Below are 115343 nucleotides of genomic sequence, written 5' to 3'. Positions count from 1 at the left end.
ACGTGATCATGCGTTGGAATCGTTCAGAATTTTATGCCATTGCAGTAGGGCATTTAGCCGACCGAATCAACGGTGGTGCAGCACTCACTCGTGCGGTACCTAAACAACCAAGATTAAGCCGGGAAATAGTAACGCAATTACAACAAAAGCTAAATAATGCAGGATTTGATGTCGGTAAGCCTGATGGTATTTTGGGCCGTAATTCAGTGTTAGGTTTACAAGCCTTTCAAAAGCAAAATGGGCTTATTGCAGACGGTTTCCCCGATCAACAAACATTTACTGCGTTAGGTATCAAACTATGATGCTCTCTAGTTAATGGGTACTTTTTTGTGGATGCATAAGCAGGCTTTTGTTAAGCTTCGGCAAATTTTTGAGTTAAGGAACAATAATGAGCATTAAAGACGATATGATAGTGCAGTTTAATTACACGCTACGTGATGAAAAAGGCGATGTGATTGAATCAAATGAAGGTCGTGAGCCGATTGCATATTTGCATGGTCATGACAACATGATGCCTGGTATCGAAGCTGCTATTAATGGTAAAGAAATCGGCGACAAGTTTACCATTACTCCTCCAGCAGCCGACACCTATGGTGAACGTCAAGCTGACGCTGAACAACGCGTATCAGTGAAACATCTTGTGGGCGCAAAGGTATGGAAACCTGGCATGGCAGCCGTTGTGAATACTGAGGAAGGCCAACGTCAAGTCACCATCATCAAAGTGGGTAAATTTATGGCAACGGTAGATGTTAATCATCCTCTATCGGGTCGTGAGTTAACATTCGATATTGAAGTTGTCGGTGCGCGTGATGCCTCTGATGAAGAAATTGCCCATGGTCATGCCCATGGTGCAGGCGGTCATCACCACTAATCTGTTTGATTGAACGACGGTTAATATTAATTAGAGCCGTAGTTTAGTTGATGTGTAAATCCCAAGTTTATACTTGGGATTTTTTGTTTCTATAGTGAGTTATTATGGTTATCGATTTTTCATTGGGTAAAATTATTGTCACTGTTCATGAGATTCAGTGCCGATTTCATGATAGTCAATTGGTGCTTGCTGCATCAGTCGATGATATTAGCTGTTTTCATCAAGGTTTAGTGGTTGTTGCAGATGCTGGCACAGTAAGGTGGAGCCTCAAGCTTGATAATCCGGTGCAATTAGAAGCGTTACTTGATCTCACAGGGATACATGCACAATAACTGTTTGTATTAATTTTATATGAACCAACCAACCTAACAAAGTATATTTAGGCTATAACCGTGCTAATCAAATAAAAGGCCATTAAATTAGGTTTTTTGTTTGGTTAAAATGCGTGAATAGTTCGATGTTAAAAATCAATTAACGTAAGATAACCAATAATATTGTTACTGTATTGATAGGATTGATGAATATGTCTACTCCGTTAGAAAAAATAGTGGTTGAACCACAATTTGCTGCTACTTCTTGTGTGATTTGGTTACATGGCTTAGGTGATTCTGGCGCGGGTTTTGCCCCTGTGGTGCCAGCATTAGGCCTCAATAGCCAGCATAGTATTCGCTTTATATTTCCCCACGCACCAGAACAAGCGGTGACAATAAATGGCGGTTTTGTGATGCGGTCATGGTATGACATTAAAAGCATGGATTTGCATGACCGTGCAGATCTACAAGGTGTTATGGCCTCAGAAAAAGCAATCCAGCAGTTAATTCTTGAACAAATAAACAGTGGTATCCCTGCAAATAAAATTATTTTGGCTGGGTTTAGCCAAGGTGGAGTCATGAGTTTGGTCACTGGATTGCGTTTTGATCAACAGCTTGCAGGCATCATGGCGCTTTCTTGTTATTTACCCGGTGGTGACAAATTACCTGAGCATCTTGCAGAGGCCAATCGTACGACGCCAATATTACAACATCACGGTGAGCAAGATGATGTTGTGCCGTTATATGCAGGCAAAATGGCAAATGATGCCCTCAATGCAGCGGGTTACAGTACCATTTGGAAAACCTTTCCGATGGCGCACAGTGTTTTACCTAATCAATTGACCGAAATAGGTCAATGGTTACAGCAAGTATTACGTTGATGTTAATTTAATGGCTGTTGGTAAAGCTTTTGTTGTTTTACTTAGAAAACAATCAGCCTTTTGGGTGCTTTAAGTAAATATCTATATAAATTTAATGGTTTAGTTGTTTAAATTCCGCTAAACCATTTTTTTAGTAGTTTAAACCTCACCCTGAACGTGTCACTGTTTTTAAATAAAGATAATACGTGTTGTAACTGCTTGTTAGTATTAAATTAAATGTCACATTTTGTTATAAATTCGTCACATATCCCCGCTATATTTTGCTATTATCTAGCCGGTAAAAATGAGAGTCTCTAATTTTCGGGATAATGTTTGCAGTTGCTTATGGTTAATTTAGATCATGGTTTTGTTGATACAGTGTCTTTGTTTTTTGTATTAAACCTCCTTCTTTAACCAAAAACTATTTTATCTCAAACAAATAATTAAACTCGAAAGTAAAGCTGATTCATATCAAGCAAAAATAATAAATTATCTAAATAATGGGGTCTTACATGAACAAAACGATGTATAAAGGTTTACTGGCAACGGCTATTATTGTTGCATTAACAGGCTGCAACAGTAGTGATGATGATGCTACCGTTAACATTGACACGTTTAACTTACGCATTGCACATATCAACGATACTCATTCGAGTTTTGATCCAACATCATTAGATTTTACCGCCCAAGTTAATTCTGAAGATATGAGTATTAACACTGATGTTGGTGGTTATCCACGTGTTGCTACAGCATTAAACAATGCTAGAACGATGGCTGCTGATGAAAATAAGCCTTTCCTCGCTTTACACGGTGGTGACGCTTTCCAGGGTTCACTTTATTTTAACGTCTTAAAAGGTGCTGGAAATGCAACTTTATTGCGTGAAATGAACCTTGATGCAATGACGATTGGTAACCACGAGTTTGACCTTGGTGATGGTCCGTTGATTGAATTTGTTAATAAGGTTAACTTTCCTCTTCTCGCTGCTAACTTAGATACTAGTGCAGACTCTCAAATGTCTGGTGTGACTAATATTAAGCCTTACATTATTAAAGAATACGGTGACGTTAAAGTTGGTATTTTCGGTTTAGTATTAGAAGACATGAAGTCGATTTCTTCTCCAGGTGAAGATTTAGTTTTCAATGGTGAAGTGGTAACTGCTCAAGCCACAGTTGATGCGCTAAATGAGATGGGCGTGGATAAAGTTGTGATGGTAAGTCACATCGGCTTAGATAGAGATATCCGCATTGCTGAAAGTGTTAACGGTGTAGACGTCATTGTTGGTGGTCACTCTCATACGTTATTAGGTGACTTCACTAATATTGGTAGAGGCATGGGTTCAAGCATTGCAAGTTATGCAGAGATGATTACTAATCCTAACGGCACTTCTAAAACATGTATCGTACAAGCTGGCGAGGTTGCTCAAGCTGTTGGCCAAGCAGATATTACTTTTGAAGATGGTGATGTGACAGTTTGTCAAGGTAATAACACCCTGTTAATTGGCGATAACTTTACGCACGAATATGTCGAGGATACAAGTGAGTCATTGACTGAAGCTGATCAAAGTGCTGTAGAAGCCTTTGTTGCTGAGCAAGATAATATTGCCATTACTGAAGAAGATGCTTTACTGCGCAGTATTATCGATATCGACTACAAGCCGCTCATTGAAGAGTTTGAAGGTAAAGTGATCGGTCAAGTATTTGATGCCAACGATCCAGTTGATACAGGTATGTTAGACCATGTTCGTCAACCTGGTGTTAAACGTAACGGCGCTTCATTACCAGTTACGGGATCAGAAGCAGGTGCCCATGTTGCAGCATCTATGGTTTGGAAGTTAAATCAACATGGTTATGATGTTGATATGGCTATTACAAACACTGGTGGTGTGCGTAATGATATTAAAAATGATGAAAATGGTGATTTAACTGCAGGTTATATTATCGGTTCACTTTTATATTTCAGTAATGAGTTAGCTATTGTTGAGTTGAAAGGTAGCGATGTGACTCAACTGCTAGAAGATACCATTAATTACTCATTGACTACGTCTTCAGGTTCATTCCCAACATTTGCTAATGTGGAATTTACTTTCAATGGTAAAGCCGTTGCTGGTGAACAAATTGAAGACTTACATATATGCCCTAACGGTGTAGCTGCTGGTAGTTGTACCGATATTGATCCTGATATGACTTACAAGATTTCTACCAATGCTTATATTGCTGGTGGTAAAGATGGTTATGATATTTTTGACACTAAGAAGCTTTCTCCTGTTATTAAGTCTGGCTTTATTGATAACGAATCTATGATTGAATATGTAGAAGCGTTAACTCTGGCTGGACAGAAATTAGAAGAAATCCCAACAGGTTTAACTTTCATTGCACCAACTAGCTTTGAAGCTAATCTTGATAATCCAGTGTTTAAACCAGAAGATAATCAATAATATAAAATCATGTAAAACTTGAAATGGATTAATTAAAAATTAATCTTAGAAAGTGACAAAGGCAGCCTAGGCTGCCTTTTCTATGGTTGTGTTTTATCGTTATGACTGCGTATATCACTCGATTAAGTGTTTTTATTTCCAGCCAATATGAGTTGTTAATGTATGGCTTTGCCCTGGAGCCATTACCACACAGTCTTCCCGCACATTAGCTGCTTCTAAGCACACCATGGTTAAGTAATCTTCAGCGTTAAACCGAGATAAACGCGTTGATTTTTCAATCCAAGGATTCCATAACACCGAAGATTGGCTGTTTTCACGGCTAACCACAATAGTGCCATTGGGTGTATGTAACTCCTGAGTATGACCTAATTGGGTATACACTCTATCAGTCTCTTGCTTAAAAGTGATTACATCATCATGTTGTTTGAAAGGGCCTTCACCAAATTCAATGTATGCAGAGTCACTAAAACCACTGACGTTAAGTTGGTGAATATCTTCGATGGGGAAGTAGCTGTGTAATGCTTGGGTAAGCTTTATGTCATAATCTGCGTTGTTAGTATTCACTATGCTTACCGATAAGCTTTCGCCTAAGGTAAATAACACTTTTATTTGGCTATCGTGAGGCCAATAATTCTTATCGATTTCACTGGCAGGTAGAGTGAAAATTAAATTAACGAGTTCATTACGCATATTAACGGATTCAAGCACCCAAATTTTATTGCGGGCAAAACCATGTTGTGGAAATCCTTTGGTATCACTCATGCCAAACCAAGGCCAGCAGATGGGTATTCCACCTCTAATGCCATTACCCGGTTGGTAATCATCGGCACTTGACACCCATAACAGCGGTGCTTTACCTACAGGAGTAAATTGATCTATTTGAGCCCCCTGCATAAAAATTCTAGCTTGGCAGAGTGCTGTATCTATATCGACATAATCAAGACCATTGGGATGTCTTTTAGTGGTAACCGAACCCATAATGTGTGTCCTTGTGTATTTTAATTCCAGTCATTAGCTTATAAATTTTGGATCGAGTCTGTCACTCATCAAATGGATACTGTTCGATGGGTTGACCCAAGCTTTGGTAATAAAATTATTGTTAAATGGTTTGAGTGAGGCCGAACTAGCCGTACTAACTGTATTGCATCACTGGTAATCAATAAACTGTTAGTGTGACATTATCTTGTTAGCAATATAAATTGCAGTTTGAACAATATTTAGATTTGAGATCACTTAATAAAATGCAACATACGATTATTGGCGGGCATAGCAATATCTTCTTGGAGTGTTAATCCTTGCTGCTGTGCTAAGTGACAAATCCATTCAATATCACGGATGCTACTTTGTGGATTATTTTGTTGCAGCCATAAATTGAATTGTCGATTGCTGTCACTGGTAAATTGACCTTGGTAATTAAATGGGCCATAAATCACTAACGAGCCTGAATTAACCAACACACTCCCGACACCAGTAAAAAAGGCTTCCACCATTGATTGACTCATAATATGCAGAGTATTAGCACTGAATATAGCATCAACGTTCGATGTTAGTAGTGGCCACTGCTGGGTCACATCAAGAGAGATTGCTTGTTGTAGATTGGGTGAGGCTTGCAAATTGAGCCGAGTTTGCAATGTATCTAAATAATGTAGTTGATCGCTTGGTTGCCAACGCACATGAGGAAGGTTTTTTGCGAAATAGACACTGTGCTGCCCTGTGCCACTGCCTATTTCAAGAATATGTTGCCTATTGTTCAGCCACTGTGTCAACAGGGTTAAAATAGGCTGTTTATTATTTTCACATGCTTGTGAAAAAGGCAGTTGTTCTAGTGTTTGAGGCATTAAGATATATCGATTCTATCCATTTCGAGTTGTTGTAATGCTATCACCGCTTGAGTACGATTGCGAACACCAAGCTTACGAAATATTGCAGTTGCATGCGCTTTGATGGTGGCTTCAGAAACACCAAAGTCATACGCAATTTGCTTGTTGAGTAACCCTTCTGCGAACATTTGTAATACTCGATATTGTTGCGGCGTTAAATCGGTCAGTCGACTGGCCATTTGGTCCGATGGATCATCTGGGATAGGAACGACTTGAGTCCCTTTTGGTAACCAAATATCACCATATAACACGGCATTTAATGCTTCTCCCAATACTTCCATGGAGGCAGATTTAGGAATAAATCCACTGCTACCGTAATGTACCGCACGGCTTATTGTATTAATGTCCTCATGGGCTGAGATCACCACTACTGGGATGTCAGGGTAATGTGTACGAAGGTGGATAAGGGTAGAGTAACCGTGAGACCCCGGCATTTGTAGATCAAGCAGAATTAAATCAAAAACTATCTCTTTTTGATCAATAACACGTTGCAGCGCTTCTGCACTATCAGCCTCAAACCATTGAGTTTTTTCAAAGGTATTACTCAATGCCAATCTTAAAGCATTACGGAATAATGGGTGATCGTCGGCAATGATGATATTTAAATTTTCAAGCTTCATGGCATTTTTTATTCTATGTTGCACGCGAAGATAAATTTAATGTAACAGAAAAGTAATCGAGTGTTCTATGGCTTTATGTCATATTATTAATGATATTGAACAAAAACAGCAAAACTATAGACTTTAGTCGAATAAATAACAAAACAATGCAGCCTAATGACTGCATTTATATGGGATTAGTTCTAGCCGTGTGGCCATACCTGAACGGGATTTCTCTCTTCGTCTACAGCAACAAAAGTAAATACCCCACGAATTGCATGTTCGCGATGATCTTTATACATGTCTTCGACATATATATTAACTTCAACTTTTAATGAGGTATTTCCCACATGGATAACATTAGCGATAAGCTCTGCTAAGCTGCCAGCGGGTATCGCTTTTTTAAAATCAATGCGATCAGAACTGACCGTGACTAAGGCCTTACGACAAAAACGAGTGGCGGCGATAAAAGCGGTTTCGTCCATCCACGCTAACGCATCACCACCAAACAAGGTGTTATGGTGATTAGTGTTAGAGGGGAAAATAGCTTTGATAACTCGCGCTTCTGATTGAGCAATGCGTGCTGCTATATCATCAGGGAAATCAGTTTGGGTTTGTGCTGGATTTAGAGCAAGGGACATACAACTACCTAGTGTTATGCAAATTAACAAGGAATAAAGCGAAAAATGCTGCGCATTGTAATGTATTGGACTAAGGGGTGTCGAATATTAGTGCGCCAAAGTGGATATTTTTATTTTGTTTGATCCAATAAGGACTAAGTGAGTATTAAATGGTCAAATTTGGCATTGTCACTCAGTACATCTATGCGGGTTATGTCAGATAGAATAACAATGAGTGGTTGTTGGGTGTCACTTACTCCAACGATGGCTTCGTATCTTTGATTGTTGTTATTCACTAAGGTTGTAGCACTAAATTTGCCAATAAATACATCACCAGAGTGTAATGTCAGTTTTACCCGATATTGATACAGGCACAGTAATTCAATGTAGTCATAGTGCGTGCATTTTATCGGGTTCATCAGTTTGCCTCGGTATCATTAATAACGCAGTAATACTGTTGATACCATACGGTTATTACCATCAACCGTGACAATATAGAGACGATCGAATTCGTTGTTATCATCAATCGGAGGTTGTTTATCTCCACCAAGCATTTCAACCAATTCGGTGGTGGTATTACTATGGCCGACGACTAAAATGTGTCCTTGTTCGTTAAGTAATGTCGTTGCTACCGCTTTTAAATCTCGTGGGTCATATATGTTTGGTTCTGCATGTTGAGCTTGAGCAACCGCAAGTGCAGTTTCGCGTGTGCGTTTATAATCGGTGGTATAAACCTTGGATAAAAGTGTGCTTGATAATACTTTTGCTAATCTAACGGCTCTAAGTTGACCTTGAGCGGTTAAACCTGGGTTGTCACCCTCAAGTTTTTCAGTGTGTCGAACTAGATAAAACACTTTGTCAGCACCTACTTTCTTAATAGATTCAGGGCTGATGTCATTCGGTTGTGCCATCAGCATAGCGCTGAATAGTGCCAATATGGGTAACAAGACTTTGGTTATGGTTTTCATTAATGTTAATCCGCTAAATAATATTCAATGGTAGATACGACACGTACACGCTTAATATAAGGTGTATTTTTATCACGATTATTAATACTAAATTGGCCTTGAGTGGCTTTCTTTATTTTACCCAGTCGACTTTGTGAATCCTTGGCAAATTTGTTTGCGACAAGGCGTGCATTAGTGGTGGATTCTTCAATCATGTCAGGTTTAACATCATTTAATCGACTGAAAATATACTCAACTTGAGTATCATAGTTATTTTGAGTGAAGACAATCCCCATTTTACCGAGTTCAGTTAACAGGGGCATCGCATTGCGTACCTTGTCAATGTCATTAGAATACACTGTGATGGTTTGTGATCCTGTGTAGCGTAATGTGACCGGTTGGTTGCCACCATATTGTTGGGCCAATTTATCTGTAATTGTTGGTGCGGTAAGAGTGATTTCTTTTGGGTTGATATGCTGTTTGGTTAAAAAATTCACTACTTGGGTGTTTTGTGCATCCAGCTGTTTATAGAGTTCATCAAGATTATTATTCGCCGCAGTAAATTGAATCGGCCAGATAACAACATCGGCAGGATATTCGTTTTCTGCTAAACCTTTTACCGTGACACTACGGTCGAGTAATTTGTATTCAATGATGGCTTGTTTCAGCAATAAGCCTAATGCACCTAACCCTATCGCTAACAGTAAACCTGCGATGATCGTGCTTTTATTTAAACCAGATGAGGCAGGGGGTAAAGACGCTTGCATTTAATATCCTTATTTTAATAAGTCATTGATTAAATTAAAACAAGATTAAACCTATTTTGATACTGTGACAGTATTAATTTTATATAATACTAATCTCTGATAATCATACTCAATCACTCCATATATATTAAGTGACTATCATAATTTAACAATGGGCCTATGTTGAATTTATGGATTATTTTTAATTCTTATTTTGCTAGTTCACCGTTATACAACAATACTTAACATACGCTTATTATTTTACTGCTCTATATACCAATATTACAATTAAGGATGATTAACTAAGGAAAGGTTATGTCAGCTTCGTTAGCGGCTCAAATTATTCAACACGATCTAGATGATAGCTTACCTTTGTGGCGAAAAGTCATCTTTCAACGCTTGTTTGGTGTATTAGCGCTGTTATGCATACCTGTTTATATCACCAGTGTGTATCTGTGCATTACAGAAGGTATTTGGTATATGGCAGTGTTTGACACTGCCGCATACGGTGTCTTGCTGATTATTTTGTTGTTCCCCAAAATGACAGATAAAAGCCGGTATGTCATTGGTTGTTACTTAACTTTTTTTATTGGCGCCGCATTCTTAGTGGCTATTGGCCCGTCTGGAGCTGGTTTTTTTTGGTTGTTTGTTTTTCCTCCATTAGCCAGTATTTTACTCGGAGAAAGGTGGGCTTTGTTTGCACAGTTTGTTAATGCATTATTGCTTATAGGTATGGGGATAGCGTTCCACTTTAGGTTGCTTAATTGGCCTGAAATTCATAGTTTTTCGACATTAATTTGGTATGTGGTGGTGATTAACTTTGTGGTGACTAATGCCATCGTCACTCAATCGACTTCGTATTTACTCGGTAAGTTAAGTCATTCGTTGCAGTCGACATTAGCGTCTAGGCAGGCGACAGTGATTGGCTTAGCAAAGCTGGCAGAGTATCGAGATAACGATACTGGGGCTCATCTAATTAGAATGCAACAATATGCCAATATGCTAGCAAGGCAAAGATTAGATGAACAACAAGTGCCAAGTGAATTAACTGAAGCTTTTATTCATGAAATTAGTCTGTCATCTATTTTGCATGATATTGGTAAAGTGGGGATCGCGGATCATATTTTATTAAAACCTGGTCGATTAACCCCTGAAGAGTTTGATCAAATAAAAGCACATCCGGTAATTGGTGCAAAAGTGATAGACAGTTTGCTGGCCTTTGCACCGCAATGCGAATTTTTGTTGATGGGACGAGATATTGCTGGAGGTCATCATGAAAAATGGGATGGCAGTGGCTACCCGAAAGGGTTGAAAGGCGAGTCTATCCCTTTGTCTGCCAGAATTGTGGCACTGGTGGATGTATACGATGCGCTAACATCACCACGTTGTTACAAAAGACCCTTTTCCCATGACGAAGCCATCAAGATTATTATTGATGGACGGGGCTGTCATTTTGATCCGGCTTTAGTCGACAGCTTTATGGTAATTGAGCAACAATTTGCAGAACTGGCACAATTATCACTTTTAGCCCATGAGCAAAAGTAGCATGTTAAATGAGTGAATGTGTCAGAATGAGGTGATGCGAGTATGTAACAAGTATTATCTTGATATACACAATAATGCCAGCCTATTTTTAGGCTGGCATTATTGTGTAACCGTTTTATATATTAATTACGATTTAGCAAGCAATGTTTGGCGTTCTTTAGATGCTTGAGCCAAATCACGTAGCAGTTTTTCTGAGTCAGCCCAATGTAAACACGCATCAGTAATGCTTTGGCCATAAATTAATGGTTCGTCTTTAATTACTTTTTGATTGCCTTCAATCATAAAGCTTTCGGCCATAATACCTGCTATTGCAGTACTACCATTACGAAGTTGTGCCATGATGCTGTCGGCAACATTCAATTGGTTTTTATGTTTTTTCTGGCTATTACCATGGCTAAAATCAACGACCATACGTTGAGTTACACCCACATCTTCAAGTTGGGCTCGAGCCACTTCAATATCTTCGGCTGAGTAATTAGGGGTTTTACCACCACGTAAAATGATATGCCCATATGGGTTACCGTGAGTGCGGTAAACAGCCATCGCACCATCTTTATCCGGAGAATAAAAAATATGAGAAGCTTGAGCCGCTCGTACCGCATCAACTGCAATATTGATATTACCGTCAGTACCATTTTTAAACCCAACAGGGCAAGATAGAGCGGAAGCCATTTCGCGATGAATTTGGCTTTCAGTGGTTCGCGCGCCAATAGCGCCCCAAGTAATTAAATCGGCAATGTATTGACCGTTAACCATATCTAAAAATTCAGTCGCGATAGGTAACTTAAGCTCAGTGATTTGTTGTAATAATTGACGCGCCATGCGTAAGCCTTTGTTAGGGCTAAAGCTGCCATCTAAATCAGGATCTGAAATTAAGCCTTTCCAACCGACAATGGTACGCGGCTTTTCAAAATACACCCGCATCAAAATACATAAGTCATCTTTTAACTCATGGTGCAAAGCAGATAAACGCTCTGCGTATTCTAATGCTGCTGTAGTGTCATGAATCGAGCAAGGGCCGACAATAACTAATAAGCGTTGGTCTTCACCGGCAATAATAGCTTCAACTTCATGACGTTGAGCGACAAGGTAATCGGCGGCATCTTGGGTTAAAGGAAATTCTGAAGCCAACTGAGCAGGAGAAATAACTTTGCTTAATAAGGTTGTTCTGAGTTCATCTGTTTTAATTGTCATGCATATTACCGAAAAATCGTGAGATGCATTTGCATCATATTGCTCGGGATTATATACCCAAAGAAGTTCAAGATGCGAGGCTTAGCCACGTAAACTGGCTGCAAAAAACAGATTGCTGTAAAAGACTGGGCCGAATTAAATGAATAAAAACGACTTTTATAGCCTTTATACAGCGCTTTTTGATTGTTTATTAATTAGAACATATGGCGTTTTAAACCGGTGATATGGAGAATTTTTGTAGCAATTTCTTCAACCGAAAGATTGGTTGTATTAACGAATGGAATGCGCTCTTTTTTATACATCATCTCGACTTCTTTTACTTCGAGGCGACATTGTCTTAATGAGGAGTACCGGCTGTTTTCCATACGGCTTTGGCGAATTTCGTGTAAACGATTAGGGTCAATGGTCAAGCCAAATAATTTGGGTTTATTGCGCTTTAACGCCTCAGGCAACTTAAGATTATCCATGTCATCTTCAGTAAAAGGGTAGTTTGCAGCTCTAATAGCAAATTGCATTGACAGATATAAGCTTGACGGCGTTTTACCACAACGAGAGACACCTAATAAAATAATATCGGCTTCATCCATGTGTTTCATGGTTTGGCCGTCATCATTATCCATAGTGAAGTTAATCGCATCAATGCGGGTTTCGTAACCTTGGTTACTTTTACCATGTGTTCGGTGTAATAAAGGTTTCGCTTTCACACCTAAGTGTTGTTCGAGTGGCGCAACAAAGGTGTTCAAGAAATCGTAATCGACACATTCACTCGAAAAAATCACATTACGAATTTCAGGATTAATGATTGAGTGGAACACTAGTGGTCTTACACCTGTTGTAATAAAACAATCATTTATTTTTTGCTTAACTTTCTCTGCTAGAGGGATCGTTTCGACAAATGGAATTGTAAGTGATTCAAATTCTATAGGAAATTGTGAAAGTACCGCATGACCAAAAACCTCTGCCGTGATCGCGGTTCCATCTGAAATGTAGAATACTTTTGGTGTCATTATGACCTCTTGTAGTAATAAAATTACAAATAAAATTATAGATTTACGCGTCTTGTATGGGAGTGTAAGATGCTATTGCCCTTATGTGAAGTGGCCATTGAAATAAAAACTTGCGGAGATAAAACTGTGCAGCAATACGTACTCTGGTATCAAGATTTAGGCATGGGTGATGTAAACAAGGTCGGCGGAAAAAATGCATCCCTTGGTGAAATGATCAGCAATTTGGCTAATGCTGGGGTTCAAGTTCCTGGCGGTTTTGCGACGACGTCTCATGCGTTCAATGAGTTCCTTGAACAAAGCGGAGTTAACCAGAAAATTAATGATATTCTGGATACATTGGATGTTGATGATGTTAATGAACTGGCCAAAGTAGGTGCACAGATCAGACAATGGGTTATCGATACCCCATTTCAGCCTGCATTAGAAGTCGCCATTCGTGAAGCATATGAAAAATTGTCGAGCGAAACTAAAGACGCATCATTTGCAGTGCGTTCATCAGCGACCGCTGAAGATATGCCTGACGCATCTTTTGCCGGCCAACAAGAAACATTCTTAAACGTTAAAGGCTATGACGCCGTCATGTTAGCGATTAAGCATGTTTACGCATCATTATTTAATGATCGTGCAATTTCTTATCGTGTCCATCAAGGTTACGAACATCAAGGTGTTGCTTTATCTGCTGGCATACAACGTATGGTACGTTCAGACAAAGCGGCTTCTGGTGTTATGTTCACCATGGACACAGAATCCGGTAACAACGACGTTGTCTTTATCACTTCATCTTTTGGTTTAGGTGAAATGGTTGTACAAGGTGCGGTTAACCCTGATGAATTCTATGTCCACAAACCGATTTTAGCGCAAGGCCATCAAGCTGTTGTGCGTCGTAATATTGGCAGTAAGTTGATTCAAATGGTTTACTCTGATGATAAGGCTCATGGTAAACAAGTTAAAATCGAAGACGTTTCTGCAGAACAACGTCGTATATTCTCTCTTAATGATGCAGAAGTCATGGAACTTGCTAAGCAAGCTGTGATTATTGAAAAGCATTATGGCCGTGCGATGGATATCGAATGGGCTAAAGATGGAAACGATGGCAAACTTTATATTGTTCAAGCTCGTCCTGAAACCGTTCGCAGTCGTGAAGATGTGCAGTTAATTGAACGTTACCATTTAAAAACTAAAGGTGACGTTGTCTGTGAAGGCCGCGCTATTGGTCATAAGATTGGTGCTGGTGTTGCGAAGGTATTAACCTCGATTGACCAGATGGATCAAATTGAGCCAGGTGACGTGTTAGTTACCGACATGACAGACCCAGATTGGGAACCTATCATGAAACGCGCGAGTGCGATTGTGACTAACCGTGGCGGACGTACTTGTCATGCAGCGATTATTGCACGTGAATTAGGCGTACCTGCAGTTGTAGGTTGTGGTGATGTTACTGACCGTATTAAAACGGGCGATATTGTCACAGTATCTTGTGCTGAAGGTGATACTGGTTTGATTTATGCGGGTAAACAAGAGTTCGACGTTGTCACAAACCGCGTAGATACATTACCTCCTTTGCCAATGAAGATTATGATGAACGTCGGTAACCCTGACCGAGCATTCGACTTTGCCCGTTTACCTAACGAAGGTGTCGGTTTAGCGCGTTTAGAGTTCATCATTAACCGTATGATTGGTATTCACCCTAAAGCCTTGCTTGATTTCGACGGTCAAACTGCCGAGTTACAAGCTGAAATCAACGAAATGATATCTGGTTATGATTCTCCTGTTGAGTTTTATATAGCACGTCTAGTTGAAGGTATTGCGACTATTGCTTCAGCGTTTTATCCGAAAAAAGTTATCGTACGTATGTCTGACTTTAAGTCTAACGAATACGCAAACTTAGTCGGTGGTGATCGTTACGAGCCAGATGAAGAAAACCCAATGTTGGGCTTCCGTGGTGCCAGCCGTTATATTTCTGAATCATTCCGCGATTGTTTCGCGCTTGAATGTGAAGCGATTAAACGTGTTCGTACTCAAATGGGCTTAACCAACGTTGAAGTGATGATCCCATTCGTACGTACTGTAAGCGAAGCTGCTCAAGTTATCGAATTACTGAAAGAACAAGGCTTAGAGCGCGGTAAAGATGGTTTGCGTGTCATTATGATGTGCGAAGTTCCTTCAAATGCCTTGCTAGCAGATCAGTTCCTTGAACACTTTGATGGTTTCTCTATCGGCTCAAATGACTTAACTCAGTTAACATTAGGGCTTGATCGTGACTCTGGTATTATCAGCCATTTATTTGATGAGCGTGATGATGCGGTTAAAATATTATTAGCTATGGCGATTAAAGCTGCTAAAGCCAAAGGTGCCTACGTAGGTATTTGTGGTCAAGGCCCATCAGACCATTCCGATTTTGCTGCTTGGTTAGTTGAACAAGGTATTGATTCTGTATCACTTAATCCTGATACCGTTATTGACACTTGGTTATACCTAGCAGAGCAGAATGCATAAACAAGCATAATAATTGCAATTTAATGTAACTTTTAAATTGAAATTTTATTAAATTGTTAGAAAAGCCGCTTTTTAGCGGCTTTTTTTTGTTTATAATGATTTTACTACCAATAATTAATAAGTCCTCTATGTTACCTTTGCTATCACATAAACAAACATTAGAACCTATCTATCTAGAGTATCTTGACGCGCTAGAACAAAGCGAATTTGAAGGTGAAATAGACAAGCGTTACAGTGCGCGACTTATTCAGGCAACCGATAATTCGGTATATCAATTCCTACCGCAAGCGGTTATTTATCCACGACATCAACAAGATGTTGAGTTGGTGTTATCGCTAGCGGCGCAGCCAAAATACAAACAAGTTACCTTTAGTGCGCGCGGCGGCGGAACCGGCACTAATGGCCAGTCATTAACTCATGGACTGATCCTCGATGTGTCGCGGCACATGAACCAAGTACTTGAGATCAACACCAAAGAAGGTTGGGCGAGGGTACAAGCTGGAGTGATTAAAGATGCATTAAATGATGCATTGCGTCCCCACGGTTTCTTTTTTAGTCCCGATTTATCAACATCAAACCGCGCGACTATTGGCGGCATGGTCAATACCGATGCCTCTGGCGCTGGTTCATTAGTTTACGGCAAAACGTCTGATCACGTGTTAGGGATCACCAGTGTACTCATTGACGGTAGTGTACTGACCACAACACCAATAGCTCATGACAACGTTGACCAACAACCTTTCGGTGATAATCAGCTTGGTAATACCATTGCTAGCAAGGTGGCAGCAGTATGTTTGCAAAAACGCGACACTATTATTGAGCGTTTTCCAAAATTGAACCGTTTTTTAACCGGTTATGATTTAAAGCATGTGTGGAATGATGACCTTAGTCAGTTTGATTTGTCACGTATCTTAGCTGGCTCAGAAGGTACGCTTGCGGTCATTACCGAAACCAAGCTAAACCTTACTTCATTACCAAAAACTCGGATGATGGTAAACATTAAGTATGACTCGTTTGAATCAGCATTACGTCATGCACCATCACTAGTACAGGCCAATGCCACAGTAGTTGAAACCGTTGACTCTAAAGTACTCAACCTTGCCCGCGAAGACATTATTTGGCACTCAGTTGCTGATCAAATTAAAGCTGTGCCTAATAAGATCATTGAAGGTCTTAATATGGTGGAGTTTGCCGGTGAAGATGATGACGTTAAACAAAAAATCTCATTATTAGAAGAAATGCTCACAGGACAACTTAATCAACAGCAGTTCGGTTTAGTGGGTTTTCAAATCATTACCGACAGAAGTGATATCAATAGTATTTATGCAATGCGTAAAAAAGCGGTTGGCTTATTAGGCGCCACCAAAGGCACTCGTAAACCATTAGCATTTGCTGAAGATACCGCAGTGCCTCCAGAGAACTTAGCCGACTATATTATGGAGTTTCGAGCGCTACTCGATAGCCATAATTTACAATACGGTATGTTTGGTCATGTTGATGCTGGTGTATTACATGTTCGCCCAGCATTAGATATGTGTGATGTCGCCGATGAGCAATTACTTAAAGTGATATCAGATCAAGTGGCGGCATTAACGCTTAAATATGGCGGCTTAATGTGGGGCGAGCACGGTAAAGGTGTACGTGGTGAGTACGGCCCAGCGGTATTTGGCGACGAACTCTATGGGGTGCTCGAGCAGATTAAAGGTTGGTTTGATCCAGACAATCGCTTAAATCCAGGTAAATTAGTGGCTCCGCCAGAATCAGGCCCGTTGATGTTTAATGTTGATAGCGCTAAGCGTGGCAGTTTTGACCGACAAATTCCTGTGCAAACCCGCGAGGCTTTTCCTGATGTGATGAACTGTAACGGCAATGGCCTGTGTTTTAACTACAGTAGTTATTCACCTATGTGCCCGTCGTTTAAAGTCACAGGAGATAGAGTTCAGTCACCCAAAGGCCGAGCGGGACTCATGCGCGAATGGTTGCGTTTGCTTGAAGCTGAAGGTGTTGATGTCGACGCGTTAGCTAAGTCTAAATCATTGGGGTGGATGCAACGGATTCAAAATACCATTAACAACCAACGTGATTATGATTACTCCCACGAAGTCATGGAATCACTTAAAGGCTGTTTGGCCTGTAAGGCTTGTTCAGGACAATGTCCGGTTAAAGTTGATGTGCCAAAATTTAGAGCGCAATTTTTCAATATTTACTACAAACGTTATTTACGTCCAGCTAAAGATTATTTAGTGGCCGGTATCGAAGATTCATTACCACTGATGGCCGCAATGCCAAAGCTCACTAACTTGGCCTCGCAAAATCCCCTCAGCAAATGGGTGATTAAAAAAACCATTGGATATGTCGATGCCCCTCAATTATCCGTTCCGACCCTAAAACAGCGTCTAGATGGTCATTCAAGTCGAGGTTATGATTTGGAGTGTTTGTCTGCTATCCCAGTAGCGCAGCGTAATGAGTATGTGTTGGTAGTACAAGATCCATTTAATACTTTTTATGATGCAGGCTTGGTTTATCGTTTTATTCAATTAATCGAAAAGCTTGGCTTTAAACCAGTACTATTGCCGTTTAAACCCAATGGTAAGCCAACGCATATTAAAGGTTTTTTAGATAAATTTGCTAAAACAGCCCAAAACAGCGCCGACTTTTTAAATCGTATACATGCGCTTGGTATGCCAATGGTGGGAATCGATCCTGCTTTAGTATTATGTTATCGCGACGAGTATAAAGAAGCGCTAGGTCAGCGTCGTGGTCCATTTGAAGTCTTGTTAGCCAATGAATGGTTAGCAGATGTAGTTGCTAATCGTCAGGATGTGCCTGCATTAACTGAAGAGGCACCGCAATACACTTGGTTTAGTCACTGTACCGAATCAACCGCAAAACCCAATACCGCCAATGAGTGGAAAGCAATATTCAGTCACTTTGGTGCTAAATTGAATAGCCTTAATTTGGGCTGTTGCGGTATGGCCGGAACCTATGGACATGAGCTTGAAAACCTTGAACGTTCAAAACAATTATTTGAGATGTCTTGGCAATCAAGTATTGAAAAAATGACTGAAAAGAGTCAAATATTGGTTTCGGGCTATTCTTGTCGTAGCCAAGTTAAACGTTTTGCAGGCTTTAAACCCCAGCATCCGATAGAAGCCTTGCTTAAGTTGCTGGCATAAGGATAAGTATAATGACAGATGGAACAGCAGCATTAAGTTCATTTACTCAGCCCGATGGTGCGCCATTGTGCAGTGATGATGCGCTGTTTCATATAAAAGCCAATGGCGATTGGTTGTATTTAGACAGTCCGTTGCCTGCAAAGTTTGCGGCTTTATTCAGTAGTATTTTGCATTGTATTGATGCCGAGTATTTTTTGATAACACCAGTCGAAAAAGTAAAAGTCACTGTTGAGGCATATCCATTATTGTTAGTGGATTATCAAGCTTCACCTTCGGATACTCATTCAAATGATGAGCTGATATTTACCAGCAGTATAGGCACTCAACTTTCTGCTATTAATGTCGCAGATATTATCGTTACAGACAATGGTATATACGCACCTTTAGTGCGGGGCTTGGTGGGACAATTAAATCGAGCCTGTTATTACCGCTACATAAACGAGTATGTATCTTTGGACTCTTAAAATAGCTTTTATTAACCTATACAGATGGTAATCTAATCCGTGTTCAGGTGTGTTTTACCTAAGTATGGATATTGTGGCTTATTTAAAAGCTGGTAAGGTCTGTACATTGAGAGATAATGACACGGATGACGATGCAGGAGATATCATTTGCAACGCTTTGAAAGTTTAAGTTATTTGATTTCCCATTTAAATATTGCCTTGCAGCAAGAACTCGATACTCGTTTAAAGCGCTATGAGTTAGACAGTAAAATTTGGCCTGTGCTATTTACGTTATGGCAAGAAGAGGGCATTAGTCAAACTGAGTTATCTAAACGTTGTGATATAGCCAACTACACCATGACGCGCCTTTTGGACAATCTACAAGTTCAAGGGTTTATTACCCGCCATCAAGAAGCCGACAATCGTCGTGCTTTTCAAATCTTTTTAACCGACAACGGTAAAGCACTAGAGAAAGATTTAGTGCACGAAGCCGAGTGGGTAAATGAACGCTTTTTAACGGCATTAACCGACAGTGAACAAGTTGAATTTATGCGTTTGCTGAATAAAGTGAATCAGTTTAGTCAATAAAGGTTTAAGTGCAGCGGCTATCAAGAGAGTTTTGGAGATGGTTTGCTCTGTATATCCTGCTTCCGCCATAACTTCCCCCCCTTTATGTTACCTGTACTGTGCATCCATACAGTTATAATGGGTTTTGAATGAATTACAATAGAATGTGTAAAAAAAGCCATCTAAAGTGCTAGATATGAATCAATAGATAAAACCTAATCTATTGATATTAAGTGATTAATTTTTTAGCATTTAATTTCGACACTTTTAACGCACAATCGAAGTTTTATCTCAGAGGTTAAGAGTCATTAAATGGCTTTACATCAATGAGATAGAAAGTGTAGGATGATATAAATCAATAACTTAAACGGTCGGCTTTATTGGGCGAGCCGTTCAATAAGCTGTTGAACTAAGCCGCTGCGCGGAGCCCAAAAGCCCGTCATTTGCACCACACTTACCTCAGTGGATTTTCCCACTATCAAGGAGGTAAGTCATGTTAGTACAAACTCAATTATTCCATGATGAAATTACGCTTAGACGCTACTCTGAGCGAACCCGTAAAGCTTATCTGTATGCCATTACTAAACTGGCAGAGCACTATAACCAATCGGTTGATACCATTACTGATACACAGTTAAGTGATTATTTCCGCTATTTAAACCTTGATAGACAACTATCAAGAGCGTCCATTCAGCTTCAACTGAACGGTATTCACTTTTACTTTGAACACATTTTAAAGCGTCAATTTAGGATTGATGTGTGCTTGCCTCGTCCTAGCCAAAAACTACCACAAATGCTCAGTAAGCAAGATATTGGTCAGTTGTTGCAGCACTGCCCTAATCAGAAATATCACGCCATGATAGCGCTGTGCTATGGCTGTGGATTACGGGTGAGTGAGCTGGTCAATATTAAAGTCAGTGATATTGATGGTCAGCGGCAGTTACTCAAAGTGTGTCAGGGCAAAGGTGCTAAAGACCGTTTAGTTATCATCTCTCCCTCACTGCTTAATTTATTGCGCCATTACTGGCTTAAGTATCATCCGCAAACGTGGCTGTTTGGTGTGCATTCCCATGGCAACACCTACCCGTTAGATGTATCAAGCGTGCGTAAAACCCTCAAGAAAGCGGCGTTAGCTGCAGGGATCACCAAACCTTGCAGCCCGCACAGCTTGCGCCATGCCTATGCGACACATCAATTGGCCGCTGGCATGTTACTGAATCAACTCCAACATCAACTGGGTCACAAAAGCATTAAAACCACAGAGCGATATCTGCACTGGTCGCCAGAGCTTGGGCATAAAGGGGGCGATTTACTCGCTGACTTGGGGTGATGAGATGGCGCATTATCACTTGAGTGACATATTGCAAACCCACTATGGTCACTACCAGCAACATCATCGACTGAGTCAGCAACAGCGTTTGGTGTGTCAGCGTATTTTGGCTTGCCGCACAGCCGCACTTGGTCAACAGCAGTGGCAATGTAATCAATGTCACTATCAGCAAAGCGTGTTCTGCTCATGCCGAGATAGACATTGTCCACGCTGCCAAGGTAAACAAACCCAAGCATGGATAGAGAAGCAGCAGCAACAAGTACTGCATTGTCGCTATTTTCATTTGGTGTTTACCTTGCCCCATGAGCTCAACGCGCTTACCCAAACCGATGAGCAAGCTAAGCTTGTGTATAGCGCGTTATTTGAAGCTGTTTGGCAAACCTTAAGCCAATTTGGTATGACCCGTAAGCATTTACAAGGTCAGCTGGGGTGCACTGCCGTACTGCATACATGGGGGCAAACCTTAACCCCGCATATCCACTTACACTGTTTAATCCCAGGCGGAGTGGTCACTGAGCAAGGTCAGTGGCGCGGCGTTAAATCAGACTATTTATTTCCTGTTAAGGCGGTCTCAACCGTGTTCAAAGCTAAGATGTTGGCTGCTCTGCGCCAGCGTGAACTGACCATTCCCGAGGCCAATAACCTCATCAATAAGGCGTGGTGCGTATACAGTAAAGCGTGTCTTTATAAAGCTGAAACCGTAGTGGCTTATCTCGGGCGTTACACCCGAAAAGGCATGCTACATGAATCACGGCTTAAGGCGGTCACCAAAGATCGTGTTGATATCAGCTACACCGACTATGTCGATAACCAACGTAAAATCATGCAACTGACTCCAGAAGAACTCATTAGGCGTTACTTATTACATGTACTGCCTAAAGGGGTGATGCGGATAAGGCATTTTGGTTTTTTAGCCAACAGCTGTCGGCGTAAAAGGCTCGCCAAAATTAGAGAGCAACTGGGGAGTAAAGCGAAAGACATCCCATCAGCAATCACTGACACATTAGGCCACTGGTGTTGTCCACAGTGCGCCAATGGACGGCTAATGTTTATGGGACTGGTGCCACTGCTAACGATGTTAGCGCGTGAAGCAAAGTTGAAGCTGTCAGGTTAGTCAGATTAAGTGGGGGGATGTCAGCAAATAAAGCAGGCTCAGCTAATCTTAGATTAGGTGGGACGATGGCACACTATTTGGTATCGAGAAATCAGTAAATAAGGCAATAATCGAGCAATGGAAAAAGATGAAAGCCAACAAAATCCACCCTAAAAGGTGTAATCAGAACAGACGATTAGCCGAAAGGTTGTACAAAATACCACTACCGTTAAAAAGCAAATTCCTATAGCATAAAACATACCGATTAATTTGGATGTGGCATCGGCCAAGTCCAACAAGCGATTTATGCTTTGCAAACAACGCAACGCATAAATACTAAAACGTTATGCATGCGAGTAGATCCATGAAGAATATAGATAAGTTCAATGAAATTACTGCGCAAATGTTTAGTGCTCTATATGAAAAATTTCCAGAAAAAGTAAAATTCGATTCCCGAGAAATATTAAACTTTCAAGGAGAATTCGGGGAATACGTTGATGGGATATGGAATGAAAATCCAGAATTACCTTCTGAGGAAGTAGAGTTTGTTCAAGCAGTAGCGGATTGGCTAATGGATGAAGGTTATATAAAGGGTGTATTTCAGTCGTATTCGCCCACTGGCACGTCCGTAACCCTAACGAGTAAAGGTCTTGCAGTAATGAACTCGGTCCCAGATAGCATCAGTGAATCAAGTACTTTGGGCCAAGAGCTGTCGAGCCTAGTAAAAGAAAAAAGCAAAGAAGAGGCTGGAAAACTTATCGGGCATACTATTAGTGGTATGTGGAGCATGGTATTAAATTCACTAAATTAAAATGCATAACAAGGCTATCAAAAATCGTTCCGGCCAAAAAACGGCCTCCACTGGACGCGCTAACGCGCGCCTTTTATAGCGGCGTTAGTGCGTCAAGCGAAGCTTGATGCATCTTGCAGGGTGTAAGTCCCTGTCAGGTAAGGTTTAACCAACCACCTGTATCGAGTGTTGCACCTTTGGCGGAGTGTGAGATTAGCAGATGCTTTTCAGCAGTGAGGACTGCATCACGCGAACAATATTGGTGAAGCGTACACAGAGAATTATGTAGGCCATAGGGGCTGTCGTGGCCCTGAAGAGCTGGTATCGCTCCGATAAATACTAGAACTGACTGACGAGGTTTGTAACGCCATCGAAGTCCATGCAAAGCAGCCGTTATTCATGTAAATGAAGGGTGAGGTTGTGGCGAGTCAGCGGAGTTATCAAGCCGTGGCATGCATAAAGAGATGCTTCAGGAACTTGAGAGATCCAAAGGCGTTCCATATGGATAGTGGTAGAGAAGCTTAACGAAAAGCAAAGCCAACGATGACCCTTTGGAAGTCAGATCAGCCCATAGTAGTCTGAGCAAGGGAAAGCCTTGTACATGGCAAAGGAGCTGACAGTTATATTCGGTATTAAGCAGAGACATAGTCCGGACAAAGTAGGGCTGGGGACACTATGATAACCACACTTAATGCCATCGCATTTAAAGCACAAACCCACCCCAAGCACAGGTTTCAGAATTTATACGGACTGCTAAATACTGACAGCCTGTATCAAAGCTGGGGGCAACTCAATAAGCAAGCGAAGCCTGGTATCGATGGCATTACCATGCCTAAGTACCGAGATAAGCTGATAGAAAATATCGACCGTTTAGGTCAGCAACTCAAACAGAAATGTTATCGAGTTAATGACATCAAACGGATCTTCATTCCTAAATCGAACGGTAAATTACGCCCTTTAGGCCTACCAACAGTAGATGACAAGCTAGTGCAACAAAGTGTCAGTCAGATCCTGCAAAGTATCTGGGAACAAGACTTTTTGCGTAATAGCTATGGTTATCGACCGAATAAAAGTGCGCATCAAGCGGTGCATAGTTTAACGCTCAATCTGCAATTTAAAGGTTATGGTTATATTGTTGAGGCTGATATTAAAGGCTTCTTTGACAACCTTGATCACGAATGGCTGATGGCTATGCTCGAGCAACGAATTGATGACAAGGCGATACTTAATTTAATAAACCAATGGTTAAAAGCACGGATAAAATCCCCTGATGGTGAATTTACTAAGCCATTAAGCGGTAGCCCACAAGGTGGCATTATCAGCCCTGTGTTAGCTAATATTTATTTGCATTATGCGCTAGACCTTTGGTTTGAAAAGAAAGTGAAGCCAAGGATGAAAGGCCGAGCAATGATGATCCGTTATGCGGATGATTTTGTTTGTGCGTTTCAGTTTGCACATGATGCTGAACGCTTTTATAAGGTTTTGCCGAAACGATTAAAGAAATTCAACCTAGACGTCGCAGAAGATAAAACATCATTGATGCGATTTAGCCGTTTTCATATTGGGCGAAAACGTCATTTTGTATTTCTTGGATTTGAGTTTTACTGGGGCAGAGATTCGAAAGGTAAAGCAAGACTCAGACGACGAACCGCTGTGAAGAAGCAGAAGGCGACGTTGAGCGAGTATTATCAATGGATTAAAGCCAAGCGCTCATTAAAACTGAGTATTTGGCTTCCGCAGTTAAAACGTAAATTAACAGGGTTTAGAAACTATTTGGGTCTTCCCGACAACAGCCGAAGCCTGAGCTAAGTATACGATTATGTTCTGCATAACTTGTACAAATGGTTGAACAGACGCAGTGGTCGACGAAGTTACAACTGGAGTAATTTCAAGAAGATGTTAGAGTATTTTAGAATTGAGAGTCCAAAAGTCAGTAAGCGTCTAGTGCTGGTTGATTGGTACTAGGGTCGTGTTTTACACGAGTGAATATATAACTGAAGAGCCGGATGCGGTAGTTCCGCACGTCCGGATCTGTGTGGGGTCGGGTCAGTAATTGCCCGCTCTACCACGATAACTAAGCCGGTGCGCGGAGCCAAATGAGGCTTCAATTGAGTACATAATCCTCATTGAAACCGTTAGGCTTAAAGATGTAAGATAGAAAAATATGATGAAAAGGAATTTCAATGAAAAACTTACCTGCTACTCAATATCAACAGACTAAAACTGCTCTGTATCCCATAGCCAGCATCAAAAAAAGCAAATTCCTATAGCATGAAGCATGCCAATTAATATGGACTAGGCATCGGCTAAGTCCAACAAGCGATTTATGCCTTGCAAACAGCGCAACGCATAAATACTAAAACGTTATACAACTATAGGAAGTAGTAAAAAATGGAAGTAGTAGCTAAGAAAATATCAAAAAAATCACTCTTTAAACTTTTAACTATAGGTTTCACATTTGGTATAAGTGTATTCGCCATACTTTGTGGTATAGCTGCTTTTTTTGGGTCTGAAACCGTTGAATGGAACGGAGTGTACAAAACGGGGATTGAAGGCTTCGTTTACAGTTTATTAATCGGGCCGGTACTTGGCTTTTTGTCAGCCTGTTTCATTTGGCTATTTACTGTATTCGGGCTTTGGATTTATTCCTTTTTTCGCCCAATCAAAGTTACTTTCAAACATCCAATTGGTGAGTGAAACAACGTTGTATAACAAACCAAGTCAGCGGGAATTTTACTCGCTGAAAAACACTCATAAAATCCCCTGCTTGGGGCGTTACACATAGAAAATTTAACCTAAAACTCACGAATTAGAATTAATGTTCTAACTCGGAAATGTCCAAAAACGAGTTGGTCTTAGCTTTAAAATGACTAAATTCAACTCTGAACTTGAGGCTGTTGAAGACCATAGTGTGAGCCTGACAGGACGTCAGGCTAGCTTTCGCGTTACAGGATGTACCATCGAAAGCGATAGCATTTTCGAATAAGGCCGAAGCAGTCTGCAAATGTAGGTCAAAGTTAAATCTGACCCCATGGCGACTTTTCGCTGCTCTTATTTTGTAAATAGCGAAAATGTTGCGGGGCGGCTGGGAGTTCCAAGAGGGAACAGCCGTTGGTTTCCTCTTGGTCTGGTGTGGGCGAAGCGCCACGACGTTAGTGGCCGCAGGCCATATCTTATTTAAACCACTTTTGTCCAGAAACGAGCAAGTCGTGAACAGTAAACATGCTTTTATTAATGCGTTTGTCGTTCTGATTAACTTGTATTTTATGACTCAATTCGACAGCGTGTATTATTAAAAATACGTTCGGATCTCCAAGAACAACTTAATATGTAATGGAAAACCATCATGGCTTTTAATGATTTATTTAGACTCAGTTCTCATGCGGTAATTACTAATGACGATGGGAAAGTGCTGTTGTTAAAAGCCACTTATGGTGACAAACATTGGGGTTTACCGGGTGGTGGACTTGACCCGAATGAAACGATTCATCAGGCATTACAACGTGAATGTTTTGAAGAGTTGGGCTGTGAGGTTGACGTGCAATATCTGTCTGGGGTGTATTTTCACCGTGCGTATCAATCGCAAGCTTTTATCTTTCGCTGTGCGTTACCCCAAGGAGCGACAATACGTTTAAGCGATGAACACAGCGAGTACGCTTACGTTGCTGTTACTGAATTACCTAACATTCAGCAACAGCGAGTAAACGAATGTTTAGCGTTCAGTGGTGTGGTTCGCAGCGCAGCTTTCTAATGCGGCTTTATGCCATGTGGTTAACATTTGCATAATATCAACAGAGTCACTGAGCTGTACCAAAGGTCTAGGTACTGTGTATTGCTTGGTTTCTAATGCGTTAAGCACAGCTTCTACTTGATAGTAAAACCCATTGCCTTTAGCTTCAACATCTACAACTTCAGCTTGTTGTTCATATAATCTCACCGTAAATTGATTACCCTGAGATTCTGGTAACCAAGGATTTGAGGTGAATTCAATACTTCCTAAACTACCTAAAATAGTAAAGCCTGCATGCAGACCATAGTCTTCAGCGGTATGCAGATGACATTGCACGCCATTGCTGTAACTGACAATGGCGGTTGATTCGCAAATATTACCGTCTTGGCCGCGTCTACCGGTCGCTTCAATTTGGTATTGTTGGCTTTGCTCGGTACCAAATTGCTGTTGCATGACTAACTGCATTAATGATGCAGGGTAGCAACCTAAGTTAAATAACGCCCCAAGGCTGGCAGGATTAACAAACTGGCTTATGGCTGCGCAATATTGGCCGCGGATACTTTTTACTTCACCTATCACACCAGTGGCTAATGTTTTGCTTAGTTGTTGCATCAATGGGTGAGCTAAATACATTAAGCCTTCAAGGAAAAACACCTTATTTTGCTTTACTGCAGCAAGACTTTCGATGGTTTTTGGCATATCTACAGACAATGATTTTTCACATAAAATTGCTTTACCAGCATTAGCCGCTTTGATTATGTATTCATGATGTAAATGATTTGGCAGAGCAATGTAGATAACATCGACTTCAGGACTGTTGATTAACGTATCAAAATCCGTAAATTGATGTGGAATTTGATACTCAGTGGCAAACTCTGCCAATGTTGTGGTGTTGCGTCCGGCAACACCATAAATTGTACTTTGACCTTGTGCTTTAATCGCATCAGCCATTACCCCAGAGATAAAACTGGTGCCTAGTATTGCCCATTTAATCGATCCAGACATTGATTATCCCTCAGTCGTTAATCGTTGATAGTCAAACGCTTGCTTTAGATCGGTTAACGCCGATTTGATAAATGCTTGAGTATGATCCGCTGCAAAGTGTGCATCAAATGCAGCTTGGTCGTTATAACGCTCCCAAAACACAAATTGCTTAGGATTGGTTTTATTTTGCAGAGCCATTGCAAGTGAACAACCTGGTTCGCTATTCATATCCACACAGAATTGACGGATAGCTGCGATGCCTTGTGCCAATTGCACTTCATCTTTAATGTGAATTTCGGCAGTAATAAACACGCCTTGTTGATCCAGTTTGTTGGTCATGACGACTCCTAATAAATATGATGCCATCGTAAACCACTTAAGCGTCTGCTTAAATGACTTCATGGTGTTTACAGAAAACACCATAGGTTTACAATTAACACTGAATTGATAATGCATTAAGGACGTTTGGTGGATAAATTAACAGCGATTCAAGTGTTTAGTCATGTGGCCGAGCAGGGCAACTATGTCGCAGCAGCTCATCGGTTTAACATCAGCCGAACTATGGTGAGTAAGCACATTAATCAGTTAGAAGCCTACCTCGGGGTAAAGCTGATTAACCGTAATACTCGTCAACAAGAATTAACAGAATCGGGCCAAGTTTATTACCACGAATGTCAGACGATTTTGATGGCCATTGAGCAAGCTGAAAATACGCTGCAGTCGATGAGTTCGACGCCAAAAGGCACCATTAGAATTAATGCGCCAGTGAGTTTTGGCAATATTGTGCTGGCACCGATAGTGAATCAATTTTTACTGCAGTATCCGCAAATTGATGTGGAATTACGACTCGATAATAATCTCATCGATCCCATGGTGGATCATGTTGATGTAGTGGTAAGGATTGGCACTCTTAATGACTCTGCGCTAATTGGCAGGCATATTATGAATTACGAAATGGTATTTTGTGCTTCGCCTCACTATTTAGCTCAACACCCGCCAATAGCGTCAATTGACGATTTATCTCATCATGATTGTTTAGGCTTTAGCTATTCAAAAAGTGCGTCATTATCGGTTGCTCACAGCCAGTTGTTTGGTAAACGCAGCTTTAGATTGTTGTCCAATAGTGGCTTGGTATTAACCCAAGCAGCGATTGATGGATTGGGTATTATTTTACAGCCACAGATTGTGGTGAATGAGGCCATTAAAGCAGGATTATTAACAAATCTCAGTGTATTAACACCTCCAGAAGTAATGCCAATACACTTATTGTATAAAGACAAAAACCTGCCGTTAAAAACACGAACCTTGATTGACTTTATTATTCGCCAGCTCGAATAACGACAGGTGTATATCATGGTAAATGCATATTATGACTTGGCTATCATGCCTTTAAGCACAATATTGTCATAAGTGACAAACCCTAAAATCTCACCCGCTTCAATCACTGGCGCCTTATTAATATTAAAGCGTTCAAAAAGCCGTGCAGTGTAGCGTACGTCCATATCTATAGGCACTGAAAGCACTGGCTTAATCATGATTTCGTAAATATTGGTACGTTCAGGTGATTTATTTTTGGCTAGCACTTTGCGGGCGATATCGCTCATGAGTACCATGCCGTATTCATCATTCTCATTGCGTTTATTCACTACTAATATATTCACATTATGACTAATGGCTTCCTGGATCGCTTCAGCCACAGTACGCATGCCGTCAACCATGACGAAATGGTTATTCATAACGTCACGATTACGAATAGGGGTTTTGCTATTCATATTTGATCCTCAATGTCTTTACTCAATTTTTGAACTTGATGGGCCACACCAACAGCATCTTCAACATCAATTTGAATTGCAATACCTTTGCCTGAGTTAGTGTCAAATTCGCCCACGTGTGAAATGGTTTCTAAAATGTGACGGCTCATGTGCTCTTCTACTAACCATAAAATAACATCACGTTGCACCTCTAAGGTTAATCCCATAAAGGTGGTCTTTTTTTCTAATCCTTCACCGCGAGCATGGTTTATGACTGTCGCGCCTGTTGCGCCTGCAATACGCGCTGCATCGAGTACCTTGTCAGTACAGTCATCATCGACAAAGGCGACAATTAGTTTAAAGCGCATAGGTTACTCCTTAATGGTTTTTCGTTTGGATAAATAGTCAACTATTTGGGCATAACCCATAACAGTGATCATTGGAAATAAACTGGCAAAGGCAATTAGCCCAAAGCCATCAATTAACGGATTACGGCCTTCAACATTGGTGGCGAGTCCAAGTCCTAATGCCGCAACTAATGGCACGGTTACCGTTGATGTGGTTACCCCACCAGAGTCATATGCTAAAGGGACAATTATTTTTGGGGCGTAAAAGGTTTGAATAACCACCACCACATAGCCCGCCATAATGTAATAGTGAATGGGATCGCCAACCACAATACGAAAACAGCCTAAAGTAATACCAATCGCTACGCCAAACGCCACTGACATTCGTAAGCCTTGGATACCAATAGTGCCACCCGATACTTGGTTGGCTTTGATTGCTACTGCAATTAATGACGGTTCTGCAATGGTGGTACTAAAACCGATAGCGGCGGCAAACACATAAACCCAGAAATAGTCTTGCCAAATATACGGCTCATTGCCGCCATCAGGATGTAAAAACTCGCTGGTGGTCAGTTGATTGGCCATGCTCTCACCGATAGGGAATAGCGCCATTTGTAAACCCACGAGAAAAAAGGTGAGGCCGATAATCACATAAATAAATCCGAGTAATACTTTACGCCACTGGTTAATAGGGCGTTTAAGTACGCCTAGCTGAAAGCCAAACAGAATTATAGCGATAGGAATGACATCTCGAGCGGTCAGTAATAGGGTGCTCATCAGTTCATTAAGCAAACGTATTCCTCGTTTTGTTGGTTATCTCAATCATTTAAGAAACACCATGCCGTACAGTAATACAAAAATCATTGGGCTAAGACTTGCGAATGCTATCAAGCCAAAGCCATCAACCATGGGATTACGGCCTTTAATGACACTTGCTAAACCAACGCCTAGTGCGGTGACTAATGGTACCGTAATGGTCGATGTGGTGACGCCGCCAGAATCATAAGCAATACCTATAATGTTGGCCGGAGCAAAGCTGGTGAGGATCATCACCAACACGTAACCACCAATAATGAGGTAGTGGATTGGCCATCCCTTAAGAATACGGATCACTCCGAGTAAAATGGCCAGACCAACCGAAATGGCAACGGTTAATCGTAAGCCCATAGCATAGGAGCTCATGGCTTGTTTATTTGACTCTATCGCACCTGCATTAGCGGCAACTTGTGCCGCTTCATTTGCCACGGCAGTGAGGGCTGGTTCTGCTAATGTGGTGCCAAAACCTAAGGAAAAAGAGAAAATAACTAACCAAAACACACTGCCTTTTCGTGCTAATGCTTCTGCAAGTGATCCACCAATAGGAAATAAACCCATTTCCAAACCGAATACAAAAAAAGTTAGCCCAAATACAATAAAGACTACACCTACCAGAATTGAGCCAAGTTCGGCTGGCGCTTGATGTAATACAAAAATCTCAAAAAAACTGACAACTAAAATAATGGGAATAAGGTCTTTGAAACTGCTCAGCATGGCCTGGAGCAATTTTACGATGGCTGACATCTTGGCTCCTGTAATTTGTGGTAATAATTGTTATTGTTGTATCGCCAGTTAGCAATATCACAAGCTGTATATCCAGTTTGGGCTTTGATGATTATTACGCAACATATTATTTACAATAAAAATCATTAAGTTGATGTCGATCATAGAAATGATTTAAACTGCGACTCACATTGTTCAACTTATATTCGATCAGTATTCTATATAGCCTGAGAAGGGGCAAGGATAAAATAAAAAGGACTTTAATTGTATGAAAACACTTTTACGCCTATCAATAGCCGCAGCGTTTGTGAGTCAATTTGTTTATGCTGAACCCAGCGATATAGATGGTTTTGCTCATGCTTACGAACAGTACAATATCGCGGTTAACAGTAATAATAACCAAGATATTATTAACTATGCGCAGCAATCGTATGAGTTAGGTCAAATTAAATTTGGCAAGGACAGTCTTGATAGCGCCAAGCTAGCGATGAATTGGGCGAATGTGTTAATTGATGAATCAAAAAGAAATAACAATGGCCGAATTATTAAAGATGCCGCAACAATGCAGGCACTTTCATTATTTGATTCAGCGTTGAGTGTATATCGCAATAATGTTGCTGAAAATGATATTACTTTGATTGATCCATTATTAGGGTTAGCTCAAACCACTACCGATGATAAATTTGCAAAAAAGCTTTTGTTTGAAGCTATCGACATTGCTGAGAAAGCCGATAATGCATTAACGGTGGCCGAAGTTAAGCTCGTCGCCTTTCATCGTTTGTCGGGCACTGAATTTTATACGCGTAAAGTGAGAGATTTCCTGATTGATGCCAACGATATCTATGTTGCAAAACTACCGGAAAATTCAATTGAAAGGGTTAATTCAACCTATCTTGTAGGCGCGCTCTATTCGGCTATGAATAAGCCTGATGCTGCTCCTTTATTACTTGAAGTTATTAAACAATATCAAGCATTACCTTATAGCCACCCATATGAGTTACGTGCACATGCGTTATTAGTCAACATTTATGCACAACAAGACCAAGCAGATAAAGCCACAGAACATTGTGTAGCAATAGGCAAAATGACGCCATGGGATGATCAGCAAGAACAAACCCCGTTATATAGAAAAGCACCTGATTATCCAATGTCATATGCAAAACATCGCAAAAATGGTTGGGTGCAAATTGAATTCACAGTTGATGAGAATGGATTTGTTAAATCGCCTGAAATAATCGATTCACAAGGTGGTCGCAAATTTGAAAAAGAATCGATAGAAGCGCTTAGCCAATGGCGTTATGCACCCAAATTTGTTGATGGTAAGCCAACAGAAGCAAAGTCTACCGTTCAGCTTGATTTCACTATAGGTTAATACCTTATAGGCTTGTATTATATCAATCTCATTGGTTATAAGTTAGTTAACTTAGCCAATACAAGCTCAACATGGCTACACACATGACGACGAAGCTAGTTTCGATAAGGAACTGGCTTTTTTGTAGCTGTTTTTTACCTTGTTTTAAAATAGTCACCAATTGATTTTGTTTGTAGACCCTGCAAGAAACTAATTCAGTTTGTGGATCGACAACTAATTGGAAGCGGCATTTTTTACCATTATTAAGCAAAACGTCATGCATGCTTTGTAAGCCAAAATTAAATTTGCGCGACACGACTTTGCCATTAATAAAGACTCGTTCTAGCCCGCACCAATTACTCGCTTGTAACTCAATATTGTCTTGATTGAGGTGGTATGTAAACTTAATCATAATGCTGTCCTTATCACATGATAGCTGCGAGCCTTACCTATAATAAAAGCAGAGTTATGTGACATTTTCCAGCATAGAAATATGAACAATTTACTAAATCAAGCTATCTAATTGGCATGCTTAGCAATATTTATTTTTTTATATGCTATTGCTAAATGGGCTTTTATCGACACTTCAAAACAGGCATTAGGTTATTGGTGTTATTCTATGAAAGGTCTATTTTTATTGATGTTTTTATCTCTATAACAGAATGAATGATGAGTTAAGCATTAGTGTTCGAATAGGCAAGTAATTGGCTTTAATAAACATTTTAAATAGAGAATAAGTAAACGAGAAAGTTTTTTTGTGGGAGTAAAATACTTATATTAAGGGCAATGATTACCAATAGGGTATGCGATTAGCTGTTCTTTGTACCTCTTAGTCGCTTTTAATCAAGAACAGGGTCAAGTTTATTGCTTGACCCTAATATTGTTATGCTGTTTCGGTAGTCTGAGCATGCTGTACTGGATCCAGACTTGCGGCATAGATAGTTCGTAATGAGGTTATAATATCCATCCTTGATACGACACCGACTAAATGACCCTCTTTTAAAACCGGTAGATGTTGCGGTTTGTTGTTTGTACTTTGACCTCTTTGCTCTACTGAATTCGAAGCCTGTTGTGATGCAATATCGTTTTCTGTATTAGGATACAGGTGATCTTTATCAATACATAAAAACTCGAGTAAATTAACCAAAGACTCGGTGTGGTTTACAGCAATAACGTCACGTGACATTAAGTCCATCACTTTTTGACCTTGAGGTGGAATATAATCTTGGCGCCATAAATCGACCATGGTGTCATGTATGGAGAAAAATCCCACGAGTTTACCTTGGGCATCAACGACTGGAGCACCATGAATTTTTCTGTCGTTAAATGCATCAATAGCGAGCTCGATTAACATTTCAGCTGTTAGCGTATAATAATCAGCATTCATAATATCTACCGCGGTAAGGTTGGTTTTCATCACAACCTCTTTTAATGATGCAGGTAGTTGTGTTGATTTAATTAACTGTGATTGATCTGATGTTAACACTGGACGCACATAGATTGACCAGTTAGCTAGGCCTACTAGAACAGAGCCTCCAACGATGTTGCCAAGTGTTACCGGGATTAAATTAGCGGTAATGAAATGGGATAAAGTTAAGTCTGAAAATTGACCTGACGTTGCTCCGACTTGTAACCAAAACGATTCTGGCGCAGTTGATTGGATTAAAATGCCAAGCGGTACCATAAACATGTTTGCTACGCAGTGTTCAAAACCACTACTTACAAACATTGCCACAGGCAGCATGACCATAAACGCTTTACCAACGGCATTTTGGGTGCTGAATGTTAACCAAACCGCTAAACAGACTAATAAATTACACAGAATACCTAGAGCAAAGGCTTCTACGAAGGTGTGGTGCAGTTTATGTTGGGCAATATTGAGTGCATTTAACCCCCATTGGCCGCCATCTAATTTATAAAGGCCTGCTGCGGCAACCAAAATAACCAACAAAATGGCACCAATAAAGTTGCCAACATACACTTTGCCCCATATGACCACCATTCCCTTGAAGCTAATTTGTCGATTAGCCCAGGCAATACTTGATAACACCGAACTGGTAAATAATTCGCCGCCCATCAATACAATAAGAATCAGTCCCATACTGAAAGCGATACCACCAGCAAATCGGGTGATTCCCCAACTGGTTGATGTACTTCCTGTCGTAACCGTAATATAAAATAAAAATGCTAAGCCAATAAATACACCTGCCATTATTGCTAGGCTGATTGTCATGTTGGTGGTTTTCATAATTTTGCTTGTTGCAAACTGTTCCGCTTGGCTCATCATTTCCTTAGGAGACAGTAGCGGTTTCAATTCCGGAGATTGATTTGAAGAGCTCATATCGTGCTCCTAGTTTGTAATCGCATATTTTGGTTCTCTTTAAGCAAATAGAAAATCTACATTTTTTTATGATAATTTATCTACACGTTAGGCCTATATTTGACCTCAAGTGCAATTGGTGAATTTTTATAAAACAATCAAAAAGAGAAGAATAATAACATATAATTTACATGGCAATAGATGGGTAAACTGAAGATGTTGATGTTATGTAATTATAATTGACACAGATCACTTATTTGTATTTAGCCTATTAAGTAGGCTGTTTTAGTCAAAAAAATAGGTATATTTCTGATATATCCAGTTGGTTGTTAGCAAGTTTTTTACTTAGTTAAAAAAGATAATTTAAAATACAAACAATGGCAGTAACACTTATAATTGAATTCGAGAATATTGGTATGACTATGATTAATAACGTTTTAGTTTGTTGGAGGAAATGACAGACTTTAATTGACTCGTGCTAAGCAAAGTCGAGGTTCGAATAGATAGAATGTTGATAATTTATCTAATACAGTAGGCGTTTAATAAATCTTTCCAAGTAATAATACCGACAATGGTGTTGTTATCTAGAACGGGTAAACAACCAATATTATGATCTAAAATCAGTTTACAGGCTTCATTGATGTCGCAATGAGGGGCTATGGTGAATGGGTTTTTAGTCATGACTTGATGAACCCTTTTTTGCAGGGTTTCGGTGTCTCTTATTAATTCAGCAGCGGTGCCAATGTTAGGACTGAGAGCGCGTAAAAAATCCCGATGAGACAATATCCCTTTTAGATGGTCTTCAGTATTGACGACTAATAAGTGATGGAAACTGACATTATCAAAAATTTCTTTGGCAAGTGTCAGCCTGTCATCCATGTCAATGGTAACGACTCGGGTTGTCATGATGTCAGCGACGCACATATGTTTAGTCGCGTTATTCGCTAACGTTTCAGTTGATACATCGGTAGACGTTGTCATAAATGATTCTCCACGTATTTATTCATTTATATCAGATAAATATCAGTGTAACAATCATTTAACGTCTAATGACAATTGCTTTTGCAGGTTAAATTGATTCATCTGGTTAGGATGCAATTTTGTTTTCGGGTAAATGCCCTGCCAAATACTTTTGATATTTGATTGGCTTTAATTGGTGAATGTCGACTAACACTAAACCATCGATACAGTCACCAAACTCTGGATCAATGCCGAAGTCGAGAAACTGTACGCCATTGTTGTCACACAATTCACCATATTGCTTAAATAACGTAGGTACTGATACACCCATATTCGCTAGCGTCCGTTTGAGTATTTTAAAATTCTCAGCATAGGCATCGCCATTGAATAACTGGTGCAATTGATGCTGACGTTCGTCGGTGAATTGATATGAATTAAATGAAGTTGCTAAAACATGTTTTGTGGCGAAGTGGTGTTGGTAAAAAAACACCAGCATTTCTTTGGCGGGGATCGGTAGACTATCGCTTAGTGAAACAGGCCCAAAGAGGTAACGATACTGCGGGTTTTTAATTAAAAACGCACCAATACCTTGCCACAAATATTCTAAACTGCGGCGGCCCCAATATTTAGGTTGTACAAAGCTACGGCCAAGTTCGAGTCCTTGGTCAAAATAGGGGGCAAACGCATCGTGGTATTCAAATAATGATTGGCTATACAGAGCATTTTCACCAATGGTGTCGTGAAGCATTTTGGCACTGGCAAAACGATAGGCACCAACAATCTCTAATTCGTCTTTATCCCATAACACTAAATGAAAATAGTGATTATCATATTTGTCGGTATCACGACGTTTACCGGTACCTTCACCCACGGCTCTGAAGGCGATTTCACGAAGCCGGCCAATCTCACGCATAATTGCACTGCTGTGAGTATGCTTATATAAATAGATTTGTTTATTATCTTGGGTTTTACCTAACAATTCGCATTGTTGTAACGCTTGTTGTAGCTCACTGCGTTTTTCAGGATGAGCAATGGCATTTTGAGTGATAAATAACGGACTGCGATTTTTACCAATGCGGTATAAATGATTTTTAAGCAATTTTACTTTGGTTTTAAGCGGAAAATCTTGAGTGCAGACAACTTCTTTGGCGATCAGTTGGCCAATCCGCACTGGCATCACATGATCCATTTGTTTGAACATTTCCTTTACCAGTAATAGCGTTGCCAATGGTTTGTAAATCATTGATGCACCATAAAAGGTGGCAGAGTTTTTCGCGTCAACGAACATAGGCAAAAGGGGAGCATTGCAGGCGCGAGCCATTTTTAAAAAGCCGCTGTGCCAATGTAAGTCTGTGACGCCAGTTGGACGTAACCGTGACACTTCACCCGAGGGGAAAATCAGTACCGCGCCTTCGTTTTTAAGGTGGTGATGGATTTCATTTAAATGTTGCTTAGGTGTGCCGCCAGTCATATTGCGCACGGGTAATAAAATAGAGTGAAGCGGTTTAATGGCCATTAGTAATTCATTGGCAACTACTTTTATGTCTGGTCTCACTTGGCTAATCAGTTTGATTAATGCCAGCGCATCAAGTGAACCAATAGGGTGATTTGCGTAGATCACCACTCTGCCTTCAATGGGAATATTTTCAATTTCGTTATTGGGGACGCTGTAACTGAAATTTAAACAAGCAAGAATTTGTTCAACAAAATCGACACCGGATAAATGCGCGTGTTCGTTAGCAATATCATTACATTGCTTTTCATGAAGTAAGTAGCGCAACATAACTTTCGTCGGCACGGCTAACCAAGGTTTGTTATGCACATTAGGCAGGTTTTTTTCTACCACATTATCGACAGTAAATATCATATTTTAGCCTTATTTATGCAACATGCTGTTTTTGGGGCGTGATGATTGATTTAGCCACTGAATGACTGAAATCAATTGTGTTTACTGCGGTAGCTTGTAACGTTTGTTCATCCCACTTGAGCAACTGAACATCTCCAGATTTTGTTTCTGCAATGAGAGTACAATTTTCAACCCAATCGCCGTCATTGGCATAAGTAATGGTGTGATTGTTAATTGTGTGCTGGGATAATTCAGGCTGGTGGATATGACCGCAGATGACCATATCCACCTGTTGTTTTATCGAATATCGTAATACAGCATCACGATATTGATTAATGGCTTGTTGGGCTTTATTGACCCTTAACTTGATGTAACTGGCTAGTGACCAATATGGATATCCTAGGCGGCTTCTTACTCTATGTAATTGACGATTTAGCCACAACAACACATCATATAAATGGTCACCTAATTTTGCGTAGGTACGACTAACACAAACTTGTGAGTCAAATTGATCGCCATGAAGCATTAAAAAACGTTTGCCACTCAGAGACTGATGAATATGCTGTTTAACGAGGGTCATACCTCTGAAATGACTGTCGGCATAATCTTTGAAAGCTTCATCATGATTACCTGGTATGTAAATAACTTGGGTGCCACTACTGGCTAGTTCGAGGATTTTCTGTATTACTTTATTGTGGCTATCAGGCCAATAAATACGTTTTTTTAACGCCCAAATATCGACAATATCGCCAACCAGATACAAATATTGGCATTGACTATGATTAAGGAAATGTAATAAGAATTCGGCCTTACAATCAATGCTGCCTAGATGAACATCAGAAATCCACAGTGCATGAAAGTGCTGAACTTTGTCACTATGAGTTAAGTGAGATAAAGGTTGCCGTTGTTGATTACTTTTTTTGCTGTGTGAGATCATCAGTCATTCACCCTAATACACAGATAACGTCAGTGTTGATATAGAGTAGGGCTGTTATTTGACACTAAGGTGAACGATTTATTGCAACTTGATTAAAGTTGTTGGTTTTTGGAGGGGCATAAAAAAGGGAAATGCGTTAGCATCTCCCTTGAATGTTAAGGCATTAAATAGCCCTAATATAAAACTGATTAACTATCTCGCAGCATCAATAATAGCTTTAGCCATTTCATCGGCTACAGAGCCTGTGGTACGGTCTTCTGCATCTGCACGCTCGAAGATTGTGAGTAGGGTGTTGTAAATCTGCTCAACCTTGGCTGTTGAAGCCGCTGCGTCATAGTTTTTCTCAAATGACACGTTGATAATGCCACCAGCATTAATAACGTAATCTGGCGCATACAGAATACCCATTTGCTTGAGTTTTTCGCCGTGGCGAGTTTCAGCTAACTGGTTATTGGCGCAACCTGCAATGATGTTAGCTTTTAATAATGGTAATGTCGTGTCGTTAAGTGTTGCGCCTAATGCGCACGGTGCATATACATCAACATCCTGGGTGTAGATATCTTGCGGAGCAACGACAGTTGCTCCAAATTCATTGGCAACGCGATCTAGTGAGGCTTGATGAATATCGGTAACGATCAGTTCGGCACCTTCATCGTGCAAATGCTTACACAAGTAATAACCAACATGCCCTACGCCTTGTACAGATACTTTAATGCCTTTAAGGCTATCGATGCCACGTTGATGTTTTACCGCGGCTTTAATGCCTAAATAAGTGCCTAATGCGGTAAGTGGCGAAGGATCACCAGACTTGCCTTCAAGACCTGCTACAAATTCAGTTTCACGGTTGGCAATCATCATATCAGATGTTGAAACACCGACATCTTCGGCTGAATAATATTTACCGCCTAAGCCGTTTACAAAGCGTCCGAATGCAAGAAACAACGCTTCGCGATCGGTGGTTTTAGGATCAGCAATAATCACAGCTTTACCGCCACCCATAGTAAGACCGGCTAATGCATTTTTATAAGTCATTCCACGAGAGAGGCGTAATACGTCTGTTAAGGCTTCATCGTCCGATTGATAATTCCACATACGGCAACCGCCTACGGCTGGGCCGAGGTTAGTGTTATGCACGGCAATAATGGCTTTTAAACCAGTTTGCTTGTCATTACAAAAGACCACTTGTTCGTGTTCATCGAACGAAACATGATTAAAAACTGCCACGAGACATCTCCGCTTGCTAGCTAGTTAAAATGAAGTTATTACACCTTGCTAAATTTGATTACATTAAGGTGTAAACGACTGCTTGTTATATTTATTGCAGCACGATAGCATTTAGAGATACTCTCAACAAAGCATGATTTAGTTATTTTTGTGATTAGTGTGGAAATTTAGCTTGCCACTTACGTAAACGTAAAGAAATTTGGCTTAATGTAATTGTTTTTGATTAAAATAGCAGATATTTATTATTCTAATCTGCATTATAACAATAAGATAGGAAGTATTATGACTGAAGAAGTTGCAGAACAGGTTGCACCGCCAACACCAGAACAAGAAGCCCAAAGACAAGAATGGGTACGTACTCAGTTTCAAAAAGCGAACCGCTTTTTAGCTGAGAAAGGGGTGATCCCAAGTAAAGTACTTGCTGACGAAAGCCGTTATCTTGCGCCTTATTTAGCCATTTGGAAGATGGAAACAAAGCAACCTAAAAAACAAACTTTTTGGGTGATGTCAGGTGATTTACCATCAGATTATGTCGATGTTAAAGTGGCAGCAACGGCTCGTGATGCAATTAGGCACTTTTCGATGATGTGGCAACTTAAAGCTGAAAACTTGCACAAGTCGGGTGTTACAAAAGATCCAACTCAACAGAAGTTTGCACAACTGTTAGTGTCTCGAGCTGAAAGTTTATATAAAATGCATCAAGATGAGAAACTGTGGGCTTAACAACCTCTTAAGCTACTGACATTAAAAAAGGCACATTAAGTGCCTTTTTTAGTGTCAGTAGCTTGATGGACCATGTTGATGAGCTATGTTGATTGCCACCATCAAACTTAGTTATTTATAGTTCACGATTATTCGCTATCGTCTTCGGCTAAGTAGAATAATCCCTGATTGAGTAATTCAGTCAGAACATCCATAACTGCTGCGTTGGCCGTAAATAAACAGGCTTCTTCAGGTGTGATCCTTGCCTTGTTAGCTAATAGTTGTAACATTTCAGAGGTGGCATTAGTAAAGGTGTGCACTTCACCATTGATAAACAAACGTTGCTCACTATCATTTTCTAACTGTAATACTTTCAACCCACCAATACGTTGAATAATCGCGCCTTGTTCAATGGCTTCCAATAACTCATCAGTCGTTAATGGCTCTTCATCTTCACAGATATCAAGCTCAAATCGATTTTGGCTCAGTAGCTTACCTAACATGGTTTGATAGCTGGCCGGATCTTGTGCCAATTGGGTCAATAAATCCATTATCCCTTGTTGATGTGATTGACTAACCATACCCGGTGTAGCTGGCTCATCCACAGAATTAAAACGTTTGTGGCCTTGGTTGCTGTCGATTAAATTATCTGCGAGCTCAGTTAATAACTCTTGCTGGCTAGGCGCTCTAAAACCAATTGAATACGATAAGGCTAGCGATATTGTTTCGCCGCAATGTGGGTATCCTGGTGGAATGTAGAGTACGTCGCCTTTTTGTAATACCACATCGATAATCGGTTCAAAGTCGTCAACCAATGGTGAGTTCGGGTTATCACCGCGACGTTTATGTTGACCTTTGTCGCCCACTTTCCAACGGCGTTCGCCATCACCTTGAATGATAAACACATCGTAGTTATCGATATGCGGTCCAACACCACCACCAGGGGTGGCAAATGATGCCATTAAGTCGTCAAAGCGCCAGTCTGGTAAGAATCGAAACGCTTCGACTAAAGCCTGTGAGTCAGGGTACCAATGGTTCACGGCTTGAACTAATAACTGCCAGTTGTCTTCACCAAATTGGTCGTAGTCTTCAAATGGACCTTGGACTACGTCCCAGTCATCACCTTTTGTAACCACGACGCGTGATGATATTTCTTCTTCACATGCTAGGCCGGCAAGTTCATCTGCGGCGATAGGATCTTCAAAGTCGACAAAAGCCTGTTTGATCACAAGCGGTTTTTGTTGCCAATGCTGTTTAATAAAGGCTTGGGTATCAATATTTAATGTGTACATCATTGACCTCAGGTCGAGATAATTAACGAATGGTAATACAATAAAAAAGCGGTCACATATGCGACCGCTAATGTTATATATAGGCTTATAGGACTATTTTAGCTCATCAACAAAGGCTTCTGCACGGCCAATGTAGTTTGCTGGAGTCATTTTTTTCAATTCAACTTTTACGTGATCAGGTAATTCAAGACCATCAATGAATACTGCAAGTTGTGCGGCATCAATACGTTTACCACGAGTCAGTTCTTTTAACTTCTCATACGGCTTTTCAATTCCGTAACGACGCATTACTGTTTGTACTGGCTCGGCCAATACTTCCCAGTTTTTGTCTAATTCAGCTAAAAGTTGTGCTTCATTCACTTCTAACTTGCTAATGCCTTTCAAGGTCGCTTGATAAGCAATTAACGAGTGAGCCATACCAACACCTAAGTTACGCAATACGGTTGAGTCAGTTAGGTCACGCTGCCATCTTGATACCGGTAATTTAGCGGCTAAATGCTGCATTAGCGCGTTAGCAATACCTAGGTTACCTTCAGAGTTTTCAAAATCAATTGGATTGACTTTGTGTGGCATAGTTGATGAACCAATTTCGCCAGCGATAGTGCGCTGCTTAAAGTGACCTAGTGCAACATAGCCCCAAATATCACGATCAAAATCGATTAGGATGGTGTTGAAACGGGCAATGGCGTCGAATAATTCTGCAATGTAATCATGCGGCTCAATTTGAGTGGTATATGCGTTCCAATTAATGCCAAGACTGGTGACAAAACGTTGTGACAACTCATGCCAGTTCACTTCTGGATAGGCAGAGATGTGAGCATTATAGTTGCCCACAGCACCGTTAATTTTACCCATAATCTCAACAGCGTTGATTTGGTTTAATTGACGTTCTAAACGTACCGCAACGTTAGCCATCTCTTTACCAAGAGTAGATGGCGATGCTGGCTGGCCGTGGGTGCGTGACATTAACGGCACACTTTTATTGTCGTGAGCTAGTTTTTTGATCGCATCAATGATTTGCTGACAATGCGGCACCAATACTTGTTCGCGTGCTTCAGTTAACATTAAACCATGAGATAAGTTGTTGATGTCTTCTGAGGTACAGGCAAAATGCACAAATTCATCGATGGCAACTAACTCTGCATTATCGGCAATTTGTTCTTTAATAAAGTATTCAACCGCTTTTACGTCGTGATTGGTGGTGCTTTCAATCGCTTTAATACGCAATGCATCTTGTTCGCTAAAATTGTCCTTGATACTGTCTAACAAGGCTAATGCGGTTTCGCTAAAAGGGGGAACTTCTTCAATCTCTGGGCAGCTAGATAAAAGCTTTAACCAGTTAATTTCAACTTGAACACGGTACTTAGTAAGACCGAACTCGCTGAAAATCCCTCTTAATGAGGCGGTTTTACTACCATAACGACCGTCTACCGGAGAAATAGCAGTTAGTGCGGAAAGATCCATTTGAAGCTCCTTGATGAACTTAGTTGTAGGGTGATTCGATTAATTGTTATTTTGGCTTTGTTTTGCTGTATCAAATATTGCTTTACGGGCAAACACTAAATGGCGGCGTTTGCCACCTAATTGACGCCATAATACTGCGCTGCGCATAGCTGCAAGCAGTAACGCACGAATTTTGTGTTGCACCTGAGGCTGCTTTAAGCAATCAGGATTACCTGATATTTGTAATTTAGGGCCTAACTCACTGATGATATCACTGTAAATACTGGCAAAATTGGCAAGGACTTGTTCATCGGTAATTGCAAAATGTGCCAGTTGGCGATGCACTTGATTAATTCGTTCCGCTAGCATGCCTAAACCGTTTGGCGAGCGGGCAAGCTTGCGTTCAAGGGTTAGCACGCCGACTAAGTAACGAGTGGTTTCGACATCTTTATTTTTGCCATCGCCGAGCTGATTTTGAATAAGCTGATAACCTTTATTCAAAATCGCTTTATCTTGATATACGTCAGCTGTTGATTCAGGCTCTGTCACTAAAATAGTGTTGAGTGTAGCGGCTAATGCTTCTTTATCGCTTTCACCGTGGCGAGCTAAATACTGTACCTGGCCTATAGCCTGTAAAATACCGGCAAAGGCCATAGTGCGTTCAAACAAGATGTTGTCTGGTGATTGGCTCACGGATTATCCTCGGATTAAGCTATCAATTATGCCGCCACCTAAACAGAGTTCACCATCGTAAAATACCGCTGATTGCCCTGGAGTAACGGCTGCAACAGGTTGGTCGAACATGACTGTGATGTTGTCTGCGTCATCATAGATAAGTGAGCATCCCACATCATGTTGACGATAACGCGTTTTAACGGTGATATGACTGTTATTCGCTGGCCCTTTACGATCAACCCAATGCAATTGATTAACGGTCATGCCTGTTGACATAAGGCGAGGGTGATTCCCCCCTTGTGCGACAATGAGTACATTACGGATTAAATCTTTTTCGACCACATACCATGGGTCTTCACTGCTGTTTTTCAGCCCACCAATGCCAAGGCCTTTACGTTGACCAAGAGTGTGGTACATCAATCCTTGGTGAGTACCAATCACTTCACCTTCGGCGGTTTCAATCTCACCAGGCTGTGCAGGTAAATAAGTCGCTAAAAAATCGGTGAATTTACGTTCACCAATAAAACAGATGCCAGTGCTGTCTTTCTTGTCGTGAGTAATGAGCCCCAGCTTTTGGGCTATTTCGCGTACTTGGTGTTTTTCAAGTTCACCCACAGGGAATAAACTGCGACTCACTTGTTCGTGGCTTAAGGTATATAAAAAGTAGCTCTGATCTTTATTACCATCAACGCCACGGAGTATTTCTACGCTACCATCGCTATTGTCACGACGACGAACGTAGTGACCCATGGCAATATAATCGGCATCTAAAATGTCGTCGGCAAATTCAAGAAACGCTTTAAATTTAATTTCTTTATTACACATTATATCGGGATTAGGCGTGCGGCCAGCTTTGTATTCTGCTAAAAAGTATTCAAACACGTTATCCCAGTATTCAGCAGCAAAGTTGACAGTATGCATTTTAATGCCTAGCTTGTCGCAAACTGATTGTGCATCTTTTAAATCATCAGCCGCCGCGCAATATTCATCGGTATCATCTTCTTCCCAGTTCTTCATAAACAGCCCTTCAACCTGATAGCCTTGCTGCATTAACAAGTAGGCTGATACTGAAGAATCTACACCGCCAGACATGCCGACAATGACTTTTTTACCGTTTGAAGTTGGGTTGATTGATGTCATAAATCCTAAAAACCTTGAAGATAGATAATGTGTATATTGTACCGAAACGCCATTGTTTCAAGGCATTGTGCTAGTTTTTTGCTAGTCGGAATCCTGGACGTTGTTACGTGCGCATATTAGACAAATTAATTTACATAATGCTGAATAAATATGATATTTGTGCGGCGCGTATTCTATCATGCATTCGCTTAATGGGCTATCTTGAGGCTCATAGAAATAGCCTAAACCAAGCCATTAAAAGTAATCAACATTTAACAGTGTTAATGGGGTGTGCTGTGGCGGGAGCTTTTTTTCTATTTGCTGTAAATAATCTTCAATACTTTTTAACACTAGTGGGCTGCGAAGTTTGTTACCAAGCGCTTTGATTTCAGTAAGACTAAGCCAGTGTGTATCAGTAATGACATTATCACGCGGTGTTGCATATTGTTGTGTGGCCAGTTCGCTGCAAAATGTATAGCGTATAAAGGCGAGATCTGCGGATGCACTAAATTGATAAATTCCCACTAAGGCTTGTGGGGTTAATTCAAGCCCTGTTTCTTCGGTTATTTCTCGAGCACACGCTTCAACAAGTGATTCATTAGCCTCTAAATGCCCAGCAGGTTGATTAAATTTGGTTTCACCATTAATACATTCTTCCACTAATAAAAATTTACCTTGGCAGTGGATCACGCAAGCGACAGTCGTATTAGGTTTATAACGTTCGGTCATCTTTTCTCCTGCTTTAAGCCAATTCTTGATGATTATTTTCTAGTACTGAGCACTTTATATTCGCCATTGGGTAAATCATCTAGACACCATTGACCTATTTTATAACGGATTAATCTTAGGGTTGGATGGCCAACATGAGCCGTCATTCTTCTCACTTGACGGTTTCTACCTTCGCAAATTTGAACATCAAGCCAAGTTGTTGGAATTAATTTCCGTTCACGCACCGGTGGATTTCTAGGCCAAATATCAGGGGGTGTCATTACGCGGACTTTTGCTGGTAAGGTCATTCCGTCCTTTAACATTACACCATTAGAAAGGGCCTCAATGGCTTCAGTTGATGGCTCACCTTCAACTTGTACCCAATAAGTTTTAAAGGTTTTTTTATTTGGTTGAGTTATTTGAGCTTGTAATTGCCCGTCATTAGTCAGTAATAACAAGCCTTCACTGTCGCGGTCTAATCGTCCTGCGGCATATACATCGGCTACTGGAATAAAGTCTTTCAATGTTTGCCGGCCAGCTTCGTCGGTAAATTGGCATAACACATCAAAAGGTTTGTTGAATAATACGATGACGGGGTTTTCTGGTCGTGGTTTTTGTGGGGGGCGCGACTTTGCCTTGTTTCGATAGGCTGGTTTTGTCGGCGTATCAACTCTATTTGTAGTTGATTTTTTCGTGAATGAGTTGAATTTACCAATTTTTGACATAAAGGTGTGGTTAACATCCCTTGTTAATAAGAGTGAGTGATAAGTGAACGAATATAAATCAATTTGTGATAGTTTACTGCGTATTCGCCCTTAGTGGAATTTGAAAATTATTAAGAATGATCTATGATGTCCGCCTAAAAATTGTGATCTGTACCTAATTTATCATTCAGGGATAGTGGGTATTTCCACCAAATCTCACAGTTTTGAGAACAAAATATAATAATAAATGGGACCGGGGATTTTATATACTTGGCTTACAAATTAAGTGCTTTGGTGACAAATCAAGGTACATTAATGCGAGTGTTATCCACCTAAGCCTGCAATATGCTTACACAATTTATTCTAATAAATTATTAATTTACAATAATGTAGGAAATAAAATGAAAGATAAGACTCCAACGATCATCTATACCGAAACCGACGAAGCGCCGGCGCTGGCCACGCTGTCTTTATTACCTATAATCCGTACTTTCACTAACGCAGCCGGCGTAGCAGTGGAAACCCGTGATATTTCTTTATCAGGTCGTATAATCGCTAACTTCCCTGAAAAACTAACCGCAGAGCAAAAAATTGCTGATGCATTAACAGAATTAGGCGAATTGGCTAATCAGCCAGAAGCCAACATTATCAAATTACCAAACATCAGTGCATCTCTTCCACAGTTAAAAGCCTGTATTGCTGAACTTCAGGCAAAAGGTTATGACATCCCCAATTATCCTGATGAACCTAAAAATGATGCTGAAATCGAAGCTCAATCACGCTACGACAAAATCAAAGGTAGCGCAGTAAACCCGGTATTACGTGAAGGTAACTCAGATCGTCGCGCACCGACTTCAGTTAAAAACTATGCTAAGAAAAACCCACATTCAATGGGGAAATGGGCCAGCGATTCTCAGTCTCATGTGGCGCACATGGACGAAGGGGACTTTTATGGCAGCGAACTGTCTGTCACTTTACCATCAGCTGATAAAGTCAATATCGTGCTGACGCAACTAGACGGTAAAGACGTTGTGTTGAAAAGTGGTTTGACGCTATTGGCTGACGAAGTCATTGATTCATCTGTGATGAGTAAAAAAGCGTTGGTTGCTTTTTATACTCGTGAAATTGAAGCGGCAAAATCTGAAGATATTTTATTATCTTTGCACCTTAAAGCCACCATGATGAAAGTGTCTGACCCAATATTATTTGGTCTTGCAGTAAAAGTGTTCTTTAAAGAAGTTTTTGACAAGCACGATGTTTTATTTGCTGAGCTTGGCGTAGATGTTAACAATGGCTTTGGTGATGTGTATGCCAAAATCAGTACGTTACCAGAGGCCAAGCAAAATGAAATTGAAGCTGATATCGCTGCGGTTTATGCCGCACGTCCAGCGCTTGCAATGGTTGATTCAGACAAAGGAATCACTAATTTACATGTACCTAGTGACATCATTATTGATGCATCTATGCCTGCTGCAATTCGTTCTTCAGGTCAAATGTGGGGTCCTGATGGTCAGTTACATGATACGAAAGCCATGATCCCCGATCGTAGTTACGCCGGTGTTTACCAAGAAACGATTTCGTTTTGTAAAAAGCACGGTGCATTTGACCCAACTACGATGGGCAGCGTGCCTAACGTAGGCTTAATGGCTCAAAAAGCAGAAGAATACGGTAGCCACGATAAAACCTTTGAAATTCAAGCCGCTGGTACGGTTAATGTGATTAACCAAGCTGGTGATGTGTTAATGAGTCATGAGGTTGAAGCTGGCGATATTTACCGTATGTGCCAAGTAAAAGATGCGCCGATCCGCGACTGGGTTAAACTGGCCGTTAAGCGTGCTCGTTTAAGTAACACGCCAGCGGTATTCTGGTTAGACAGTAATCGAGCTCACGATGCTGAGTTAATTAAAAAAGTGACTCAGTATCTAGCAGAGCAAGATACTGCAGGTTTAGACATTCAAATCATGACTCCTGAAGACGCGACTCGTTTTACGTTAGAGCGCATCATCAAAGGTGAAGACACTATTTCAGTAACGGGTAACGTATTACGTGACTATTTAACGGACTTATTCCCAATTCTTGAACTGGGTACAAGTGCTAAGATGTTGTCTATTGTACCGTTAATGAGTGGCGGTGGCTTATTTGAAACGGGTGCCGGTGGTTCAGCGCCTAAGCATGTTCAACAAATGCAAAAAGAGGGTCACTTACGTTGGGATTCATTAGGTGAATTTTTGGCGTTAGCAGCTTCTTTAGAGCATTTAAGTCAAACGACTAACACGCCGAAAGCACAAGTCTTAGCTGATACGTTAGATGTTGCTATTGGTGAGTTCCTTGACTGTAATAAATCACCGTCACGTCGTGTAGGTGAACTTGATAACCGTGGAAGTCATTATTATTTAGCGATGTATTGGGCACAAGCGTTGGCTCAACAGACTGTTGATCCTGAGCTGGCTGCACACTTTGTGCCATTAGCTCAAGCATTGGCGACCAATGAAGCTGTGATTTTAGCTGAATTGAATGGTTCGCAAGGCCCTGCAGTGGATTTAGGCGGTTATTACCGTTTAGATGCCGCTAAAGCTGAACATGCAATGCGTCCAAGTGCAACGTTAAACCAATTTATTGTTGGTTAATTGGGTGAGTGTCCTCTGCTCATTAAGCGAAGCGTGAGCGATTGAATTAATACACCTTCATTTGAAGGTGTATTAAATTGGCCTAATCGGCATTTTTTTAGATAAAAAAAAGACAGGGATTAAAATCTCTGTCTTTTTGTTTTATAATCTCCCCAATTACTTTGTTGGCGAGATGGCCGAAGCATGCATTCCTTTAGGGCCTTCTTCAATCTCGAAGCATACAGGTTGACCTGCTTTTAAGGTACGATAACCTTCCATTTCGATAGTTGAATAGTGCGCAAATACATCTTCGCCACCCTGATCAGGGCAAATAAACCCGAATCCTTTGGCGTTGTTGAACCATTTAACAGTTCCGTTTGCCATACTTCCACTTCCTTCTGTTGTCTACTTACCAGTAAGATAGTAAAACTTATTATCCAGCGGTCTAGTATTTGCCGCCTAGCAAACAGAATGAAATTTGTACGAAAAGATGTCAAGCAGTAATTAACAAAAAGGTAACATTTAATTAATTTAATAACATCAAGTGGTCGGGAACCAAACGAGAGGCTAGTATTAAACTATGGCTAAATTAGGTAGTGTAGAGAATATTAAAGAAAAGGTTGAATCTGAACTACAACCACCCAATATGTATAAGGTGGTGCTAAACAATGATGATTACACCCCGATGGACTTTGTGGTAGAAGTATTACAACGTTTCTTTGAGAAAAATGAAGAGCAAGCTGTAGAGATTATGTTAGCGATCCATAATCAAGGTAAAGGGTTATGTGGTGTGTTTCCATTTGGAATAGCTGAGACAAAAGTTTTTCAAGTAAATCAGTTTGCAAGAGAAAACCAACATCCGTTACTGTGTCTATTAGAGAAAGCATAATATCGATTTCTCACAGTCCGTGGCAAAATTAAGGGGGTGCTTATGCTGAACAAAGATCTGGAAGTCACCTTGAACCTAGCGTTTCAGCAAGCTAGAGATTCACGTCATGAGTACATGACGGTAGAACATTTATTATTAGCGCTGATTGATAATCCCGCTGCATACGAGGCGTTAGTGGCTTGTGGTGCGGATGTTAATCGTTTACGAGAAGAAGTGGCTAATTTTATTCAACAAACCACGCCCATTATTGCCGAATCAACTGAAGAACGTGAAACTCAACCCACCTTGGGATTTCAACGAGTTTTGCAACGTGCCGTTTTTCATGTGCAGTCGTCTGGTCGTAACGAAGTTTCTGGCGCAAATGTGCTAGTGGCTATTTTTAGTGAACAAGAATCGCAAGCGGTTTATTTACTCCGTCGTTGTGATATTTCTCGCTTAGATGTCGTTAATTACATTTCTCATGGCATGGCTAAAGAAGACGATTCTGGTGAAGCACATGATCATGAGCGTAGTGACGATCAAGCTGAAAACTCAGAAGACCGTAGTATGTTGGCGCAATTTGCCGCTAATTTAAATCAATTAGCCCAAGACGGTATTATCGATCCATTAATTGGTCGAGATGCTGAAATTGAACGTGCTATTCAAACGCTCTGTCGTCGCCGTAAAAATAATCCTTTGCTAGTGGGTGAAGCTGGTGTAGGTAAAACAGCTATAGCAGAAGGTTTGGCTTATCGAATAGTCAATAAACAAGTCCCTGATGTCATGGCTAATGCGACTGTGTATTCGTTAGATTTAGGTGCGTTATTAGCGGGTACTAAATACCGTGGTGATTTTGAGAAACGCTTTAAAAGCTTACTAAAAGAATTGGCTGCGGACGAACATGCTATTTTGTTTATTGATGAAATTCATACCATTATTGGTGCTGGTGCCGCATCTGGTGGCGTGATGGATGCGTCTAATTTACTGAAACCATTATTGTCCAGCGGTAAATTACGTTGTATGGGCTCAACCACGTTCCAAGAATATCAAAGTATTTTTGAAAAAGATCGTGCCTTAGCTCGTCGCTTCCAGAAAATTGATATCAATGAACCATCGGTAGCCGAAACCACCAAGATTTTGATGGGACTTAAGTCCAAGTACGAAGAATATCATGGTGTACGCTATACCCAAGCAGCCATTAGTAGTGCCGCTATTTTATCGGCCAAACACATTAATGATCGTCATTTACCTGACAAAGCTATTGATGTGATTGACGAAGCGGGCGCTCGTATGGTGATGATGCCGCAAAGCAAACGTAAAAAAACCATTGGTCAAGCCGAAATTGAGGCCATCATTGCTAAGTTAGCTCGTATTCCTGAGAAGTCGGTATCGTCGACTGACAAGGATATGCTGCGCAACCTAGAACGTAACCTTAAGATGGTTGTCTTTGGCCAAGACAAAGCGATTGAGAGCCTTAGTGCTGCCATACGCTTGTCTCGTAGTGGTTTAGGTTCTGAGAAAAAGCCTGTTGGTAGCTTTATGTTTGCTGGTCCTACTGGTGTGGGTAAAACAGAAGTCACCAACCAATTGGCCAATTGTCTCAATCTTAAACTGATCCGCTTTGATATGTCTGAATACATGGAACGTCATACCGTGTCACGTTTGATTGGTGCTCCTCCTGGTTATGTAGGTTATGACCAAGGTGGTTTATTAACCGATGCAGTGCTTAAAAATCCTCATTGTGTGGTGTTACTTGATGAAATTGAAAAGGCGCACCCTGATGTTTTCAACTTGCTTCTGCAAGTGATGGATCATGGCACCTTGACCGACAATAATGGTCGTAAAGCTGACTTTAGAAATGTCACTCTAGTCATGACAACTAATGCCGGTGTACAAGAAACTATTCGTAAATCGATTGGTTTTAGACAACAAGACCATACTCAAGATGCGTTGGCTGAAATTAATAAAGTCTTTTCACCAGAATTCCGTAATCGATTAGATTCAATCGTATGGTTTAATCATTTGGATATGACAGTAATCGCAAAAGTGGTTGATAAGTTCTTAGTTGAGTTACAGGCACAACTTGATGATAAGCGAGTCACCTTAGATGTTAGTGATGAAGCGCGGACCTTGCTTGCTGAGAAGGGTTATGACAAGTCGATGGGGGCTCGTCCAATGGCGCGTGTAGTGACTGAATTGATTAAACGTCCGTTAGCAGATGAAATCTTGTTTGGTGTACTTGAGCGAGGTGGTATTGCGCATATTGATGTTAAAGACGGTGAGATCAATATTGATTGCGAGTCGTTAGAAAAAGTCTCGTAAATCGTTTAACTCGCATAAAAAAGATGACCTATGGGTCATCTTTTTTTATGTGTGTTAATTGCGCCTAACCAGACTTCAAAATTAAATTATCAACTCAAAGCATTTCTTACTGTTCAATTCAATGGATATTGATGGAAAATGGGCATGCCCTTTTTTTATCAATACAACATAGTAGTGGACCGTATGACGAGCTTCTGCAAAACGGATTACAACCATTACTGTATTTGGTTGAATGTTCTGATAAGGGGATACCCATTACGTTGAACACACGTCTTGTATCATGCGTGTAGCTTTGCGTTGAATAGCTTTATATGCAGTTTGGTATAACAACAAAAAAACCGACAGGCAGTCGGTTTTTACATTGTTGAGGCTAGCGATTAACGTGCGCGGAAGACGATACGACCTTTTGACAAGTCATAAGGAGTCAACTGTACAGTGACTTTGTCACCCGTTAAAATACGGATGTAGTTTTTGCGCATTTTGCCAGAGATGTGGGCTATCACCACATGTCCATTTTCAAGCTCTACGCGGAACATTGTGTTTGGCAAGGTCTCAAGGATAGTGCCCTGCATTTCAATGTTGTCTTCTTTCGCCATTAAGTTATCCCATTAGCCTTCAAATATGAAAAAATCGGGCGTATCATGCCCCAAAAATGCCGAACTGTAAAGGGCGTTAAACAGAAATAGGTGTAAGATTTTCACCTATTTGCCAACCTTGTACCGTTAAAATTTGATATGGACGGTATTGGCGTTTGTAGCACATTTTCCGATTCTGATCAATTTGATAGCCCAAATACAAAAAATGCTTACCTAAAGATTTCGCTAATTGGCATTGGATTAAAATCATCAATGACCCCAATGAACGCTCAGCATAATCAGGGTCGAAATAACTGTAAATCGCTGAGAAACTCAGTGCCATTTCATCGGTTACTGCCACCCCAATTAATTGGTCTTGATCAAATAATTCAATAAACATTGGTGGTAACCAGTCAGATAATAAAAAATCATCATATTGGGTTTGTGATGCTGGAAACATTGGCCCATCGTTGTGACGTTCGTTGATGTAACGCTCATACAAGTCATAATGCTCAGGTCGTGATATATGACTGACTTTCCAATGCAAATCTTGATTGTTTTTCAAGGTTCTTTTTTGACGTTTTGATAGGGTAAAATCATTTACATTCAATCGAATAGGTTGACATTTTTGGCAACTTGGACAACGAGGTTTATAAATGGCACTTCCGTTACGACGAAATCCCATTGCAAGAAGTTGTTCAAACAGTGCGGCATCTATTTGAGGTTCTTGGATGACCAATAATTGTTCTTTGTTGCCTTCGATATAGTTGCAATCAAAAAGTTGGCTTATCCCTACACTGACAGATTTAGAATTCAATAAACACCTCTTGTTTAGACCACATTAACGGCGACATGGTTTGATCTCGAGAGCGATGGAGCCTCGACAGAAATTCGCTTCTCGGTATTGCGCTAGCGCCAAGACTGTCTAAATGTGGATTCATCACTTGAGCATCAATTAATTGAAAATCATGTTTCACCAAGTGTTGGTTAAGTATAGCGAATGCAGCTTTTGATGCATTGGTTTGTTTATGAAACATTGATTCACCGCAAAAAACACCTCCTACTGGAACGCCGTACAAACCTCCGACTAACATTTCACCGTCCCATACTTCAATGGAATGAGCACGACCTTGGAGATGAAGTTCATAATAAGCCATTTGAATTTCAGGCGAAATCCAAGTTCCATCTTGTGCATCACGGGGTTGTGCGCAAGCTGTGATCACATCCAAAAATGCATGATTAATGGTATATCGCCATGTGGATTTTTTAAGACTTTTTCTTAAGCTTTTACTGCCAAAAGGATGGCTGAGTGTGAATACGGCTCGAGGATTGGGTGACCACCACAAAATAGGGTCATCGGCATTAAACCAAGGGAATATACCTTGATAATAAGCTTCCGCTAAGCGAACAGGGCGTAAGTCACCTCCAATCGCTAATAAGCCATTAGGACTAGTGAGGGCTTCTTCTGGAGAAGGAAAGCCGATGGATTGATTTAAATAAGACAGTGAGTTCAAATTGGGTATATTATTTATTATATCTTGTGGTTAATTTAGCGGAAAAAAGCCATGTTTAAAATGATAACGGTAAGTTTAGAGGTATTTTTTGCAATATTGTTGAGTCTTTGTCTGTTTTGTGGGCAAAGCCAAGCTGCTTATGAGCGCAACCAGGCTGTTCCTGTTGAGAAAGTCGTTTATGGTCAGATTGAATCAGTTAAGCATGTCACCCAAAAACAGCTTGTTGAAGATAGTCATAGTGGTTGGAAAACCTTTGGTGGCGCATTAATAGGTGGTGTTATAGGTCATCAGTTTGGTGGCGGTTCGGGGCAAGATGTTGCAACAGTGCTTGGTGCATTAATTGGCGGTGGCATTGGCAGTCAGCACGGAAATCAACAATATTATCTTGAAAACAAGTTAGTTGAATTGATGATAAAACAAGATGATGGAACTGAAGTCATGGTGATTCAGGATGTTGATCCTGGTATGAGTTTTAATGCGGGTGATGAAGTTAGGGTGGTTTACTTAACGGGTTATGTCAGAGTTGATCTGGCGATGTAATATTAGATATAAAACAACAGGAGTCTGGGCTCCTGTTGTTTTATATCGCAGTTTGTATCTTTATTAAACTAACCGCGCTAGCTATGATTAAAGATAATTAAAACCCTCGAGGTAACGTTTGCTTACCTGTTGTATTTTCGAGTTTTTGACGCCATAACTGCTTAGGTGTTAATCCGCCTGAGGTTGATTCAACTTTGTTAACTGCTACTTTTTTTGCTGTCTTTACCGCAGGTTTACTGGTCGTTTTCACTGGCACTTTTTTAGCTGACGATGCCGTTAACTCAGCATGCATCGATTCTAGTTCGCTAAAGCGTACTGACTTGCCACCGTCGATTTTGTACCAGCTCCCAGCTTGCTCAATAGAAACAGCTTTACCAGACTGCTGTTCAAGTGCTGTTTGTAGCTGGCTGATGACTTCTTCTTTAGTCAATATTGTCATAGTTAATAACCTATTTGTGATCATGTTAAATTAAGGTTGCTATTAATTTTAAAGTGTTAATACAACAAAAGTCCAATTCAATGCAAAAAAATGGGATTTTTCACAACAAAACGGCTCAAACTTGTGATTTTTTTACGATGTATTGGTAATCATTGACGTTAATTATGTTGCAGGCTTTTGTACGTTATTTATTGTGTTAATTTTGTTGTTTTAAATAATTATATTGAGTTAGATAAACTTCGCGAAGGCTCAAATAATTGAGTAAACTAATATTGTTGTCACTCAACAACGAGTGATAATATAATTATTATTATCAATAACCTTATGTTGTCTTCCATTTAGGTTTAGTTCTTTTTTAGGATTTATTATGTCCACAAGTCATCAACATTCATCGATTATTTCACGTCAAGAATTGGCAACGTATCTTGATACTTTTTTAAATGTTCATGCTTTTAAAGATTATGCGCCAAATGGCTTACAAGTCGAAGGTAAGTCGAATATTCGCACTATTGTCACTGGTGTTACAGCTTGTCAGGCGTTAATTGATGCAGCTATAAAGGTTAATGCCGATGCAATTTTAGTCCATCATGGTTTTTTTTGGAAAAATGAACCAGAAATTATCACTGGGATGAAATATCGCCGAATCAAAGCATTAATGGATCACGATATTAGTTTATTTGGCTATCATTTACCCTTAGATGCCCATCATGGTGTGGGTAATAATGCTCAATTGGCTCAACAATTAGGCATCATCAGTCCAAGAGTTTATGAGCCTGTACCACAAGATTTGTTATGGCAAGGCCATTTAGAGCATTCATTAACGGTTGCCGAATTTAGCGACTTACTCAACAAAGTATTACACCGTAAACCGTTGCACATAGGCGATGATACTAAAATGATCTCGACTTTGGCATGGTGTACTGGTGGTGCGCAAGATTACATCGACTATGCGGCGCAAATGGGGGTTGATGCATTTATTAGTGGCGAAGTGTCAGAACGCACCTTCCATGCTGCAATTGAACAAGGGTTACATTACTTTGCTGCCGGCCATCATGCTACGGAGCAATTTGGCATCCAAGCTTTAGGTGAGCATTTAGCGGAAAAATATAATATCGAACATCATTTTATTGATATTGTTAATCCAGTGTAATCATCCAGTAATATACTGATGTTTTGTGTTTTTGTCGTTCAGGCAAGCCGAGATAGCCGATATCTAAAGTACCAGATGTCTAAATTTAATAGATGTCAAAAGTGACTATGAGCTTTTATTGTTTGGGATAAATAAATGACCGAGTATTTTTTACAAGCTTTTATCTATTTGACAGCTGCGGTAATTGCTGTGCCTTTAGCCAAAAAGCTGGGATTAGGTTCTGTATTAGGCTATCTCATTGCTGGTGTGGTTATTGGGCCTATTATTGGTCTAGTCGGCAGTGAAACGAATACAATTCAACACTTCGCCGAATTTGGTGTGGTGATGATGTTATTTTTAGTGGGCTTAGAACTCGAACCAAAAATGCTATGGGCAATGAGAAACCGCTTGTTAGGGTTAGGTGGCTTACAAGTTTTAGGATCTGTATCGGCGGTATTGGCGTGTGCTATTTATGCTGGTTACGGTTTTAGTACCGCACTGACAATTGGATTGATTTTTTCATTATCATCCACAGCAATCGTGTTGCAAACCTTATCCGAAAAACGATTGAATAAAACCAGTGCCGGTAAAAATGCATTTTCGGTGTTGTTGTTTCAAGATATAGCCGTTATCCCTATGCTAGCTTTTATTCCATTATTAGCGTTGCCGGAATTGGTTGAAAAGGCGCAAGGGGCGATGGCTGTTGCTAATGAGCAGCATGACTCATTATCTTTGGTGGCTAATATGCCTGGATGGGCGTATGCCATTGTGTTACTGCTTGCCATCGGGGTGGTTGTATTAGGCGGACATTATCTCAGCCGGCCATTATTTAAAATGGTCGCTGATTCAGGTGTAAAAGAGATTTCTACTGCGGCAGCGCTTATGTTAGTTATTGGTATTGCTGCCTTAATGAGTTTAGTTGGGATTTCACCTGCTCTAGGCACTTTTTTAGCAGGTGTAGTGCTTGCCAATAGTGAATTTAAGCATGAACTTGAAGCCAATATTGGTCCTTTTAAAGGATTATTATTAGGGTTGTTCTTTATAACCGTTGGCGCAGGTATTGATTTTACAGTGTTATTTGCCAATTTCGCTGAGATTATATTAATGACCTTAGGTGTAATGTTAATTAAAGGCATTGTACTTTATCTGTTGGCATTGATTTTTCGAATTAAAGGCAGTGATCGATGGTTGTTTACGCTAAGTCTTGCTCAAGCTGGTGAATTCGGATTTGTATTATTAAATTTCAGCGTGCAGCAGCACGTGTTGCCAACAGCAATGGCGCAAACATTATCAATAGTGGTTGCGCTGTCGATGTTTTTAACTCCTGGTTTGTTTATTTTATTCGACAAGGTCATTTCTCCCCGATTTCAGAATAAAACCAATCAACGTACCCAAGATGATATTGAAGAAGTGGGTAGTGTGATCATTGCCGGTATTGGTCGTTTTGGCCAAATTGTTAATCGATTATTGATTTCTAATGGCATCAAAACGGTAGTGCTTGATCATCAAGCTTCACAAATTGACTCAATTCGACGTATTAACACTAAAGCTTACTATGGTGATGCGACTCGTCCTGATTTGTTAAAAATGGCAGGTGTTGCCGAAGCTTCTTTGTTTGTGGTTGCAATCGATAATCGTGAAAGCAGTGTGGAGTTGGTTAAATATTTAACTCATACTTATCCAAAGCTTAAAATAGCGGCCAGAGCCTTTGACCGTGGGCACGGACATTTATTGCGTGCAGCAGGTGCCGATATTGTTGAGTTTGAAACGTACCATTCTGCTTTAGAGGTGGGGGCCGAATCGCTGCAATTATTGGGGTATTCAGACGCTTCAGTGGCGAGAAGAAAAGCGACTTATCAACGTATTGAAAAAGAAGCTTCAAAACGTTTATATGAAAATTGGCTAAGTGAATCGGGCGGTAAAAGTTTTAGTAATGATTTTATTAAACTTTTCCTGCAATATGAGGAACGGTTAAAACAGGCGATGGATGAAGATACTGATGAAAACGAATTGAAGCTTCCAGAATCATCTGATGCTAACAATGAAGCAATAGATAAAGTGTAAAGACTGAAATGATGATTACTTATTTTATCTATTTATCTGAGTTGAAGGCCGTTAAGTGTTAAATACCAAGATTAATAAAAAAGACTGCCTAGGCAGTCTTTTTTTATGTGGGCAAAAGAGAGTAGATTATTTAACTCTCATGCCAGGCTCTGCACCTTCATGAGGTTCGAGTATGAACAAGTCTTTACCGCCAGGACCTGCAGCTAATACCATGCCTTCAGAATCACCAAACTTCATTGTACGTGGGGCAAGGTTTGCCACCATGACGGTGAGTTTACCTACTAAGTCTTCAGGCGCATAAGCCGATTTTATACCTGCAAATACCTGTTTAGTTTCGCCACCTAAATCTAATTCAAGGCGAAGTAACTTTTTGGCTTTTTCGATATGTTCAGCTTTGCTGATGCGTGCAATACGTAAGTCAATTTTAGCAAAATCTTCAAAACTGATTTCAGGGCTAATAGGGTCTTGCTCTAATTGATTAACAGTTTGCTTTGGTGCATCGGTGATAGGCGCATCCGTATTAGTTGCTTGTAAGTTCTCTTTAGATGCATCGATGATAGCTTCAATACTCTTAGGTTCGATACGTTGCATTAATGCTTTAAATGTCGCTATTTCATGACCAGCCAGATCTTGATCTAAATTGTCCCACGTTAAGGTTAACTGTAAAAAACCTTCAACATTTTCGGCAAGTTTGGGTAATACTGGCTTAAGGTATGTCACCAAAATTCTGAACAAGTTTAATGCATTACTGCAAACCTGATGGGCTTCATCTTGCTTGTCTTCTTGCTTGACTAATTGCCATGGTGCAGCGTCAGCAACATAAGCGTTAGCAATATCTGCTAATGCCATAATTTCACGCATCGCTTTGCCGTATTCGCGAGTTTCATATAATTCGGCAATCACTTCGCTTTTGGCTAAGAATATTTCGGTCAAGCTACTGTCTGTAACCTTAGCTAATTTACCGTCAAAACGTTTACTGATAAAGCCTGCTGTCCGCGATGCAAGGTTTACCAATTTGCCGACTAAGTCTGAGTTAACTCGTTGGGCGAAATCTTCTAAGTTTAAATCTAAATCATCAATACGGCTGTTTAATTTAGCAGCGTAATAATAACGTAGATATTCAGGATCTAAATTATCTAAATAGGTGCGCGCTTTAATAAACGTCCCTTTTGATTTAGACATTTTTGCACCGTTTACGGTGACATAGCCATGGGCATAAACACTGGTCGGTTTACGAATGCCGGCGCCTTCAAGCATTGCTGGCCAAAATAAGCTGTGGAAATAAACAATGTCTTTACCGATGAAGTGATATACCTCGGCGGTAGAATCTAAGCTCCAAAAATCGTCAAAGTTTATATCATCGCGCTTGTCACATAGGTTTTTAAATGATCCCATATAACCAATCGGCGCATCTAACCATACATAGAAAAATTTACCAGGTGCGTCGGGGATTTCAAAGCCAAAGTAAGGGGCATCGCGTGAGATGTCCCATTGTTTTAGACCTTGCTCAAACCATTCGGTAAGTTTGTTGGCCATTTCTTGTTGCAAGGAGCCTGATTGAATCCACTCTTTTAGCATGCCTTCAAATGCAGGCAGGTCAAAAAAGAAGTGTTCGGTGTCTTTCATTATTGGTGTTGCACCTGATACCGCTGATTTAGGGTTTATCAGGTCGGTTGTACTGTAGGTTGCACCACAGTTGTCACAGTTATCACCGTATTGATCTTCAGACTTACATTTCGGGCAGGTGCCTTTAACAAAGCGGTCTGGCAAGAACATTAATTTTTCTGGGTCATATAATTGTGAAATGGTTTTGGTTTTGATGTAGCCACCATCACGAAGTTTTAAATAAATATCACAGGCTAAAGTGCGGTTTTCTTCACTGTGTGTACTATGAAAATTATCAAACTGGATGTTGAAATCGGCGAAATCTTGCTGATGTTCTTTTTGAACTTGAGCAATCATTTCTTCTGGTGTAATACCCATTTGCTGTGCTTTAAGCATAATAGGAGTGCCGTGAGCATCATCTGCACAAATGTAATAGCACTCATTGCCACGTAATTTTTGAAAACGTGACCAAATATCCGTTTGGATATATTCAAGCATATGGCCTAGATGAATTGGTCCATTGGCATAAGGAAGGGCACTTGTGACCAGTATTTTACGCTGTGATTTTGTCATTTTATCTCGATATCAAATTACACCAAAAATATTGCCTGATACTAACTGATTAGCAGACTTTTTTCATCAAAACATGACCTAAAAAGGCTTATTAGTCGCTATTTTTTTACTAAGTTCTGATACACTTGTACAAATTTCTTGTTCGGAGACGCCGTTTTGGTTAATACGCATACAGATTATGAATTAAATGATGAATTATTGTCACCAGTGTTAGATATTTTAGAGGCATTTGTTGATCCTTATTTGCAAAAAGGTCTGGTCAGTGCAGGATGTGTGACAGCATTATCGATGGAAGGAAAACGTCTACAGTTAGGATTAGTTTATCCTTATCCGTGTATGACCCAATACCGTGATACCGTGATGGCCATAACGAACAAGCTTGCAGTACTTGATGCCATAGATGAAGTTGAATGTGAAATTGATTTCCAGCCTCGAGTGTATTCTGCGCTTCCTGCTATTGCTCCACTACCTAATGTAAAGCAAGTCATTGCTGTTGCTTCTGGTAAAGGTGGGGTGGGTAAATCCACGACTGCTGTAAACCTTGCACTAGCATTAAAAGCTGAAGGTGCCGAAGTGGGTATTTTAGATGCTGATATTTATGGGCCGTCTATTCCATTGATGTTAGGTATCCCTAATTTTCGTCCGCAATCGCCAGATGGCAAACACATGACACCAGCGTTGGTTCATGGTATTTCTGCACAATCTATCGGCTTTATGCTCAGTGGCGATGAAGCTGCTGTGTGGCGTGGCCCTATGGCCGCAGGCGCATTAGCACAACTACTTAATGAAACCCAATGGCCTGAACTTGATTATTTGATCATCGATATGCCACCAGGAACTGGTGATATTCAACTAACCTTGTCACAAAAGGTACCTGTGAGTGGGGCTGTGATTGTTACAACACCACAAGATATTGCTTTAGCCGATGCTAAAAAAGGTATCACCATGTTCAATAAAGTGAATATTCCTGTATTGGGTATTATCGAGAACATGAGTTTTCATCTTTGTCCTGAATGTGGTCATAAAGAACATCCATTTGGTACTCATGGTGGAAGTAAGATCGCCGAGCGTTATAACGTGCCGCTACTAGGCGCACTGCCATTACATATCAATATTCGTGAGTCTATGGATAATGGTACGCCGAGCGTGATGAGCGAACCAGAAAGTGAAGTCTCAGGTATTTATCGTGAAATTGCTCGTAAACTTGGCGCTGAGTTGGCACTCCAACAAGTACAATCGACCGTAAAAATTAGCATATCAGACGACGAGTAAGGTTTAAGAGATGAATTCTCAGCAGTGTGTCATTATTGGGATCGCCGGTGCGTCGGCTTCAGGTAAAAGTTTAATTGCTAAGACAATTTTTGAAGAATTATGTCGAGACTTAGGTACCAATCAAATTGGTGTGATTAACGAAGATGCCTATTATCACGATCAAAACCATTTAAGTATGGAGGAACGTGTAAAAGCCAATTACGACCACCCAAAAGCGTTAGACCATCAGTTGTTAGCTGTTCATTTAACTCAGCTAAAAAGGGGTGAATCTGTTGACATCCCTTGTTATAGCTATACAGAGCATACTCGCACCAACGAAACGCTTACTATGCAACCGAAAAAAGTGATAATCCTAGAAGGTATTCTATTATTAACAAATCCTAAATTGCGTGAGTTAATGGATGCGAGTGTGTTTATGGATACACCGTTGGATATTTGTTTTTTACGCAGATTGACCCGTGATGTTGCTGAACGTGGCAGAACGATGGAGTCTGTGATTTCGCAATATAAAAGAACGGTACGGCCTATGTTCTTACAATTTATTGAGCCATCAAAACAATATGCAGATATTATCGTTCCTAAGGGCGGGAAAAATCGCATCGCGACTGATATTTTAAAAGCTAGAATTCAGCATTTATTGGCTAAATAACTTTATCTTGGAGAGAGTGCAGCATGCGTTTAACCGATATTGAAATTGAGCAATGTTTAGATAATGGCACCATTATCATCGATCCTCGTCCTGGTATTGAAGCCATTTCGGGCGTGAGTGTGGATGTGCGTTTAGGCAGCCAATTTCGAGTATTTAAAGACCATACTGCACCTTATATCGATTTAAGTGGTCCCAGTGCAGAAATGCAAATAGCACTTGATCGAATAATGAGTGACAAAATTGAAATTGCTGATAATGATGCTTTTTTCCTGCATCCTGGTGAATTAGCCTTAGCAGTAACCTATGAAAGCGTGACCTTACCAGCAGATATAGTGGGTTGGTTAGATGGTCGCTCATCTCTTGCTCGTTTAGGGTTGATGGTGCATGTTACTGCGCATCGTATTGATCCTGGCTGGCAAGGTAAAATCGTACTTGAGTTCTTTAACAGTGGTAAATTGCCGTTGGCACTTCGCCCTGGTATGACGATTGGTGCACTTAATTTTGAACGCTTAAACTCAGCGGTTGCCCGCCCATATAACACCCGTAAAAGTTCGAAGTACAAAGATCAACAAGAGGCCGTCGCAAGCCGGATTAGCCAGGACAAATAATGGCACCAGTTTGGGTTAACCACGTTGAAAACGGGCTAATAAATCCATTTGATCGTGGTGTCGCTTATGGTGATGGTGTGTTTGCAACAATGCGCACAGCATCAGCAGATATGTCCGCAGGGATTTTATTCCTTGACGGACATATCGATCGTTTGCAGCAAAGCTGTGAACGTTTAGGTATTAAGTGGTTTCCAAGCGACTCATTACTACAACAGTTGAGCCAACTCGCACAACAATATCCACAACATTGTATAAAGCTTTTGCTGACGCGTGGAGTCGGTGGGCGTGGTTATCAAGCTCCTTTAAGTGCAACCGTGACTGAAGTCTTGTCAGTGCATCCTATTCCTGAGCATTACCTTAATTGGCAACAAACTGGTATTTCGTTAGCATCATCACCGATATGTCTTGGTAAACAACCTCTTCTTGCTGGAATAAAACACCTTAATCGATTAGAACAGGTGCTCATAAAGTCTCAACCGCTACCTAGTCATCATCAAGATTGGTTAGTATTTGACTGTGATGGTAATGTGATAGAGTCATCTATTGCTAATATCTTTATCGTCAAAAATGATCAAGTTTTGACCCCTGCAATAACCCATGCAGGCGTAAGTGGAGTCATGCGTGAAACACTGATAGATACTTTGCTTAGTCATGATATTGCTGTTATGGCTACACAATTAACATTTGGTGATATTCAGGCCGCTGACCATATATTTATAACGAACAGTTTATTTGGCATTATCGATGTAACCGCCATAGACGATTTTCAATTTAGCCGTTGGACGCAGACATCGCGATTCAGGCACGTTCTGAGTGTAAATTTATCAACATGATTAAATCTATAAAAACCTATCTACTAGCCAGCTTGATTCCGTTGTTTACGCTAATTTGCCTTGGTGGCTATTGGCTCGTATCCGACTTAGTGGCTTATCAAAAAAAGCCATTACAGTTAACTGAAATTCAAACTTTGACAATTGAACCGGGCACGTCAGTCACTAAACTGGCACAACAGCTTGAGCAAAAATCATTAATTACAGATAGTTGGAAAGTTAAATATCTCGTTAAGTTAGAACCCAAACTCGCCAATATTAAGACGGGTTTGTATCAAGTGATCCCTGGTGATACGTTAGAGGCGTTATTAAAACGCTTATATTTAGGTCAACAAGTGGTTTTCAGTGTGACGCTAATTGAGGGGAAAACGATTGCTGAGTGGCAGAAAACATTGGCTAGCACTGAGTATCTAGTACAACACGCCGATGATTTTAATCAGGTGTTATTACAAAATGGTGATACATCTGGTTTACCTGAGGGGAAATTCTACCCTGAAACATTCCATTATCATGCAGATGATAATTTACAGACTATTTTAAATCGAAGTTACAACATGATGCAGATGAGCTTAGCGCAAGCATGGGAAGGAAGAGACCCTGACTTAGCATTATCATCGCCGTATGAGTTGTTGATTATCGCCTCGATTATCGAAAAAGAAACTGGTAAACCTGAAGAGCGTGATTGGGTGTCGGCTGTGTTTAATAACCGGTTGAAAAAAGGCATGCGCCTACAAACCGATCCGACAGTCATCTATGGCATGGGTGACCGCTATAAAGGCAATATTACTCGTAAAGACTTACGTGAAGCCACAGCATTTAATACTTATAAGATTGATGGTTTACCGCCAACGCCTATTGCTGCACCGAGTCGAGCATCATTATTTGCTGCAGCCAATCCAGCCAAAGTAAATTACTTATATTTTGTGTCACGTAATGATGGCAGTCATGTGTTTTCATCCACATTGAAGGCTCACAATACAGCCGTAAATGAATTTCAGAGAAAAAGAAAATGAGTCAACACCAAGGCAAGTTTATTGTCATTGAAGGATTAGAAGGCGCGGGTAAATCGAGCGCGATTGCCCTAGTTAACGATATTATTAGTCAATACATTGGCCAATCACCTGTGTGTACGCGTGAACCTGGTGGCACTCCATTAGCAGAAAAAATACGTGACTTAGTTAAAATTGCCGATGAGTCCGATCCGTTATGCGACGAAGCAGAATGCTTGCTTATTTATGCTGCCCGATCACAGTTAATTGCCAATGTAATCAAACCAGCTTTGTCTTCAGGTAAATGGGTTCTTGGTGATAGGCATAATCTGTCATCTTTAGCTTATCAAGGTGGTGGTCGTGGTTTAATGCCATTAGTGAAAGCGGTAAGCGATGCATGCCTACATGGTTTTAAGCCCGATCTCACCTTGTATTTGGATATTGATCCTACACTAGGATTAAGCCGGGCAGCGAGTCGTGGCAAGCTTGATAGAATTGAACAACAAGCCATTGATTTTTTTGAACGAGCTAGAAAAACCTACTTAAAGTTAGCCCATGAAGATGACAGTATTATCGTTATTGATGCCAGCCAATCAATGGAACAAGTTCATGATGATATTCGGCTTCAGTTGCAGCGTCTATTACCCGCTCTTATGGGTGAGCAGTGATGGGCATCAAGAGGATAATGTCGCGACATGAGTGATTATCAGATTGACCAATTACCGTGGTTAGCGGATCCGCATCAGCGGTTTGTCGATCAACATTATCGTGGTAAAAGCAGCCATGCACATTTGTTTAACATTGATAAAGCACTGGGTGGAGATAAGATAGCGAAGGCTGCTGCTCAGGCAGTGCTTTGCCAACACCTCACGCCAGTGGGCGCTTGTGGACAATGTAAAAGCTGTTTGTTATTGGCTGCTGGTAACCACCCTGATTTATATGTTGTCGAGCCAGATGGTAACCAAATTAAAGTTGATCAAATTCGTCAGTTATGCAAAGCGTTAACTCAAACGGCCCAACAAGGCGGGGCGCGTGTCGCAATCATTATTAATGCTGAGCGATTAAATTTAGCCGCAGCTAATGCACTACTGAAAACTCTTGAAGAACCTGGCGATGATGTCGTACTCATCCTGCAAACGAATACATCAGCGCAGTTATTAGCGACCATTACCAGTCGCTGTCAAACGCTTAAATTTGTTGCCCCTACTAAGTTAGAAATCCATCATTGGTTAGCGGTACAGCAACTGTTACCAGCAGCTAACTCGGAGGGTAAAACCCATGATGTTACTTGGTGTCTTAGTGTCGTCGGTGGGCCTTTGGCATTAGCCAATAGTTTAACCTCTCAACATTATCAACAACTGCTGACATTTCGCCAAGATTGGGCTCAAAGTTTAAAAACGGGCCATTTAAGCAATAGTTTATTGAAAGTGTCAGATCAACAAATTGTTGATGCACTTAATGTTTTATATTTGTACTTACGCCAATATGTGTTAAAAAGTAATAAGATAAAAACTGATCATGCTGACCATCAAACATTAAACCCACTGGTTCAAGCTAAAATAATTGAGCTAGCAGGGCGCATAATGAATATGTGTCACAAGCTTGAAACAATGCCAAGTGTCAATACTCAAGCATTGTGTCAGCAATATGTACTCGCATTCAGACAGTTAACTCATTAAATTCATTTTAGTTATACATATTTTAACCAGTTAATGGGAAGATAATAATCATTTATGGTCGATCTAGTTGCCAACTACGATACATTACATAAGCTTTATCGTGCTTACATGCCGTTTATTAAGCCAGCAGGCTTATTTATTGCGACTACCGAAAGTCATTTCTTAGGCCAAGAGCTTACTATTGCTTATCGATTACCCGATGCCACCCAAACCAACGAATTTAAAGGTGCTGTTGTTTGGATTAATCCATTAGGTGCATCCGGCGGACGACCTGCGGGTATTGGGGTTAAAATCAAAACCGATGCTGAAAGTCATAAACATCATATTGAAAAGTTATTATCAAGTGAACTCGCCTCTAGTGATTTGACCTGTACCATGTAGCTAGGTATTCTTGCACACCTGTTTATTTGTTAATGTAGTTGCGAAAGAATTCCCATGCTAATTGATTCACATTGCCACCTTGATCGCTTAAAAGCGGCCCCAGACTCTGCCAGTTTACAGACTATTATGAACAATGCTAAAGCCCAAGGCGTTGATTACTTATTATGCGTCAATGTCCGTCAGCAGGGCTTTGAAGCTATGCGCGATAAAGTGGCAGCATTTAATAATGTGTTTTTGTCTTCTGGTGTGCATCCTCTTGATGTACAAGAAGGTTTAAACATTGAAGACATTAAACGTTTTGCTGAAGATCCGCGTGTGGTTGCTATCGGCGAGACAGGCTTAGATTACTTTTATTCAAATGACACTAAAATATTACAACAGCAGTGTTTTGAACAACAAATTGCGTTAGCTGTAGAGGTGAACAAGCCATTAATTGTTCACACTCGTGATGCCCGTGAAGACACCATTAATATGCTTAAATCCGGTAATGCTGACAAAGTAGGCGGTGTATTACATTGTTTTACTGAAAGCTGGGAAATGGCTAAAGCGGCTATCGACTTAGGTTTTTATATATCGGTTTCTGGTATCGTTACTTTCAAGAATGCTGGTGAGCTGCGTAGTGTGATCCGTCAAGTGCCTAAATATAGGTTATTAGTAGAAACAGATTCTCCTTATTTAGCGCCAGTACCGCATCGAGGTCAAGAAAATCAACCTGCATATGTGCGTGATGTAGCTGAGTTTGTCGCTGAATTACGCGGTGAAAAATTTGAAGAGTTAGCTCAGTACACCACAGATAATTTCTTTAACTTATTTAACGATGCAGCTAAATTAGTTGGGCGTTAGTCACTTAACCTTTTCTCCTGATTCTATTATGTTTATTGAGTCAAACTTAAAAAATAGATAAAAAAAGACCCAAAACTATCCAATTGTTTTGGGCCTAGGGAAAGGGCTCAGTTAAGAGCCTTGCGCTACTGTTGCGGCATGTTAATGTGAATTAAGATGCCAAAGACTGAATAAACTGTTAAATGAACTATGAACTATGAACTATGAACTGAATTATAGTCAGACATTTTTTGTTTGCACAAAAAATATCAAAAAGTTGATCAATATCTCGCTTTTAAATCTTACCTTATTTCATGTAATCATAAATATTACTGTTTTCATAAACTTAAGTTTACTTTGTCACGAACAAGATCCCGCGGTAAATTGTTTTTCAAACGATGACCTAAGTGTTTAACTACACCTAATACCACTCCGTGATAGCTGACTAACATTTCCCCTTGTGCCAGTTTTGCTAAATATTGCTGTGCAGCTTCTTCAAAAGACTGTGTTGCAATGTCTCGACCCATTAAAAAGTCTTGAGCTTGTGCAGCCTTTAATTCAATGGTTCTAGGCGCACCACTTGCTGTCGACAATGCAATAATAGCTTCATGCTTGGCTTTATAGCCTTTTTTCATGGCATCGGCCAGTTTGATCCCAATGCGTTGAAAACGCATTTTGCCAATAAAAGTCATAAATTGCGCCGGGAATAACCAATATTCATCGTCTCGTAACATAATGACATCGTCATGTGGTAGTTCGATTGAGAAAGTCTCTTTAAAATATTGTCGTAGTTCGTTTTGCTGTTTTTCACCCGCAACGGCGAAAGGAAAGTTCTTTTGCTGTTTTGGTTGATTTTTATTACGTTCTACTGAAGCTGTTTTGCGGATCTTGGCAACAAAAAAACCTTCGCTGTCATAAATCTGTGGCCATACGTGTAAAAAACCTTCTTCAGTACAAGCTTTATCTGCACCATTAAATAAATCGGCGAGGGACACAAACTCGACGGCATCAGGATAAACTTGTTGTAAATGTTTACAGATATGCTGATTTTCAAGCTGACTGAGTGTGCATGTTGAATACACTAACGTACCACCGGGTTTTAGTGCTAAAAAAGCTGATTCGATGAGATCTTTTTGAGTTTCAGCAATGGCAGTGACATCTTCAATGTCCCAGTGCTTTAAAGCCAATGGATCTTTGCGCACTGTGCCTTCGCCGCCACAAGGGGCATCTAACAAAATGGCGTCAAAAGACTCAAACAAATATTCACCAAATACACGGCCATCAAAATGGGTTAGTGCTGTATGGCTAGCGCCCATTCTGGACACGTTGGCGTGCAACACCTTAACCCGGCTGGCAGAATACTCATTGGCTACCAGCAGACCACTATTATTCATTAATGCCGCTATTTGAGTCGTTTTAGAACCTGGCGCAGAAGCAACATCTAGTACTGTTTCTGGTATGGTGCTATCAGCAAACAATGCTGTTGGCGGCAACATAGAGCTCGCTTCTTGGATATAAAATAATCCTTGTATATGTTCAATCGCATTACCTAATTGAATATCCTCATTACCTTCAATCCAGAAACCATCATCACACCATGGGATCACCGATAATTGCCAACCAGCTTGTGTCATGATATCGACAAAATTTGGAGTAGTAATTTTTAAGGTGTTGACCCTAATCGACTTTCGAAGCGGTTGATTGCAATAATCAATAAAGTCAGTTAATGACAGGTGTGAAGGGAGTTCATTTTGAATGTGACTAATAAAGTTTGGATGTAATGGGATCATAATAAGGAGAATCATTTCTTATTTAGCTGAATTAGCATGATCATAACACGGAATTGTTACCCCAGAACGTCAATGATTACTGTATATTAACGGGAATATTGAGACAGTGTAATGGAGCGGCGCGTGTTAAACAGAGTATGGCTGTTATTTTTTATTGTGGCTGCAATTTCTATTATTATCCAATTGATAGGTGGTAATGCAGATGTGCTTAGTGGATCTGTTACTGCATTGTTTGCCAGTGCAAAATTAGCCGCAGACATATCATTAGGACTCATCGGTGTATTGGCATTATGGATGGGCCTAATGCAAGTGGGTGAAAAAGCGGGAGTAGTTGGATTATTTGCTCGTGCTTTTGAGCCATTATTGTCTAAATTGATGCCCGATGTTCCACGCGGGCATGTTGCCTATGGCAGCATTAGCATGAACCTAACTGCCAATATTTTGGGATTAGACAATGCTGCGACTCCTTTGGGTTTAAAAGCTATGCATGACTTGCAGAGCCTTAATCCTGTTCAAACGGTCGCGACCAATGCTCAAATTCTATTTTTAGTATTGAATACATCGTCTGTCACTTTAGTACCCGTCACCGTGTTTTTATACCGTGCACAACAAGGTGCAGCAAACCCTGCTGATGTTTTTTTACCTATTTTACTTGCGACCAGTGCATCGACTGTTGTCGGTCTGTTGGTGGTTGCTTTAGTACAGAGGATCTCATTATTTAACAGTGTTATTCTAGCTTACGCTGCATTGATTATTGGCACGCTTATGGCTGGGGTTGCTTACTTATTGACGCTATCGGCACAAGCGATAGGGCAAGTATCAATGGTTTTGGGTAACGGAATTTTATTAATACTGATTTTAAGCTTTATTTTGGTAGCGGGTTATCGCAAAGTCGCTGTATATGATGAGTTTGTCGAAGGGGCGAAACAAGGTTTTGGCCAAGCTATTACATTGATACCATATTTACTTGCCATGTTATTAGCAATTGGTTTTTTAAGGGCATCTGGCGCATTAGATTATGCTTTGCAGCTATTAGCTTCAGGCATTAGTGCTCTTGGTTTCGATACACGCTTTATTGACGCTATGCCAACGGCATTTATGAAACCCTTTAGCGGCTCCGGTGCTCGAGCTATGATGTTAGAAACCATGGACCATAATGGTGTAGATTCATTTGCCGGCCGACTTGCTGCTATATTACAAGGTAGTACTGAAACAACATTCTATGTGTTAGCCGTTTACTTTGGTTCGGTAGGGATCCGCAATGGTCGTCATGCATTAGGTTGTGGTTTAGCGGCAGATTTTGCCGGCATTACAGCCGCTATAAGTGTGTGTTATTGGTTTTATGGTTAGTCATTAATTAGCCAGAGTCTAATATTTAGTCGAGAAAAACATAAGGCCGATAATGATATCGGCCTTATGTTTTTACAGAACCAAATAACCACAATTGAGGTTATTTAGTTTGTGTTGGTTGCCACTGTGCCCATTCATCTTGTATATTCTCATGCAATGGGAAACGTTCGGTGGTATTGATACGGTTACTGTCTGATGTTGTTTCTTGGGTCGCAAATGCGATACCACCGGCGAGTATCGTTTCTAATGATCCGGTTTCTAATTGTGCGCCCGAAAATAGACCGACGTCTAATTTAATACCTGAAGCATCCCAAAACTGACTTGTCTGGTTAACTAAGTGACTATATTCAGCATTAACATGGGCAAATAAGCTAATTTCGGTACCTGAGTCATCCAATTGATATCCATCTATTTGTCCGACTTTAATTCCGCGGAAAAACAGTGGTGTACCGACCTTAATTGAACCTAGTTGATCATCAACTAGTTGGAATGCTAATGCATCTTTAGGCACTGTAGCCTCAAAATTTGAGTGTGGTTGAGCATCAAAGTTATCAACAATTTCTTTGCTATTGCCTGGGATAACACCAATGTATGGACCCGTTAACAGCGTTTCGGGGGCATTAATGCCCGCTAAAGAAATTTGTGCATCGACAATGAAGTATTCACTGTCACTAGTACTAAAATGGTTGGCATATTGACCAAAGATATATGCTTGTGCATTAAGAGTATTTAAATCTTGATTTAGCTTCACATGTGAGACTTCACCAATTTTATGACCTTGATAGCGAATAGCGGCTTTATCGGCTACTTTTGTGCTAACAGGAAGGGTGAGGTTGATGACTTTAGCCTGCATCAGCGCCAGTTGTTTGGTGTCATACAAACGAAGATTAGCTTGATCGCTGTGCTCATCAACTATGTCGTCTATATGTCCAAGGGTAATACTACCTTTTATTGCGCCTTTGAGAGGCGCTACATTAATGTCGACTCCGGCAAGACTGGCATTGATCGCAACAGCATCATTTCGCCAAAACACAGTCTTAGGATTTACTAAAGGGATAAATTTATTATCGATATTAATATCAATATTAAATTTATCCGTTTTAGCGAGCCAATTAACTTTATTCACCGTGCCAATTTGCATTTTCTTGTAATAAATAGGTGAACCTTCAGCTAGGTCAGCACCATCAATACTGGTTAGTGAAAAGTGCGTCATTTGTTGTTGGGCATAAAGTGTCTGGGCTGATTCAATTGATTCATGCAGTGTTAATTTGCTGTTGGCTGGAATCAATGTTTTGTTGTTACCAGGAATTAAGCTAATTGCCCCTTCAAGCAAAGTGGTCACGTCACGAGTGTTAACGCTTATTCCATCTAATGAAGCATTAATGGCTAAGGCACTTTCTGGAATAAAGAAACTGCCTTTTGTGAGTAGATTTTTAAATTCGGGAAGAATTTCAATATGATATTCGACCGCAGAAAAATCTTGGCTTAAATTGATGCTGGTAATACTTCCTATAGGTAGCTGTTTATATCGCACTTGTGCGCCATTGCTGATACCTGTATGGGTATTGGCAACCACTGTCAGGCTAAGTTTATCTTGCGTGAGCAAATCGGGAGCTTGTGATGCTAAATTAAACTGCATCGTCTCCGTCTCCGCAGAGTCCTGAGTCCCGGGTAACACATTAATGACACTCCCAGTCACCAAACGCCCAAGGTGTTTGACGCCTTTTAACGATAATTCAGCGCCGCTTAGCCAAAATTGGCTGTCATTGGTGATTAAGACTTGGTACTGATGTTCTACTCGAGCGAGAAATTCGACACCAGTCTCGGTTAACGTTACTTTTTCAATTTCACCTATAATGACACCACGGTAAATGATGGCTGTACCTTCATTAACATCTTCACTGTCAGCAGCGGTTAACCTAAAATGAACCCCACCAATAGCGGTGACTTCATCATCATAGAGGGTGTAAACATCCCCATTTTCGGCTTTTAAAGTGTTGCTTCCGGTATCAAAGCTGATGCCGCCGGCCAGAATAGACGCGATACTTTCAGTACTGACTTTTACCCCAGATAAAGAAGCATCTATTTTTAAGCCTGACACGTTCCAAAAGTGGGAGTCTTTATTGACTAAATGAGCATATTGCTCTTGAACAAATGCGCTGATAATAATTTGTTTATTTCCATCTAGACGATAGCTAACAACACTTCCTACAGGAGCTTGACGGAAAAATACTGGCGAGCCGACATCAATCGATCCTAGTTTGGGGGATTTCAGTTCAATCATTATTCCTTCACTGCCGGGAAGAATCGCTGGGGCTTCACGTTGTGCTTCAAAAATAGTGGCAGAACGTCCATCTCCAGGTTGGATTGCAATGTAATTTCCCGAAAATAAGGTATCTAATCCTTCAACACCGGTGATACTGGCTTTAGGTTTAACTAACCAAAAAAGGGTATTTTTATTCAAAAATGGGTCAGCGCGGTAATCCATGACTACTTTTACGTTAACGCCTTTAAGATCATCATCAATGCCTATATCGGTTACTTTACCTACCGACAAACCTTGGTATTTTACCAAGGTTTTACCGATATCAATTCCAGCGGCACTGGGAAAGTGGATCAAAATTTCAATGCCTGACTCTTTAATGCTTTTTACACCTAACCAAGCGCCTAATATCAAGGCGACAACAGGTAATAACCATATTGGCGAGAATAATTTTTTCTTCACAATTTTCGGCGATTCAATTTCTGTCATTTGTTTGTTCCAAGCGGTCCCAGAGTAAACGAGTATCTAACACTTTTGCCGCGAGTTGCGTTAGTAATATAACTAATGCAAATGCTGTTGCGGCGGGTGCAGGTTTGGCGTCTAAAAGTTGCCCCATATTCACTAAGGCAACCGTTAATGAAATCACGAATAAATCGAGCATTGACCAACGGCCAATCCATTCAATGATGTGAAAACCAACCATTAACTTTCTTTTTGATATTGGTAGGTTAAAACTGATAGCAGACAAATAAGTAGCTAAGCCAATAATTTTTAGCCAAGGTACTAAAATACTCGCTGTGAAAACAATAATGGCAATCGGGAACATGCCGGTTTTAACTAAATGGCTAATACCACTAAAAATAGTGTCGTTGGTGACCACACCACGGTTGGTTAATAACGTGATTGGATAAATATTGGCGACCACAAGTAAAATGGTTGCCGTGATCAATAAAGCCCAGCTTTGCTGGATACTGGCATAATTACGGCTGCTTAATTGGCTAAAACAACGTCTACAATGACCATTACTAAGCAGATTAAGTTTACGACACACAGGACATAGACATAAGCCCATTTGTTTTCCTTGAAAATTCGATGGGGTCTTCTTTGTCGCATCGTCGTTCGTATTCTCAACGGTCTCTGCACTGCATTTTGTGATTTCACCTGCAATGGTGGTTGGATGATTAGGCATCAACATAGCTCCACATGTGTTCTAGGTTATATTCACGTTGTAAGAATAAAATTATGATAAACAACATGGTAAAACACAAGGTGCCCATTCCGAAATAAACATCCGAAAAATCAGAAAGTTGAAATGCAGATACTAAAAAGCTGATGACATAAATTTCTAACATGGTCATTTGTGATATTAAACCATGATTTTTTAAAAGTGTACTGTAAGTTCTTTGCCAAAATGAACTATGAAGCTTTAATTTTACAATGAGCACTTGGGTTAGAATCGATAATATTAAGAGTCCAGGTGCGATAACCGCCGCGACCATTACCGCTAAACCTACAACCCAATATCCTTCTAACCACACTGTAATAGCAGCCTGCAATACGGTTGTCGTTCGCACGCTACCAAGAAAATGAATTTCAAGTACAGGTAATAAATTAGCGGGTATAAAAATAATCAGCGCCGCGATACACAATGCCAACATGCCATTAATTGAGCAATAAGGAGCGTCATATAATGCAGTGTGGCAGCGTGGGCACAACGCTCTAGCACTTGAGGGCAAAGCTCGTCTCCTCACTACCAAATCACATGATTGGCATAAAATTATTGAATCATGGTCATCTAGTTCATGCATGTAGAATTAATCTAATCCATATTGAAACGCATTATTGGGGGAGCGAAGAGTTAAGCCTCTCTGCTTTGCCTTATATTGGTAAATAAATGTATCAATTGTTAAAAAGTCTCAATTTTCTTCACTTGATAATATCAGAATAACCAGAACACTTGCATCATAAGTTAACTATGTGAGATTCTATACACTGTATATAAAAACAGTGAGGATTACATCATGGCAGTGATAACCCAGTTTGTCGTGGTCAGAGAAGGGGTGGAAAAGATGACATTTATATCGAAGAAAGAGGCAGATGCCTACGATAAGATGCTTGATATTTCCGATAATCTAGTGCCTTTTATCGCTAAGGCAGACCTCGGACTTGATGAAAATAAATGCGAACAGTTGGCATTTTACCTAGCAAACCATAAAGATGAGCTTTCTAACTTGCTAAAAGGTATCGTACAGGTTAAAAACGCTCCTGCGGCAAAAAGCAAGAAAGTGACCGCTAAAAATACATCAGCCGAATAGGCACGTTAATAGCTCACTCTTTTTGTGAGTGTTCAGCTTAAGGAATGGAAATGAAAACCGAATTTTACCAAACGTTAAATCGTCAAGCACAAGCTTTACTCGAAGGCGAAGATGATTTAATTGCGGCAATGGCTAATTTTTCAGCGTTGTTGAATGACAACCTGGAAGACCTTAACTGGGCTGGTTTTTATATCAAGCGCGGTGAGCAATTAGTCCTTGGTCCATTCCAAGGTAAAGTCGCTTGTACCCGTATCAATATGGGTAAAGGTGTTTGTGGGACTGCTGCTGCAGAAAATAAAACCCAGCGAATTGCTGACGTTCATGATTTTGATGGTCATATAGCATGCGATTCGGCGAGTAATTCTGAAATTGTAATTCCTGTTAGACAGGGCAATAAGGTTGTGGCAGTGTTAGATATTGACAGTCCATTATTGAATCGTTTTGATCAAGATGATCAAATCGGCCTAGAAAACATGGTAAAAAGTCTAGAAACTTGCCTATTTGGTTAAATAGCGAACAAATTAGATTAAATCATGGTCGCATTCGCTGCCGTGGGCTTTATAATATGCCGCTATACGCATTTGTGCTGGATTTACTGATGAGCGATGATTAAGCTGAGAGTAAGTTTGGTTAAATTGTTAAGGTTTGTTTCAATGACTTTAGCTAACTGGCGGATAGTGATATTTTGTACGTTGAGCCTTAACGGTTAAGGTTTAACGAAAGATGAACGACTGCATGGCAAATTTTAAGCCGCATAATCAGTCCCTTTATTAACGTGGAAGTAAAAATGGAATCAACAGACAAGTTGACCGACACCAACGCAATATTAGCGTATTTATATGAAACCTTTCCTTTATGCTTTATTGCAGAAGGTGAAACTAAGCCATTAAAAATTGGTTTGTTTCAAGATTTGGCTGAACGGTTAGCTGATGATTCTAAAGTCAGTAAAACACAATTACGTGTAGCGCTTCGTCGTTACACAAGCAGCTGGCGTTATTTGAAAGGCGTTAAAGCGGGTGCTAAACGTATTGATCTTGACGGTAATGAATGTGCTGAATTAGAACAAGAGCACATCGACCATGCTATTTTGACGCTTAAAGAAAGCCAAGATAAAGCTAAAGCCAAACGTCAAGCTTTGGCTCCTAAAAAGCCTGCTAAGAAAGTTGCACCGAAACGTGCTCCTGCTGTTAAAAAAGAACGTCCAGTACCTGTAGCGGCTCCGGTCATTAAACTTGTACCGGCTAAACTTGAAGATTTGAAACCCAAACAACGTGTTAATGTTAAGTTAGGCGCCACACCTGTACCTGGAGTCGTGACTGATATTAATAAAGAAGATGTGCATGTTCAGCTAGACACTGGCCTATCCATCAAAGTACGTGCTGAGCACATATTGTTATAGAAATTTAAGGAGTACTTGTTGATGCGAAAACTTACTTTGGCCGCGTCAATTGCCAGTTTATTTGTCGGCTTTTCGGCATGGGCAATTTCACCAACGATTCAAATCAGCGAGTTACCTAAACTAGCACAAGAGCCACAGCATAAAGTGGCTAGCAAGCGAGTAACAACTTTGTTTACTCGCTCGCATTATCATCGTTTTAACCTTGATGATACCTTTTCTGAAAAGATTTATGCCCGCTTTCTTGAACAACTGGATTATCGTCGTAATGTGCTGACTATGGCAGACATTGCAAACTTCGATCAGTACCAAAAACAGTTTGATGACATGGTTGAAACAGGCGATATTAGCCCTGCATTTGCTATGTACGATTTGGTGCAAAAGCGTCGTTATGAACGTTTTGCTTATGCCTTGTCTTTGCTTGATAAAGAGTTTGATTTTACTAAAGCAGGCGATGTTTATGAGTTTGATCGTAAAGATGCGCAATGGCCAAAGGATGAAGCAGAAGTTAATGAGCTTTGGCGTCAACGTGTTAAATACGATGCATTAAACTTGAAACTAACGGGTAAAAAGTGGCCTGAAATTGTTGAAGTGCTCGAGAAGCGTTATAACAATGCTATTAAGCGCTTAAGCCAAACTCAAAGTGAAGATGTATTTCAAACTGTGATGAATGCGTTTGCTCGCAGTGTTGAACCTCATACAAGCTATTTATCTCCTCGCAATGCCGAACGTTTCCAAATGGAAATGAACCTAAGTCTTGAAGGTATTGGCGCCGTGTTGCAGATGGATGATGACTACACTGTCATCAAAAGTTTAGTGGCTGGAGGGCCTGCTGCCAACAGTGAAAAACTATCACCTGAAGATAGAATTGTCGGCGTAGGTCAAAAAGATGGTGACATAGTTGATGTGATTGGTTGGCGTTTAGATGATGTTGTTGATTTGATCAAAGGGCCAAAAGGCAGTGAAGTTGTCTTGCAGATTTTGCCTAAAAAGGGGGGGGCGAATGCCAAACCTTTTGAATTAGTGATTACTCGAGATAAAATCCGTTTAGAAGACCGTGCAGCAACATCAAAAGTTATCGAACCTACAGAAGGCCAATATGCCAATCGTAAAGTCGGGGTGATTCAGATACCTGGGTTTTATATGAATTTGTCGCAAGATGTGGCTAAAGAAATCACTAAACTCGAAAAAGACAAGGTTGAAGGCATTATTATTGATCTTCGCGGAAACGGTGGCGGGGCATTAACTGAAGCTACATTGTTGACTGGTTTGTTTATTGATATGGGCCCAGTGGTTCAAATTCGTGATGCAAATGGTGGTATCAATCAAAATCGCGATAATGATGGCGTTAGTGCTTATAGTGGCCCATTAACTGTGATGGTTGATCGTTATAGCGCATCAGCATCAGAGATTTTTGCTGCGGCTTTACAAGATTATGATCGTGCACTTATCGTTGGTGAGTCAACCTACGGTAAAGGGACTGTTCAGCAGCATAAAAGTTTAGGTCGCATCTATGATATGTACGAAAAGCCAATCGGACATGTGCAATACACCATTGCTAAGTTTTATCGTATCAACGGCGGTAGTACTCAACTAAAAGGTGTTACACCTGATATTCGTTTACCTAGTGCGTTAGAGCCTGGCGAATACGGTGAGTCAGAAGAGAAAAATGCTCTTCCATGGGATAAGGTACCTGTAGCTCAGTACACTACATTGGGGAATATTACTCCTGCGTTAATTGAAAACTTGGATGTAAAACATAAACAACGCATCAGTAAAGATGTTGAATTTAGTTATATTTACCAAGATATTAAAGAATTTAAAAAACATCATAAAGACAAAACTATCTCTCTTGTTGAGAGTGAGCGCATTGCTTCTCGTGAAGACGATGATAAGCGTGCTCTAGACCGAACGAATGCTCGTCGTGTTCATGAAGGTTTAGCTGCCGTGAAATCTTTAGATGATATTGAAGATACCGATGACAGTAAGCTACCTGATGCATTTTTGGATGAAACCGCCGATATCACTTTAGATATGGCTGATGCAGAAAAGTTGGCTAAAACAACGTCTAAGTAATGAGTTGTTCTGTTAAAAAACGCGCTTAAGGCGCGTTTTTTCTTAATCACAATACTTAAAAATAATACCGATTAGTTAAAGCTTATTACTTTATTTACATTGGTATTAGTACCGCTCAAAGGATCCTGTATGAACCAAGCGCAAGAAAAACATCTTAAAGATTATACCAAACCAGCATTTACCATTACCCATGTTGATTTAAACGTTATTCTTGATGGTAAAAATACTAAAGTGACAGCTGTCAGTACAGTGCGTCGTAATGGTGAACATCAGCATGAGCTGGTTCTTGATGGTGAACAACTTTCGCTTAGTTCAGTTAAGCTTAATGGTGTGGCGGCTAACTATCGTCAACATGATAATCAATTGCTTATTAATACAGACCAAAATGATTTTGAATTAGAAATAGTGACCCTGCTTGACCCTGAGGCTAACTCTAGTCTTGAAGGTCTTTACATGTCTGATGGTGCTTATTGTACTCAGTGTGAAGCTGAAGGATTTCGCAGCATCACTTATTTCCTTGATAGACCTGATGTTCTGGCTGTTTATACCGTGCGGATTGAAGCAGAGAAGCAAGCTTTTCCTTTCTTGTTAAGTAACGGTAATTTGGTTGATAAAGGCGAGATGCCTCGTTCTGGTCGTCATTTTGTAAAATGGCATGATCCGTTTCCAAAGCCGAGCTATTTGTTTGCACTCGTCGCGGGTGATTTTGATTTACTTAGCGATACATTTACCACAATGTCAGATCGTGAAGTTAAACTGCAGGTTTTTGTTGATAAAGGTAACTTACACAAAGCTGATCACGCTATGGCATCATTGAAAAAGGCGATGAAGTGGGATGAAACGCGTTTCGGTCTTGAATATGATCTTGATGTTTACATGATAGTAGCTGTCGACTTTTTTAATATGGGCGCGATGGAAAATAAAGGCTTGAATGTGTTTAATACCAAATACGTTCTTGCAGATAAAGCCAGTGCCACAGATGATGATTATCACGGTATTGAATCAGTAGTCGGTCATGAGTACTTTCATAACTGGACGGGTAACCGAGTAACATGTCGAGATTGGTTTCAGTTAAGTTTAAAAGAAGGCTTAACCGTTTTTCGCGATCAAGAATTTAGCTCAGATGTAGGGTCTCGCGCGGTAAATCGCATTCATGCTATTCGTGTGATGAAAAACCAACAGTTTGCTGAAGATGCAGGACCAATGTCTCATCCAATTCGCCCCGAAAGCGTGATTGAAATGAACAATTTTTACACAGTAACTGTCTACGACAAGGGTGCGGAAGTGATCCGTATGATGCACACCATTTTAGGCGAAGATGGTTTTCAAGCTGGTATGAAGTGCTATTTTGAACGTCATGATGGTCAAGCTGTGACTTGTGATGATTTTGTCAATGCAATGCAAGATGCGAGTGGTAAGGATTTAACCTTATTCCGTCGTTGGTATAGTCAAGCTGGAACCCCCGTCGTGACAGTCAGTGACCGATTTGATGCAGACAAGGGTGAGTATCATCTCACTATCGCTCAGCAGGTAGTATCAAAGGGTGTTAAAGGCCAAGTATTACACATTCCATTTAGCATTGAATTACTGGACATTACAGGGCAATCCATTGTTAATAAAGTGCTTGATATAACGAAAAGTATCCAAACCTTTGTGTTTGACGGGCTTAAAAATGCGCCTATTCCATCGTTATTACAAGATTTCTCCGCTCCTGTAAAACTGGTATATGATTTCAACATAGATCAACTTGTGCACCTTATGCGTTATGCCTCTAGTGAAGTGGCTCGTTGGGAAGCATCGGTGCAGTTAGTGAGTCAAACCATATGGAACAATGTTGCTCAGTTGCAGTTGCAACAGGTAATGGTGGTTGACCCACGTGTTGTAGAAGCATTCAGAGGGATCATTTTAGATGCCAATATTGATCAAGCCTTAGTGGCTGAAATTCTGTCTGTTCCTTCGGCTTCAGCCTTAATTGAACAGGTAGATAAAGTTGATTTAGATGCATTAGCTAAAGCCAGAGAGTATGTGGTTGAAGAACTTGCATCAGCTTGTGAAGATGAATTACTGGTCCGTTATCGTGAACTCATTATCATTAATAATCCTGGAGCACGAGCATTTAAAAATGTTGCTCTATCGTTGTTATGCTTAGTGACGGATGCTCATGAGTCATTAGTTCAGAAACAATACTATTCAGCAAAAAATATGACTGACAGTTTAGGTGCTTTGAAAGCCGCAGCAATTGGACAATTAAGTTGTTTACCTATGTTACTGAGTGATTTTGAATCTATGTGGGAATCAACACCTTTAGTGATGGATAAATGGCTTACTTTACAAGCTTTAGTAGATAGTGATGATGTAATAGATCAAGTTAAAACATTAACTAAGCATCCAAGTTTTAGTTTTTCAAACCCAAACCGGATTAGATCATTAATAGGGGCTTTTGTTGCGGCTAATACCTATCAATTTCATCGTGCTGATGGCGAAGGTTATCGTTATTTGACCAAGATTTTGATTAAGTTGAATAAGACTAATCCACAAGTTGCTTCGCGAATGATTACGCCATTAATTCAATTTTCGAAATTTGATCAACAACGTCAGCAATTAATGAAACAGTGTTTAGTAGAGCTAAAATCACTGCCTGATTTATCAAAAGATTTATATGAAAAAGTGACTAAATCGTTGGCTGAATGATGATTTAATTAGTGACGTATTTAACGTCATTAATTGTGTGATATAGCATGTTAAAAAGGAGAGCTTGCTCTCCTTTTTATGGAATCAATTATGGATATATTTTTTTCTCTTAACGTTAGTTATGATGCATTTCTACCTTATTACCAAGGAGTTGCAGAGAAAGTGCAAGTTAGAGACCATCAAGGGCGAGTGTTGCACATCAATGGTAAGTATTTTAGACCGTATTTGACCCCCCAAGGAATTAATGGACGGTTCAAATTAGTACTAAATTCAGACGGTAGTTTCAAATCACTTAATAAATTGTAGAGTATTTACTTCAAACGTTCGATTGATTAGTTGTGTGTAAATTAACAATTAATGAACATTTATAAGTCTATGAAAATAAACTTCTTTAGTTAATGGAGTAATGATTGTAATTTTCCTGCCAGTATTAATTCAAATACCAGTCCATTTTATTTTATCGAACTTAGCCCGATACCGTTAATTTTCTTAAACATTTTCTTTTTTTGACCTTGCTCAATATAGTTAAATGCTGTAACAATAGTGTTGCCTGTGGGCTAACAAGATGTTGGTTTAAATTCTTATAACAACTAATCCAACAGGCTACGGAGATGAACTAAAATGAATATTGTTAAAAATAGATTTAACAAGTCGACTCTCGCTTTGGGGGTGGTGTCGGCACTATGTTTGGGGATGAGCACTTCAGCCTCAGCCGTTTCTTTTAATTGGGGCGATGTGCGAGGCACATTTGACTCAACTTGGACCGCAGGTGCGAGTTGGCGTGTAGCTGATCGTGATTGGAATGATCAGATAGGTAAGGTCAACCAACCACAGTTTGATTGGTCTGGTTATTCTGCATTTGGTGGTGCATTTGGCTCAACCAAATACACATCTGCAGAAATTTGGGCTCAACCGGGTTCTTATTCAAGCAACAATGATTTAAGTAATTTATTGTATGCGCAGGGTGATACGACGTCTGAGATTGTTAAGGGGCTGCACGAATTATCATTGAAATATGAAAACTACGGTGTTTTCATGCGCGGCATGTATTTCTATGACCGTAAACTCAATGACGGTGATTACGGTTTCAATGATCCATTAACGGGTAAAGAATTTGATCCTTGTCAAGATGACAAAGCGTCAGAAGTGCAATGTAAAGACATTCGCTTATTAGATGCATTTGTCTATGGTCATTGGGATTTAAATAATGGGGATAACCCATTAAGTGTTCGTGTTGGTAACCAAGTGGTTTCTTGGGGGGAAAGCACTCTCATATCTCACGGTATTGCTGTCATTAATGCTGTCGACTTAAACATTCTTAATGCTCCGGGTGCTGAACTTAAAGAAGCATTCCGACCGCAAGGTATGGTGTGGGCATCGTTAGGGTTAACTGAAAATCTAAACCTTGAAGCATTCTATCAATATGATTGGCAACCAATTTGGGTGCCTACACCAGGTTCTAACTTTGCAACCAATGATTTTGCGGGTTACGGTGGTTATAACCAAAATGCACAACTGGGCTTTAACTCTAATCCAGATATCAATCAAGATTTCTTAATTTCAGAGTATTCACGTCTATATGATGCCGCAGCTGCAAGCGGATTTAATTCGGATTATGCAGCTTATATGCTGTCTTATTCTACTAAGGTTGCATTAGTTCAAGATGCAGCAGACCCGAGCGATGATGGTCAATTTGGTGTGAAGTTAGGTTATTACTCACCAGAATTGGGTGAAACTGAGTTCGGTTTCTATTACATGAACTATCATAGTCGCAGACCTATCATTAGCGGAACTGCTTCAAACTTTACAGCAGATGCGATTGGTCGTGATTATGGACGTTTAGCACAAAGTGGTGGCGTTATTGACCGCGATTTGTTGCTAAGCATGGAAACCTTTACTAAATCACAAATTGTATATCCTGAAGATATTCAGTTATATGGTTTTAGCTTTAACACGTTAGTAGGTGACACCTCAGTTGCCGGCGAAATATCTCACCGTGTTGATGAACCATTGCAAATCGATGACGTTGAGTTGTTGTTTGCTGCAATGCCACAGCAATTAGCTAATGCAGGTCTTCGACCAGATCTTGATGGCATTTCGCAGATGGATGTTGCTGATCCTGGTGAAACGGTAGATGGTTTCATTCTTACTGATACCACTCAAGCCCAGATGACATTTACTCACTTATTTGGTCCAACGCTTGGTTTAGATAACTTAACCATGCTTGCTGAAGTGGGTGGTGTGTGGATCCACGATATGCCAGGGTTTGACGAATTGCGCTTAAGTGGTCCCGGTACGGCTCGTTCTGGTGGTAATCCAGAGATGACCGGCATTATTGAAGCGTTGCATAATGGTCCAGAAACAAATCCATTTCCAACTGATTTCGCTTGGGGTTATCGTTTAGTGGCTAAAGCTGACTTTAACAATGTGTTTGCTGGGGTAAACATGTATCCACGAGTGATTTTCTCACATGACGTTGATGGTATTACACCGGATCCTATGTTTTTGTTTACCGAGGGCAGAAAGTCTGTTGCCTTGGGTGTAAACTTTGATTATCAAAGTCGTTGGGGCGCTGATATTTCTTACAACAGCTTCTTTGGTGGCGTAGGAACAACAAATGCTATGGCGGACCGAGATTACATCTCTTTTAACGTCAAGTATTCGATTTAAAAGGATAATAATAATGAAAAAACTGACGATATTATCGGCAGCAGTGATTATCGCACTAGGTGCACCTGCTGCGCTGGCGAAAGTATCACAAGCTGATGCAGATAAATTAGGCACAACATTAACGCCTTTAGGGGCGGAAAAAGCGGCCAATGCTGATGGTTCTATCCCTGCTTGGAGTGGTGGGATTAGTGAGCCGATTGCGGGTTACACTAAAGGCATGCATCACCCAGATCCTTTCCCTAGCGATAAAGTGTTATTTACGATCTCTAACGCTAATAAAACACAATATGCTGATTTCTTAACGCCGGGGCAAAATAAGCTATTTGAAATATACCCAGACACTTACAAAATGAATGTCTATGAAAGTCGCAGAACAGCTGCAGTGCCTCAGTATGTCTATGATGCAACTAAAGCCAATGCTGTTAGAGCTGAATTAGTTTCGGAAGGTAACGGTATTTCTGGTGCGACAATTGGGGTTCCATTTCCTATTCCTAATAATGGTTTAGAAGTCATTTGGAATCATATTTTACGTTATCGCGGAGTGGATGTAGAAACCTACCGTAGCCAAGCCGCGCCTATGTCTAATGGTTCATACACTTTGGTTGAGAATTCTGAAGCTATTCGCTTTGAATATTCTCGTCCAGAGGTGACTTTAGAAAAGCTTAAAGAAACAAATACTTTGTTTTATTTTAAACAAGTAGTAACTCAGCCAGCACGTCTAGCTGGTACTGCACTTCTTGTAAAAGAAACCATGGATCAAGAGGCGCTTCCACGCCAAGCATGGACCTACAACACTGGACAGCGTCGTGTTCGTAAAGCACCTAACGTTGCTTTTGATACACCTGGTACAGTGTCTGATGGTTTACGAACTACCGATGATTTTGATATGTTTAACGGTTCTCCAATGCGTTATAACTGGGAATTAGTAGGCAAAAAAGAAATTTACATTCCTTACAATGATTATCGCTTGCATTCAGATTCATTAAAGTATGATCAGATTTTAAAACCTGGTCATATTAACCCTGAATATGCTCGTTACGAAAAACATCGTGTATGGGAAGTTAAAGCAACGTTAAAAGAAGGCATGCGTCATACCTATAAAACGCGTGTGTTTTATATTGATGAAGATTCTTGGCAAATAGCGGTAACTGATATTTATGATAATCGCGATGAGCTTTATCGTGTCGGTGTTGCGCATCTTATCAATTACTATGAAGTGCCTGCTCTTTGGAGTACGTTAGAAGTATTCCATGATCTTCAATCTCGCCGTTATTTAGCGATGGGTCTAGACAATGAAGGCCGGATGTATAATTTTGATGCATCACTTTCTGAGTCTAACTTTACGCCAGACGCATTAAGACGTGCTGGTATTCGCTAATAAGCCATAAATAAAATGGGGCGCTTAGCGCCCCTATATTGTAAAGGAAGTTTGTATGACGTTTAGCATGCTTCGCAGTGCGGTGGCGATTGGGATTAGTGCATGTTTATATACTGCTTCAGTAGATGCTCAACTCGATCCACTTTCTGTTCAAATTCAACCCTTAGCTCAATCCTCTTTATTGCTTGATATCACCAATGCGGGTGACAAACTGATTGCGGTAGGCCAACGTGGTGATGTGCTTCTGCTAGAAAATAATCAATGGCATCAAGTTGCAACCCCTGTTATTTCTCAATTAACCAAGGTATTTTTTTTCGACGATAAACAAGGTTGGGCTGTCGGACATGATGCAACCATAATTCACACTCAAGACGGTGGATTAACTTGGTCGATACAAATGCAATCACCTGAAATTGAAAAACCTTTTTTTGATGTACGTTTTTACACAGCTGTTGATGGCATTGCGGTAGGTGCGTATGGTTTATTTTATCGCACTGCTGATGGTGGTAAAACATGGCAAACAGAGTTTCACCAAGAGTTACTTTTTGAAGAAGACATATCATATTTAAATGAGCTTAAAGGAGAAGATGAAGCCTTATATTTATCCGAACGAGCGTCATTGTTACCCCATTTTAATCGTTTAATTCGTCTTAAAGATAAAAGACTATTGCTTGTGGGAGAACTTGGTATGGTGGCGGTATCAGATGATAATGGCCACACATTCTCAAAAACAAACTTTGACTATGACGGATCTATGTTCAATGCCATTTCTGTTGCTGATGATGTTTATGTTATGGGGCTTCGTGGTCATGTCTTTAAGTCAGACTTAAGTCTTTCTGCATGGGAAGAAGTAGAACTACCTGTTGAATCATCAATCAATAGCGCACTTATTACACCTAATAATGACCTTTATCTCGTTGGAAACGCTGGTATTGTGTTGTCAGTTGATAATGATAAAGCAACCATTGTTGCAAGACGTCAAGGTGAAAATATAGTCGCAATTGCTCAAGACAGTAAAGGCCAGTTATGGTTCGCCGGTTCCAAGGGACTGTTCCAGCTTGATTAGCCTTCGGGTTAGATTGGAAAATTAAAACAACAATAATAGGGCCGAAAAGATGTTAGAAAAACTGGTCAATGGATTTGAATCTCATTTATTCCGTAATCGTAAATGGGTCATCATTTCGTTTATTTTTATCACAATTTTTTTAGGGTACCAAGCCAGCCAATTAAAAATGGATGCGGCTTTTAGTAAAAATATTCCACTTAACCACTCTTACATGCAAACGTATACTAAACATCAAAAAGATTTTGGTGGTGCAAACAGTATTATGGTGGCAGTAGAAGATACCAGTGGCAGTATATTTAATCCGGTATTTTTTGATGCATTGAAAAATGTACACGATCAATTATTTTTTATTCCCGGAGTTGAACGCTCACAGGTTAAATCGCTTTTTTCTCCTTCTACACGCTTCACCGAAGTTGTTGAAGACGGTTTTGCTGGCGGACCTGTTATCCCTGCTGATTTTCGTAATGATGATTACGGGCTTAAAATTGTTCGCGATAATATTGAAAAAGCGGGCATAGTCGGTCGGCTGATTGGTAACGATTATACCTCCGCCATGGTGTCAGCACAGTTAATGGAGTTTGACCCGCAGACTGGTGAAGCTATTGATACTATTGCGTTTGCTAATCAGTTAGAGCAAGAGCTGCGCGGTAAATTCGAAAACGATCAAATTAAGATTCATATTATTGGCTTTGCCAAAATGGCAGGGGATGTTGCAGAGGGGGCTAAAGGCGTCCTGTTGTTCTTCTTGATAGCTATCGCCATTACCACCGTGATGGTGTACCTGTTTTCAAAATCGATAATATTAACTGTATTGCCATTAATGTGCAGTTTAGTGGCGGTATGTTGGCAATTAGGTTTACTCACAGTAATCGGTTTTGGTTTGGATCCCATGTCGATTCTGGTACCATTTTTGGTGTTTGCCATTGGTGTCAGTCACGGGGTACAGATGATCAATGCTGTACGGCGTCGTGTCCTTGATGGACAAACCACCAAAGCAGCAGCGGCTTCAGCTTTTCGCAGTTTATTAGTGCCTGGTGGTGTTGCTTTACTGTCTGATACGGTAGGTTTCTTAACCTTATTATCAATAGACATTGGTATCATTCGTGAATTAGCTATTTCGGCATCTTTAGGTGTTGCAGTCATTATTTTGACCAACCTTATATTGCTGCCACTGGTGATTTCTTATTTTGAATTACCGAATAAACAAGACAATCCTGAGAAGCGCCAAAAGATTGAAAACCTTTGGCGAAGTTTGTCTAAATTCGCCACGCCAAAGTATGCAGTAGTGGTGTTAGTTTCGACTGCCGTTCTTTATGTGGCTGGGTTTCAACAAGCTTCTAAAATGAAAATTGGTGATTTACAGGGTGGAGCACCAGCACTGCATCAAGATTCTCGCTATAACCAAGACACTTTCTTTATTACCGATCACTTTTCTATTACGACAGACGTGATGACAGTGATTGTAGAAGCCACCCCCGAAGCTTGTACTTATCATTCTGTGTTATCACAAATAGATCAGTTCGAATGGATGATGGCCAATACACCAGGTGTTGAGTCAACAGCGAGTTTGGCTTCCATTGCAAAAAAAGTGAATGCTGGTTTTAACGAAGGTAACCCTAAATGGGAAGTTTTACCGCGTAATACAGCGAGCTTGGTACAAGCTGTTGGCCAAGTACCGACAACCTCTGGTTTGCTAAATAGCAATTGTTCTGTGATGCCAGTGTATCTATTCTTAAAAGATCACAAAGCCGAAACAATAGAAGTGGTGGTTGATAAAGTTAAATCAATGGCTGCTCAATTTAATTCAGACACACTACAATTTAAGTTAGCTTCTGGCCCCGTAGGTGTTATGGCTGCAACAAATGAAGCGGTTAGTGAAGCACAACTGCCTATGATGTTGTATGTTTATGGGGCAGTATTTGTATTGTGTTTGATTAGCTTTAAATCCTTTAAAGCGACAGTTGCGGTGATTATACCTCTATATGTGGTATCAACTTTAGCGCAAGCATTAATGACTTTATTAGATATAGGTCTAGCAGTGAGTACCTTACCCGTTATTGCTTTAGGTGTTGGTATCGGTGTTGACTATGGTATTTATATCTTGTCGACAATGTCCAATAAACTCAGTAACGGTATGCCTGTACAACAAGCGTATTTTGAAGCATTGGTTGAACGTGGTAGTGCCGTTATCTTTACTGGATTGACGTTGGCCATTGGTGTGAGCACATGGTTCTTCTCTGCCCTTAAGTTCCAAATGGACATGGGAATATTGCTCACCTTTATGTTTTTAGTAAATATGTTAGGTGCAATTATTATTCTACCGGCTCTTTCCGCTATGTTCTGGCGAAAAAAGTAGATAAAACATGTAATTAAACAAAAAAGGGAGCTGAGCTCCCTTTTTTGTTTTGCATAGTTAATCTATACAAACGACTTAAATGTCATTTTAAACACTTAACTATGCTGTTGACTGGATTTAGAGAGGATGTACCACTAAAATTTTCCTCGATATAGCAGCAGTTTAGTAATAAACTTTGGCCCAGATCTCAAATATGAGTTTCTTTTGTTAAACGCAACGTAGTTATTTACGTGATAGACACAAATGACTCGGACCTACTGAATCGACAAGCCGAAGCATCCATATAATGATAAGAGCGCTGCTTAGACGCTTAAGGAATCTGCAACATGGCCTTGAAAGATGCAATGCCTTCTGTACTACTGGAAAACGTAGTCAATTTAATTCACACAAAAATCCCTCATTCTCAAGCTAAACAAGTAGAGCAATTTTCCCATTGTCTCTATGCCAATATGTCAAAAGACGACCTCAATGCGCGTAATGACAGTGACTTGTATGGTGCGGTCGTCAGCCTTTGGAATGCCCTAAATAAAACGGCCCCGGACGAAACTCACATTCGGGTATTTAATCCAAGCCAAGCAAAACATGGCTGGCAGTCAACACATAGTATTATTGAAGTCATTCAACCTGATATGCCTTTTTTGGTTGATTCGTTATCAATGTCCTTAAATCGGATGGGGATTACTGCTCATGTAATGCTACATACGCCATTAGCTGTGATCCGCGAAAACAACAATGTAACAGATGTATCATTTTTGAATGATGCCACTACTGATAGTGACAATGTTGCCGTGTTCTTGATTGAAATTGACAAGCAAAACAGCGATACCGATATAAAAACGATTGAAAAAGAAATTCAGTCGGTACTTGCAGATGTTGCCGCCTCAGTAAATGATTGGCAAGCTATGTCAGATACACTGACTAACACCATTTCACAATTACCATCACGTCCATTCCCAGGCGAAAAAACAGAGTTACAAGAATCTATAGCTTACTTGAACTACTTAAACAATCATCACTTTACGTTATTAGGTTATCGTTATTACGATCTAATACGGGTAGAAGGTGATGTTGAATTAGTGCCTAATATAGACTCCAGCCTTGGTTTGATGAATCGTTCCAAAACGTCCCATGCAGAACGTGGTCTATTACTGTCGAGTTTATCGCATTCAGCTCGTAAAGAAGCATTAGATGAAAGTTTATTAGTTCTGACAAAAAGTTCAGCTAAAAGCCGTGTACATCGTCCAGCTTACGTCGATTATGTAGGTGTTAAGCGTTTTGATAAAAAAGGTAATGTCATTGGTGAAGACCGTTTCATCGGTTTATATGCCTCTAACTTGTATAACCGCAGCCCTCGTGAAATTCCGCTATTGGGTGAAAAAGTTCAGCGCCTTCTTGATAATTCAGGTTTTACACCGCGATCTCATGATTACAAAGCGTTAATGAATATCCTTGAGAACTTACCTCGTGATGAGCTGATCCAAGCAAAAGACCATGAGTTGTCTAACATTGCTCACGGTGTCTTGGAAATACAAGATCGTGATAAGTTAAAATTGTTTGTGCGTAAAGATGGTTATGGCCGTTTCTTATCGTGTTTAGTCTATGTGTCTAAAGATCGCTATAACACTAAGTTGCGTCAAGATACTCAACGCATTCTGGCACAACATTTCCAGAGTAATGAAGATGTTGAGTTCACCACCTATTTTTCTGAGTCTACTTTGGCTCGAACTCATTATTTTATCAAAGTTGATAATAACGATATGGATGTTGATGTGGCCGCTATTGAAAAAAATCTTATTGAAGCAGCCCGTTCGTGGGATGATAAATTGCACACAGCGTTAAATAATACTGTTGGCGAACAAGCCGGGACTGGTTTAACTAAACGTTATTTAAATGCGTTTCCACCTAGCTACAAAGACGATGTACTTCCTAGTTCTGCAGTTGTTGATATGCAGCACTTAGAAGCATTGGATGACGATCATAAGTTAGGCATGTTGTTTTATCAGCCACAAGAGTCGGCGTTAAACGACAATAAGGTTCGCTTAAAACTGTTTCATAAAGACGAACCCATTCACTTGTCTGATGTATTGCCAATGCTTGAAAACTTTGGTTTACGTGTTATTAACGAGCGCCCATATGAAGTCAAAACTAATGATGGTGCAACGTTCTGGATTTTAGACTTCTTAATGACAGTGCAAGGAGCTGCAACTGAGAATCTTGCTGATAGCCAAGACCGCTTTCAAACAGCGCTCCTGCAGGTGTGGCAAAAGAAGTTAGAAGATGATGGCTTTAATCGCATCGTGCTTTCTACTGGTTTAAGCGGGCGTGAAGTTTCAATTTTACGTGCATATGCTAAGTATATGCGCCAAATTGATGCTACTTTCAGTCAATCTTATATCGAAGAAACGTTTAGCCGATATCCAAAGTTGGCTGACTTATTGGTTAAGATGTTCATCCGTAAGTTTAATCCTAAGCTTAAAACTCGAACCTTAAGTAAGTTCCTTGAACAAGTGGACATACAACTTGATGATGTTTCAAGCTTAGATGATGACCGTATCATTCGTCGTTACTTAGATCTAATCAACGCCACGTTACGCACTAACTTTTATCAAACTGCTATTGATGGCCAAGCAAAAGATTATATATCGTTTAAATTTGCGCCCAGCTTAATTCCTGAAATGCCTAAGCCAATGCCTAAGTTTGAAATCTTTGTGTATTCTCCTCGTGTTGAAGGTGTACATCTACGCGGCGGTAAAGTAGCTCGTGGTGGTTTGCGATGGTCAGATCGTCGTGAAGACTTCCGAACTGAAGTGCTAGGCCTAGTAAAAGCACAACAAGTTAAAAATACTGTGATTGTGCCTGTAGGTGCAAAAGGCGGCTTTGTGTGTAAGCAGCTGCCGACAGAAGGTGGCCGTGAAGCTTTATTTACAGAAGGTCAACAATGCTACCGTCTGTTCATCCGTGCGTTATTAGATATTTCGGACAACATTATAAATGGTGAAGTGGTTCCACCAAAGGATGTTGTACGTCATGACGAAGATGACCCATATTTAGTGGTTGCAGCCGATAAAGGCACCGCAACTTTCTCCGATATTGCTAATGAGATTGCGATTGAATACAACTTCTGGTTAGGTGATGCGTTTGCTTCTGGTGGTAGTAACGGATATGACCACAAAAAAATGGGTATTACAGCACGCGGTGCATGGGAATCAGTTAAACGTCATTTCCGTGAATTTGGTGTTGATTGCCAAACAACCCCATTTAGCTGTGTTGCTATTGGTGATATGGCTGGTGACGTATTTGGTAATGGTATGTTGTTGTCTGAACAAACCCAATTGGTTGCTGCATTTAACCACATGCATATCTTTATCGACCCAACGCCAAAGATTGCTGAAAGTTATGCTGAGCGGCAGCGTTTGTTTGTATTACCACGGTCTAGCTGGGAAGACTATAACGCGAAACTGATTTCTAAAGGCGGCGGGATATTCCTACGTTCAGCCAAGTCAATTAAATTGACGCCAGAAATTAAGCAGATGCTAGACACTGATAAAGACACCATGACTCCAACAGAACTAATGAAAGAGCTACTGAAAATGCCAGTAGATCTAATTTGGAATGGTGGTATTGGGACTTATGTTAAGTCGAGCAAGGAATCTCATGTTGAAGTAGGCGATCGTGCAAATGACACCTTACGTGTTAATGGTAACGAAGTGCGTGCCAAAATAATCGGTGAAGGCGGTAATTTAGGTTGTACCCAACTCGGTCGTATCGAATACTGTGCTAATGGTGGCCGCATGAATACTGACTTCGTTGATAACGTAGGCGGTGTAGATTGCTCTGATAACGAAGTGAACATCAAGATTTTCTTGAATACCTTAGTTGCAGAAGGGGAGTTAACGGTTAAACAACGCAATCGTTTGCTAGAAGACATGACTGATGAAGTCAGCGAGATAGTGATTCAAGATTGTATAGATCAAACTCGAACCATTTCGGTCACCCAAGTACATGGTATATCACAGCTTAAAGATCAGATTCGGTTTATTCAATATCTTGAAAAAGACGGTAAGCTCGATCGCGCATTGGAGTTCTTACCAACAGATGACGATCTCGCTGAACGTTTAGCCAATGGCCGTGCATTAACCCGCCCTGAATTATCTGTATTGGTTGCCTATGCGAAGATGGTACTTAAAGAGCAATTGGTCACGCCTGAAATCACTGAAGATCCATTTTTAAGTAAATTGCTAGTGGCTTATTTCCCTAAAAAGTTACAAGCCAAATATGCTGATAAAATGACTGCACATCCGCTACGGGGTGAAATTATTGCAACGTCATTAGCCAATGAATTGGTTAATGACATGGGCTTTAATTTTGTACAACGTATGCAAGATGAGACCGGTGCAACAATTGCTGAAGCTGCTATTTGTTACACTATGGCACGAGAAGTCTTTGGCCTTGATGAGTTAACCACTTCAATTACTGATTTAAATGGTGTAACCCCTGCAGTGGTACAAGGGGAGATGTTACATTTATTACGTCGTAATATGCGCCGCGCTTGTCGTTGGTTTATTCGCCATCGCAATCGCGCTCATGATATTGACCAAACTGTTGCGTTCTTTAAGCCTGTGTTTGAGCAACTTAAAGCCAATGTTGATCAATACATGATTGCTGCCGAAGTGGACGTCATTTCTGCTGAAATTACCGCGCTAACCGAAGAAAATGTACCGAAAGCTGTCGCACAAGTTGTGGCTAAAATGAGTACATTATTCTCTGCGTTAGACATAGCACAAATTGCACAAATCGAGAATAAGTCAGTTGAGCTAGTATCTGAAACTTACTTCAAACTCGGTGCCAAAGTTGAGCTACATTGGTTCTTAGCACAAATTAGTGCGCAACCTGTTGCGAATCACTGGCAAGCACTTGCCCGTGCCGCATTCAGAGAAGAACTGGATTGGCAACAACGTGCATTAAGTTCTGCAGTATTACGTATTTGTACTGATACATGCGATGCAGATAGTGTGATAAATCAATGGATTGAACAGAATAAGCCTTTACTTGAAAGATGGTATCACATGCTGGCGGATTTCAAGGTTTCTCAAACCCATGAATTTGCTAAGTTCTCAGTCGCCCTACGGGAACTTAACTTACTGATTTTGCATTGCGAAGGTCAGAAGTAATTCTTATAATATAAACAAACCCCGGCGATTGCTGGGGTTTTTTTTAGGTCTAGGAGAAAACATGTTTTACACACTCGCGCAAAAAGTAATGTTTCAGATGGACCCAGAGTTAGCACATCATTTAGCTATTGGCAGTTTGAAAATGACAGGAAATACTCCATTAAATTATTTCTACCGTCAGCAGGTAAAATCTGCACCAGTTAATTGTATGGGGCTAACTTTTCCTAATCCTGTTGGTCTTGCAGCCGGAATGGATAAAGATGGCGAATCAATGGATGCTTTTCATGCAATGGGTTTTGGCCATATTGAAGTTGGAACTGTTACTCCACGCCCGCAAGCTGGTAATGACCAACCTCGTTTATTTAGATTAAAGCCTGCTAAAGGGATTATTAATCGCATGGGTTTTAACAATAAAGGTGTTGATAATCTAGTTCGTAATTTGATGGCCAAAAAGTCTGACATTATGGTTGGTGTAAATATAGGTAAAAATAAAGATACACCAATAGAGCAGGGCAAAGATGACTATTTAATTTGCATGGAAAAAGTATATCAACATTGCAGTTATATTGCGGTTAACATCTCTTCTCCTAACACTCCTGGTTTACGTTCAATGCAATACGGTGAGCTACTCGATGATTTACTTAGTTCAATTAAGGCTAAGCAAACTGAGCTAGCTGCTAAATATGGAAAATACGTTCCTGTTGCATTAAAGATTGCGCCTGATTTAAGCAATGACGAAATTAGAGCCATTGCTGATTCAGTAATCAGTAATCAGTTTGATGGCGTGATAGCAACTAACACCACATTAAGTCGTGATAACGTGGTGGGCTTAAAGAATGCTGAGGAAACGGGCGGACTAAGTGGTAAACCTTTGGCCGATTTATCAACTAAAGTGATCAAACAATTAGCGATCTGTTTGCAAGGTAAGATCCCGATCATTGGTGTTGGTGGGATCAATAGTGCTGCGGATGCGATGGCTAAATTTGATGCAGGCTCAACCATGGTGCAGATATATTCAGGTTTTATTTATCAAGGACCTAAATTGATCGATCAGATAGTCAATGCGTATTGCGCAAAATAACCACTAAAACACTAAGTTATTGATCAAAAATCATGCCGCGATCGAACACTCGAACATTCGATCGCGCTAACACTTTGAAATTTATGTTATAATTTATAATTAAATTTTGATATTGAGTGAAAAATAATCTATCATATCAAGGTGTATAGATTTTAGGTGTAAACAGCTATGTTATTGATGCCAAATAAGGACTGGCAATGGGAATATAATGAAAACTTAAAGTTATTGAGTATTTCGTTAGGTTCCGAGATGGAGTTCTTAACTCCATACAAACCAAAGTTTTTAATTCCAGATGCATTGAGTGCAGCTGAATTTACACTTGAACACGCAAAATTCTATATTAAAATGTTAGAAACATTACCTAAAATACTACATATTTCAGATGCAGGTATTGTTCAAACCGCCCTCAATGCCACAGCGGCCCATTTCCTATTGCAATCGCAAATGCCGAAATCTTGGTTTTTTGATGTCAGTGATGAGTGTGTTTATTGCGATGTAGGCAAACTATTTCAACTTAACTGTGGTTACTCTAAAGTATTAGCTTTAGTGATTGACAATGGCTTACAAGCTGCCACAGTAATGATCTTGTCCCAATATTGTCAATTAACTGAAAGTAAATCATTAGCACAATTTGACACGATTAAAGTAATGCATAATCGATTACATCCTCTGCGTAAAGCTAAACAAGTTGTAGCAGCGTAATTAATCTACAGCCAAAAGTGTAATCTTCAATAACTTAAAAGCTTACTCTTGTCGCTCTAAGCAATATTGCCCTTTCTATTTATTCCATATTGTTATTTTATAAACATTAATATAGCCGAATTGACTGCGTGCTGCGCTTTGGAGTTTAATCTGGAGTTAGTTATTTTCGCATGCAGGATTCTGACTCGTTTATTTCATAATGCACTGAGATAGAGACATTCTGAAGGCTCGGTAGTATAAGCTCAGAAGTTCTATTATACCTTATTGCAACCACCGAGCTTTTGTATTTACTCGATTAACAGCTTAATTGGTAAATAGTCGCACTTCGAATTTGAATTCAGAAATATAGCTTTATCAATCAAAATTATTTATGAGATAACTGAGCCATAATATTGATGACATCTTGGTATGAGATATTATATTTACGAGATAAATTAATAATTTTTGTTTTGTAAGTTTGTATATGTTCTTGCTTAACAAGATCGAGTTGTTTTTGTTCTACAATGTCGTTAACCGACTCTTGTAAAATCTTTAAACGGCGTATACTAAAATCTAATGAATTGATGTATGCCGTCATTTGCTGTTTATTACGGGCATTTTCTAGGTTTGTGGTGGTGCGTTGTTCAAAATCTAACTCATCAAACGCATTCATCATTTTCTGTAAATTTAAATCGTTGTTCATAAGTATGATTATCTACATTATTTTTTGAAATTATATTCATATTAAATGATTAAGTCACCCTTAAACGTGCTATTCGTTTTTTATGTAATCATTAAGTAAATGAAAAGGCTGAGGTTAATCATGTCGAGTGAAACAATGGTATATTATAACAAAACTTGTCGGATTACCTAATTATTAGTAACCTAAGATTCTGATTTACAAGGAGGACTTATGTTAGATTTATTACCTGATTTATTCGATCATTATCCTGATCAATTGACGTTATTGCTAAATCCATGGCAATCGTTTGGTGCAAAGTCGATATTTTATGGTGAGGTGGTGACTGTTAAATGTTTTGAAGATAATTCTAAGGTAAAGTCAGAATTAGCCAAAAAAGGCCATGGGAAGGTATTGGTTGTAGATGGCGGTGGATCATGTCGGCGTGCGTTACTGGGTGACATGATAGCGCTTAACGCTTATAAAAATGGCTGGGAAGGCATCATTATTAATGGTTGCATCCGTGATGCTGGAACCATCAACACCATGCAAATTGGCGTGCAAGCTTTAGGCACTAATCCAATTAAAACAGACAAAAAAGACGTAGGTGAAGTCAATGTGATTATTGAGATTGCTGGCGTCAGTATTCACCCCGGAATGATGATCTATGCAGATCTCAATGGTATTGCTGTAAGCAAACAATCATTAGACCTGTCTATTTTACAGTAGAATAAATACAGACAAGGAAGCGACAATGAAAGTAGTAAAGTGGATATTAGCAATTGGGCTAACCTTAGTAGTGGGCGTGACGGTCTACTTAACAATGTTTTTCGACCTCAATAATTTTAAACCGCAGATAGTGGATGCCGTAAAAAAGCAGACGGGTCGTGACTTACAAATAACCCAAGATTTAAGTTGGAGTGTTTTTCCTTCTTTGGGGATTAAATTGGGGGGGATCTCACTCTCTAACCCTGATGGTTTTGCCCCTGTCTCTATGCTTGATGTTAATGAAGCTGTAGCTAATGTGGCGCTGATGCCATTATTTAGTCAACAAATTGAAGTTGATTTATTAAAGCTTGATGGTCTGACACTGAATCTAGTGACTCAAAAAGACGGCAAGACTAGTTTTGATGGCCTGACTGCTGAAAAGACCGCAGAAAAATCACAAACATCAACAAGTGACTCTGAAGCGGTATCTTTGCAGACTCTAGATATTGGCGGTATTGAGCTAACAAATACGAATATCAATTTAATTGATATGGCGAGTAACACAACACAAACATTTAGTTTGAAAAGTTTTACACTTGGCCAATTTAGCCTAGGGAAATTTGCTGATTTTGCGTATGAGTTTTCAGCGACACTACCTGATATGCAGCTAGCATCTTCTGGACAAGGTAAAATAAAAGTAGACCAAGCTTTAAATAATATCACCATTAATGATTTTGCTATGGTACATAAAGCCCAAGGCGACAGTTTACCAGGTAAAGCCGTTACGGCAGAGCTCACCACGCAGATGACAATGGCATTAGATGCCAAAACAGTGGCATTGCAATTGACTAAAATGTCAGCAATGGATTTATCGGCAACGGGCGATATTAACGTAAATTATGGCAATAGCATTCCTAAAATTGCTATGAATTTAGATATCGGTGATATTGATGTTGATGCATTACTTTCCAAACAAGAAGGCAAAGCTGAAGAGTCTGAAGACAAAACAGCAACAACACCAAGCCAAGAACCTGATTTGTCAGCCTTAAAAAGTGTCGACTTAACGCTTAATCTAACCGCTAAGTCGATTAAAGTTAGCAATTTACTCACGCAAAATTGGCAAATGAAACTGGCGATTAATAAAGGCATATTTAACTTGTCGTCGCTTACTGCAGATTTATATGAAGGTAAATTAGCGCTTAGTGCAAAATTAGATGGTCGCAAAGCGGTACCAACATATCAATTCGATAAAAAACTCACTGGTGTTAATATTCGTCCATTATTGATGGATGCTGCTGAAGTTGATTTAATTTCTGGTACTGCTAGTTTCGAAGTTAACGGAAGTGGCGCGAGTTTACTTCCAGACAATCTTAAAAAGAATCTTGATGCAGTAGGCAAGTTTGAAGTGACTGATGGCTCGCTTTATGGGGTTAACATTCCACAAATGATCCGCAGTGCTCAGCAAAAATTAAAAGGTGATTTGTCTGCTGACAATAAAGAAGAGTTGAAAACGGACTTTACCAGTTTGACAGGTAGTTTCACGATGAAAGATGCTGTTGTGACTAATCCTGATTTAGCGATGGCTTCACCGTTAATTCGTTTAAGCGGTAAGGGCACAGCAAACATTGCTTCTGAAGCGTTGGATTACACCTTGACTACCAGTGTAGTGGGATCTTTATCAGGTCAAGGTGATGCTGATGAGTCACTAAAAGGTGTTAATATTCCTTTAACTATCAAAGGTACATTCCAAGAACCTAAGTTTGGCATTGATACAAAAGCATTGTTAGAAGGCCAGTTTAAAGATGAAGCCGATAAAGCCAAAGAAAAGTTAAAAGATGGATTGTTCAAGAAGCTTGGACTGTAATTAATAGATTATTAATGTTTAGGGCTGTCGATCATTCTTTATGAATACTTCAGCCTTTTTTAACGTATATAGTATTTTTGATATTAAGATTACTAAATACGACTATTGATGTAACTAAGTCAATGTCACAGTACAAGTGTGATAATGGTTTGTTTACGGTATTAAACACGGCTAAACCATTAGCGTTTATTTACGATAAAATTACAGAATAAAAAATGGACAAGTGATTCACTTGTCCATTTTTATGCATTGAATATGGCGCTATGGTTAAGCACTTGTATTAATACAATCTATTATCACCATGATAATTACATGAAGGTGATTAGCTATTGGTCACAATTAGCTTTAGTATTTGCCCAGGCTGGATCAAGGTACTTTTTTCTAGACTGTTCCATTCAATGAGTTCGGCCACCGTAACTTTGTATTTCAGTGCTATACGCGCTAGCGAATCGCCAGATTGCACTCGATAGTTAACCGTTTTCTCATTGCCTGCAGTATTAATAGAAACTTCATTAGGATAGATAACTAACGATTTACCAACGCTTAAGGTAGATTGTTTTTTAAGGTTATTCCACTTACTTAATTGCGCTACACTGACTTGATGAGTTTGGGCAATTTTCCATAATGAATCACCGGACTTAACGGTATAGGTTTGTTTATTTACGCTAGATTTGATCACCGTTTTACGAGCTAGAACTTGGTCTGCAATCATAGTGACTAAGTCTGGATCTTTTGCTGCAACAGGAATAATTAAAAACCTACCAGCAATAATATTATTTCCTTTAATACCGTTGCTGCTTCGTATTAAGGTGGCTGTTGTTTCAAATTGATCGGCAATTTCACTAATACTGTCGCCAGATTTTATTTTATACCGAACCCAATTAATCCTAGAGTCTGGTTCGATAGTCGCTAATGCTCGTTTGAAGGTTGAAGCTTTTTCGCTAGGCACAATTAAGTGATGTGGACCTTGCGGGGCTGTTGCCCAGCGCTTTAAACCTGGATTAATCGCTTTTAAATCACTTATGTCTATTTGAGCGAGATCTGCTGCTAAGTTTATGTCTAATTGGCTTTCAATATTGACGACTTCAATTTGAGGTAAGTTATCAATTGCCGCTAAATTGATACCGTATTTATCAGCATGTTTAATGACATCAGCCAACGCTAACAGTTGGGGGACATAGTGAGTCGTTTCTCTTGGAAGAGATAAAGACCAAAAATCTGTGGACTTTCCTCTGGCTTGGTTATGTTTAATCGCATTGAATACCCGGCCTTCACCTGAATTATAAGCAGCAATGGTGTATAACCAGTTTTGCCCCATTTTGGCGTATAGGTATTCCATTAAATCTAACGCGGCTTTTGTTGATGAGGCAACATCACGTCGTCCGTCATACCACCAATTGGTTTTTACACCAAATGACAACGCAGTAGGTGCGGTTAATTGCCATAAACCAGAAGCATTACTCGTTGAATAGGCTAGTGGATCAAAACCACTTTCAACAATAGGTAATAAAGCAAGTTCTATGGGTAAATTTCGTTGTTCAAGCTGCTCTACGATGTAATATAGATATGGCTTAGCACGTTGAGTGACAATTTCTAAATGTTGTGGATTATCGATATACCATTGTCGGTATTGGTTTACTAATACATTATCAACAACCGGAAAATGCATTTGATTGTCGATCCTGAACCATAAATCATTTACCTCGGCGACTTGTTCTTCAATTTGTTCAAGGGTTACCGTAGACGATTTTTTATTTTTAACATTAGTGTTAACGGTCTTATTTGAACTATCAGAACTTGGCTCTGCAGTATGGAGTGTCTGGCACCCTGTTACAGCCAGCATACAGCCAGCTATAATAATAAAGTTAGCTTTCATTTGAAGATACATTACCCCAAGTTCTCAGGCTTACATAAAATGGAACATACCAAATGCCATTGAGACTCTTTTGGTCATGCTAATTCAACTTTGCATTGTAGATTAAATCTTTTAGCTTGTCTTATTAAACTGTTTTCATGTTAAATCAAAAACTATCCTTCCATAACCTTAGTTTAGTAAATGTTTGAATAGTATCTATTTTGTTTAATTTAAAATGAGCTGAAATTGCGAGCTGAGTCTCATTTATATGACAACGTAAAAATGGATTGATGGCTTTTTCAATGCCTATTGAACTCGGAATACTCGGTATATTTTGTGCTCTTAAGCGTTTAACCGTATCAGCATACTCAATCAATTGCTGATTTTTGGGTGTGACATGTAATGCAAAATCAATGTTTGCCTGGGTGTATTCATGCGCACAGTACACCTTGGTGTCATCGGGAAGTTGTGCAAGCATTGACAGTGATTTAAGCATTTGTTCTGGAGTACCTTCAAATAATCGTCCGCAACCAGCACTAAACAAGGTGTCACCGCAAAATAAGCTTTGCTGCATATAATATGCAATATGTCCTAAGGTGTGGCCTGGAACGGCCATTACAGTTGTTGCTCCTAAATGGGGAATGTCGAGCGTTGTTTTCGATTCAATACTAAGAGGATATGTTAACCCTGCGATCTTCTCATTACTTGGACCATATACCTTCAGAGTATGGTTAAAATGTTGTTGAAGCAGTGTAATACCGCCAGTATGATCTGCATGATGATGGGTGATTAATATCCCGACTAACTCAAGATCGGTGGTCGCGATATAATCAATAACACTTTGACCACAGCCAGGGTCAACAACATAAGCAAAATGGCTGCTTTCTTGATGAATCAACCAAATGTAATTGTCGTTGAACGCTGGGATTGTATGAACGTTAAGCATAATCTAACTCGAGTGGTGATTGACTATCTGTTAGGGTAACGGATATCGTTAAATAACGCCAAGTGAAGTGATACTTCAAAGTATTATTAATGGTTAGCTTAAAATTAAATAAGCTGTGGTAAAGTTTGTTTAGTGAATATGATATTTTTTAAAGCGAAAGTTGGCGGGCTCAATGTTAAAACCCCTTATTTGGCAAGATTTACCTTATGGAGAATTGTTGCAAGCCGAGATAGAAGCTAAGCTAGCGCCCTGGTGGCCGCGCATATTTGGCTATCATTTACTAAAAGTGGGGGCGTTAAGCAGTCAGCTAAACAGCTTACAATGCAATATTGCACGACATTTTTCTGTTTATGATGGTGTCGGTGCAAGTATTCAAGCCGATACTCATTATTTACCGATACAACAAAACTCAATTGACGCAGTTTTAAGTTGCTTTTTACTTGAATTTGAATCAGATCCATATCAAATTTTGCGTGAGTTCGATCGGGTGTTAATCAAAAGTGGTTATATTTTTATCATTGGCTTTAATCCAATAAGCCCTGCTTTTATTGGTAAAATTCTGCCTAACTATCAAACTCAACTACCTTGGGATGGCCAGTTTTTTATGCCATCAAGAGTTAAAGATTGGCTGGGATTATTGGGTTATCAAGTGCTGGCTGACGAACGTTTTATGTACCATTCGTTATTAGGACAACGTGGCGCTAATATGCCTTATCAAGCCAACAAACCTTATCAGTCTTCATGGTGGCAAAAAAGTATTGCTACCTGGTTGCCGAGTACTGGTAGTGTCTATTTAATTGTCGCTCGGAAAATGACGATTCCGCTCACACCAATCAAAGACAAAGCAAAATTAAAAACGCCTAACTGGTCGCCCGCGCCATCTGCAGGCCGAAGTAGTTTGACTCAAAATGAGCATGTTAAAACACCCATATTGAAATCTGCAAAATCATAAATAAGCGCAACAAGTAAGCAATATACCTAAGTATTAATTAAGAGCGTGTTAGTTCTTCTGGCTGATAACCTTTATCGGATTGTTGTGGTTTAGCTTCAGCGGCTTTTCTTGCCAATTCGTCACAGCGTTCATTTTCAATATGGCCAGCGTGACCTTTTACCCAACGCCAATCAATCTTGTGTAATTGGCTGGCCGCGTCTAAACGTTTCCATAAATCAACATTCTTCACAGGTTGTTTGGTTGAGGTTATCCAGCCTTTTTTCTTCCAACCATGGATCCACGTCATAATACCTTGTCGCATATATTGACTGTCGCTAGTTAAAATGATGTTGCATGGCTCATATAACGTCTCTAGCGCGATTATCGGCGCTAAAAGCTCCATACGATTATTGGTTGTTAATGAGAAGCCATCGGCCATTTCATGGTGCTGATGTTTATATTTCATGACCACACCATAGCCACCGGGTCCGGGATTTCCTAAGCAAGAGCCATCAGTAAAAATATACAGCTGTTTGAGTTCGGCCATCAAGTTGTTACCATAGCGAAATATTCGCGTCAGTATACTTAATTTATACGAAGGTGAGGGCTGAAAGAGTAAAAAATATGAACATTATTTCTAGTGCAAGTCGTCAAGTGATTCTTGATACCGAAACCACAGGTATGAATCAAGCGGGTGGACCGATTTATGTTGGTCATCGCATTATTGAAATTGGTTGTGTTGAAGTGATTAATCGTCGCTTAACGGGTAGAACGTATCATCAATATATCAATCCTGGTCAGGCAATTGATGAAGAAGCCATTCAAGTTCATGGGATCACTAATGACCGCGTAGCTAATGAGCCGCGTTTTCATCAAATAGCCAAAGATTTTATTGATTTTATCGATGGTGCGGAAATTGTCGCCCACAACGCTAACTTCGACGTGAGTTTCATGGACCATGAGTTTTCAAAACTCAATCCCATAGGACCGAAAACTAAAGAAATTTGCAGTATTTTAGATAGCTTGGCAATTGCAAAGCGTCTGCATCCAGGGCAAAAGAATAACCTAGATGCACTGTGTAGGCGTTATGGTATTGATAATGGCCGCCGTACTTATCACGGGGCGTTACTCGATGCGGAAATTCTCGCTGATGTTTATTTAATTATGACGGGTGGACAAATTAAGTTTAATTTGTCCAATGAAAAAGCGGGTCAAGAAGGCGGCGGAATAAAAAAAATCGATCCTGCGGCGTTTAATCTTAAAGTCGTTGGTGCATCTGCCGATGAAATACTATTACACGAACAACGACTTGACCTCATTGCGAAGTCAGGTAAATGTCTCTGGAGAGGGTAAACCAATTTTTATGAGTGCCACTCGCGCCGGTTATTTTGCTATTCCTTGTTTATTGTTGCTAAGTCTTATCTTAGTTTGGCAGCCTAATGCCCAAGCTTCTATGGTTAGCGCTTCAAAAGCTGTAGAACTTAAAAATCGTTTTCGAATCGATCATATGGTCGATAATTTAACGTTAGTGATTCAACGTAGCTATGGTTCTGCACCGGTGGTGGTGATTTTACCTGACGGCAGCAAATGGTATTCAGATCGCTACCCGCAAACCGTAAAGTGGGTCGATGGTATTGCTGGTGATATGATTTACATTGAAAATCCGATGCCTGGTCCATGGCAGCTATTAGGCAGTGTGGTTGAAGGATCTACAATTCAAAAAATTTCCAAATTAGATATTGAAGTACAACCTTTACCACAACCCCTTTATCAAGGGGAAAGGCTGAAAGTAACAGCAAAGCTTTTGGGTGATGATTTAACCATGAGAATGCCTGGGTTAGATTATATGGTGGAATGGACTGCACGTTTTGCCAGTGAACATCTTGTTAGTGATGATAATTTCGCTACGGGCACCATTATTGTTGGAGCATATAAAGATAATGGTGAATTGATGGACGAAGCACCAGACGATGGTATTTTTACCGGAAGTCATAATCTACAACAACCAACTGGCCATTATATCCTTAATATCACAGCACGCAATAATGTCTTTGAGCGTGAATATGAGATGCCCTTTGAGCTTTCTGCACAACCGATAAAAGCAACAATGGTAGCCAATAATGATCTATCAAAAGGCATATGGAAAATACAATTATCGGTCAATGAATCAGCATTAATGTTAGAACAAACTCATTTTGAGTTTGAGTTAGTTGGACCTGCAGGGTTGATTTTACCAGTTACATTACAAGCGGTGACGAGTGCGGAACAAATTTTATATTTACCTAAAGTCACTGAGTTTGGTAGTTATCGAGTCAAGGGAACTGCAGTATCAACCACAGTTGATGGCCGTGAAATAGTGCTCTACCTACCTGAAATGTTTTTTAATTTTATTGAGCCTCCCGTTTCAATTACAGCAGAAACAATTAAAGTGATCGCTGAAAAAGCGGCAATTCAAGCTGAAATGGAAGAAGAAGCCGCTAAAGATAATGCAATGTTCTGGATAATTATCATTAACGGCATACTGCTGTTATTTGGCATTATGAGTTTAATCGTGTGGCGTAAGAGACAAACACTCGCTAAAGCGATGGCGGCAGCTGAGTTAAGGTTACAACAAGAATCACAGCAACCAGAACAATCAATTGATACACTTTTAGACACTGTTGATTTGGATGACATTGATTTGAGTATACCCGATGATAAAATCGAATAAGTTGAAGTGGATGAGTTTTGTGCTAAACAGTGTGGTTTGCGTGATTTTTAGCCAAACAAATAGGCAAAATAAAAAATAAGTTGACGATAAATAAGCACAACATTATTATTCATCGCACTTGTATGGAATGGTAGTTCAGTTGGTTATATTACCGGCCTGTCATGCTAGGGGACGCGGGTTCACTGTTTTAATATCAACGTCCGTTCCGCTATTCAAGTATCTGTTTGCATTTAATAAAATAGGTAATATTCATTCTATTTTCGTTTTTGTTAAGTGTATACAAACCGTTTTGGAGCGGTAGTTCAGTTGGTTAGAATACCGGCCTGTCACGCCGGGGGTCGCGGGTTCGAGTCCCGTCCGCTCCGCCAAATAAGAAAAAAAGCCTCTACAGGAATGTAGGGGCTTTTTTCTGTCTAAAAATCAATAGAATTGGTTATTCAGCCTAGAATGCAGTACCTGCTAGATTATCAAATGTCAGCGCATTAATGTTATTCCATCGCAGATCAATAGAAACTGGCCTGTCATGTCGGAGGTCGCGGGTTGACTGTTTCAACATCAGCGTCCGCTCCGCCAAATAAGATGAAAGCCTCTACAGCAATGTAGGGGCTTTTTTCTGTCTAAAAATCAATAGAATTGGTTATTCAGCCTAGAATGCAGTACCTGCTAGATTATCAAATGTCAGCGCATTAATGTTATTCCATCGCAGATCAATAGAAACTGGCCTGTCATGTCGGAGGTCGCGGGTTGACTGTTTCAACATCAGCGTCCGCTCCGCCAAATAAGATGAAAGCCTCTACAGCAATATAGAGGTTTTTTCTGTTCAAAAATTACCAGAATTGGTGATTCAGCCTAGGATGCAATACCTGCTAGATTATCAAATGTCAGCGCATTAATGTTATCCCATCGCAGATCAATAGAAACTGGCCTGTCATGTCGGAGGTCGCGGGTTGACTGTTTCAACATCAGCGTCCGCTCCACCAAATAAGATGAAAGCCTCTACAGCAATATAGAGGTTTTTTTCTGTTCAAAAATTACCAGAATTGGTGATTCAGCCTAGGATGCAATACCTGCTAGATTATCAAATGTCAGCGCATTAATGTTATTCCATCGCAGATCAATAGAAACTGGCCTGTCATGTCGGAGGTCGCGGGTTGACTGTTTCAACATCAGCGTCCGCTCCGCCAAATAAGATGAAAGCCTCTACAGCAATATAGAGGCTTTTTGCTGTCTAAAAATCAAAGGAATTGGTGTTTTAGCCTAGCCAATAATGTGGTACACATTACTGGCCATATGTTTTATTACTTATGGCTGGTTAACTAGAACGCGTAACTGACATTCAATTCGAGTGAGCGACCCGCACCGGCTATTTGTTGAAAACCGTTACTGTTGTCAGCCTTATATTCAGCGATACTGACACCGCCCAGTGGCAGTTGATAATACTCATCAAGTAGATTTTTCACTGCAATAGTCATTGTCACATCTTGCCATTTGATACTGCTGCTTAAGTTAAGCAGTGAGTAACTGTCAGTTGTATTTTCTAAACGCTGCTCATCCACGCGATCTTTATTTGCAACCCATTGCCAACTGATTCTATTTTGCCAATCACCTAGCTGTTGTTGTAAAGCTAGCTCGGTTTGCAAAGGTTTTATTTGATACAGCGGCTGGTCGTTGTCATCTCTTTCGCCGCGTGTTGCGTTGATGTTAGCGTTAAAGAGCCATTTACCAGTGTCGTTGTCTGCTAATTGATATTCAGCATCTATGCGTGCACCAAACAAGGTCGCGTCCACATTTGCAAACTGTAAAATATTACGACTATTACTATCGATGCTTGTGCGATTAAAGCTGCTGACCACATTGGCATCAATAAAATCGTTAATGCTGCTGTACCAAGCTGTTGCGCTAAACGCTAAATCATCTTGTGCTAGCTTGTAAGCCATACTTAATGTGTGTGCCGTTTCTGCACCAAGGTCAGGATTGCCTATGTAGCCGTTTGCACCGCCGTACCAGCCAATCATAGTCGTCGCCATGGTGCTTTGGCCCCAACTGTATCGCTCATATAAATTTGGGGAGCGGTTCTTTTGGGCTAAACCAAGTTCTATCACTTCAGTATCACTGAGTTGATAGCGAGCTAGAAGGGTGGCATCGATGTTATTGTCATTGCGCTTTCGATATAGGCTATTAAATTCATCTGCGGCCATGGTATTAACATTGGTCATGCCCATCATGCTCATGGTGTTATAAGGCTGAACCTCACCCGTGCTTGTCGATACGTATTCATAACGAACACCTGCAGACAGCCACCAATCTGTATTCATTGTTTGTTGCCACTCGCCATAGAGTGCAGCACGTTGGCGTTCGCCATCATTAATATTGACGTAATCATTTGGGCCCATCATGACTGAACCTTCAATCGCTGGCCATGTATCATCAAGTTGATAAATATAATATTCTTGGCCAATTAATAAGGTGCTGTCTGAGCTCATTGGTAGCTGCCAATGTAGTTGGTAACTGTAATCTTTACCCTTAGTTTTCATTGGCATCATGCCGGTTTTCTCATCGGTAAAGAAGCCCATTTCATGCTCTACATTGTGCCAGTTTGCTTGGGCTGTGAACTCACCTTCGTTTTCAAGCGTTCGTTGATAACGTACTAATGCGCCATAACTGTCATTATTCGTCATGTCCATATACTGGTTTGCAAAACCTTGAAAGGGGATATGTTGATGAGTCAGTTTGACTGCAACTTGTTGAATGTCATCTTGCCAAGCAGCGGTTAATGCATGATTTTGTGATTGGTATAAAGTGTCTAGTACTTTATCGCCATGGCCATCTGTATAGCTGTTTGCATCTTCAAATGATCCTTGGTAACTAAAGCTTAATGTTTTACTTGCTACAGTGGCATTTACACCTGCGAGAATGGCGTCATTAGTGCTTCGATAACCGCTAGATATGTTACCACTTTGCCATGTCACTGTATCGCTATCGGTAAATACAGGGGTTAAGCTAATGACGTTAATTACGCCAGCAATGTTATCGCCACCGGCGCTCACCGGAGAGACTCCAGCAACAACTTGAGTCGAACTAATTTGATTGGCTGACACATATGAAAGTGGCGGGTTCATCTGGTTTGCACATGATGACGTAATGTCGCTGCCATCAATGAGCACTTTGATCCGATCGCCCATCATGCCATTTAAAATCGGTAATGCAGAAACGCCACCCGCTTCAGAAAAATCTACACCTTGTTTATTTAATAAGTTTTGGGCAGAACCGAGTAAATCGTTATTGGCCGCTTGTCCATGTACTTCAACCAGCTCAATGCCTTCACTATTTTGCTTATCGTACTGCTCAGCCATTACTGGTTGTGTAATAGCAAACATTACAGCCAATGAAATTGATGAGTAAACCCATGGGTAATTTGTATTTAATTTAATGGTTTGGATTGCTTTATTTGCCAACGTCATCACCTTTATTGTTATTTTATCAACCTTTGATGAATATATTTCAAAGGTGTTTATCAGTCTGTTAAATTATAACTTGCTAATAAATATGATGAATGCGACATAGTGTCGCACCTTGATAAATACCTGTCTGTGGTGATAAATGAATCATGGAGATATCAATGACACTGCATCAGTTTCTGACATGTGGATTGATTACTTTTGTATGAAATGATTATTTTAGTGCTTGTTATTTAGCAACAAGCTTGCTTATACTGCGTGACATCTTGTCGGAGTGCCATTATGGCTGAGACCGTTTATTCGGGATCCGTTGAACCTGATCAGGCTAGAACCTGCGAAGGAAACAAGCGTAATAATCATGATTATTGGGAAGATAAATAACGTATTAACACGATTGTAATTGGACGTTTACCTCCGAGTTTTTTATCGGTTTATATTCCAGTTACGTTATTACATTAGTATGTTCTATGTGATTATTGACGTAGGCAATAGCATTTTTTATTGTTTACTGCTGCTATCAACACCTCTCCAGACAAGCAACTCTACTCTTAATATTGAGGTTGCTAATGTCAAATCAAAACCGTCGTCAAACTCGAGCTAACGCTCAACAATTTATTGATACCCTTAAACCGTTACAACATCCTAACTCGGAAAAAGTCTATTTAACGGGTAGTCGTGCTGATATCAACGTCGCTATGCGTCAAGTTAATCAAACTGACACCGTTATTGGTGGTACCGACGCTGAACCCATTAAACAAGCCAATCCGCCTATTATGGTCTACGACTGTGCGGGTGCTTATTCTGATCCTCTTGCTGATATCAACGTGCGTGAAGGCTTACCTAAAATCCGTCAAGCATGGATTGATGAGCGACAAGATACTGAGCAATTAACGGGTGCAAGTTCGGGTTTTACTCAACAACGGCTGGCCGACGATGGACTCGATCATTTACGCTTTGACGCCCTTGTCGCGCCTAAACGTGCCAAGAAGGGCAAATGCGTGACCCAAATGTATTATGCTCGCCAAGGTATTATTACCCCTGAAATGGAATACATTGCCATTCGTGAAAACATGGCTCGCGCTGAAGTAACCGATAGCGTGTTGACGCAAAAAGCCCCAGGTGAGGATTTTGGTGCGCATATTGGGCAACTTATCACTCCTAAGTTTGTTCGCGATGAAGTCGCCCGAGGTCGAGCGATTATTCCGCTGAATATTAACCATCCTGAAACTGAACCTATGATTATTGGGCGTAATTTTTTAGTGAAGGTGAATGCCAATATTGGTAATTCTGCGGTGACATCTTCGATTGAAGAAGAAGTTGAAAAACTCGTATGGTCAACCCGTTGGGGCGCCGATACGGTCATGGATTTGTCGACTGGACGTTATATTCATGAAACGCGTGAGTGGCTTATCCGTAATTCGCCTGTGCCGATTGGTACCGTGCCGATTTATCAAGCATTAGAAAAGGTTAATGGCGTTGCCGAAGACCTCAGTTGGGCGGTATTTAGAGATACATTGATTGAACAAGCCGAGCAGGGCGTAGACTATTTTACGATTCATGCAGGGGTGTTATTGCGTTATGTACCCATGACCGCCAAACGCCTTACCGGTATTGTGTCGCGTGGCGGTTCAATTATGGCTAAGTGGTGTTTAAGTCACCATCAAGAAAGTTTCTTATATGAACACTTTCGCGATATTTGCCAAATTTGCGCCCAATACGATGTGTCGTTGTCGTTAGGGGATGGTATGCGCCCAGGTTCAATCGCCGATGCCAATGATGAAGCGCAATTTGCGGAATTAGAAACCTTAGGCGAATTGGTCAAAATTGCATGGGAATACGATGTGCAGACCATCATCGAAGGCCCTGGCCATGTGCCAATGCAATTGATTAAAGTCAATATGGAAAAGCAATTGGCCCTTTGTGATGAAGCGCCATTTTATACCTTAGGCCCACAAACAACCGATATTGCGCCTGGCTATGATCACTTCACTTCAGGTATCGGTGCAGCCATGATGGCTTGGTACGGCGTGGCGATGTTGTGTTACGTCACCCCTAAAGAACACTTAGGTTTGCCTAACAAAGAAGATGTAAAACAAGGTTTAATTGCCTACAAGATTGCAGCTCATGCTGCTGATGTCGCTAAAGGTCATCCAGGTGCACAAGTACGTGATAATGCATTATCAAAAGCCCGCTTTGAATTCCGTTGGGAAGATCAATATAACCTAGGTCTTGATCCAGATACCGCTCGTGCTTACCACGACGAATCGTTACCACAAGAATCAGCCAAAGTGGCTCATTTTTGTTCAATGTGTGGGCCTAAATTCTGTTCAATGAAAATAACCCACGAAGTGCGTGAATATGCCGCGAATCTTGAACAAGCTGAAGCACTTAAGATTGAAGTCTCTTCGGCTAATGCTTATCAAGCTCTACATACGACTCAAGCCATAAATCCGTCCGAAGCGATGGCGCAAAAGTCGGCAGAGTTCAAAGCGTCGGGCTCGGCGCTTTATCATGACGTCAAACCAGCAGCACAAGTTGATACCGACTTAGCGGTTGAGGTTGAATAATCGCCATGAATTCATCGACATTTGTCAGTGAATCAATAACGCAAACCCCACCCATTGTCTGGACCATAGCTGGTTCTGACAGTGGTGGTGGTGCGGGGATTCAAGCTGATTTACTCACCATACAAGACTTGTCGTGTCACGGGTGTAGCGTGATAACCACATTAACCGCACAAAACTCAGTCAGTGTGAGCCTTGTTGAAACCGTTTCTGAATCCATGCTGTTGGCTCAGTTCAGTAGTTTACTCGTGGATTTGCCGCCAGTGGCGATTAAAATTGGCCTGCTTGCATCCCAAGCACAGGTCGACATATTGGCTGACTGTTTGGCTCAGATGCGTGCCACTCAGAAGATGGTACCTTTTGTGGTACTTGACCCCGTCATGGTTGCCAGTAGTGGTGCGAACTTTAATTCTATCGATCTCGATTTTAGCCCTCTCATTGGTTTAATTGATTTACTAACGCCTAATCAGCACGAATTGAAGCGTTTATGTTCTCAGTATGCGTTAGCACAAGATTGTGCTGATGTCGGCAGCAATGGTTTTCAGCAACAGCAAATGATCCGCGATGCCAAATTGTTATCCGATAAATTTAAATGCCATGTGCTCGCTAAAGGCGGTGATGCTCAGTGGCAGCAACAGCAGGCGATAGATGTATATGTGAGTAAAAGCGTTAAAGGCGCCAGCCTTGCACACAGTCATGCGATGTTTATGCTAAGTAGCCAGCGGATAGCAACGACAAATAATCATGGCAGTGGTTGCACATTATCATCTGCAATTGCGTGTTTTATTGCCCATGACTTCATTATTCATGATGCCATTGTGCTGGCAAAAGCCTATGTCAATAAGGGACTCGCTTTAGGTGTAAGCCTCGGCCAAGGACCTGGTGTCTTAGCCCGTACTGGTTGGCCTGCTGATTTAGGAATGATGCCATCAATCAAGTTAGTATCTTCTGAGCATCTCGCTGATGATTCGTGCAAGCAAGCTGCACCTAATGGTTTTAAATCACTGCATCAACCCTTGGGGATTTATCCTGTTGTAGCTGATATCGATATGCTTAAAAAATTGTTAAAAGCGGGCTGTAAGACGGTTCAATATCGTGCCAAGTTAGTTATTAATATCGATACTGATGACAGCCATGTATTAGAACGATTAACACTCGAAGCGAATATCATTGAGGCCATCAAACTCGGTCGCGAATTTCATGCTCAGTTGTTTATTAATGATCATTGGCAACTGGCGATTAAACACGGTGCTTTTGGGGTTCATTTAGGCCAAGAGGATATGGCCACTGCAGATTTAACCGCGATAGCTGCTGCTGGAATGGCGTTAGGGCTATCGAGTCACAGTTATTTTGAAGCCTTGTTAGCCCACCAATGTTCGCCTTCATATATTGCTCTTGGGCATATTTTTGCTACCACGACTAAGCAAATGCCTTCCGCGCCTCAAGGGCTCAGCAAACTTAAACGTTATGCCAGTTTATTTGCGCGCCATTATCCTACTGTTGCAATTGGCGGGATCGATCTCAGTAATTTGGAGTTTATTGCGGATACCGGCGTTGGTGATGCTGCTGTTGTTAGAGCTGTAGCCACGGCTAACGATCCAGCGAAGGCGTATCGAGCCTTGCATCATAAATGGTTGCAGGTTACGCGGCCTTTGGCAAAAGCCTGTTCACCTCAGGAGGGCTTATGAATTCTCTATCTGGTCAGGATTACATTCAGTATTCACGCACCATGCTACTGAGTGATATTGGAGAAGCAGGGCAGCTTGCCATTATGAATAGCCCTGTAGTGATCATCGGTGTAGGAGGCTTAGGAAATGTAGTGGCGCATTATTTAGCTGCAGCGGGTGTTCAGCAAATAATGTTAATTGATCATGATGTGGTGGAATTATCCAACTTACCAAGGCAACTCCTGTTCAGGGCATCTGATATTGGCCAAGCAAAAGTCAATATTGCAAAAAGTGTACTGAGTGATGCTTACCCTCAAATCAATATCGACGTATTGGCACAACCCATTACATCAGCACACTTTAAGCAGCTTGTTAAACGATTTACGGTAAAACCTGTGGTGTTTGATTGCACTGATAATGTTAGTGCGAGGCAACTGATAAACCAACAGTGTGTACAGCATCAGTTAACCTTGGTTAGTGGCGCCATCAGTGCATATCAGGGGCAATTATTTTGTATTGATTTTTCAAGCCCACATTCACACAGCGGTTGCTATTGTTGTTTATATCCACTTGATACACCCATTATGCAAAATTGTACTCAAACTGGCGTGTTTGGGCCCGCCGTGGGCATTATCGCCAGTATGCAAGCGCTGGTGGGCCTGCAGCACATCTGCAATACCTTTACGCAATACGGTGTTTTACATCGATTTAATGCTCAGGATTTACGCTGGCAGTATGCAAACATGAGTCAAGACCCACAGTGTGAAGTGTGTCATCAATATCCATTAACAGATCATCAGGAGCGGTCTAATGATACAAACTGATCCCCATGGGGTAATAACCCTGCACCTCAATGGTGTCGAGCAACAAGTTCGGGCTAATTTAAACTTGGTTGAACTACTGATACTCAGTGATTTACCCACTCAAGGAGTGGCCGTTGTGGTCAACGATACTGTTATGCCTCGAAGTCGTTGGATGCATGTATTGTGTCAAGCCGATGACAATATCACCGTTTTTTATGCCGTTGCTGGAGGTTAATAATGTTAACGATAGCCGATCATCAATTTTCGTCTCGGTTACTCACTGGAACGGGAAAATTTTCAGATCACAATACAATGTTACAAGCGATAGCAAGTTCTGGGTCGCAGTTAGTTACTTTAGCGATGAAGCGGATTGATTTAACCCGCGGTCATGACAACTTACTCGGTCCTTTGCAAAGTCTGGGGGTTAAATTATTACCCAATACCGCCGGTGCGCGTAATGCTAAAGAAGCTATTTTTGCTGCTGAACTAGCTTATGAAATTCTGGGTACTAAATGGATTAAACTTGAAATTCATCCCGATCCTAAATACCTCATGCCCGATCCTATTGAAACATTAATAGCGGCTCAACACTTATGCGAAAAAGGCTATATTGTCATGCCTTATGTGCATGCTGATCCAGTATTGTGTCGTCGCTTAGAAGAAGTCGGTTGCGCTGCGGTGATGCCACTCGGCAGTCCAATAGGCAGTAATCAAGGCTTAGCGACGGAAACATTCTTAAGCATTATTATTGAACAGGCCAATATTCCGGTAATAGTAGATGCCGGCATTGGCGCACCTTCACAAGCTTGTAGAGCTATGGAAATGGGCGCAGCAGCAGTATTGGTAAATACCGCGATTGCAAGTAGT

At 40.4% G+C, this 115343-nt stretch carries 100 protein-coding genes, 1 tRNA gene and 1 riboswitch (2 of these 102 only partly in view); of the genes, 59 read left to right on the top strand and 42 right to left on the bottom strand.

Translation table 11 applies throughout. The features are described from left to right. The 5 genes from ABIS04_RS11005 to ABIS04_RS10985 all read left to right on the top strand — a co-directional run. Nucleotides 1-302 carry the final stretch of a lytic murein transglycosylase gene (locus ABIS04_RS11005; RefSeq protein WP_140234401.1) on the top strand. 1000 nt of this gene lie to the left of the window's left edge, so only the last 302 of its 1302 coding nucleotides appear in the window; its start codon lies off the left edge, out of view; its stop codon occupies nucleotides 300-302. 86 nt (nucleotides 303-388) lie between these two features. Next, entirely contained in the window at nucleotides 389-871 is a 483-nt protein-coding gene (locus tag ABIS04_RS11000; RefSeq protein ID WP_137226871.1) for a peptidylprolyl isomerase, read from the top strand. A 104-nt stretch (nucleotides 872-975) separates the two neighbouring features. After that, nucleotides 976-1203, top strand: coding sequence for a DUF3389 domain-containing protein (locus ABIS04_RS10995; protein ID WP_350431085.1), 228 nt, complete (start codon nucleotides 976-978; stop codon nucleotides 1201-1203). Nucleotides 1204-1394: 191 nt separating this feature from the next. Then, a complete protein-coding gene (locus ABIS04_RS10990) occupies nucleotides 1395-2063 on the top strand; it encodes a dienelactone hydrolase family protein (protein ID WP_350431084.1) in 669 nt (222 codons plus the stop codon). Between the two features lie 491 nt (nucleotides 2064-2554). Beyond that, entirely contained in the window at nucleotides 2555-4477 is a 1923-nt protein-coding gene (locus ABIS04_RS10985; RefSeq protein ID WP_350431083.1) for a 5'-nucleotidase C-terminal domain-containing protein, read from the top strand. Nucleotides 4478-4609: 132 nt separating this feature from the next. Here ABIS04_RS10985 and ABIS04_RS10980 read toward each other — a convergent pair whose 3' ends face one another. The 7 genes from ABIS04_RS10980 to ABIS04_RS10950 form a co-directional block, all read right to left on the bottom strand. Beyond that, nucleotides 4610-5455: a D-hexose-6-phosphate mutarotase gene (locus ABIS04_RS10980; protein ID WP_350431082.1), complete on the bottom strand. Its 846-nt coding sequence runs from the start codon at nucleotides 5453-5455 to the stop codon at nucleotides 4610-4612. 251 nt (nucleotides 5456-5706) lie between these two features. After that, on the bottom strand, nucleotides 5707-6315 hold the full coding sequence (locus ABIS04_RS10975) for a DUF938 domain-containing protein (protein ID WP_137226876.1): 609 nt from the start codon (nucleotides 6313-6315) through the stop codon (nucleotides 5707-5709). Beyond that, nucleotides 6315-6977 carry a response regulator transcription factor gene (locus tag ABIS04_RS10970; protein WP_137226877.1) on the bottom strand — a complete coding sequence of 221 codons (663 nt, stop codon included), beginning with the start codon at nucleotides 6975-6977 and terminating at the stop codon, nucleotides 6315-6317. Before ABIS04_RS10970 ends, ABIS04_RS10975 begins: the two co-directional genes overlap by 1 nt. A 182-nt stretch (nucleotides 6978-7159) precedes the next feature. Continuing rightward, nucleotides 7160-7597, bottom strand: coding sequence for an acyl-CoA thioesterase (locus tag ABIS04_RS10965; protein ID WP_140234396.1), 438 nt, complete (start codon nucleotides 7595-7597; stop codon nucleotides 7160-7162). Nucleotides 7598-7731: 134 nt separating this feature from the next. Then, nucleotides 7732-7995, bottom strand: coding sequence for a Rho-binding antiterminator (locus tag ABIS04_RS10960; RefSeq protein ID WP_350431081.1), 264 nt, complete (start codon nucleotides 7993-7995; stop codon nucleotides 7732-7734). Between the two features lie 18 nt (nucleotides 7996-8013). Continuing rightward, nucleotides 8014-8544, bottom strand: a complete 531-nt coding sequence (locus tag ABIS04_RS10955; protein WP_137226880.1) for a histidine phosphatase family protein — start codon at nucleotides 8542-8544, stop codon at nucleotides 8014-8016. Nucleotides 8545-8549: 5 nt separating this feature from the next. Then, nucleotides 8550-9290 (bottom strand): SIMPL domain-containing protein, encoded by a 741-nt coding sequence (locus tag ABIS04_RS10950; protein WP_137226881.1) that lies wholly within the window; start codon nucleotides 9288-9290, stop codon nucleotides 8550-8552. Between the two features lie 294 nt (nucleotides 9291-9584). Here ABIS04_RS10950 and ABIS04_RS10945 point away from each other — a divergent pair, with 294 nt between their 5' ends. Beyond that, the gene (locus tag ABIS04_RS10945; protein WP_137226882.1) at nucleotides 9585-10814 is read left to right on the top strand and encodes an HD-GYP domain-containing protein; all 1230 of its coding nucleotides are present in this window, start codon (nucleotides 9585-9587) and stop codon (nucleotides 10812-10814) included. A gap of 126 nt (nucleotides 10815-10940) precedes the next feature. Here ABIS04_RS10945 and ABIS04_RS10940 read toward each other — a convergent pair whose 3' ends face one another. Both ABIS04_RS10940 and ABIS04_RS10935 read right to left on the bottom strand, forming a co-directional pair. Further along, nucleotides 10941-12008, bottom strand: a complete 1068-nt coding sequence (locus ABIS04_RS10940) for a 3-deoxy-7-phosphoheptulonate synthase (RefSeq protein ID WP_140234393.1) — start codon at nucleotides 12006-12008, stop codon at nucleotides 10941-10943. A gap of 194 nt (nucleotides 12009-12202) precedes the next feature. Next, complete coding sequence (locus ABIS04_RS10935; protein WP_137226884.1) at nucleotides 12203-13015, bottom strand: pyruvate, water dikinase regulatory protein; 813 nt, start codon at nucleotides 13013-13015, stop codon at nucleotides 12203-12205. 126 nt (nucleotides 13016-13141) lie between these two features. Between ABIS04_RS10935 and ppsA the strand changes: the two genes are divergently transcribed. The 10 genes from ppsA (at nucleotide 13142) to ABIS04_RS10885 (ending at nucleotide 26661) form a co-directional block, all read left to right on the top strand. Next, nucleotides 13142-15511 (top strand): phosphoenolpyruvate synthase, encoded by a 2370-nt coding sequence (ppsA, locus tag ABIS04_RS10930; RefSeq protein WP_350433424.1) that lies wholly within the window; start codon nucleotides 13142-13144, stop codon nucleotides 15509-15511. A gap of 128 nt (nucleotides 15512-15639) precedes the next feature. Further along, nucleotides 15640-18687, top strand: a complete 3048-nt coding sequence (locus tag ABIS04_RS10925; protein ID WP_350431080.1) for an FAD-binding and (Fe-S)-binding domain-containing protein — start codon at nucleotides 15640-15642, stop codon at nucleotides 18685-18687. 11 nt (nucleotides 18688-18698) lie between these two features. Then, nucleotides 18699-19151 (top strand): DUF1285 domain-containing protein, encoded by a 453-nt coding sequence (locus tag ABIS04_RS10920; protein ID WP_350431079.1) that lies wholly within the window; start codon nucleotides 18699-18701, stop codon nucleotides 19149-19151. A 147-nt stretch (nucleotides 19152-19298) separates the two neighbouring features. Next, nucleotides 19299-19718, top strand: coding sequence for a MarR family winged helix-turn-helix transcriptional regulator (locus ABIS04_RS10915; RefSeq protein WP_350431078.1), 420 nt, complete (start codon nucleotides 19299-19301; stop codon nucleotides 19716-19718). Between the two features lie 472 nt (nucleotides 19719-20190). Continuing rightward, on the top strand, nucleotides 20191-21027 hold the full coding sequence (locus ABIS04_RS10910) for a site-specific integrase (protein WP_350431077.1): 837 nt from the start codon (nucleotides 20191-20193) through the stop codon (nucleotides 21025-21027). Between the two features lie 4 nt (nucleotides 21028-21031). Then, nucleotides 21032-22141, top strand: a complete 1110-nt coding sequence (locus tag ABIS04_RS10905; RefSeq protein WP_350431076.1) for an IS91 family transposase — start codon at nucleotides 21032-21034, stop codon at nucleotides 22139-22141. 343 nt (nucleotides 22142-22484) lie between these two features. Then, nucleotides 22485-22931: a hypothetical protein gene (locus ABIS04_RS10900; protein WP_350431075.1), complete on the top strand. Its 447-nt coding sequence runs from the start codon at nucleotides 22485-22487 to the stop codon at nucleotides 22929-22931. 654 nt (nucleotides 22932-23585) lie between these two features. Then, complete coding sequence (gene ltrA, locus ABIS04_RS10895) at nucleotides 23586-24719, top strand: group II intron reverse transcriptase/maturase (protein ID WP_350431074.1); 1134 nt, start codon at nucleotides 23586-23588, stop codon at nucleotides 24717-24719. A gap of 582 nt (nucleotides 24720-25301) precedes the next feature. Continuing rightward, nucleotides 25302-25607, top strand: a complete 306-nt coding sequence (locus ABIS04_RS10890) for a hypothetical protein (RefSeq protein WP_350431073.1) — start codon at nucleotides 25302-25304, stop codon at nucleotides 25605-25607. Between the two features lie 649 nt (nucleotides 25608-26256). After that, on the top strand, nucleotides 26257-26661 hold the full coding sequence (locus ABIS04_RS10885) for an NUDIX domain-containing protein (RefSeq protein WP_350431072.1): 405 nt from the start codon (nucleotides 26257-26259) through the stop codon (nucleotides 26659-26661). Here the strand turns inward: ABIS04_RS10885 and ABIS04_RS10880 are convergent. After that, nucleotides 26623-27645, bottom strand: a complete 1023-nt coding sequence (locus tag ABIS04_RS10880; RefSeq protein WP_350431071.1) for a Gfo/Idh/MocA family oxidoreductase — start codon at nucleotides 27643-27645, stop codon at nucleotides 26623-26625. The two genes, ABIS04_RS10885 and ABIS04_RS10880, sit on opposite strands and share 39 nt — an antisense overlap. Before the next feature lie 3 nt (nucleotides 27646-27648). After that, nucleotides 27649-27963: an antibiotic biosynthesis monooxygenase gene (locus ABIS04_RS10875; RefSeq protein WP_350431070.1), complete on the bottom strand. Its 315-nt coding sequence runs from the start codon at nucleotides 27961-27963 to the stop codon at nucleotides 27649-27651. Nucleotides 27964-28092: 129 nt separating this feature from the next. Between ABIS04_RS10875 and ABIS04_RS10870 the strand changes: the two genes are divergently transcribed. Beyond that, on the top strand, nucleotides 28093-28962 hold the full coding sequence (locus ABIS04_RS10870; protein ID WP_350431069.1) for a LysR family transcriptional regulator: 870 nt from the start codon (nucleotides 28093-28095) through the stop codon (nucleotides 28960-28962). A gap of 29 nt (nucleotides 28963-28991) precedes the next feature. Here the strand turns inward: ABIS04_RS10870 and ABIS04_RS10865 are convergent, their stop codons facing one another. The 4 genes from ABIS04_RS10865 to ABIS04_RS10850 are packed head-to-tail and all read right to left on the bottom strand — an operon-like array spanning nucleotide 28992 to nucleotide 31282. Beyond that, on the bottom strand, nucleotides 28992-29396 hold the full coding sequence (locus ABIS04_RS10865; RefSeq protein ID WP_140234381.1) for a CBS domain-containing protein: 405 nt from the start codon (nucleotides 29394-29396) through the stop codon (nucleotides 28992-28994). Next, nucleotides 29393-29743: a P-II family nitrogen regulator gene (locus ABIS04_RS10860; RefSeq protein WP_137226896.1), complete on the bottom strand. Its 351-nt coding sequence runs from the start codon at nucleotides 29741-29743 to the stop codon at nucleotides 29393-29395. The genes ABIS04_RS10865 and ABIS04_RS10860 overlap by 4 nt, the downstream gene beginning before the upstream one ends. Before the next feature lie 3 nt (nucleotides 29744-29746). Continuing rightward, nucleotides 29747-30499 (bottom strand): DUF1538 domain-containing protein, encoded by a 753-nt coding sequence (locus ABIS04_RS10855; RefSeq protein ID WP_371833638.1) that lies wholly within the window; start codon nucleotides 30497-30499, stop codon nucleotides 29747-29749. A gap of 45 nt (nucleotides 30500-30544) precedes the next feature. After that, the gene (locus tag ABIS04_RS10850) at nucleotides 30545-31282 is read right to left on the bottom strand and encodes a DUF1538 domain-containing protein (RefSeq protein WP_350431068.1); all 738 of its coding nucleotides are present in this window, start codon (nucleotides 31280-31282) and stop codon (nucleotides 30545-30547) included. 247 nt (nucleotides 31283-31529) lie between these two features. On the opposite strand from ABIS04_RS10850, the gene ABIS04_RS10845 reads away from it, so the two are divergent. Beyond that, on the top strand, nucleotides 31530-32633 hold the full coding sequence (locus tag ABIS04_RS10845; protein ID WP_350431067.1) for an energy transducer TonB: 1104 nt from the start codon (nucleotides 31530-31532) through the stop codon (nucleotides 32631-32633). 46 nt (nucleotides 32634-32679) lie between these two features. Here the strand turns inward: ABIS04_RS10845 and ABIS04_RS10840 are convergent, their stop codons facing one another. From ABIS04_RS10840 to ABIS04_RS10815, 6 genes are all read right to left on the bottom strand, one after another. Then, on the bottom strand, nucleotides 32680-33024 hold the full coding sequence (locus ABIS04_RS10840; protein WP_350431066.1) for a hypothetical protein: 345 nt from the start codon (nucleotides 33022-33024) through the stop codon (nucleotides 32680-32682). A gap of 471 nt (nucleotides 33025-33495) precedes the next feature. Continuing rightward, nucleotides 33496-34953, bottom strand: coding sequence for a formate transporter FocA (gene focA, locus ABIS04_RS10835; protein ID WP_350431065.1), 1458 nt, complete (start codon nucleotides 34951-34953; stop codon nucleotides 33496-33498). Nucleotides 34954-35451: 498 nt separating this feature from the next. Continuing rightward, the gene (locus ABIS04_RS10830) at nucleotides 35452-35856 is read right to left on the bottom strand and encodes a CBS domain-containing protein (RefSeq protein ID WP_167496094.1); all 405 of its coding nucleotides are present in this window, start codon (nucleotides 35854-35856) and stop codon (nucleotides 35452-35454) included. Between the two features lie 163 nt (nucleotides 35857-36019). After that, nucleotides 36020-37759: a lysophospholipid acyltransferase family protein gene (locus tag ABIS04_RS10825; RefSeq protein WP_140234376.1), complete on the bottom strand. Its 1740-nt coding sequence runs from the start codon at nucleotides 37757-37759 to the stop codon at nucleotides 36020-36022. A 13-nt stretch (nucleotides 37760-37772) separates the two neighbouring features. Continuing rightward, nucleotides 37773-38675 (bottom strand): UDP-2,3-diacylglucosamine diphosphatase, encoded by a 903-nt coding sequence (locus ABIS04_RS10820; protein WP_350431064.1) that lies wholly within the window; start codon nucleotides 38673-38675, stop codon nucleotides 37773-37775. Nucleotides 38676-38867: 192 nt separating this feature from the next. Then, nucleotides 38868-39899 (bottom strand): Glu/Leu/Phe/Val dehydrogenase, encoded by a 1032-nt coding sequence (locus ABIS04_RS10815; protein ID WP_137226904.1) that lies wholly within the window; start codon nucleotides 39897-39899, stop codon nucleotides 38868-38870. A gap of 282 nt (nucleotides 39900-40181) precedes the next feature. Between ABIS04_RS10815 and ABIS04_RS10810 the strand changes: the two genes are divergently transcribed. Then, nucleotides 40182-40622, top strand: coding sequence for a DUF4826 family protein (locus ABIS04_RS10810; RefSeq protein ID WP_137226905.1), 441 nt, complete (start codon nucleotides 40182-40184; stop codon nucleotides 40620-40622). Between the two features lie 128 nt (nucleotides 40623-40750). Here the strand turns inward: ABIS04_RS10810 and ABIS04_RS10805 are convergent, their stop codons facing one another. From ABIS04_RS10805 to ABIS04_RS10780, 6 genes are all read right to left on the bottom strand, one after another. Then, on the bottom strand, nucleotides 40751-41893 hold the full coding sequence (locus ABIS04_RS10805; protein ID WP_140235578.1) for a cupin domain-containing protein: 1143 nt from the start codon (nucleotides 41891-41893) through the stop codon (nucleotides 40751-40753). Nucleotides 41894-41986: 93 nt separating this feature from the next. Beyond that, a complete protein-coding gene (purB, locus tag ABIS04_RS10800; protein ID WP_350431063.1) occupies nucleotides 41987-43357 on the bottom strand; it encodes an adenylosuccinate lyase in 1371 nt (456 codons plus the stop codon). 39 nt (nucleotides 43358-43396) lie between these two features. After that, nucleotides 43397-44029: a high frequency lysogenization protein HflD gene (gene hflD, locus ABIS04_RS10795; protein WP_276611776.1), complete on the bottom strand. Its 633-nt coding sequence runs from the start codon at nucleotides 44027-44029 to the stop codon at nucleotides 43397-43399. Nucleotides 44030-44032: 3 nt separating this feature from the next. Next, a complete protein-coding gene (gene mnmA / locus ABIS04_RS10790; RefSeq protein ID WP_350431062.1) occupies nucleotides 44033-45151 on the bottom strand; it encodes a tRNA 2-thiouridine(34) synthase MnmA in 1119 nt (372 codons plus the stop codon). 234 nt (nucleotides 45152-45385) lie between these two features. Continuing rightward, on the bottom strand, nucleotides 45386-45859 hold the full coding sequence (locus tag ABIS04_RS10785; protein ID WP_350431061.1) for an NUDIX hydrolase: 474 nt from the start codon (nucleotides 45857-45859) through the stop codon (nucleotides 45386-45388). Nucleotides 45860-45891: 32 nt separating this feature from the next. Further along, the gene (locus ABIS04_RS10780; protein ID WP_350431060.1) at nucleotides 45892-46563 is read right to left on the bottom strand and encodes a pseudouridine synthase; all 672 of its coding nucleotides are present in this window, start codon (nucleotides 46561-46563) and stop codon (nucleotides 45892-45894) included. 380 nt (nucleotides 46564-46943) lie between these two features. Between ABIS04_RS10780 and ABIS04_RS10775 the strand changes: the two genes are divergently transcribed. Further along, complete coding sequence (locus tag ABIS04_RS10775; protein WP_350431059.1) at nucleotides 46944-49169, top strand: NADP-dependent isocitrate dehydrogenase; 2226 nt, start codon at nucleotides 46944-46946, stop codon at nucleotides 49167-49169. A 156-nt stretch (nucleotides 49170-49325) separates the two neighbouring features. On the opposite strand, the gene cspD is transcribed toward ABIS04_RS10775, so the two are convergent. Continuing rightward, complete coding sequence (cspD, locus tag ABIS04_RS10770; protein WP_137226911.1) at nucleotides 49326-49532, bottom strand: cold shock domain-containing protein CspD; 207 nt, start codon at nucleotides 49530-49532, stop codon at nucleotides 49326-49328. Between the two features lie 196 nt (nucleotides 49533-49728). Between cspD and clpS the strand changes: the two genes are divergently transcribed. Both clpS and clpA read left to right on the top strand, forming a co-directional pair. Beyond that, on the top strand, nucleotides 49729-50037 hold the full coding sequence (clpS, locus tag ABIS04_RS10765) for an ATP-dependent Clp protease adapter ClpS (RefSeq protein WP_137226912.1): 309 nt from the start codon (nucleotides 49729-49731) through the stop codon (nucleotides 50035-50037). Nucleotides 50038-50079: 42 nt separating this feature from the next. Then, the gene (gene clpA / locus ABIS04_RS10760; RefSeq protein ID WP_137226913.1) at nucleotides 50080-52338 is read left to right on the top strand and encodes an ATP-dependent Clp protease ATP-binding subunit ClpA; all 2259 of its coding nucleotides are present in this window, start codon (nucleotides 50080-50082) and stop codon (nucleotides 52336-52338) included. A 377-nt stretch (nucleotides 52339-52715) separates the two neighbouring features. On the opposite strand, the gene infA is transcribed toward clpA, so the two are convergent. From infA to aat, 3 genes are all read right to left on the bottom strand, one after another. After that, entirely contained in the window at nucleotides 52716-52934 is a 219-nt protein-coding gene (gene infA / locus ABIS04_RS10755) for a translation initiation factor IF-1 (RefSeq protein ID WP_011496276.1), read from the bottom strand. 76 nt (nucleotides 52935-53010) lie between these two features. After that, on the bottom strand, nucleotides 53011-53730 hold the full coding sequence (locus ABIS04_RS10750; RefSeq protein WP_350431058.1) for an arginyltransferase: 720 nt from the start codon (nucleotides 53728-53730) through the stop codon (nucleotides 53011-53013). Then, nucleotides 53720-54427 carry a leucyl/phenylalanyl-tRNA--protein transferase gene (gene aat / locus ABIS04_RS10745; protein WP_140234370.1) on the bottom strand — a complete coding sequence of 236 codons (708 nt, stop codon included), beginning with the start codon at nucleotides 54425-54427 and terminating at the stop codon, nucleotides 53720-53722. Before aat ends, ABIS04_RS10750 begins: the two co-directional genes overlap by 11 nt. Before the next feature lie 51 nt (nucleotides 54428-54478). Between aat and ABIS04_RS10740 the strand changes: the two genes are divergently transcribed. Beyond that, complete coding sequence (locus ABIS04_RS10740; protein WP_254693682.1) at nucleotides 54479-54967, top strand: glycine zipper 2TM domain-containing protein; 489 nt, start codon at nucleotides 54479-54481, stop codon at nucleotides 54965-54967. 97 nt (nucleotides 54968-55064) lie between these two features. Here the strand turns inward: ABIS04_RS10740 and ABIS04_RS10735 are convergent, their stop codons facing one another. Continuing rightward, entirely contained in the window at nucleotides 55065-55406 is a 342-nt protein-coding gene (locus ABIS04_RS10735; RefSeq protein ID WP_140234369.1) for a hypothetical protein, read from the bottom strand. Nucleotides 55407-55803: 397 nt separating this feature from the next. Here ABIS04_RS10735 and ABIS04_RS10730 point away from each other — a divergent pair, with 397 nt between their 5' ends. After that, entirely contained in the window at nucleotides 55804-56556 is a 753-nt protein-coding gene (locus ABIS04_RS10730) for a Nif3-like dinuclear metal center hexameric protein (RefSeq protein ID WP_350433422.1), read from the top strand. Between the two features lie 135 nt (nucleotides 56557-56691). Then, a complete protein-coding gene (locus ABIS04_RS10725) occupies nucleotides 56692-58599 on the top strand; it encodes a cation:proton antiporter (RefSeq protein WP_350431057.1) in 1908 nt (635 codons plus the stop codon). Nucleotides 58600-58725: 126 nt separating this feature from the next. On the opposite strand, the gene metG is transcribed toward ABIS04_RS10725, so the two are convergent. Continuing rightward, nucleotides 58726-60777, bottom strand: a complete 2052-nt coding sequence (gene metG / locus ABIS04_RS10720; protein WP_350431056.1) for a methionine--tRNA ligase — start codon at nucleotides 60775-60777, stop codon at nucleotides 58726-58728. Between the two features lie 156 nt (nucleotides 60778-60933). On the opposite strand from metG, the gene apbC reads away from it, so the two are divergent. From apbC to ABIS04_RS10675, 9 genes are read left to right on the top strand one after another with little or no spacing between them, the layout of a single operon-like run. Beyond that, nucleotides 60934-62049, top strand: coding sequence for an iron-sulfur cluster carrier protein ApbC (apbC, locus tag ABIS04_RS10715; protein ID WP_137226919.1), 1116 nt, complete (start codon nucleotides 60934-60936; stop codon nucleotides 62047-62049). 10 nt (nucleotides 62050-62059) lie between these two features. Further along, the gene (gene udk / locus ABIS04_RS10710) at nucleotides 62060-62698 is read left to right on the top strand and encodes a uridine kinase (RefSeq protein ID WP_350431055.1); all 639 of its coding nucleotides are present in this window, start codon (nucleotides 62060-62062) and stop codon (nucleotides 62696-62698) included. 23 nt (nucleotides 62699-62721) lie between these two features. Beyond that, the gene (gene dcd / locus ABIS04_RS10705) at nucleotides 62722-63306 is read left to right on the top strand and encodes a dCTP deaminase (protein ID WP_137226921.1); all 585 of its coding nucleotides are present in this window, start codon (nucleotides 62722-62724) and stop codon (nucleotides 63304-63306) included. Then, complete coding sequence (gene pabC, locus ABIS04_RS10700; protein WP_350431054.1) at nucleotides 63306-64139, top strand: aminodeoxychorismate lyase; 834 nt, start codon at nucleotides 63306-63308, stop codon at nucleotides 64137-64139. Before dcd ends, pabC begins: the two co-directional genes overlap by 1 nt. Next, nucleotides 64139-65149, top strand: coding sequence for an endolytic transglycosylase MltG (gene mltG / locus ABIS04_RS10695; RefSeq protein WP_371833637.1), 1011 nt, complete (start codon nucleotides 64139-64141; stop codon nucleotides 65147-65149). The genes pabC and mltG overlap by 1 nt, the downstream gene beginning before the upstream one ends. Next, nucleotides 65146-65793 (top strand): dTMP kinase, encoded by a 648-nt coding sequence (tmk, locus tag ABIS04_RS10690; protein ID WP_350431052.1) that lies wholly within the window; start codon nucleotides 65146-65148, stop codon nucleotides 65791-65793. The genes mltG and tmk overlap by 4 nt, the downstream gene beginning before the upstream one ends. A gap of 27 nt (nucleotides 65794-65820) precedes the next feature. Then, nucleotides 65821-66804 (top strand): DNA polymerase III subunit delta', encoded by a 984-nt coding sequence (gene holB, locus ABIS04_RS10685; protein WP_350431051.1) that lies wholly within the window; start codon nucleotides 65821-65823, stop codon nucleotides 66802-66804. 54 nt (nucleotides 66805-66858) lie between these two features. After that, nucleotides 66859-67185 (top strand): PilZ domain-containing protein, encoded by a 327-nt coding sequence (locus ABIS04_RS10680; RefSeq protein ID WP_350431050.1) that lies wholly within the window; start codon nucleotides 66859-66861, stop codon nucleotides 67183-67185. Between the two features lie 54 nt (nucleotides 67186-67239). After that, nucleotides 67240-68028 carry a YchF/TatD family DNA exonuclease gene (locus ABIS04_RS10675; RefSeq protein ID WP_350431049.1) on the top strand — a complete coding sequence of 263 codons (789 nt, stop codon included), beginning with the start codon at nucleotides 67240-67242 and terminating at the stop codon, nucleotides 68026-68028. A 317-nt stretch (nucleotides 68029-68345) separates the two neighbouring features. On the opposite strand, the gene rsmF is transcribed toward ABIS04_RS10675, so the two are convergent. After that, entirely contained in the window at nucleotides 68346-69797 is a 1452-nt protein-coding gene (gene rsmF, locus ABIS04_RS10670; protein WP_140234358.1) for a 16S rRNA (cytosine(1407)-C(5))-methyltransferase RsmF, read from the bottom strand. A gap of 123 nt (nucleotides 69798-69920) precedes the next feature. Here rsmF and ABIS04_RS10665 point away from each other — a divergent pair, with 123 nt between their 5' ends. Beyond that, nucleotides 69921-71147 carry a nucleoside recognition domain-containing protein gene (locus tag ABIS04_RS10665; RefSeq protein WP_350431048.1) on the top strand — a complete coding sequence of 409 codons (1227 nt, stop codon included), beginning with the start codon at nucleotides 69921-69923 and terminating at the stop codon, nucleotides 71145-71147. Between the two features lie 100 nt (nucleotides 71148-71247). On the opposite strand, the gene ABIS04_RS10660 is transcribed toward ABIS04_RS10665, so the two are convergent. From ABIS04_RS10660 to ABIS04_RS10650, 3 genes are all read right to left on the bottom strand, one after another. After that, complete coding sequence (locus tag ABIS04_RS10660) at nucleotides 71248-73899, bottom strand: MlaD family protein (protein ID WP_350431047.1); 2652 nt, start codon at nucleotides 73897-73899, stop codon at nucleotides 71248-71250. Continuing rightward, nucleotides 73886-74482, bottom strand: coding sequence for a paraquat-inducible protein A (locus ABIS04_RS10655; protein ID WP_137227481.1), 597 nt, complete (start codon nucleotides 74480-74482; stop codon nucleotides 73886-73888). Before ABIS04_RS10655 ends, ABIS04_RS10660 begins: the two co-directional genes overlap by 14 nt. Nucleotides 74483-74591: 109 nt before the next feature. After that, the gene (locus tag ABIS04_RS10650; protein WP_350431046.1) at nucleotides 74592-75218 is read right to left on the bottom strand and encodes a paraquat-inducible protein A; all 627 of its coding nucleotides are present in this window, start codon (nucleotides 75216-75218) and stop codon (nucleotides 74592-74594) included. A 213-nt stretch (nucleotides 75219-75431) separates the two neighbouring features. Between ABIS04_RS10650 and ABIS04_RS10645 the strand changes: the two genes are divergently transcribed. The 13 genes from ABIS04_RS10645 to ABIS04_RS10585 all read left to right on the top strand — a co-directional run bounded on the left by ABIS04_RS10645 (nucleotide 75432) and on the right by ABIS04_RS10585 (nucleotide 96312). Continuing rightward, on the top strand, nucleotides 75432-75725 hold the full coding sequence (locus ABIS04_RS10645; protein ID WP_140234355.1) for a YebG family protein: 294 nt from the start codon (nucleotides 75432-75434) through the stop codon (nucleotides 75723-75725). A gap of 50 nt (nucleotides 75726-75775) precedes the next feature. Further along, on the top strand, nucleotides 75776-76234 hold the full coding sequence (locus tag ABIS04_RS10640; protein WP_350431045.1) for a GAF domain-containing protein: 459 nt from the start codon (nucleotides 75776-75778) through the stop codon (nucleotides 76232-76234). 278 nt (nucleotides 76235-76512) lie between these two features. Next, nucleotides 76513-77124 (top strand): RNA chaperone ProQ, encoded by a 612-nt coding sequence (proQ, locus tag ABIS04_RS10635; RefSeq protein ID WP_350431044.1) that lies wholly within the window; start codon nucleotides 76513-76515, stop codon nucleotides 77122-77124. A gap of 21 nt (nucleotides 77125-77145) precedes the next feature. Continuing rightward, nucleotides 77146-79197, top strand: coding sequence for a carboxy terminal-processing peptidase (gene prc / locus ABIS04_RS10630; RefSeq protein WP_350431043.1), 2052 nt, complete (start codon nucleotides 77146-77148; stop codon nucleotides 79195-79197). 129 nt (nucleotides 79198-79326) lie between these two features. Further along, a complete protein-coding gene (pepN, locus tag ABIS04_RS10625) occupies nucleotides 79327-81888 on the top strand; it encodes an aminopeptidase N (RefSeq protein ID WP_350431042.1) in 2562 nt (853 codons plus the stop codon). A 90-nt stretch (nucleotides 81889-81978) separates the two neighbouring features. Beyond that, nucleotides 81979-82194 carry a DUF2835 domain-containing protein gene (locus tag ABIS04_RS10620; RefSeq protein ID WP_350431041.1) on the top strand — a complete coding sequence of 72 codons (216 nt, stop codon included), beginning with the start codon at nucleotides 81979-81981 and terminating at the stop codon, nucleotides 82192-82194. A gap of 315 nt (nucleotides 82195-82509) precedes the next feature. After that, nucleotides 82510-84558, top strand: a complete 2049-nt coding sequence (locus ABIS04_RS10615) for a DUF1302 domain-containing protein (protein WP_350431040.1) — start codon at nucleotides 82510-82512, stop codon at nucleotides 84556-84558. Between the two features lie 13 nt (nucleotides 84559-84571). After that, the gene (locus tag ABIS04_RS10610) at nucleotides 84572-85936 is read left to right on the top strand and encodes a DUF1329 domain-containing protein (RefSeq protein WP_350431039.1); all 1365 of its coding nucleotides are present in this window, start codon (nucleotides 84572-84574) and stop codon (nucleotides 85934-85936) included. A 55-nt stretch (nucleotides 85937-85991) separates the two neighbouring features. Continuing rightward, nucleotides 85992-87002, top strand: coding sequence for a YCF48-related protein (locus ABIS04_RS10605; protein WP_350431038.1), 1011 nt, complete (start codon nucleotides 85992-85994; stop codon nucleotides 87000-87002). A gap of 49 nt (nucleotides 87003-87051) precedes the next feature. Next, nucleotides 87052-89358, top strand: a complete 2307-nt coding sequence (locus ABIS04_RS10600) for an RND family transporter (RefSeq protein ID WP_140234347.1) — start codon at nucleotides 87052-87054, stop codon at nucleotides 89356-89358. A gap of 326 nt (nucleotides 89359-89684) precedes the next feature. Continuing rightward, nucleotides 89685-94529: an NAD-glutamate dehydrogenase gene (locus ABIS04_RS10595; protein ID WP_350431037.1), complete on the top strand. Its 4845-nt coding sequence runs from the start codon at nucleotides 89685-89687 to the stop codon at nucleotides 94527-94529. A 61-nt stretch (nucleotides 94530-94590) separates the two neighbouring features. Beyond that, nucleotides 94591-95610 carry a quinone-dependent dihydroorotate dehydrogenase gene (gene pyrD, locus ABIS04_RS10590; protein ID WP_140234345.1) on the top strand — a complete coding sequence of 340 codons (1020 nt, stop codon included), beginning with the start codon at nucleotides 94591-94593 and terminating at the stop codon, nucleotides 95608-95610. A gap of 168 nt (nucleotides 95611-95778) precedes the next feature. After that, nucleotides 95779-96312, top strand: coding sequence for a cell division protein ZapC (locus ABIS04_RS10585; protein ID WP_140234344.1), 534 nt, complete (start codon nucleotides 95779-95781; stop codon nucleotides 96310-96312). A 364-nt stretch (nucleotides 96313-96676) separates the two neighbouring features. Here the strand turns inward: ABIS04_RS10585 and ABIS04_RS10580 are convergent, their stop codons facing one another. Then, complete coding sequence (locus ABIS04_RS10580; protein ID WP_137226945.1) at nucleotides 96677-96994, bottom strand: hypothetical protein; 318 nt, start codon at nucleotides 96992-96994, stop codon at nucleotides 96677-96679. A gap of 210 nt (nucleotides 96995-97204) precedes the next feature. Here ABIS04_RS10580 and ABIS04_RS10575 point away from each other — a divergent pair, with 210 nt between their 5' ends. Together ABIS04_RS10575 and ABIS04_RS10570 are read left to right on the top strand one after the other, a co-directional pair. After that, nucleotides 97205-97699: a putative 4-hydroxy-4-methyl-2-oxoglutarate aldolase gene (locus ABIS04_RS10575; RefSeq protein ID WP_140234343.1), complete on the top strand. Its 495-nt coding sequence runs from the start codon at nucleotides 97205-97207 to the stop codon at nucleotides 97697-97699. 25 nt (nucleotides 97700-97724) lie between these two features. Next, on the top strand, nucleotides 97725-99542 hold the full coding sequence (locus ABIS04_RS10570) for an AsmA family protein (RefSeq protein WP_350431036.1): 1818 nt from the start codon (nucleotides 97725-97727) through the stop codon (nucleotides 99540-99542). A 322-nt stretch (nucleotides 99543-99864) separates the two neighbouring features. Here ABIS04_RS10570 and ABIS04_RS10565 read toward each other — a convergent pair whose 3' ends face one another. Then, nucleotides 99865-101418: a LysM peptidoglycan-binding domain-containing protein gene (locus ABIS04_RS10565; protein WP_140234341.1), complete on the bottom strand. Its 1554-nt coding sequence runs from the start codon at nucleotides 101416-101418 to the stop codon at nucleotides 99865-99867. Nucleotides 101419-101563: 145 nt separating this feature from the next. Then, on the bottom strand, nucleotides 101564-102343 hold the full coding sequence (gene gloB / locus ABIS04_RS10560; RefSeq protein WP_350431035.1) for a hydroxyacylglutathione hydrolase: 780 nt from the start codon (nucleotides 102341-102343) through the stop codon (nucleotides 101564-101566). Nucleotides 102344-102515: 172 nt separating this feature from the next. Between gloB and ABIS04_RS10555 the strand changes: the two genes are divergently transcribed. Continuing rightward, complete coding sequence (locus ABIS04_RS10555; RefSeq protein ID WP_350431034.1) at nucleotides 102516-103295, top strand: methyltransferase domain-containing protein; 780 nt, start codon at nucleotides 102516-102518, stop codon at nucleotides 103293-103295. A 37-nt stretch (nucleotides 103296-103332) separates the two neighbouring features. Here ABIS04_RS10555 and rnhA read toward each other — a convergent pair whose 3' ends face one another. Further along, the gene (rnhA, locus tag ABIS04_RS10550) at nucleotides 103333-103821 is read right to left on the bottom strand and encodes a ribonuclease HI (RefSeq protein WP_350431033.1); all 489 of its coding nucleotides are present in this window, start codon (nucleotides 103819-103821) and stop codon (nucleotides 103333-103335) included. A gap of 77 nt (nucleotides 103822-103898) precedes the next feature. Between rnhA and dnaQ the strand changes: the two genes are divergently transcribed. From dnaQ to ABIS04_RS10535, 3 genes are all read left to right on the top strand, one after another. Further along, nucleotides 103899-104627 (top strand): DNA polymerase III subunit epsilon, encoded by a 729-nt coding sequence (gene dnaQ / locus ABIS04_RS10545; RefSeq protein ID WP_140234337.1) that lies wholly within the window; start codon nucleotides 103899-103901, stop codon nucleotides 104625-104627. 10 nt (nucleotides 104628-104637) lie between these two features. After that, nucleotides 104638-105984 carry a TIGR03503 family protein gene (locus ABIS04_RS10540; RefSeq protein ID WP_140234336.1) on the top strand — a complete coding sequence of 449 codons (1347 nt, stop codon included), beginning with the start codon at nucleotides 104638-104640 and terminating at the stop codon, nucleotides 105982-105984. Nucleotides 105985-106275: 291 nt separating this feature from the next. Continuing rightward, nucleotides 106276-106352, top strand: a tRNA-Asp gene (locus ABIS04_RS10535). Between the two features lie 948 nt (nucleotides 106353-107300). Here the strand turns inward: ABIS04_RS10535 and ABIS04_RS10530 are convergent. Continuing rightward, the gene (locus ABIS04_RS10530; protein WP_350431032.1) at nucleotides 107301-109445 is read right to left on the bottom strand and encodes a TonB-dependent receptor domain-containing protein; all 2145 of its coding nucleotides are present in this window, start codon (nucleotides 109443-109445) and stop codon (nucleotides 107301-107303) included. 257 nt (nucleotides 109446-109702) lie between these two features. Next, a riboswitch (TPP riboswitch) is annotated at nucleotides 109703-109802 on the top strand. 206 nt (nucleotides 109803-110008) lie between these two features. Here ABIS04_RS10530 and thiC point away from each other — a divergent pair. The 5 genes in view from thiC to ABIS04_RS10505 are tightly spaced (at most 5 nt apart) and all read left to right on the top strand, a layout consistent with a single transcriptional unit that may run on beyond the window. Continuing rightward, entirely contained in the window at nucleotides 110009-112009 is a 2001-nt protein-coding gene (gene thiC, locus ABIS04_RS10525; RefSeq protein ID WP_350431031.1) for a phosphomethylpyrimidine synthase ThiC, read from the top strand. A 5-nt stretch (nucleotides 112010-112014) separates the two neighbouring features. Further along, on the top strand, nucleotides 112015-113694 hold the full coding sequence (locus tag ABIS04_RS10520) for a bifunctional hydroxymethylpyrimidine kinase/phosphomethylpyrimidine kinase (protein ID WP_350431030.1): 1680 nt from the start codon (nucleotides 112015-112017) through the stop codon (nucleotides 113692-113694). Then, complete coding sequence (locus tag ABIS04_RS10515) at nucleotides 113691-114497, top strand: HesA/MoeB/ThiF family protein (protein WP_350431029.1); 807 nt, start codon at nucleotides 113691-113693, stop codon at nucleotides 114495-114497. The genes ABIS04_RS10520 and ABIS04_RS10515 overlap by 4 nt, the downstream gene beginning before the upstream one ends. Continuing rightward, nucleotides 114484-114711 (top strand): sulfur carrier protein ThiS, encoded by a 228-nt coding sequence (gene thiS, locus ABIS04_RS10510; RefSeq protein ID WP_350431028.1) that lies wholly within the window; start codon nucleotides 114484-114486, stop codon nucleotides 114709-114711. Before ABIS04_RS10515 ends, thiS begins: the two co-directional genes overlap by 14 nt. A 2-nt stretch (nucleotides 114712-114713) precedes the next feature. Next, nucleotides 114714-115343: the 5' portion of a thiazole synthase gene (locus tag ABIS04_RS10505; protein WP_350431027.1), read on the top strand. Its footprint extends 180 nt past the window's final position; 630 of the gene's 810 nt are visible here — the first part of the coding sequence; the start codon lies at nucleotides 114714-114716; its stop codon lies beyond the right edge, outside the window.

The organism is Shewanella sp. H8 (genome assembly GCF_040285065.1).
Classification (GTDB): Bacteria; Pseudomonadota; Gammaproteobacteria; order Enterobacterales; family Shewanellaceae; genus Shewanella; species Shewanella polaris.
This window is presented reverse-complemented; position numbering and strand designations above follow the sequence as displayed.

Bases quoted from the DNA above. Each gene is read 5' to 3' on its own strand.
- ABIS04_RS11000 (WP_137226871.1), top strand. From the start codon at position 389: ATGAGCATTAAAGACGATATGATAGTGCAGTTTAATTACACGCTACGT.
- ABIS04_RS10995 (WP_350431085.1), top strand. From the start codon at position 976: ATGGTTATCGATTTTTCATTGGGTAAAATTATTGTCACTGTTCATGAG.
- ABIS04_RS10990 (WP_350431084.1), top strand. From the start codon at position 1,395: ATGTCTACTCCGTTAGAAAAAATAGTGGTTGAACCACAATTTGCTGCT.
- ABIS04_RS10985 (WP_350431083.1), top strand. From the start codon at position 2,555: ATGAACAAAACGATGTATAAAGGTTTACTGGCAACGGCTATTATTGTT.
- ABIS04_RS10980 (WP_350431082.1), bottom strand. From the start codon at position 5,455: ATGGGTTCGGTTACCACTAAAAGACATCCCAATGGTCTTGATTATGTC.
- ABIS04_RS10975 (WP_137226876.1), bottom strand. From the start codon at position 6,315: ATGCCTCAAACACTAGAACAACTGCCTTTTTCACAAGCATGTGAAAAT.
- ABIS04_RS10970 (WP_137226877.1), bottom strand. From the start codon at position 6,977: ATGAAGCTTGAAAATTTAAATATCATCATTGCCGACGATCACCCATTA.
- ABIS04_RS10965 (WP_140234396.1), bottom strand. From the start codon at position 7,597: ATGTCCCTTGCTCTAAATCCAGCACAAACCCAAACTGATTTCCCTGAT.
- ABIS04_RS10960 (WP_350431081.1), bottom strand. From the start codon at position 7,995: ATGAACCCGATAAAATGCACGCACTATGACTACATTGAATTACTGTGC.
- ABIS04_RS10955 (WP_137226880.1), bottom strand. From the start codon at position 8,544: ATGAAAACCATAACCAAAGTCTTGTTACCCATATTGGCACTATTCAGC.
- ABIS04_RS10950 (WP_137226881.1), bottom strand. From the start codon at position 9,290: ATGCAAGCGTCTTTACCCCCTGCCTCATCTGGTTTAAATAAAAGCACG.
- ABIS04_RS10945 (WP_137226882.1), top strand. From the start codon at position 9,585: ATGTCAGCTTCGTTAGCGGCTCAAATTATTCAACACGATCTAGATGAT.
- ABIS04_RS10940 (WP_140234393.1), bottom strand. From the start codon at position 12,008: ATGACAATTAAAACAGATGAACTCAGAACAACCTTATTAAGCAAAGTT.
- ABIS04_RS10935 (WP_137226884.1), bottom strand. From the start codon at position 13,015: ATGACACCAAAAGTATTCTACATTTCAGATGGAACCGCGATCACGGCA.
- ABIS04_RS10925 (WP_350431080.1), top strand. From the start codon at position 15,640: ATGTTACCTTTGCTATCACATAAACAAACATTAGAACCTATCTATCTA.
- ABIS04_RS10920 (WP_350431079.1), top strand. From the start codon at position 18,699: ATGACAGATGGAACAGCAGCATTAAGTTCATTTACTCAGCCCGATGGT.
- ABIS04_RS10910 (WP_350431077.1), top strand. From the start codon at position 20,191: ATGTTAGTACAAACTCAATTATTCCATGATGAAATTACGCTTAGACGC.
- ABIS04_RS10905 (WP_350431076.1), top strand. From the start codon at position 21,032: ATGGCGCATTATCACTTGAGTGACATATTGCAAACCCACTATGGTCAC.
- ABIS04_RS10900 (WP_350431075.1), top strand. From the start codon at position 22,485: ATGAAGAATATAGATAAGTTCAATGAAATTACTGCGCAAATGTTTAGT.
- ltrA (WP_350431074.1), top strand. From the start codon at position 23,586: ATGATAACCACACTTAATGCCATCGCATTTAAAGCACAAACCCACCCC.
- ABIS04_RS10890 (WP_350431073.1), top strand. From the start codon at position 25,302: ATGGAAGTAGTAGCTAAGAAAATATCAAAAAAATCACTCTTTAAACTT.
- ABIS04_RS10885 (WP_350431072.1), top strand. From the start codon at position 26,257: ATGGCTTTTAATGATTTATTTAGACTCAGTTCTCATGCGGTAATTACT.
- ABIS04_RS10880 (WP_350431071.1), bottom strand. From the start codon at position 27,645: ATGTCTGGATCGATTAAATGGGCAATACTAGGCACCAGTTTTATCTCT.
- ABIS04_RS10875 (WP_350431070.1), bottom strand. From the start codon at position 27,963: ATGACCAACAAACTGGATCAACAAGGCGTGTTTATTACTGCCGAAATT.
- ABIS04_RS10865 (WP_140234381.1), bottom strand. From the start codon at position 29,396: ATGAATAGCAAAACCCCTATTCGTAATCGTGACGTTATGAATAACCAT.
- ABIS04_RS10860 (WP_137226896.1), bottom strand. From the start codon at position 29,743: ATGCGCTTTAAACTAATTGTCGCCTTTGTCGATGATGACTGTACTGAC.
- ABIS04_RS10855 (WP_371833638.1), bottom strand. From the start codon at position 30,499: ATGAGCACCCTATTACTGACCGCTCGAGATGTCATTCCTATCGCTATA.
- ABIS04_RS10850 (WP_350431068.1), bottom strand. From the start codon at position 31,282: ATGTCAGCCATCGTAAAATTGCTCCAGGCCATGCTGAGCAGTTTCAAA.
- ABIS04_RS10845 (WP_350431067.1), top strand. From the start codon at position 31,530: ATGAAAACACTTTTACGCCTATCAATAGCCGCAGCGTTTGTGAGTCAA.
- ABIS04_RS10840 (WP_350431066.1), bottom strand. From the start codon at position 33,024: ATGATTAAGTTTACATACCACCTCAATCAAGACAATATTGAGTTACAA.
- focA (WP_350431065.1), bottom strand. From the start codon at position 34,953: ATGAGCTCTTCAAATCAATCTCCGGAATTGAAACCGCTACTGTCTCCT.
- ABIS04_RS10830 (WP_167496094.1), bottom strand. From the start codon at position 35,856: ATGTGCGTCGCTGACATCATGACAACCCGAGTCGTTACCATTGACATG.
- ABIS04_RS10825 (WP_140234376.1), bottom strand. From the start codon at position 37,759: ATGATATTTACTGTCGATAATGTGGTAGAAAAAAACCTGCCTAATGTG.
- ABIS04_RS10820 (WP_350431064.1), bottom strand. From the start codon at position 38,675: ATGATCTCACACAGCAAAAAAAGTAATCAACAACGGCAACCTTTATCT.
- ABIS04_RS10810 (WP_137226905.1), top strand. From the start codon at position 40,182: ATGACTGAAGAAGTTGCAGAACAGGTTGCACCGCCAACACCAGAACAA.
- ABIS04_RS10805 (WP_140235578.1), bottom strand. From the start codon at position 41,893: ATGTACACATTAAATATTGATACCCAAGCCTTTATTAAACAGCATTGG.
- purB (WP_350431063.1), bottom strand. From the start codon at position 43,357: ATGGATCTTTCCGCACTAACTGCTATTTCTCCGGTAGACGGTCGTTAT.
- mnmA (WP_350431062.1), bottom strand. From the start codon at position 45,151: ATGACATCAATCAACCCAACTTCAAACGGTAAAAAAGTCATTGTCGGC.
- ABIS04_RS10785 (WP_350431061.1), bottom strand. From the start codon at position 45,859: ATGACCGAACGTTATAAACCTAATACGACTGTCGCTTGCGTGATCCAC.
- ABIS04_RS10780 (WP_350431060.1), bottom strand. From the start codon at position 46,563: ATGTCAAAAATTGGTAAATTCAACTCATTCACGAAAAAATCAACTACA.
- ABIS04_RS10775 (WP_350431059.1), top strand. From the start codon at position 46,944: ATGAAAGATAAGACTCCAACGATCATCTATACCGAAACCGACGAAGCG.
- cspD (WP_137226911.1), bottom strand. From the start codon at position 49,532: ATGGCAAACGGAACTGTTAAATGGTTCAACAACGCCAAAGGATTCGGG.
- clpS (WP_137226912.1), top strand. From the start codon at position 49,729: ATGGCTAAATTAGGTAGTGTAGAGAATATTAAAGAAAAGGTTGAATCT.
- clpA (WP_137226913.1), top strand. From the start codon at position 50,080: ATGCTGAACAAAGATCTGGAAGTCACCTTGAACCTAGCGTTTCAGCAA.
- infA (WP_011496276.1), bottom strand. From the start codon at position 52,934: ATGGCGAAAGAAGACAACATTGAAATGCAGGGCACTATCCTTGAGACC.
- ABIS04_RS10740 (WP_254693682.1), top strand. From the start codon at position 54,479: ATGTTTAAAATGATAACGGTAAGTTTAGAGGTATTTTTTGCAATATTG.
- ABIS04_RS10735 (WP_140234369.1), bottom strand. From the start codon at position 55,406: ATGACAATATTGACTAAAGAAGAAGTCATCAGCCAGCTACAAACAGCA.
- ABIS04_RS10725 (WP_350431057.1), top strand. From the start codon at position 56,692: ATGACCGAGTATTTTTTACAAGCTTTTATCTATTTGACAGCTGCGGTA.
- metG (WP_350431056.1), bottom strand. From the start codon at position 60,777: ATGACAAAATCACAGCGTAAAATACTGGTCACAAGTGCCCTTCCTTAT.
- udk (WP_350431055.1), top strand. From the start codon at position 62,060: ATGAATTCTCAGCAGTGTGTCATTATTGGGATCGCCGGTGCGTCGGCT.
- dcd (WP_137226921.1), top strand. From the start codon at position 62,722: ATGCGTTTAACCGATATTGAAATTGAGCAATGTTTAGATAATGGCACC.
- pabC (WP_350431054.1), top strand. From the start codon at position 63,306: ATGGCACCAGTTTGGGTTAACCACGTTGAAAACGGGCTAATAAATCCA.
- tmk (WP_350431052.1), top strand. From the start codon at position 65,146: ATGAGTCAACACCAAGGCAAGTTTATTGTCATTGAAGGATTAGAAGGC.
- holB (WP_350431051.1), top strand. From the start codon at position 65,821: ATGAGTGATTATCAGATTGACCAATTACCGTGGTTAGCGGATCCGCAT.
- ABIS04_RS10680 (WP_350431050.1), top strand. From the start codon at position 66,859: ATGGTCGATCTAGTTGCCAACTACGATACATTACATAAGCTTTATCGT.
- ABIS04_RS10675 (WP_350431049.1), top strand. From the start codon at position 67,240: ATGCTAATTGATTCACATTGCCACCTTGATCGCTTAAAAGCGGCCCCA.
- rsmF (WP_140234358.1), bottom strand. From the start codon at position 69,797: ATGATCCCATTACATCCAAACTTTATTAGTCACATTCAAAATGAACTC.
- ABIS04_RS10660 (WP_350431047.1), bottom strand. From the start codon at position 73,899: ATGACAGAAATTGAATCGCCGAAAATTGTGAAGAAAAAATTATTCTCG.
- ABIS04_RS10655 (WP_137227481.1), bottom strand. From the start codon at position 74,482: ATGGGCTTATGTCTATGTCCTGTGTGTCGTAAACTTAATCTGCTTAGT.
- ABIS04_RS10650 (WP_350431046.1), bottom strand. From the start codon at position 75,218: ATGCATGAACTAGATGACCATGATTCAATAATTTTATGCCAATCATGT.
- ABIS04_RS10645 (WP_140234355.1), top strand. From the start codon at position 75,432: ATGGCAGTGATAACCCAGTTTGTCGTGGTCAGAGAAGGGGTGGAAAAG.
- ABIS04_RS10640 (WP_350431045.1), top strand. From the start codon at position 75,776: ATGAAAACCGAATTTTACCAAACGTTAAATCGTCAAGCACAAGCTTTA.
- proQ (WP_350431044.1), top strand. From the start codon at position 76,513: ATGGAATCAACAGACAAGTTGACCGACACCAACGCAATATTAGCGTAT.
- prc (WP_350431043.1), top strand. From the start codon at position 77,146: ATGCGAAAACTTACTTTGGCCGCGTCAATTGCCAGTTTATTTGTCGGC.
- pepN (WP_350431042.1), top strand. From the start codon at position 79,327: ATGAACCAAGCGCAAGAAAAACATCTTAAAGATTATACCAAACCAGCA.
- ABIS04_RS10620 (WP_350431041.1), top strand. From the start codon at position 81,979: ATGGATATATTTTTTTCTCTTAACGTTAGTTATGATGCATTTCTACCT.
- ABIS04_RS10615 (WP_350431040.1), top strand. From the start codon at position 82,510: ATGAATATTGTTAAAAATAGATTTAACAAGTCGACTCTCGCTTTGGGG.
- ABIS04_RS10610 (WP_350431039.1), top strand. From the start codon at position 84,572: ATGAAAAAACTGACGATATTATCGGCAGCAGTGATTATCGCACTAGGT.
- ABIS04_RS10605 (WP_350431038.1), top strand. From the start codon at position 85,992: ATGACGTTTAGCATGCTTCGCAGTGCGGTGGCGATTGGGATTAGTGCA.
- ABIS04_RS10600 (WP_140234347.1), top strand. From the start codon at position 87,052: ATGTTAGAAAAACTGGTCAATGGATTTGAATCTCATTTATTCCGTAAT.
- ABIS04_RS10595 (WP_350431037.1), top strand. From the start codon at position 89,685: ATGGCCTTGAAAGATGCAATGCCTTCTGTACTACTGGAAAACGTAGTC.
- pyrD (WP_140234345.1), top strand. From the start codon at position 94,591: ATGTTTTACACACTCGCGCAAAAAGTAATGTTTCAGATGGACCCAGAG.
- ABIS04_RS10585 (WP_140234344.1), top strand. From the start codon at position 95,779: ATGTTATTGATGCCAAATAAGGACTGGCAATGGGAATATAATGAAAAC.
- ABIS04_RS10580 (WP_137226945.1), bottom strand. From the start codon at position 96,994: ATGAACAACGATTTAAATTTACAGAAAATGATGAATGCGTTTGATGAG.
- ABIS04_RS10575 (WP_140234343.1), top strand. From the start codon at position 97,205: ATGTTAGATTTATTACCTGATTTATTCGATCATTATCCTGATCAATTG.
- ABIS04_RS10570 (WP_350431036.1), top strand. From the start codon at position 97,725: ATGAAAGTAGTAAAGTGGATATTAGCAATTGGGCTAACCTTAGTAGTG.
- ABIS04_RS10565 (WP_140234341.1), bottom strand. From the start codon at position 101,418: ATGAAAGCTAACTTTATTATTATAGCTGGCTGTATGCTGGCTGTAACA.
- gloB (WP_350431035.1), bottom strand. From the start codon at position 102,343: ATGCTTAACGTTCATACAATCCCAGCGTTCAACGACAATTACATTTGG.
- ABIS04_RS10555 (WP_350431034.1), top strand. From the start codon at position 102,516: ATGTTAAAACCCCTTATTTGGCAAGATTTACCTTATGGAGAATTGTTG.
- rnhA (WP_350431033.1), bottom strand. From the start codon at position 103,821: ATGGCCGAACTCAAACAGCTGTATATTTTTACTGATGGCTCTTGCTTA.
- dnaQ (WP_140234337.1), top strand. From the start codon at position 103,899: ATGAACATTATTTCTAGTGCAAGTCGTCAAGTGATTCTTGATACCGAA.
- ABIS04_RS10540 (WP_140234336.1), top strand. From the start codon at position 104,638: ATGAGTGCCACTCGCGCCGGTTATTTTGCTATTCCTTGTTTATTGTTG.
- ABIS04_RS10530 (WP_350431032.1), bottom strand. From the start codon at position 109,445: ATGACGTTGGCAAATAAAGCAATCCAAACCATTAAATTAAATACAAAT.
- thiC (WP_350431031.1), top strand. From the start codon at position 110,009: ATGTCAAATCAAAACCGTCGTCAAACTCGAGCTAACGCTCAACAATTT.
- ABIS04_RS10520 (WP_350431030.1), top strand. From the start codon at position 112,015: ATGAATTCATCGACATTTGTCAGTGAATCAATAACGCAAACCCCACCC.
- ABIS04_RS10515 (WP_350431029.1), top strand. From the start codon at position 113,691: ATGAATTCTCTATCTGGTCAGGATTACATTCAGTATTCACGCACCATG.
- thiS (WP_350431028.1), top strand. From the start codon at position 114,484: ATGATACAAACTGATCCCCATGGGGTAATAACCCTGCACCTCAATGGT.